Genomic DNA, 113,145 nt, shown 5'->3' with positions numbered 1-113,145 from the left:
AGTAGACGATGCGGTTGTGGTCCGGGCCGAGCGGCAGCACCATGACCATCCCGCCCGGCACCCGCTCGCCGCTGAAGCGCGGCCGCAGCTGGACGCCGGACACGTCGGCGAGGCGCAGTTCGATGGCCGCGTCGGTGCCGGGGAAGTCGATGCCGGCCAGCCGCCGGACGGTGCTGCGGCCGCCGTCGCAGCCCACCACGTAGCGGGCGCGCAGGCTGCTCGGCCCCTCGGCGGTGTCGAACGCCACGGTGACGCCCTGGTCGTCGCTGTCGAGTCCGGTGACCGTGTGGCCGCGGCGCACCTCGGCGCCCTGTTCCGCGGCCCACCCGCCCAGCATGGCCTCGGTGCGCGACTGGGGTATTCCGCGCGCTCCGTACGAACCTCCCTCGACCACGCGGTAGTCGAGGGGGACCCCGCCGAAATGACCGACGGGAATGACCTGAACATCGCCGAGTCGCGACAGCAGTCCGCGCTGGTCGAATTCCTCGATGGTGCGCGCCGAGAAGCCGAGGGCACGTGACTGCCGAATCGGCTCAGTGAGCCGCTCCAGAACAATCGACGACACCCCGTTGAGACCCAGTTCTCCTGCCAGCATGAGCCCCGTGGGGCCGCCGCCTACGATGATCACGTCCGCATTGAAGTTTTCCATCTGCCCTCTTCCGGCTGGGGTTTCTCCAGTGTTGCCCGGGTCATCTCGTGGGGTAAAGAGACGCCGCTACAGAGATTTGACAGATACGTCAGATCAGCTACAGGCGGGGTTGGCCTGCGGCCGCGCGCTCAGCAAAACTCGAATATGACCACAAGCCATTTCAGTCGATCCGGCACCCCTGAGGGGCCGTTCACCGCGGGAGCTGCCGATGCCGCCGAGGTCGGCACGCTCCTCGACCGCTATCTCATCGGTCTTGACCATGACAAGCTCGACGATGAATGGGCGCGCGGCCTGTTCACCCGGGACGCGTGCGTCGAATTCCCGATCAGCCGTCATGAGGGAATCGGCGGTCTCGCCGATTACCACCGCGCCGCCCTGGCGGCATTCGAGCGGACGCAGCATCTGAATTCGCCGGCCGTCGTCGTTCTCGACGGTGACGACCGGGCCTCGCTGCGGGCCAATCTCATCTCGACCCACGTCCATCTGCCGTCCGGCGGACCGTCGGACGACGCTTCCCGTGCACCCTTCGCGACCGGCACCTCGGTGGAGGGCGAGGCGCGCCGTACGTCTGACGGCTGGCGGCTCTCCCGCTTGTCGTTCCACCTGATCTGGGCGACCGGCCGGCCGCCGGCGCCCGCCGGCTGACCAGGAGCGGCCCCTGCGCGGTGGTGCCGGGAGACGGGGATTCCCGTACTCCCGGCACCACCGCGCACAGGCGGTGCGTTCAGCAGTTGAGCGACATCACCCGGTCGACCGCGATCTCCAGGACCACCCGGCCCGGCGGGTTGGGCGGCGCCTGGTAGTAGCGCTCGGCGTAGCGCCGTGCGCCCTCGGTCACGCGTACGGGGTCGTCGGAGGCGACGGCGGTGCCTTCGAGGGTGACCCACTGGAAGCCCTCCATCTGACACAGCGCGGCGCGGCTGCCCGGCTGGGCGATCAGGTTCCGGGCCTTGCGGGAGGAGCCGACCGTCATGACACGGGCGAGGCCCGCCGCGGAGTCCCAGGTGAACCGGACGACCACCACGTGGGGGGTGCCGTCGGGCCGGAGGGTCGTCAGCGTCGCGAGGCCCGGCTCGGCCAGGAACGCCTCGACCGATCGCGTCAATTTCGGCGCACTCGTACGTCCTTCGGACAGCGACATCGTGTCGTTCCTCTCTCTACGCGACGGGCAGGGTGTCGGGACGCTCGGACGGCCGCGCCCACGGCAGCAGCGCCACCGCGAGGAGCAGTGCCCCGACGCTGAAGCAGATGCCGACCAGGAACGCCTGGTGGAAGACCTCCGCGCGGCCGTACCGCAGCAGGACCGGGTCGCCGTGCGCGGCGGCCTTCAGCGGGGCGATCTTGCTGAACGCGATGGTCGCCGCGATGGCCACGCCGAGCGCTCCGCCGGCCTCCTGGCTGGTGTTGATGAGTCCGGCGGCCAGGCCCGACTCCTCCTTCCCGACGCCGACGAACGCCGTGATCTGCAGCGTCACGAAGGACATGCCGAGTCCGAGTCCGACGATCAGGAAGGCGGGCAGCAGGTCGACGGCGTAGCTGCCGTAGGCGGGTGCGCGCCAGAGCAGGAAGAGTCCCACGGAGGTGAGCGTGAGTCCGACCAGGAGCACCGGCTTGGCCGCGACCTTGGTGACCAGGTTCGAGGCGAGGCCGGCGCCGACGGACACGACGATGGCGAGGGGGACGTAGGCCAGGCCGGCGCGGGTCGGCGAGTAGCCGTAGACCTGCTGCATGAAGAGGCTGGCGAAGAAGAACAGGGTCACCGTGGTGCCGAAGAGCAGCACGGTGGCGACGTTCGCGGTCCGCAGGGCCCGCAGCCGGAAGATGCTGAGCGGGATCAGCGGCGAGGCGGCCCGCGACTCGATCACCAGGAAGGCCACGAGCAGCACGACCACGCCGACCAGGCTGCCGATGGTGCGGAAGGTGGTCCAGCCGACGTAGACGGCCTCGCCGAGGGTGAAGATCAGCAGCAGCAGCGAGGCCGTGAGGGCGACGGCGCCGGCGGTGTCGAAGGTCTCCCGGCTCTTGCCCCGGCCCTCCCGCACGATCGTCGGAGCGATCGCCGCGGCCACGAGGCCGATCGGCACGTTGATGAAGAAGATCCAGCGCCAGCCCGGGCCCTGCGTGAGCAGGCCGCCCAGGATGACGCCGGCGACCGACGCCATGCCGGTCAGCGCGCCCCAGATGCCCAGCGCCTTGTTGCGCGCGGGGCCCTCGGCGAAGGTGTTGGTCAGGATGGACAGGGCGGCCGGGGCGATGAGCGCCGAGCCGAGGCCCTGGACGGCGCGCGCGCCGATCAGCATCGCGTCGTTCTGGGCCAGTCCGGCCACCAGCGACGTCAGGGCGAAGACGACGAGTCCGCTCTGGAGCATCCGGCGGCGGCCGAACCGGTCGGCCAACCGGCCGCCGAGCAGCAGGAATCCGCCGAGCACGGTGCCGTAGGCGGTGATGATGTACTCCAGGTTCACCTCGGGCATCTTGAGGCTGTCCTGGATGGACGGCAGGGCGACGTTCACGATCGACACGTCGAGGAACACCATGAACTGCGCGACGCCGATGAACGCCAGGATGATCCCGGGCTTGCGGCCCTCAGGGGTCTGCTTGGTGTCTAACGGTGCGCGCTGGTCGAGCGTGGAGTCTGAGGCAGACATGGGAATAGCTCCTAAGGGTTAGGCGGAACCGGAATCCTCCTCCGGTTCCACACTACACGGGTACCGCGCACCGGATGTCAACTCTGGATGTCTTTCCGACGACGTTTCCACGGTCCGACGACGCTTCCGCGGCTCGGCGGCGTTTCCGCGGTTCGACGACGGCGCGGCCCTCAGACGCGGGCCCCGCCCCGCCCGGCCGCCCGCCACGAGCGCGGGCCCTCGAACATGGAGGCGCGCTCCGGTCGCCGCCACCCCGCCGCATCGCGCCGCCCTGCGGAGGGCGCGTCCGCCGAGGCCTCCCCGGCGAGCCGGACGACGAGCGCCGCCGTGAGCGCGGCGAGCTCCTCGGGCCCGGGGTTGCCGCGATCCACGCTGAGGAGCTGGGAAAGCCGGGAATCGGTCATCTCGATCACCTTCTACTGGGACGGGTTGCCTACTGGGGCGGGTTGCCTACTGGGGCGGGTTGCCGTGCTTGCGGCGCGGCAGGTCGGCGTCCTTGGCGGAGAGCATGGCGACCGCACGGCACAGCACCGAGCGGGTCTCGCGGGGGTCGATGACGTCGTCGACGAGCCCGCGCTCCGCCGCGTAGTACGGGTGCACCAGCTCGTCGCGGTACTCGTCGATCTTCTGCCGGCGCATGGCCTCGGGGTCGTCGGCGGCGGCTATCTCGCGGCGGAACACCACGTTGGCCGCGCCCTCGGCCCCCATCACGGCGATCTCGTTGCCGGGCCAGGCCAGCGCGATGTCCGCACCGATGGAACGGGAGTCCATCACGATGTACGCGCCGCCGTACGCCTTGCGCAGCACCACCGAGATCCGCGGCACCGTGGCGTTGCAGTACGCGTACAGCAGTTTCGCGCCGCGCCGGATGATGCCGTCGTGCTCCTGGTCCACGCCCGGCAGGAAGCCCGGCACGTCGACGAGCGTGATCAGCGGGATGTTGAAGGAGTCGCAGAACTGGACGAACCTCGCCCCCTTCTCGCTCGCCCGGATGTCCAGCACGCCCGCCAGCGAGGCCGGCTGGTTGGCGACGACGCCCACCACATGGCCGTCGACCCGGGCCAGCGCGCACACGAGGTTCGGCGCCCAGGTCGCGTGCACCTCCATGTACTCGCCGTCGTCGACGACCTCCTCGATCACCCCGCGGACGTCGTAGGCACGGCCGCCGTCCGTCGGCACCAGATCGAGCAGCGCGTCGCCGGTGCGGTCCACCGGGTCGGCGCACACGGTGCGCGGCGGCATCTCCCGGTTGTTCTGCGGCAGCAGCGACAGCAGATAGCGGACCTCCGCGAGGCAGGTCTCCTCGTCGTCGTACGCGAAGTGCGCGACGCCCGAGGTCCCGGCGTGGACATCCGCGCCGCCGAGTCCGTCCTGGGTGATCTCCTCGCCGGTGACCGCCTTGACGACGTCCGGGCCGGTGATGAACATCTGCGAGGTCTCGCGGACCATGAACACGAAGTCCGTCAGGGCCGGGCTGTAGGCCGCGCCGCCGGCGCACGGGCCGAGCATCACGCTGATCTGCGGGATGACGCCGGAGGCCCTGGTGTTGCGCTGGAAGATGCCGCCGTAGCCGGCGAGGGCGGAGACGCCCTCCTGGATGCGGGCGCCGGCGCCGTCGTTCAGGGAGACCAGCGGGGCACCGGCCGCGATGGCCATGTCCATGATCTTGTGGATCTTGGTGGCGTGGGCCTCGCCGAGGGCGCCGCCGAAGATCCGGAAGTCGTGCGCGTAGACGAAGACCGTGCGGCCCTCGACCGTGCCCCAGCCGGTGACGACACCGTCGGTGTACGGCTTCTTGGCCTCCAGACCGAAACCGACCGCCCGGTGCCGGCGCAGCTGCTCGATCTCCGTGAAGCTGCCCTTGTCGAGGAGGAGTTCGATGCGCTCGCGCGCGGTCAGCTTGCCCTTCGCGTGCTGTCGCTCGGTGGCCTCGGGGTCCGGGCCCTGATGGGCCAGCTCCTTGAACGCGGCGAGTCGGTCCAGCCGGTCGAGGACCTCGTTCGCGGACTGTGGGGACGCCATGGTGTTCCTCTTCTCTTCAGGTTCGACTGCCCGGGGTCCGCAGGGCGGTGGCCGCCGCGTACCCCGGATGCGTGGGCAGGTCGCGCACGATCCAGCCCTCTGGTCCCTCGGGAGTCGCCCGCCGCCCCAGGTAGTCGGCGGCGGGCGGGCGGGCCAGGCCGGTGCCGAGGCCCTTGAGGAATGCCTCCTTACGGGTCCACAAGCGGCCGAACTCCACGAGGCGTTCGGCCGTGGGAAGCCCCGCCAGCTCCTCCCGCTCCGCCGGATGCAGCGCCGGGAGGCAGGCCTCGACCCTCTCGGGCGACGGCAGGGCCTGGACGTCGACGCCCACGGGTCGTCCGGCCACGGCGATCGCGATCAGGCCGTGGCTGTGCGACAGCGAGAAGTGCAGCGGCACCGGGGCGTCGAGGAGCAGCGGCTTCCCGCGCGGGCCACCGCTCCTGCCCAGGCGTATCCGGCCGGGCGGGATGCCGGTGTAGCGGGCGAGCAGCCGGCGCAGCGCGAGGTGCGCCGCCACGTACCGCTGCCGGTCGAGGGGCCGTACGAAGGAACCGGCCCGGTCCGCCTCGGCCTCGTCCAGCTCCGGGGGGAGCGAGGTCGGCCCCGGCTCGTCCGCGGCCGGGACGCGCAGGATCCACGTGTGCAGGCCGTCGGCGGGGACGGCGAGGGACGCCTGCCGCCCGGCAGCGTGCAGGCCGTCGACAGGAGCGGCGAGGGACGCCTGCGACCCGGCGGCGTGCCCGCCGTCGCCGGGGAAGGCGAGGGACACCGGCTGCCCGGCGGCGTGTCCGCCGTCGCCGGGGACTGCGAGCGACGCAGGGTGCCCGCCGTCGCCGGGGACGGCGAGGGGAGCTCGCCGCCCGGCGCTCCCGGCACTGGAGCGCGGGCTCGTGGACACCGCGGGCATGCTCATGGCCGCACCACGGGCTCGTCCACCGGCAGACGGCGCTCCTCGGGGCGTCGGGCCCGTTCCGTACGGCGTACGTGCAGCAGCGCGAGGCCTCCGGCCGTCAGCGACACGAGCCCGCCCAGCCACAGTCCCGGCCGGGCCCCGAGCCGTTCGGTGACCTCCCCCACGACGAGGGAGCCGATCGGTGTGGAGCCCTGGAGGATCAGGGTGTAGAGCGCCATGACCCGGCCGCGGTACCGCGGATCGCTGCCGAGCTGGACCCGGTGGTTGGCCGCCTGGACGAAGTAGATCGCCGCGAAGCCGGTCAGGCACAGCAGGACGACGGCCGCCGTGGTCGTGGGGGCCGCGCCCGCGAGCGTCTCCAGGACTCCGAAGGCGAGTGCGGACCCGGCCACGAGAGCGCCGGACGGGCGGCCCCTCCGGGCGCTGGTGGCGAAGGCCGCGAGCAGCGACCCCGCGGCGAAGCCCGCCGTCAGGAGGCCGAAGGAGGCCGCGTCGGAGTGGAACACGGTCTTGGCCAGCAGGGGGAGCGTCAGCTGGAAGTTCATCCCGAACAGCCCGACGACCGCGACGAGCACGAGGACCGGAGCGAGGTCGCCGCGTTCCACGACGTGCCGCAGCCCGTCCACGACGCGGGGCCGGGCGTCCCGCTCCGCGCCGCGGTGCATCTCGGAGGGCCGCATCATGCGCAGCCCCGCCACCGTCGCCAGGTAGCTGACCGCGTTGAGCAGCATCACCCAGCCGGTGCCGAGGCCGGTGATGAGCAGTCCGGCGAGCGCCGGCCCGATGACGCGGGCGGCGTTGAAGTAGGCGGCGCTGAGCGCCGAGGCGTTGGGCAGCAGGTCACCGCCGACCAGTTCGCTCACGAACGCCATCCGGGTCGGCACCTCGACCGCGTTGACCAGTCCGAGGCCGAGCGCGAACAGACAGATGTGCCAGAGGCGCACGGTGTCCGTGAGCACCAGCAGGGCCAGCGGCAGCGCCAGGGCGCCGGATGCCAGGTTGGCGACGGTCAGCAGCAGGCGCTTGTCGTGGCGGTCGGCGAGCCGGCCGCCGTACAGCGTCAGCAGCAGCGGCGCGAACTGCAGTGCGGTGACGGCGCCCAGGGTGGTCGCGGAGTTGTCCGTGAGGCTCAGGACCAGCCAGTCCTGGGCCACCACCATCATCCAGGTGCCCGTGGCGGACAGCACCTGTCCGGCGGCGAAGAGCCGGAAGTTGCGGACGGACAGGGAGGGGAAGGGACGCTTGAGTGGGCTGCTCATGAGTGCGCGGTCGCTCGCGTCCGGTCCGGGATGCAGTCCTCCAGGAACGCCAGGGTCCGCAGGTGGTACGAGCGGGCCGCCCAGCCCAGGCTGATGTTGTGGCCGGCGGCGGGCTGCCGGTCCACCACGACGCGGGGGGCGGCGGTCAGCCGGGCCGTGAGGTCCGCCAGGTCCTGCTCGCCGTGCCGCCACCACGCCTCGTGCTCGGCGAAGGTCAGCCGCACCGGGATGCGGACGCGGGGGGCCAGTTCGGTGAACAGGCGTGGCCACTGCGCCAGTTCGCCCGCCTCCTGCCTCGGCATGGGAGCCACGACGCCGGCACTGGCGCGGAAGGTGTCGGGTGGGTACAGCGACAGCGGGCCCCAGTGGAACCGCCGTCGGGACGCCGCGCCGGAGGCCTCGGCGAGGTCCACGGCATAGCGGTGGCCGAGGCCGGAGATGTCCAGGCCCAGGAGATCGGGCGTGTCCGGGTCGGCCGCGATGGACAGGGCGAGTTTGCCGCCGAAGGAGTGGGCGAGCAGCAGGGTGCCGGCCCCGGTCGTGTACCGCGAGGTGAAGTCGGCGAGCGCCGCCCGTACCGCCGCGGACTGTTCACCCAGGGTCTGTCCTTCGGGGAGTCGGGCCGCCGAGGACCCGTAGCCGGGGCGGTCGAGCGCGAGCACCAAGTAGCCGAGGCTCGCGCCCAGCGCGAGGAGGGACTGCTCGGGGTGCGCCTGCCCGTCGAAGTAGCCCGCGCTCATGCCGCCGCCGTGGAGGGCGACCACGGTCGCGCGCGGCGCGGTGCCCTCCGGCTCGCTCAGCAGGGCGGACAGCGGGACGCCGGCCGCGTCCAGGGTGATGCGGCGCACTCCGCGGGAGACGGCCCGTGCCGGGGTCGGCGTGGACGGTGCGGCGCTCATGAGGCGGGTGCCCCGAACCATCGTCGCAGCGCCCGGTCCAGTCCGGCGAGGTCGTCCGGCCCGCCGGCCCAGGCGACGTACCCGTCGGGCCGCACCAGGACCGCGGACGCCCCGGACAGCGGGTCCTCGCCGTCCACCGGCTTCGGCACCGCGGTCGTGATGCGCACCCGCGCCAGGTAGCAGACCGCCGCCCGGCGGATCTCGGGGTCGTCGGAGAGGTCGAGCAGCACGCCGCGTGCCGGGTGCAGCAGCTCGGTGGTGCCGGTCTCCCCCGCCGCGCCGATCAGCAGGCGGTCCCCGAGGCGGCGGCCGGTGAGCGGGTGGGCGTCGCCGGTGGCCTCGGCGATGTCGTAGCGGATGTCGAGGCCGCTGACCACTCCGGCCAGGTGCCGTTTGACGTCGTCGTACGCGATGAGTTCCGTGAACAGTTCGCGCAGCGGGTCCGCCTCCTCGCCGCCGAGGAACACCGTGCCCTGGGCGCGGGTGTTCATCAGGAGCCGGGCGCCCACCGGGTGCCGCTCGGCGTGGTAGCTGTCGAGGAGGCCCTCGGGCGCCCCGCCCCTCACCACGTCCGCCAGCTTCCAGCCGAGGTTCGCGGCGTCCTGCACGCCCGTGCTCAACCCCTGTCCGCCGGCCGGGAGGTGGATGTGCGCCGCGTCTCCGACGAGCAGCACCCTGCCGCGCCGGTACTCCGAGGCCTGCCGGGTCGCGTCGGTGAAGGAGCTCACCCATTCCGCGTCGCCGTCGTGGATGTCCTCGCCGGTGATGTGCTGCCAGGCGTCCGCGATCTCGGCGAAGGTCAGCTCCTGGTCGCGCTCGCGCGCCGGGGTGCCGTCCGGGCAGACGATGATCCGGTCCACGCCCTCGCCCAGCGGGGCCGCCATCACCATGCCGTGCGGCAGCCGTTCGCCCAGGAACCGCGGGCGCAGATCGCAGCCGACGACGTCGGCGAGGAACATCGCCCGGGTCGCAGGGGTGCCCGGGAAGTCGAACCCGGCCGCCTTGCGTACGGCGCTCTGCCCGCCGTCGCAGCCCACCAGGTAGGCGGCACGGAGCCGCTGGACGCCGTCCGGGGTCCGTACGGTGATCTCGACCTCGTCCCCGTCCAGGAACCCCTCGGCCAGCTCGACGAACTCCCAGCCCCGCCGGATGTCCGCGCCCAGCTCCGTCGCCCACTCCTCGAGGACCGCCTCGGTCTGCGACTGCGGGATGCCTCGGGCCCCGAAGTGGGCGCCGTCGAGGACGGTGTAGTCGAACTGCACCCCGCCGAAGTGGCCCATCGGGCTGGTCTCCGGGTCGCCGAAGCGCGGGAGGAGACCGCGCTGGTCGAACACCTCCATGGCTCGTGCGGTGAAGCCCAGGCCGCGGGACTGCCCGGTGGGCCGCTCCAGCCGCTCCGTGACGATGACGCGTGCCCCGCCGAGCCGCAGTTCTCCGGCGAGCATCAGACCGGCCGGCCCGGCACCGACGACGATGACGTCGGCGTCCAGGGTCCCGGCGCCGTCGGGCGAGTTGAGGGGCATGGCCTTCCCTTCGGTTCGTTGAGATGGGGTGAGAGGGCAGGGCGTGCCCCGGAGGCGTACGGGTCGCTCGGTGGGGGGAGGGGTCAGAGCGACGGGCCGAACCAGCGCTCCAACGCCTGGGGCAGACCGTCGCCGCCGGGCCCCGCCCATGCGACGTGACCGTCCGGCCGTACGAGGACGGCGTCGGGTCCTTCCGGGGCGTCCGGGCCGCCCGTCCCGGCGGCCCGGTGCTGCCCGCCGCCCGGTTCGGCGGGGGCCGCCACCGCGGTGACCCGGTCCGCCCACCCGTCGCCGCCGCGCGGCACGGTGTCCGTGGGGCGGCGCGGGTCGAGCAGCACACCACGGCCCGCGCGCAGGGCCTGCGCGGCGGGGTGCGGGACGGTGTACGGCAGCCGGGCTCCCAGCAGGGGGTGCGGGGGGCCGTCGACGGCGTACCGGACGTCGAGGCCGCTGATCATTCCGGCGAGGTGTTCGCGTACCGCTTCGAGCTTGACGAGTTCCGTCCACACGGCCCGGAGGGGCTCCACCTCGGCCCCGCCGAGCAGCAGCAGTGCCTGCGCCTCGATGTTGGCCAGAACGCGCCGGCCCACGGCGTGCCGTTCTCGGTGGTAGCTGTCGAGGAGGGTCGCGGGAGCTGCCCCGCGCAGGTGCAGCGCCAGCTTCCAGCCCAGGTTGAAGGCGTCCTGGAGGCCGAGGTTGAGGGCCTGGCCGCCGATGGGCATCTGGCGGTGGGCCGCGTCACCGGCGTACAGGACGTTTCCGTCCCGGTAGCGGACGAGCTGGCGGTTGGCGTCGCCGAAGGAGTTCGCCCACAGCGGGGTGCCGGTGCTGATGTCCTCGCCGGTGACCCGCTTCCACACGTCGGCGATCTCGGTGAACTCCGGTGCCCCGGTACGCGCTCGGGCGGTGCTGCCGAACTCGTGCACCATCACCCGCGTCACGCCGTCGTCCCTGCGTGCCGCGATGGCCAGGCCCCCGGCCAGCCGTTCGAAGCGCCGGTTCGGGACCTCGATGCCGTCGACGTCGGCGCGCAGCAGTTCACGGCCGGCGTCCCGCCCCGGGAAGGCGGCGCCCGTGAGGCCGCGTACCGTGCTGTCCTCGCCGTCGCAGGCGACCAGATACCGGCCGCGCAGGAGCAGGGGGCCGTCGGGGCCGACCGCCTCGGCCTCGACGTGCTCCCCGTCCACCGCCGTGGACACCGTGCGCAGTTCATGGCCGCGCCGGATGTCCGCGCCGAGCGAGAGCGCCCGTTCCTGGAGCACCTCCTCGGTCCGGAACTGCGGCACCTTCCACTGGCCGGGGTAGGGGCCGGGCAGGGTGAGATCGAGCGGAATGCCGCCGAAGTGGCCGCGCGGCTCGCTCGGCGGGGTGCCGAACGCCGCGAGCAGTCCACGGCTGTCGAGGATCTCCATCGTGCGGGCGTGCAGGGTGGAGGCCCTCGACTCCGTGGTGGGGGCGTCGCGTCGTTCCAGGACGACCACCTCGGCGCCGCCGAGCCGCAGCTCACCGGCGAGCATGAGCCCGACGGGTCCGGCGCCGACGACGATGACCTGGGTGTCCAGGCGGTTCCGGGACACGGTCAGCCGCTCTGCTCGGCGTAGCCCTTGGCGTGGCCGAGGGTGGCCAGGCTGTTGGTGCTCAGCGCGGAGTGCACGTACGCGCGGGCGTCGGCGACGGTCGCCTCCGGGCCGAGGATCTTCGCGATGTTGGCGGTGTTGAGGGTGACCGTGTGCTGGGAGGAGGCGACGGTGCCCTCGGGGGTCTCCTCGAAGGTCCACAGGCCGGTGTGCAGGGTCATCAGCGCGGGCAGCGTGACCTGCTTGTAGGCGATCCGGTGGTGGGGGAACGTCACCCGGTACGACTTGGTGGTGTGCACGCTGCCGTCCTTGGCCCGCGTGTCCATCTCCAGGGTCTGCAGCCCCGGGGAGTCCTCGGTGAGCCGGACGGTCGCCACGTGCGGCAGCCGCTCGGCCCACAGGTGGGCCTCGTCGATGAACGCGTACGCGCGCTTCGCGCTGCCCTGGACGAGCACGCTGTCGGTGAAGGAGAACGTCACGTCCTCGGCCGCGTGGGCGAGTTCGAGGTTCTCCTTGAGCGCCGCCAGCTCGGAGCGGCTGTTGCGGTCGACGGCCTCGTCGATCCAGCGCAGTCCGTCCGGGTCGTCGTCGATCGCACGGTAGTCGTGCAGCAGCCGGATCCTGGAGTCCCGGTCGCCCAGCGGCTCGATGATCCAGGTGCCGCCCATCGCGGCGACCGGCGGCGTCGTGATCTCCTGCCGGAACGTGATGCGCAGGGCGTCCGGGTCCAGGGTGCGGCGCGACGTCCAGTTCTTGGCCTCGCCGCCCGCCGTCGCCCAGATGCGTATCCGCTCCTCGGTGCCGGCCCCGTTCTTCTCCACCTGGTCGACGTGGATCGTGGGAGGGAAGATGCGCGGCCAGTTGGTGACCTCGGCCAGCAGCCGGTAGGCGGCGGCGGCCGGGGCGTTGACGGTGATCTCGTGCTCGACCTCGCGAGTCGTCATGAGCACTTCTCCTTGGTCTGTGTCGCGGATCCGTGCCGGTCCGTGTCGATCCGTGCAGCGGGTCGCGGCGGTGGGGTCAGAAGTTGCCGAGGCCGCCGCAGACGTTGAGCGCCTGCGCGGTGATGGAGCCGGCGGTGTCGGAGGCGAGGTACCCGACGAGTCCGGCGACCTCCTCGGGGGTGGAGTAGCGGCCGAGCGGGATCTTCGACCGGAACTTCGCCAGGATCGTGTCCTCGTCGGTGTCGTACGCGGCGGCGTACCCCTGCCGCACGCGCTGCGCCATGGGCGTCTCGACGTAACCGGGGCAGACGGCGTTGACGGTGATGCCGGTGGGCGCCAGTTCGTTGCCCAGCGCCTTGGTGAAGCCGACCACGCCGTGCTTGGAGGCGGAGTACGGGGCGCCGAGCACGACGCCCTGCTTGCCCGCCGTGGAGGCGATGTTGATGATCCGGCCGCGGTCCTTGTGCCGCATGCCGCCGGTGTTCAGCACCTCCTTCGTCAGCCGGAAGACGCTGTTGAGGTTGGTGTCGATCACGTCGTCCCACAGCTCGTCCGCGATGTCCGCGGTCACCCCGCCGCCGGACCGGCCCGCGTTGTTGACCAGGACGTCGATCGTGCCGAACCGGTCGACGGCGGCCTGGACGAACGCCGTCACCGCGGCGGAATCGCGGACGTCGACGACGGAGCCGTCGACGTCGAGACCCTCCTCCCGCAGCTCCTTGACCGTCGCCGTGACGTTCTCGGCGCTGCGCGCGCCGATGAAGACCCGGTGTCCCTGCTCGGCGAGGAGCCTGGCCGAGGCGAGGCCGATGCCGCTGGTGGCCCCGGTGATGAGCGCCACGCGGGGGATGCTCTGCGCGTCCTGCGTCATGTCGTTCCGTTCCCTTCCTTCAAGACGATTCAGGCGGCGCGGGCGGCGGCGAACTGCGCGTTGACGGCGTCGATGAGGGCACGCGGGGTGACGGCGTCGGTCAGCGCGTCGTCGTCGAGGGTGATGCCGTACTCGCGCTCGATGCGCCCGCCCGTCTCCAGGAGCGCCAGCGACTCGTAACCGAGGAGCTCGAACTCGGTGTCCAGGATGTCGCCGTCCAGGTCGACGCCTTCGTCCGCGCCCGCGGCCTCCAGGAGGATCCGCTTCAGGTCGTCGAGGGTGAAGAGTTCAGTGGCCATGGTGGTCCCTTTCAACGGTGTGAGGTAAAGGTCTGTCGATCAATCAAGAAGCGATGCCGCGCACGTGCTGGTCGACGGCTCGGACGACCATCGCGGAGTTGAACCCGCCGTGGCCCCTGGCCAGCACCAGCGCGGCGCGGATCCGGGCGGAGCGGGGCTGGGAGACGACCAGGTCCAGGTCGTACTCCGGGGACGGGTCGATGTGCGTGGTGGGCGGGATGACGCCGTCCTCCATGGCCAGGAACGCGGCGGCCAGGTCGAGCGGCGCGGCGCCCGAGTAGAGGCGTCCGGTCATGGTCTTGGGGGCGGTGACCGGGACGCCCCGGGGTCCGAAGACGGCGGTGATCGCCTCGGCCTCGGCCCGGTCGAGCTCGGGGTCGGCCGCCGCGTCGGCGAAGACCACGTCCACCTCGCCCGGGGCGAGGCCGGCGTCGGCGAGGGCCAGTTCGATGGCCTTGCGCAGGCCGGGCTCACGGCCGGTCCCGGGCTTGGGGTCGATGGTGGCGCCGTACCCGGCGATCTCGCCGTAGACCCGCGCGCCCCGCGCGCGTGCCGCTTCGGCGTCCTCCAGGATCAGGATCGCGCCGCCTTCGCCCGGCACGTACCCCCGGGCGTCACGGTCGAAGGGGACGTACGCCCGGGTCGGCTCCTCGCTGGTGCTCAGCCTGCCGCTCGCGAGCTGGGCCACCCAGCCCCAGGGGCAGATCGAGGCGTCCACGGCGCCGGACACGACCAGGCTCGTGCCCTTGCGGATCTGCCGCCGGGCCTGCGCCACCGCGTCGATGCCCCCCGCCTGGTCGCTGACGACGACGCCGCTGGGGCCCTTCATGCCGTTGCGGATGGAGATCTGGCCGCTGTTGACGGCGTAGAACCAGGCGAAGGACTGGTACGCGGAGACGTACTGGCTGCCCTGGCTCCACAGCTTCTGCAGCTCGCCCTGGCCGAACTCGAAGCCACCGGACGCACTGGCCGTGACCACGCCCATGTCGAACTCGGGGAGTTCCTCGGGGGTCACGCCGGCGTCGGCGAGCGCCCAGTCGGTGGCGGCGAGCGCGATCCGCGTCATCCGGTCGGTCTGCGGGATGAGACGGCTCGGCAGGTGCTCCGACGCCTCGAAACCGGGGATCTCTCCGGCGAGTTTCGCGGGGTAGCCCGACGGGTCGAAGTGGGTGATGCGGCCGATGCCGCTCTTGCCGCTGCGGGTGGCCGCCCAGTAGTCCTGGGTGCCGAGGCCGTTCGGGGAGGCGATGCCGAGGCCGGTCACCACCACGGAGGCGGGCGCGGGGCCGGTCATACGAGGCTCCTCTCGGGACGTGTGAGCACCATGGCGCTCTGGAATCCGCCGAATCCGCTGCCGACGGTGAGGACCGCGTCCGTCAGCTGCTCGCGCGCGACGATCGGCACGTAGTCGAGGTCGCACTCCGGGTCGGGGGTGTGGAGGTTCGCCGTGGGCGGCACCACGTTGTGTTCCATCGCCAGGGCCGAGGCGGCGATCTCGATGGAGCCGATCGCGCCGAGCGAGTGCCCGACCATCGACTTGATCGAGCTCACCGGGGTGCGGTAGGCGTGCTCGCCCAGGCTCCGCTTGAAGGCGGCGGTCTCGTGGCGGTCGTTCTGCTTGGTGCCGGAGCCGTGCGCGTTGATGTAGTCGATCGCCTCCACGTTCAGCCGCGCCTCGTCGAGTGCGACCCGGATCGCCTCCGCCATCTCGGCACCGTCCGGGCGCAGACCCGTCATGTGGTAGGCGTTGCTGCGCGTCGCGTAGCCGGCGATCTCCGCGTAGATGTGCGCGCCGCGCTTCTTCGCGCTCTCCAGCTCCTCGAGGACGAAGACGGCGGCGCCCTCACCCAGGACGAAGCCGTTCCGGGTGCCGTCGAAGGGACGGGACGCGTGCTCCGCGTCGTCGTTGCGGGGGGTGGTGGCCTTGATCGCGTCGAAGCAGGCCATGGTGATCGGGGAGATCGGGGCGTCGGACGAGCCGGCGATCATGACGTCGGCCGATCCCTCGCGGATCAGCTCGACGGCGTAGCCCACCGAGTCGATGCCGGAGGTGCAACCCGTGGACACCACGGTGCTGGGCCCCTCGGCGCCGACGGCCCAGGCGACCTCGGCCGCGAAGGAGCTGGGGACCATGTGGTTGTAGAGGTGCGGGGCCGCGTAGGCGTGGTCGACGAGATCGAGCCGGCCGCCGTCGCTGACGACCCGGTACTCCTCGTCGAGGCCCATGGTGGCGCCGACGGCGCTGCCCACGGTGACGCCGACGCGGTACGGGTCGAGGCGGTCCAGCTCGACGCCGCTGTCGGCGACCGCACCGCGCGCCGCGACCACGGCGAACTGGGCGGCCCGGTCGAGGCGCCGGACCTCCTGGGGGCCGAGCCCGTGCTCGTACGGATCGAAGTCGATCTCCGCGGCGACCCGGGAGCGGAACGGCGTCGGGTCGAAGAAGGTGATGCCGCGCGTCGCCGTGCGGCCCTCGCTCAGCAGGTTCCAGAAGTTCTTGGCCCCGATGCCTCCGGGAGCCAGCACTTCGATGCCGGTGACGACAACCCGTCGCCCGGTCATGCCGACACCTCCCAGTGGTAGAAGCGCTCGGCCATGGCGTCGGCGGGCGAACGCCAGGTCGCCGGGTCGTACGCCTCGATGAAGGGCTTCAGGTCGTTGCTGATGCCGACGAAGCGCGGGTCGGACTTGGCCTTCTCGATCAGCTCGCCGCCGTTGTCCTCGTCGAAGTCCTGGAGGTGGAAGTACAGGCCCCGGTACGAGAACAGCTGGCGACGCCGCGTTCCCATGAGATGGGGCATCTCGGTCTCGTCGAACGCACCGAAGAGTCGGGCCACGTCGGTCGCCGCGCCGGGTTGCAGGCGGGCGACGATGAGCGTGCTGTGCATGGGGTTCACTCCTCAACTGGTCTTACTGGCATGACGGTGGGAGAGCAGACGAAGGCAGGAGGAATCAGAAGGAGGGGGGATCGGAAGGAGAGGGAAATCAGAAAGAGGGGGAAATCAGAAGGAGGGACGAATCAGAAGGAGGGCAGATCAATCCCTGATCTCACAGATGACCGTGCCGGAGGTGATCGACGCACCGACCTGCGCGGAGAGCCCGCTGACGGTGCCGGAGCGGTGGGCGTTGAGGGGCTGTTCCATCTTCATCGCCTCCAGGACGACGATGAGATCGCCCTCCTTGACCTCCTGGCCGTCCTCGACGCCCACCTTGACGATGGTTCCCTGCATCGGCGAGACGAGGTGGCCACCGGAAGCGGCGGGCCCCGACGTCCTGGCCGGGCGGCGCGCAGGTCTGGACCCGACGGCCGCACCGCCGCGGGCCACCACCGTGCCCAGCGACGACGGGGAGGGGATGGAGACCTCCAGGCGCCTGCCTCCGACTTCGATGACCAGGGTCTCGCGGCCGGCCTCTCCGTCGGCCCCGGCCTCGCCGGGCGCCGCGAACGCGGGGATGTCGTTGCTGAACCCGGTCTCGATCCAGCGCGTGTGGACGGCGAACGGTCCTTCCTCGCCCTGCAGTTCGGGGGCGAAGGCAGGATCGGTGACCACCTTCCGGTGGAACGGGAGGGCGGTGGCCATCCCCTCCACCGTGAACTCGCCCAGAGCACGGGCGGCCCGCCGCAGAGCCTGCTCACGGGTGGCGCCGGTGATGACGAGCTTGGCGAGCAGGGAGTCCCAGGCCGGACCGACCACCGACCCGGCCTCGACACCGGTGTCGAGGCGCACACCGGGCCCGGACGGCGGCCCGAAGGCGGTGACGGTGCCGGGGGCCGGGAGGAAGTTGCGGCCCGGGTCCTCGCCGTTGATGCGGAACTCGAAGGAGTGACCGCGGATCTCCGGGTCTCCGTAGCCGAGCTCCTCGCCGTCGGCGATCCGGAACATCTCGCGGACGAGATCGATGCCGGTGACCTCCTCGGTCACCGGGTGCTCGACCTGCAGACGCGTGTTGACCTCCAGGAAGGAGATCGTGCCGTCGACACCGACGAGAAACTCCACGGTGCCGGCGCCGACGTAACCGGCCTCCTTCAGAATGGCTTTGGACGCCGCATACAGCTCGGCCTCCTGCTCCCGCGACAGGAACGGCGCGGGCGCCTCCTCGACCAGCTTCTGGTGCCGCCGCTGCAGCGAGCAGTCCCGTGTCGACACGACGACCACATTGCCGTACCGGTCGGCCAGGCACTGGGTCTCCACGTGCCGCGGCCGGTCGAGGTACCGCTCGACGAAGCACTCGCCCCGACCGAACGCGGCGACGGCCTCGCGCACCGCCGACTCGTACAGCTCCGGTACTTCCTCCAGGGTGCGGGCGACCTTCAGACCGCGACCGCCACCACCGAAGGCGGCCTTGATCGCGACCGGCAGGCCGTGCTCCTCGGCGAACGCCACGACCTCGTCGGCACCGGCCACGGGGTCCGGGGTACCGGCGACCAGGGGCGCGCCGGCACGCAGGGCGATGTGACGGGCCGACACCTTGTCACCCAGATCACGAATGGCCTGCGGCGGCGGACCGATCCAGATCAGCCCGGCGTCCAGGACCGCCTGCGCGAACTCGGCGTTCTCCGAAAGGAACCCATAACCGGGATGCACCGCGTCCGCACCGGAATCGGCCGCCGCCCGCAGCACCTTGGCGGCATCGAGATAGCTCGTCGCCGGTGTGTCACCACCGAGCGCGAACGCCTCGTCCGCCACCCTCACATGCAGGGCATCCCGGTCCGGATCCGCGTACACGGCCACACTCGTGATCCCCGAATCCCGGCAGGCCCGGGCCACGCGGACAGCGATCTCGCCGCGGTTGGCGATGAGCACCTTGCGCACGATGGACTCTCTCCCGACTCGGAACTCGCTTGAACTCGTGTTCAAGGTTGTCCCGCGCCGAAATCCCCTGCAATGCCTCCCGGTGCAGGGCTCCGACCGGTTCCGTCAGATTTCGCAGCCTGCTTCACCGTCAGATTCAGGAACTGCAGACGAACGCAAAGAAGTGCCGCCCCAACGTCAGAAACCCGTCAGAGAGACACCCGGAGAAGGACCGACCGACGACCGGAGAAGGACCGGCCGACATTCGTCCGCGAACGCCGTCGTACGAGCCCCGAGAACGCGGCACAGGCGGTAGAACTCCGATGGCAGGTCCTGCCCTTCGTCCACCACCAGGGTCGGCCCGGGCCCCGGGTCGCTCAGGGGCGAGGTCACCGGATCCGATCCCGCACGGCGGACGGAGTAGGTGAAGCGTTCGGCGAGAACACCGACCGCCTCACCTGCCGCTCCTCCCTCCGCCGCGGCACGGACACGACAAGAGCTCCTGGCGGCTTACGCGCCATCCCTCACACGCACCCGCAGGGCCCCAGGCCGGACCGCCCTACTTCACTGGCTCAAGGATCGCCACGCACTCCACGTGGTGCGTCATCGAAAAGAGGTCACCAGTCCCGACCAAGGGAGAAAGCACAGGGCAGAGCCGCCTTTCCTGCCTTGCCAGAAGATGGTGAGGTGGCCAGAGCGTCAAACGAGCGTCACGGCCCAATGCTCTGCCGGGAGACCCCTGAGCTCCCTACACCAGGCACTCGTCTGCTCAGGGCCGGTTCGGGCGGTGAAACCCGAACGTGTAAGAGAGTGCGCCCTCGGACTGCCCGGCCACCCTACTTTGGTACTCCGCCCACGGCCCGTCGAGGTGGAGCCTGCCGTGAAGTACACGTTGACGGAGCAGCAGACAGGTCTGCTCCACCAGATCGCAGCGGCACCAGGCACGTTTCCCGTCGCGCCCAGCAGCACGAACACAACCTGGGCTCTTGAACAGCGCGGGCTGATCAAGCGGAGCTGGAGCGGGCACAACCACGTCGCGATGATGACACCGGACGGCCGTTACTTCCTCAAGCACGGCAAGCACCCGGAGGAGATCCGGGCGGAGAAGAAGCGGTTGGCCGATGACGCCGAGAGGGCGGAGAACGCGCCCGCCGACGGATTCGAGTTGATCACCCGGCTCCAGTCCACCGCATCCGGGCGACTCACCGTGCCCGATCCGGGCCCGCGTACGCGGGGCCAGTGGCGGGCGGCCTATTACAGCGCGCTCCATCAGGGGCACATCCCGGACGGACACAAACTGCGGTGGGCAGGCCGGCAGCGTGGCGACTGCGTCTTCACGCTGGTCGACGAGGAAGCCGTGAAGGTGGCTGAGCCTCCGCCGGTGCCGGCCATTGATGTACCCGACGAGCTGGATCGTCCTCATCGGCTGGTCCGTGCCACACGCAAGGCTCTCGGCAGGTCCAAGAGCACGACGGTGGACACCCGCGAAAAGCGCGATGTCATCCCCCTGCACGTATCACGGGAGCTGATCGACCGTGCTCTCCGCATCATGCATGCGCTGCTGACGGAGGCGGAGAACCGTGGCTACGAAGTGGAGACCCGAACCGACCTTCACCGTGGGGAGGCCGTACACAAGCTCGTCGTTGTCATCCGCGGTCACGCACTGCCCCTTGCTGTCACCGAGCGGACCAGCAAGGTGCCGCACGAACCGACACCGCAGGAGATGCGCCGACAGGAGCGCAGCCCCTGGACGCGTATCCCGAAGTACGACCTTGAGTTCAACGGCCGCCTCGAAATCGGTGCGCCGGCGGGTGACTGGCACCAGCGTGCGTATACGCAAAGCGATGGCGCACGGTGGACCCTTGAGTCCCGCCTTGGCCGCCTCCTACGTGATCTTGAGGACATCGTCGCTTCGGCCGAACGCCAACAGCAGGAGGAGGAGCAGCGCAAGGCCGAGCAGCGGCGGCAGTGGTACGCGGCTGTGGCCCAGGCACGTGAACGACAGATCGAGCGGCACCGAGCAGAGACCCTGGCCGAGCAGGTGAAGGCATGGCGTCAGGCAGACGAGATTCGAGCCTTCTGCCGGGCAGCCCGTGCGCGTGCCGAGGACAACTCCCTGCCACCCGTCCAGTCGGAGTGGCTGGAGTGGGCAGAGGCGCACGCGGAACGGATCGATCCACTGAGTGCACCCTTGAGGACTCCCCCGGATCCTCCATCCAGCCGTGAGGCTCTGCGCGAGCTCCTTCAGGGCAACCTGCACGCACACGCCTGGCCATTCGACAGCAAGGGGCGCTGGTCCTCTCCTGATGAGAGCGCGTCCGCCTGAACGAACAAACACCTCCGCCCCGTCCGTACCGGACGGGGCGGAGCTTCGCTCATGCTGCGATGGTGAGCGGAACGTCCAGCCGCTCCCACGCCCCGAGCACTGCCTTGTGGGCATCAGGCTGCAGGTGGGCGTAGCGCTGGGTGGTCTGGAAGCTCTCGTGGCCGAGGAGGTGCTGGACCTCGTAGAGCGAGACTCCCTTCTGGACGAGCCACGAGGCGCAGGTGTGACGCATGGAATGCGGCGGATAGTGCGGGACGGGAAGCTGCTCACCGTCGGCATCGAAGTAGTGGGCATTCTCGATGGCCGGCCACCAGGTCTGGCGGCGCCAGTTGCCGTCGTCGAGCCGACGGCCGGCGCGGCCCTTGGTGATGGTGGTGAAGACCAGGGCGTCGCGGTCGAGCGGGTGGATGTGCTGTTCGAGGGCATCCAGGACGTGTGGTGGGAGCGGGACCTCCCGACGGCTCCTCGAACTCTTGGGGTACTCCTTGATGCCGCTCTTGGTGTTGACCTCCACCACGAACAGGCGGGAACGGCGCCGGTCGATCCGATGGCGGTGCAGGCCGGCGAGTTCGCCCCAGCGCAGGCCCGTGTAGAAGCCGAGCAGACACATGGTGCGCCAAGGGGCCGGGAGCTCGTCGACAATGCTCTGCGCCTGATCGAGGGTGAACCATTGCGGGGGCTTGATCGCGATCTGCGGCAGGTCGATGTTCCGGCAGGGGCTGACCGCGATGACATCGTCGTCGACGGCCGTACGCATGATGGACGACAGCAGGTTGTAGGCCCTCTTGGTCGCCGAGGCACCGACCCCCTTCTCGACCAGTCCGCGGATCCAGCTCTGGACGTCCATGCGGGTGATGGCCCGCATCTCCCAGTCGGCCCAGTGGGGCAGCACGTGGTTCTTGATGCTGGAGGCGTCGCCGCGCAGCGTGTGGGGCTCGACGACGCGGGCCTGCCACCAGCGGGCATGCCACTCGTGAAACGCCATTTCGCCGGCTCGGGGGTCCCGCATGCTTCCGCGGGCGAACTGGGTCTCCATCTCGGCGCCCCAGGCACGGGCCTGTGCCTTGAGGGGAAACGACTCGCTGAACCGGTCTCCAGCCCGGTTGCGGACGGTCGCCTGCCATTTGCCGGACTTCAGCTTCCGGAGGTACGTGGTTCCGGTCCTTCCTGTTTCGCGTACGGACGGGCTTGGTCCTGGTCAGCGGCGTCGCGCGGGCGAGGGGACCGCCCGGCTGTTGATGAAGTCGTCCAGGCTCGCGGCGGGGACGCGAACGCGAGAGCGAGTCGGTCCTGTGCGCAGGTCGACGACAGGCAGCTCGCCGGCGGCGATGAAGCGGTAGACCGTTCGGCGGTCGACGTCCAGGGCTGCGGCGACGGCAGGTATGGACAGCAGGCGCGGGGCCATAGGCGGTTCCTTTGCGGGAGAAAGAGCGACGAGAATTGAGAGATCTAGCTGGGGCGGGGGGCAACAAGCCCAGCCGATGCCGCGAGGTCGCCGAATAGGGCTTCTACGTACGGCCGGAATCTCCGAGCGGAACAGAAGAGGAAACGAGCGGGACTACACGTACACGGCGGGGGGATCTGAAATCGGCGCGTAGGCGGATCAAGTAAGGCTTCTTCTGGGGATGTGGGCAGACTTCTGACAGGGACCGGCACAACGGGCGTTCCGGGACCCACAATGATCCGGAGAATCCCCGGTTTCCCTAACCGGGGATCGTCGGCTATATTTCGCCCGCCCCGGCCACCCATGAGGGTGTGAGGGCGCCGGCGAGAAGGGCTTGCGGGGCGATTCCGAGGGCTGCGGCGATGGCGACGAGGTCGTCGATGTCGCAGCGGCGGACGGTGCGTTCGATGCGGGAGAGCGCGGTGAAGGTCATGGGCCGGCCGAGTGCGGTGACGCGGGCGGCGAGCTGGCGCTGGGAGTAGCCGCGGGCGGTGCGGGTGCGTTCGATGGCGTGGGCGGCGGCGTGTCCGGCGGGTCCGATGACGAGGGGGCGTGGCGGCATGGGTGGTGTTGTAGCTTGCGCGCCGGCCGGTCCGGAAGGGCATTCCTGTCTGCCGTGAGCGATGCAAATCACCCGGCGATTTCCGGCGGCGATTTCGGTGACCGGTAATTCGGCCCTACAGTTGCGGGACTCGCCGACGCGACATGCCGCCGGGCTGTACGGAATTCCAGTGCAAAGTCTGGACTTCTGCGCCCCAGGTGTGGCTGTGTTGGCCATGCACCCCGGCACCGCCGGATTCCCCAGCCCTCTCCCTGAAAGGCGGTCGATCGCCATCGCCCGTATCCGCACCATCAAGCCCGAGGCGTTCTCGTCCGAGTCCCTCGCGGCGGTGTCGCTGTCCGCCGAGCGGACCTTCTTCGGGCTGCTCACCCAGGCCGACGACCAGGGCCGGTTCCGCGACCAGGCCGCCGTCATCGCCGGCCAGCTGTGGTCGCTGCGCCGCGAGCACGGCCCGGAGGCGGTCGAGGACGACTTGATCCAGCTCCACGGTGCCGGGCTGATCTGCCGGTACGAGGGCGGGGACGGCAAGCGGTACCTGCACATCGTCACCTTCGCCCAGCACCAGAAGATCAACCGGCCCAGCGGCGTCCGCACTCCCCCGTGCCCGCACCACGATCTCGGGATTCCGCGCGAGCCCTCACCGCAGGTACAGGGAGCCCTCGCGGAGACTTCCGCGAGTCGTCCGGGAGGACTCACGGAGCCCTCCGTGAACAACGAATCCGCAGGTCAGAGTCGGTTCCGTGAGCACTCACCGCAGCCGCAGGGAGGGCTCACCGAACCCTCCGTGAGCCCTCACTGTCCGGATCTAGGACCTAGGAACAGGGATCTAGGATCTACCCCGTTGGGGGCGCAAGCGCCCCCCGCGCCCGACTCGGTCTCGACGAAGGACCTGATCGGCGAGTACGCCGCCGGATGCGCTCACCGCCCGCCGCAGGACGTGCTCAGCCACCTCGGCCACGAGGTGAAGAAGCTCCTCAACGAGGGCATCGCCCCGGACCACATCCGCGCCGGCCTCAACCGTCACCGCGCCAAGGGCCTGCACCCCAGCACCCTGCCCAGCCTCGTCCACGAGGCCATGAACGCCACCCCCGCCGCCGCCCACCAGCCATGGACCAACCCCACCAACACCGCCGCTGCCTACGGAGGCGACCTCTGACCACCACCGCCCTCACCCGCGCTCCGCAGCAGCCCGCCCGGATCACCAGCCGACTCGGCGACATCCTGGCCCAGCGCGGCATCGCTCCCGACGCCGCCGCCCAGGAGCCGGCACCTGAGCCGGTCACCGCACTGGAACAGGCGGAAGCCCGTATCCCCGCGCGCTTCCGCCACGCCCTAGCCGACCACCCCCAGGTCACCGCCTGGGCGGACGCGATCGCCCGCGCCGGACGCCCCGGCCCCGGCGGCGCCCCGGGCATCGCGGAGGGCCCCTCGCTGCGGATCGTCGGCCCGACCGGCACCGGCAAGACCCACCAGGCATACGGGGCGATCCGCAGCCTGCTGGCTGCTGGGGTCCGCCTGCGCTGGGAAGCCGTCACCGCCGCCGACCTCTACGCCCGCCTGCGCCCCCGCCCCGGGTTCGACAGCGAGCGCGACCTGCAGAGCCTGATGCGCTGCCCGCTGCTGCTCCTGGACGACCTCGGCGCAGCGAAGACCAGCGAGTGGACCGAGGAGCTCACCTACCGGCTGATCAACCACCGGTACGAGCACCTGCGCCCCACCCTGATCACCAGCAACCTCACCACCGACACCCTGCGGGCAGCCCTCGGCGACCGCGTCGCCTCCCGCCTGGCCCAGATGACCGAACGCGTCACCCTCGAAGGCGACGACCGCCGCCGTCAGAAGCCCGTCGCCTGACCCCGACAGCGCCCATCCCGCCCCCTTGCACCACACCGGAGATTCCTGCTCTTGCCCTCCCCTGCCCCGATACGCCCCGCCTTCGAACGGCGAGGCCGTCCCCTCCTCATGGGGATCACCCTGATCGCCGCCGTCGGCTTCGTCCTCTCCTACGACGCCCTGCGGCAAATGGCCGTCGCCGCCCACATCAGTGGACCGCTGACCTACCTCTTCCCCCTCGTCATCGACGGCTTCATCGCGCTGGGCGTCACTGCCCTGCTCATCCTGCGCACCGCCCCTCTCCGCTCCCGCCTGTACGTGTGGACGCTCGTCACCCTGGCGACCGGCACCAGCATCTGGGCCAACGCCCTGCACGCCATCCGCCTGAACGAACAGGCCCGTCTCCATCTCAACAACGCCACCGTCGGCGCCCTGTCCGCCATCGCCCCACTCGCCCTCGCCGGCGCCGTCCACCTCTACCTCGTCATCAACCGCCACCTCGCCGCCAACAAGGCGATGGCGGCCGAACCGCCAACCGCCAAGGCACCCAGTGGCGGACCGCCACCGCCCGCTGCCAAGTCCGCCGCCACCGCCATACCCGCTAAGCAGCGCCTGGCGCAGCCGACCGCCACGCCAGAGCCGAAGCCGCCCGCCGCACCGGCTTCCCCCGCCACGACCGCCACGGCGCCGCCTCCCGCCACCGCCACACCGCCGAGGAAAGCGACGCCAAAACCTGGCGGGCGCAAGGCCAGCGCCTCTGACGCGTACCTCCTGGAGCTCGCCCGCCAGATGCGCTACGAGACCGGCACCGTCCGCCGGACCGACCTGGAGCGCACCGCCCGTGCCCAGGGCTACACCGTCGACAGGGCCCGAGCCCAGAAGGCCGCCGACACCGTCCTGAAGGAAGCGGCCACCACCAAGAATCTGGCGGCCACCGCCTGACACTCCTGTCACCCCATGCCTACACGGGCGCCCCTCCAGCACTCACTCCGAAGGAACACCCCGATGCACGACAGCCACACCGAGGCCCCCACCAACCAGCCGTTGGTGGCCACCAACCCTGTCCCGGGCGGAGCAAGTTGGGGCGGAAGCAGTGCTTCCGCCGTACCCGCCCCCGAAGGGACGGGAGAGGACCTGCACCAGGGGGCGCAGGTCCTGGAGGCTTCGACCGAGGGCGGATCGAAGCCGGGGAAGGAGGAGAAGCCGAAGTCCCGCCGTCGCGAGCGCCGTGCCCGTCAGCGTCCGCGTCAGCCGCCCGCGAAGAAGCGCCATCATCAGCATTCGGCCCGTTTCAACGACGACGAGTACGCGCTCGTCGCCACCGCCGCCGCCCAGTGCCATCTGACCGTCGCCGGCTTCCTCGCCCGTGCCGCCCTCGCCGCAGCCCGCGACCTCGGCCGCACCAGCGCTGAGATCGCCACCGAGCGCGACATGCTCACCGCGCTGTTCGACAGCCGGCGCAAGCTCGGCTGGGCCGGCAGCAACCTCAATCAGGCTGTGAAGGCCCTCAACTCAGGCGCGGACACACCTCAGCTGGAGGCCGCCACCGCCGCGGTCCGGCGAGCCGCCGACGCCGTGCACGCCGCCGCGACCAGCATCCTCGAACGACGGCAGGCGGCGTGATCCCCAGCATCAACCCGCCCGGCGACCGGACCATCGGCCTGCTCGCCTACCTCTACGGCCCCGGCAAGCGCGAGGAGCACGTCGACCCGCACCTGGTCGCCTCGTTCGACGGCATGGCCCCCGATCCGGGCCGCGACCCGGGCGCCACGCTGAAGGCGCTCCAGCGGCTCCTGGACCAGCCAGTCCAGGCGCTGCCGGAGCACGCCCGTCCCGCCAAGCACGTCTGGCACACCTCCGTCCGCACCGCGCCCGGCGACCGGATGCTGTCCGACGAGGAGTGGGCCGAGGTGGCCCGCAGGATCGTCGCCGCCACCGGGATCGACCCGGGCGAGGGGCAGCCCGGCTGCCGCTGGGCCGCCGTACGGCACGCAGACGATCACATCCACATCGTCGCCACCCTCGTGTGCGAGGACGGCACCCGGCCCGACGACTTCCGCTCCGGCAAACGTGCCCAGGCCGAGGCCCGGCTCATCGAGAAAGAACTCGGCCTGCACCAGGTCGCGCCCGGCGACGGCACCGCTGCCCAGCGGCCCACCAGCGCCGAACGGCACAAGGCCGAACGGCAGGGACGCGAGCGCACCGCCCGCGAGGAACTCCGCGAGACCGTACGACGGGCCGTGGCCGGCGCGACCGGCGACGAGGAGTTCTTCGACCGCCTGGCCGCCGCCGGCCTCCTAGTCAAGAAGCGCGTCGCTCCCTCCGGCGACCTGCTCGGTTACAAGGTCGCCTTGCCCGACGACCGCAACAAGGACGGCGAGCCCGTCTACTACCCCGGCGCCCGCCTCGCCCCCGACCTCTCCCTGCCCCGGATCCGCGAACGCTGGTCCATGGACCAGCCCGAATCTCCACCGCCTCCCGGGCCGATGGCACCGTCCGCCGCACGTCGGCATGCAGCAGCTGCGCTCTCAGATGCGGTCCTCCTCGTCCACAACGGCGAAGACGCCGTCGCCGCCGCGCACATAAGCGCCGCCGGAGAAGTCCTCGACGCGCTCGCCAAGACCTCCGCCGCCCACACCCGCCACCAACTACGAGAGGCCGCCTGGGCATTCGAGCGTGCCACCCGCTCCCACATCCGCGCCGCACGCGGACACGACCAGGCATTGCGGCAGGCCGCCCGCGAACTCGTCCGCGGCGGGCCTGCCCTCGGGCGCGGCGAGGACGGCGCCACTACGGCCATGGCCATCGACGTGCTGTTGTTCCTGATCACCGCCGCCGCGCACTGGCACGCCAGGAAGGGTCACGCCCAGCAGGCCGAAGCGGCCCACCAGGCCGCCGAGCACCTACGCAGCGCCTACCGGGTCGCCGCCGAGCAGCCGCTCGCCGTCCTCCACCAGCGCGGCCGGAACCTCGCCCGCCCGTTGCTGGAGAGACAGGCCGCCGCCGTGCGGGCGGCGATGCCCCAGCTGGCTGAGCAGGTACTGGCTGAGCCCGGCTGGCCGTCCCTCGCTGCCACGCTCGCCGACGCCGAGGCCGCCGGCCACATCTCCGCCGCCCTCCTTGCCGACGCAGCAGGACGCCGCGAGCTGGGCACCGCAGAGTCAGTCAGCGACGTACTGGTGTGGCGCGTACGGAGGATGACCGATCTGCCCGCCGACCCGCATCCCGAGTACCTGGCCGTTGTCGGACTCAAGCGCGATGCTGCCGCGCCAGGGCCGGCCGAGGCGCTGGGAGCCAGCACCGCAAACGCGCCTGTCCGACGACGCTAAGCCACAGATCGGACGGCGAAACATAGCCGAGAATCCCCGGTTAGCCTAACCGGGGATTCTCCGCACCATGGATCTATCAGCACCCACCCCACCATGTGAGGAGAACACCCTTGCCCGAAACCGATTCCTACCTCCGCGCCGACATCTTCACCCTGCTCATCGACACCGACTTCCGGATCCATCCCGACACCGGAACCTTCTCCCACTACGACGGCCGCCCCTTCACCGACGAGGAACAGGCCACCGTCCTCCTGGCCAACCGGGACGAGCTCGAAGCAACCCTCGAGGTCCGTCTCCTCATCGACACCGAGATCCAGAAGAAGATGGGAACCGCCGGACTGAACATCGTCCTGGCCCCGTACGACGATCAGCCCAACGAGGACTTCACGCTCGGAGACGTGATCACCCACCGGCCCCACGAAGGCCCCTCCGACATCGAGCGCCTCGCCTACGTGATGAACGGCCTTGTCCCCGGCAAGCAGTAACACCAGCCCCAGGCGGCTGAACCCGTAACACCAGTCGCCCCGACAGTGGGCTCGCCTGGGAACCTCGGAGAACACAACGGCAGCCGGGATCATCTCCGGCTGCCGTTCGTGTCAGAGCCACCCGCCCAGGGCAAGGAAGCGCCGCCCCTTCGTGCCACCGCCTGCTTCCCGCTGGGCGCGACCCATCTGAATGAGGCCGTAACCGGCCTGGCAGTCCACCCACCCTGTCCCGAATCGGAACAGAGACCTGCCGAACGATCAGCCGCTGTGGTTGAGGACGTTGCCGTTGACGCAGTGGTTGACGGTGCTGCCGTCCCACGCGCCACCCACAGGAACGACCGCCAGCTCCTGGAAACAGACGGCAGCGGCACTGAAGTTCCAGTTGTTCGCGGCGTTCACCCCCTGCCCGAAGTTGCTGTCATTATCGGCGTGTGCAGGGGTAGCCAGGGCCAGGCTCGTGAGGGCCAGGGCGGCAACAGAGATGATCTTCTTCATGTCCCGCCAACCGCCGACCATCCTCTGCGGTTACGGCAGCACAGCAACAATCCGCCTGAGGCCCCTCAGCCTGGCGTCCATGTGGGTACCGTGCTGGTGACGAACTCGGTACGGACAGCCCGGCACAGCCCGCACGGCCGTCCGGCGGTTGGGGAGGTGTCCTGATGCTGGAGGAAGCCGAGGAGATCGGCCGGCGCGTCCGTAGGGCGCGGCTGCGTCTCGGGATGCCGCAGGCGGACCTCGCCACGGCCCTGGGGAAGTCGCAGGGCTGGGTGTCGAAGATGGAGCGGGGCCTGATCGAGCTGGACCGGGTCGGGCTGCTCAACCAGGTGGCAGCCGAGCTGCACGTCCACCCGAACGACCTGATCGGACGGCCGTACAGCAGCTCCCCGGACGACAACCAGTGGCAGATCGCCGCCTCCTCGATCCTGCGCGAACTGCGCCGTTACGACCTCGCCCCGGTCTTCGACGGGACGCCGCGACCCGCCCCGCAGCTGTGGCGGGAAGTCACCCGTCTGCACCGGCTGCGCGACACAGCCTCCAACGTGGCGATCCTCCGTGTCCTGCCGGACCTGTTCCGCGAGGCGCGGGCCCTGGCCGAGGTCTCGGAGGGACATGAGCGGGAGGAGGCGTACGCGATCTACGCGGTGTGCTGCAAGTTCGCCCACACCGCCGCCCACTCCCTCGGCCACCCCGAACTGGTCGCGATGGCCTGCGAGCGGGCCGCCTGGTCGGCCCGGCTTTCCGGGGACCCCGTGCTGCCCGCGGTCGCGGACTGGATGCGGGTCTGGGACATGTGGGCGACGGCCGACTGGGCGGACGCTCTGACGCTCTCGGACAAGGCGATCGCCTCGGTGCAGCAGGCGTACGAGCACGGCGAGCCGCTGGCCGTACGGGCCTGGGGCACCCTCCAGCTCCGGGCCGCGGTCTCGGCCGCCCGCGCCGGCCGCGCGACCGAGGCGGAGGACCGGATCGGGTACGCGAAGGACGCAGCCGAGCGGATGGACGCGTACGTCGGGGCGCCGGTGTACGACCGGCACTCGCTCACGTTCTCCGCTGGGAACGTGCAGATCCACGCGATCAGCGTGGCCCTGGAGATGGGCGAGCAGGGCAAGGCCCTGGAGATCAACCGCCGCACCAGCCCCGAGCTGGTCGGAGCCCTGCCCAACTCCCGTCAGGGGCACCATCACATGGACATCGCGCGGGCCTGGCTGTGGGACGGCAACCGGGACAAGGCCCTCGTCGAGCTGGAGACCGCCGAGCGGATCGCCCCCCAGCTCGTACGGAACCACCCCATCGCCCGCTCGACCCTCCGGAGCATCGTCTACGCCGAACGTGCAGCCACGCGGGAGAAGTTGCGGCGCATGTCCGACCGCTTTCACCTGGACGGATAGGGGTCGTATTCCTCCGGCTCATATTCGGGGTCTTGGGCGTCCCTAACTTCGAGGGCATGACCGGACGAAGCCTCTCGCATCTCCCCGCTCAAGGAGCCGAGTTAGGAACGGCGGCTCCTTTCCTCCCCCAGCTCGGCGACCTCGCCGCCGACACGGCCCGCGAGGGCCGGGTCGGTGTCGTGGTCACCCTCCCCGGTGAGGGCTCCGCCACCACCTACCACCTGTGCCCGCCCGGCGGCGGTCCCGCCTGGTCCGCGCCGGCGGACGGCACGACGCTGCGCCCGGTGCCGGCGCAGGCCACCCACGCCACTCTGCTGCCGGGCCGTGACGCGGTCTACGACCCGCGCGCCCGCCAGGGTTCGGTGCCTGTGACGATCCACTTCGAGGACGGCTCGTCCTCCGAGGGGGCCCTCATCCTCACCTCGGTCGAGCTGGAGCGGTTGTACGCGCAGACCTGCCGCCTTCTCGACAGGCACGAGAACGTCCTCGGTGAGACCTCGTGAACAGGGCCCGTCACCGCGTCCCTCGCCCCGCGCCCCGTATGGGTCCGGACCGCAGCGGCCGGACCGCCCTGACGTTCCTCGCCTTCGTCGGCCTGGCCGGGCCCTCCTGGGCGCTGCGTACCCAGGCCGTCCAGCTCCTCGACGCCACGGGCGACCGAGTGGCCATGGCCGTGCCGGACGTCGTGCCGCCTTCCCTCGTCACCGGCCGCTGAACGGCCCTCCGCCGAGGAGACCCGGAGCCTCCCCGCACCGCTCCCGCACCACTCGGCGGAGGGCGACCAGCCCCGCCCCTTGGAGCCACACCACCTCTGACCACCTGCGACCAGGAGGTTCTGATGGACCTTTCCCCTGCCCGTACGAGAGACGTCGACGCTGTCACCGTCCGTCCCGGCCGCCCGCTCGCCGGCACGGTCCGGGTGGACGGCTCGAAGAACGCGGCTCTGCCACTGCTGACCGCCGCCGCGTCCCTGGGCCGCGGGGTCCGCCTGTCCGGCATCCCAGCCAGCGCCGACGTGCAGAGGATGCTCGGCCTGCTGGAGCAGGCCGGCTACCGCGTCGCCCGCCCGGTCGCCGAGCCGGGAGCCGTCATCGTCACGCCCCAGGAGCACCCCGCCGAGGCGCCCGACCTGGCCGACGCCGCCCGGATCCGGGCCTCCTACTACCTGGTGGCGCCGCTCCTTGCCGCCTACGGGCAGGCCGCCCTGCCCTGGCCCGGCGGCTGCCGGATCGGTGACCGCGGCATGGAGCTGCACTTCACCGTCTACGAAGCGTTCGGCGACACCGTCCTGCTCGACGACTCCGGATACCGCGTCCTGGCCGCCGACCGGGGCCGGGGCCGGGACAAGGTCGTCCTGACGCTGCCGTTCCGCTCGCGGGGAGCGAGCATCGCCGCGATCTGCCGGGCGGTCGTGGCCGGCAGCCGTCTGGAGCTGGGCAACCCCAACCTGTCCCCGGAGACCACGGGCGTGCTCGCCGCCTTACGGTCCGCCGGATGGACGGCCCGCGCCGACAGCGACACGATCACGCTGGCCCCACCGCTGGGCATCCCGGCCGGAACCGTCGCCTGGGCAGTTCCCGGCGACAAGATCGAGGCGGGCACGCTGGCCTGCGCGATCGCCGCCACCGGCGGTGAAGGTCGTGTCGAAGGCGTCGCCGGATCGGATCTCAAGGTGCTGGCCGGCCTGCTGGACTGGGCCGGCATCCCCGTCTCCCTCGCCCCCGACGCGATCACCGTCCACCGGGCCCACACCATGAGCGGACGACCGCTACGGGCAGTCGCTTCCCTGACTCCGGACGGTCTGGACGCCGACTTCGAGCCCGCACTGATGGCCCTGGCCCTCACCCTGCCCGGCACCCACCTGTTCGCCGACGACATCAACCCCGGCCGTCACGGCAACCTCCTCCCCCAGCTCGCCCGGCTCGGGGCCGTGGTCGAGGAACTCTCGCCCACCCGCTGCCGCCTGGCCGGCCCCCAGCGCCTGAACGGCACCACGGTGAAGGCCACCGACATCCGCACCGGCTCCGCCCTCCTGATCGCGGGCCTCGGGGCCCGGGGCGCCACCACCGTCAGCGGCCTCGACCAGCTGCGGCGCGGCCACGCCGACCTGCCCGCCAAGCTCCGTGCTCTCGGCGCCGACCTCACCGACGTACCGCGATGAGCAGGAAGTACGGCCAGATCGTGGCCACCACCGACCTGCACTCCGCCCTCGACCAGGCCCACAGGCTCCTGCCGCACCTGCACCACCTCAAGGCGTCCTCGCTCATCGCCGACTGCGGCGACTTCTTCGAGGGCACCGGCTACTACCGGCTGGGCAAGGGAGCCATCGAGCGGGAGATCCTCACGACGCTGTACGACGTGCTCGCTCCCGGCAACCACGGCTGGCCCCACTACTTCGATCCTGGACTGCGCGAGATGACGGTCTGTGGCAACGCCGTCGACGAGGCCACCGGACGACCGTTGTTCGACCGTCTCCGTGTCGTCGAGGTACACGGCCGTCGGGTCGCCGTCACCGCGGTCATCGGCGTGAGCGCGTTCCTCACCATCCCCGCCGGCCAGCGGGCCGGACACCACGTCACCGACCCCGTGACCGCGCTGCACGAGCTGATGCTGGAACACCACCACTGCGTGGACTCGTGGATCGTGCTGTCCCACTCCGGCTTCGACGAGGACCTCAAGCTCGCCGGTGCCTGCCCGTTCGTGGACGTCATCTTCGCCGGCCACTGCCACAGCGACACCTACGGGCCGGTGCACGTCGGCGACACCCTCGTGGTCAAGGGCGGTGAGCTGGCCGCCGGATACGCCGCCGCCGAGCCGGTCGGCTCCGGCTGGGCCGCCCGTACCGCCGTCTTCCCCGCCCCGACGACGGTCCCGGACGACCTCGCCGCCCTGGACGAGAAAATCAGCTCTACCTGCCGGATGCTGGCCACTCCCCTCGGCACCCTCGACGAGCCCTACCGCGACACCGTCCTCGACCGCCGCCGGCTCCTCCAGGACATCACCGCCCGGCTGCACACCGGCCTCGGCGCCGATGCTGTCCTCCTCAACGAAACCGCCCTGCGCTCCACCCGCCTCGGCGACGTCCTGACGCTCGGAGACCTCCTGGCCATCGAGCCGTTCGACAACCAGCTCGTCCATGTCTTCCTCCCCGACCAGTACGCGAAGGACCTGGAGGGCCTGCTGACACACGTGACCGAGCACGTCGGCCCGCTGGCCTTCGCCCCCCGGCCGCTGCCGCAGGGCATCCGGTCCGTCCTGACCACCGACTACCTCGCCGACACCTACCTCGGCGGACGCACCCACCAGGCCGGCCTCCGCCTCGGCGAGGCCGTCCGCGGAACCATCGCCACGCCCTTACCCCGGAGCGAGAACAAGGACGGTGCCCGATGATCCTCACCGGCCCCGAGATCACCGCCGCCGCCCGCGACGGCCGCCTGGCCATCAGCCCGTTCGAACCCGGGCAGGTCAACCCCAACAGCTACAACGTCCGCCTCGGCCACACCCTGCTGACCTACACGAACCCGGTCATCGACGCCCACCAGGCGAACCCGACCACCACGGTCGAGATCGGCGAGGACGGGTACGTCCTCCAGCCCGGCGAGCTCTACCTCGGCCACACCCTCGAACAGATCGGCTCCGACACCTTCGTCCCGCTGCTCTTCGGCCGCTCCTCCGTCGGCCGGCTCGGCCTGTTCGTCGAGATCACCGCCCCCATCGGCGACATCGGCTTCCACGGCCAGTGGACCCTGATGCTCTCCCCGATCCGGCCCCTGCGCGTGTACGCGGGCATGAAGATCGGGCAGATCATGTTCTTCGTCTCCACCGGCGACATCGACCTGTACGCGGGCAAGTACCAGGCCGCCGACGGCCCCCAGCCATCTCACTACTGGCGGGACGCCGCACGCGTCGGGGTGGTCGCCTCGTGATCCTCACCGGCCCCGCGATCACCGCCGCCGTCCGTGCCGGCGAGATCACCATCGCCCCGTACGACCCCGCCCGCGTCTCCCCGAACGCCTACGACTGGCGCCTCGGCAACACCCTCCGCGTGTGCGCCGGGGACCTCGACGCCGCCGTCCCCACCGCCTACACCGAGCAGACGATCCCCACCACCGGCCTGCTCCTCCAGCCCGGGCTGCTCTACCTCGGCGTCACCCACGAGCGGACCGGATCGGAGGCGTACGCGCAGATGCTCAACGGCGACCGCACCATCGGCGCACTCGGCATCTGGGTCCACGTCTCCGCCCCGCTCGGCCACCAGGGCCACGCGATCCGCTGGACCCTGGAGATCCGGGCCGCCCGGCCCGTCCGCGTCTATCCGGGCATGACGTTCGGCAAGCTCGTCTTCCTGACCACCCAGGGCGCACCGGCCAGCTACCAGCAGCAGCTGGCGAAGTACGCCGCCACCGAGGGCATCGACATCTCCCGCCTTTACGAGGAGATCGCCGGAGGCAGCCGATGAGCTCCCTCGCCAGACCCGCCCCGGGGCTGATGACCGCCACCTTTCTGGACCTGCCCGCCGGCAGCCCCGGGGGCAGTGTCGAGCTGTTCCTCGACCTCTACACCGGTGAGAAGCCCCTCATCCCCGCGAGGGCCTTCATGCTCGCCCCGGCCGGACCCCGCCCCCGGACGCCGGCCGGCCTCGACCTGCTCAGCGCGGGCGGCAAGTGCCTGGAGGGACCGGCCTTCGGCCGCTACGTCGCCGCCCTGCGCAGGGCTCTGACGGCCGCGATCAACCCTTCCGAGATCGACGTCCTGCACCTGCACCACCTCGCCTTCGGCGCCACCCCCGCCCTGCTGAGGGCCCTGCCCACGCACCCCCGCATCGCCCTGGTCCACGGCACCGACCTGATCTTCGCCGAAGCCCACCGCGACCAGCTGCAGGTCCTGCGGGCGACCGCCAGGGCCGCCGACGCCATCGTCGTCCCCACCGGCGCCATGGCCGACCACCTCCTCAAGCTCGCCCCGCAGACCGACCGCCGCAAGATCACCCACATCCCCTGGGGCATCCCCGACCGGCTCCTCAGCAGCCCACCCGTCCGCCCCACCCATCCGCCGAGGAGCCACCTGCGGCTGCTGTACGCGGGCCGGCTGACCGCAGAGAAGGGCGTCGAAGCCCTGATCCGGAGCGTGGCCCCGCGCCAGGGCGTCGAGCTGTCCATCGCCGCCCCCAGCGCCCAGTACCGCGCGCTGGCCCCACGGCTGCAACGGGCCGGGGTGAGGGCCAACTATCTCGGCTGGCTCCGCCGTCCCCAGCTGTGGAAGGCGTTCGCCGAGCACGACGTGCTCGTCATGCCTTCCACGACGCTGGAGGCCATGGGCCTGGTCGCCCTGGAAGCCCAAGCCTGCGGCCTCCCCGTCCTCTACCAGCCCGTCCCCGGCCTCAGCGAAGCCCTCGCCCGCTCCGGGTTGGCCACAGACTTCACCCAGCCCACCGCCCTCGCCCGGGACCTGGACCGCCTGCGAACCGAACCCGGCCTCCTGCCCGCCCTCCGGCAGGCCGGATACGCCAACGCCGCCCGGTACCCCCTGTCGAAGACCGCCCGAGAACTGGCCGACCTCGGCCGCCAGCTCACCTGAGAACCAGCCGGGGCCGGGCAACGCCCCCACGACCAGCGGCACGCCGTTGCCCAGCCCACCCGGCTCACGTCACTACGCTGGCCGCTGGGATACCCACACGAAGAGGGAGACCATGCCGTACCGCACCGACCGCATCGAGAACCTGCTCAGCGAAGGCGTCCGCGACAAGGTCTACCCGGGCGCGGTGTGGGCCGTCGGCGACTCCGGCGGAGTCCGGGCAACGGGCACGACCGGGGTCCTGGACCCCGACGAACCGAACGTGAGGATGCGCCCGGACAGCGTCTTCGACGCCGCCAGCCTCACCAAGATCCTCGCGGTCTGGGCCTCCATCGGAGCCCTGTGGGAGGACGGCGTCCTCGACCTCGACGCCCCGCTCGGCACCTTCTGGGACGAGGTCGCCGGCCACCCGCTCGGGTCCGTGACCGCACGCCAACTCCTGACCCATACCGCCGGCCTCCCTCTCCGGGCCCAGCTGAAGAGCCTCTACGGCACCGACCCGGCAGGCATCCGCCGTGGGGTCCTGCACGAAGCCCTCAACCGACCGCCCGGCGAAGCGGTCGAGTACACCGACCGGGCCGCTCTCATCCTCGGCTACCTCGCCGAACACCTCTCCGGCCGACCTCTCGACCAGCTCTGCGAGACGAGGACCTGGCGCCCGCTGGGCATGAACACCACCCGGTTCGGCCCGCTGCCCACCGGCCTCGCCGTCCGATGCGCCCCCACCGAACTCGACCAGGACACCGGCACCCATCTCAAGGGCGTAGCCCACGACTTCTCCGCCCGGCTCCTCGGTGGAGTGTGCGGCATCGCCGGCACCTTCACCGTCCTCGACGACCTAACCGCCTTCCTCCGCTACATGCTCGACCCCACCACGGCCCCCGCCGAGGCTGGCTTCGGCGCCGAGTGGACCACCCACTCCCTCACCGTGCAGACCGGCGGCCTCCAGCCGGAACGCGGCCTGTTCTGGCACCCGGCCCCCGGCACCACCGATGAGCAGGACGTCTGGGTCCACTACGGCTTCACCGGCACCGGCATGTGGATCTCCCCCGCCCAGGACCGGTGGGCGGTACTGCTGACCAACAAGCTCTATTACACCCGCGACCGCCAGCCGCTGACGGACATCCGCAACACGTTCCGCGAGCTGGCATTCACATGAGGCATCCGGCCGCCCTGCGCAGGAAACGCAGCGCGGGTTCGATTGCCGTCATCGGCTCTTGCACGAGGCCCCAGGTCAGTGACCAGGGGCTTCGTCGTTATCCAGGCTCTCGGGGTCTGCGTGCGATTCGTGTGCCGACACGTGGACGGCATCCGTCCCCTGCCCCTTGCTCCACTCGGCCGGTGGTCAATGACCGGCCACCGGCCAGGTTGTCCTGGGCATCTCTCGCTCCTGGTCACGCCACGGCTGCGCCGCGCCCCTCGGAAGCGGTCGGATAATCGGTGTAGCCGTGGGGCCCGCCTCCGTAGAAGCCTTCGGCCAGCGGGGTGTTGAGCGGGGAGCCGGTACGGCAGCGGGTGACGAGGTCGGGGTTGGCCAGGAAATCACGGCCGAAGGAGACGAGATCCGCTCCCCTCCCGAGGGCCTGGGCGGCCGCCCGCGTCTTGTCCCCGTCGCCCGGGGCCGGGGTGACCACGAGGGTCGTCGGCCACAGGGCCCGCAGGGTGGCGTCGAGTGCGGTGCCGGTCTCGGTGTGGTGCAGGTAGGCGAGGCCGAGTGGGGCGAGGCTCGCGACGAGTGTGGTGTACGTGGCGTAGGGATCGGTCTCCGTGAGGTCGCCGAAGGTGTTTCCGGGGCTGATGCGCAGGGCGGTCCGGTGCGGACCGATGGCCTCGGCTACGGCGCGGGTGACCGCGACCGTCAGCCGGGTGCGGCCCTCGGTGTCGCCGCCCCAGCGGTCGGTGCGGGTGTTGGCGTTGTCGGCGAGGAACTGGTGGAGCAGGTAGCCGTTGGCGGCGTGGATCTCCACGCCGTCCATCCCGGCGGCCACCGCCCGGCCGGCGGCGCGGGAGAAGGCCGTGACGAGGTCCTCGATCTCGTCGTCGGTGAGGGCGTGCGGGGTGACGGCAGGCACGCGGCCCGCCGGGGTGTGGACGAGAGTGCGGGCGGCGAGCGCGCTCGGAGCGACCGGGTGGACGCCCCCGGGCAGGAAGTCGGGATGGGCGAGCCGGCCGGCGTGCATGAGCTGGAGGAAGATCCGGCCGCCGCGCGCGTGCACGGTGTCGGCGACCGCCGCCCAGCCGTCCTGGTGCGCGTCGGTGAACAGGCCCGGCGCGTCAGGGCCGATGGCGCCACCGGGGACGGGGTGGGTGCCCTCGGCGACGATGAGGCCGGCCGTGGCGCGCTGCCCGTAGTACTCCGCCATGAGGGCGGAAGGGGTGCCGTCGGTGTGCGCGCGGGCGCGGCTCATCGGCGCCATCACCATGCGGTTGGCCAGGTTCAGGTCGCCGAGCCGGGTGGGCTCGAAGAGGGTGCCCGGGGCACCGGGGATGGCGGTCACGTCAGGTCCTTTCCGTCCAGGTCTTGGCGAGCAGTTCGTACGAGCGCAGGCGGGCGTCGAAGTCCCACGCCTCGCTGAGGATCATCAGTTCGTCGGCGCCGGTGCGGGCGACGAGGTCGTCGAGGCCGCGGCGGACGGTGTCCGGGGTGCCGACGTAGGACTCGGCGAGCATGGCGTTCACCATCTGCGCCTCCTGCCGGTTCCAGAACGTGTCGATGTCGTCGACGGGCGGCAGGAACCGCATCTCGCCGCGGAAGTGGGTGAGGAACTTCTGCTGGAGCGAGCTGAAGATCCGTACCGCCTCGGTCTCGGTGTCGGCGACGACGGCGTTGGCCGCGACGATCGCGTACGGCTTCGCCAGCGCGGCCGAGGGCTGGAAGGAGGACCGGTACAGCGTCAGGGCCTCGTCGAGCTGCTGCGGCGCGAAGTGGGACGCGTGGACGAACGGCAGCCCTTCGCGGGCGGCGAGCGCGGCGCCGAAGGTGGAGGAGCCCAGGACGTACACCGGCAGGTCGACGCCCTCCCCCGGGATCGCACGGACCCTGCGGTCGGTACCGCCCGGGGTCAGGTAGTCGCGGAGCTCCGCGACCTGCTCGGGGAAGTCGGCGCCGCTCGCGTGCTGCCGGCGCAGGGCGCGGGTGGTCCACGGGTCGGTGCCGGGCGCGCGGCCGAGGCCGAGGTCGATGCGGCCGGGGTGGTACGTGGCGAGGGTGCCGAACTGTTCGGCGACGACGTACGGGGCATGGTTGGGCAGCATGATGCCGCCCGCGCCGACGCTGATGCGCTCGGTGGCGGCGGCGACCTGGCCGATGATGATCGCGGTCGCGGAGCTGGCCATGGCGCGGGTGTTGTGGTGCTCGGAGATCCAGAAGCGCCGGTAGCCGAACGCCTCGGTGGCGCGGGCGAGTTCGACGGTGTTGCGCAGGGCCTCGGTGGGGGCGTGGCCGTCGCGGATCGGGGCGAGGTCGAGGACGGAGAGCGGGACGGGCGTACGGGTGGTCATGTCGTTTCCTTTCTGGGGGGGCGGGGCCCGGCAGGCGGGCCCCGTAAGTGAGCTGGTCAGGACAGGTCCAGAACGGCCTTGCCGGGCAGGCGGCTTTCCCGTACGGCGCCGATGGTCTCGGCGGCGTCGGTCCAGTCGCCGCGCCAGGCGATGTGCGGACGCAGCGCGCCGGTCGCCAGCTCGGAGGCGAGCCAGGTCAGGTCGGCGTCGATGCCGTCGCCGCTCATGAGGAAGAAGGTGACGATCGATCGGTCGTGGCGCAGCGGGTCGGACATCAGGCTGCCCGGCTCGAAGGCGGAGGCCGCCGAGGAGGCGCCTCCGGCGGTCACGAGGATGCCGCCCTCGCCCAGGGCCTGGTAGGCGGGAGCGAGAGACGCTCCGCCGACCAGGTCGAGAACGCCGTGGACCGGGATGGAGACGTCGGCGGGGCTGGTGACGACCTCGTGCGCGCCAAGGGCCCGTATCTGCTCCGCGTGGTCCGGGTTGCGGGTGGTGGCGATCACGTGGGCGCCGCCGCGGGCCGCGAGCTGCACGGCGTAACGGCCGACGGCTCCGGCGGCGCCGGTGATCAGGACGCGCCGGCCCAGGATCGGGCCGAGCTTGCGCAGGGCGCGCAGCGCGGTGGTGGCGGCGACGGGCAGGGTGCTCATCGGGCCGAGGTCGGCGCCGTCGGGGACGGTTCCGATCAGCGCGGTGTCGACGGCACGCAGCTCGCCCCAGGCCCCGGTCATGCCGAGGGTGATCACCGGGGTGCCGGCGGCCGGTCCCGAGCCGTCCGCGGCGGCCCGCTCGACGACTCCGGCCGCGTCCCAGCCGATCACCGCGCCGTCGGGCGCGCCGGGAAGCACGTACCGGAACTCGGCGGGGTTGAGGGAGATCGACCGGACCCGGATCAGGGCCTGGTGGGGCGCGGGTACGGGGGCGGGCGTGTCAGCCGCCAGGCGGAGCCCGCCGGAGGTGGAGCGGTCGACGATGAGGGCACGCATGAGGGTTCTCCTGAGGATGGGAAAGGGTGATGTTGAATGGTCTGGAGCCGCGTGGGACGCGGCCCCCGGGCGGCGCCCGGCCGGAACACGCACCGTTCCGGCCGGGCGCCTTTCATCGCCGTACGGCGATCAGATCTGCGGCGACGGGTGCGGCGGGGAGACGTCGAAGGACGAGTGGGCCCCGCCGAGGGCCCGGGACTCGGGCAGCCACGACGAGATGATCAGGCTGGTGCGGTCCATCAGTTGCTCCGCACCGAGCTGCTCGGGCAGGAAGCGGCCGAAGGGCGCGAGGCCCTCCAGGTACTCCAGCCCCTTGGAGACGGCGACGGCCGGGTCGGCGTCTCCCGCCTTCTCGGCGACGGTGATGATGCCGATCTGCTTCTCCTCCGGCTGGAACATCAGCCAGACGCTGGACAGGCCCTGCTTCTCGGCCTCGTCGCGGATCGCCGGCCAGACCTCCTTCAGGAGCTCCTCGACACCGGCGTCGGCGTACGAGTAGCGCTCGAAGCGGTTGACGTGGTGTGCGGTGGCCATGGGCTTGAAGTCGTGCGCCCCGGTCACCTTCCAGTAGTGCTTGTCGACACCCGGGAAGCGCGACCAGAAGTGCACGCCGGGCTCCGGGAAGAGCTCCTCGTTGGTGAAGTGGTCGTAGTCGAGCACGTTCTCCCACGTGTCGAACAGGTAGCGACCACCGATGTACTTCACACCCGTGGCCGGGTCGAAGCGGAGCGGCGTGTACTTGTGCCGCATGCCCGGGCGGATGTCCATGTTGGGGCGCTCCCGCTCCAGCATGTCGACGATGTCCTGCGTGGAGTAGCGGTCGTCCAGGGGGAAGTCGGAGGTGAAGGCCGCCTCCGCCTGGATCGGGCCGGTCTTGTAGCCGCGGACGTCCATGGCTGGGTCGTTCCTCTCGTGTTCACGATGCGTGGTCACGGCCGTGCGGTACGAAATCCATAACCGGACCGCGCGGTCACGTTTTGAACCGTAGCACAACCGGACCGCTTGGTCCGGTTACCTGGATCACAACATGACCGATCGGTCCGGTTAGGTAGAGTGGGGGCATGCCCAGAGCCGACGCCGTACGCAACAGACGCCTGCTGATGGACGCCGCCGCGGCGGAGTTCGCCGAGAACGGCATGGACGTGTCGATCACCCGCATCGCCACGCGCGCCGGGGTGGGCAAGGGCACGGTGTTCCGCCACTTCGACACCAAGGAACAGCTCCTCGCCGAGGTCTTCAGCGACCGGCTGGAGGAACTGGTAGCCGTCGGACGGCGACTGACCGAGGCGGACGACGCCGAGGCGGCGCTCTTCGAGTTCATGACGACGGGCGTGGAGATCCACGTCCGCGACCGCTCGTTCTGCCAGGCCGCCGCGGCCCTCTCGCCCAGCGAGGCCAGCGTCCGCGCCTCCCGCGAACGCGTCGCCGAAGTGGCGGACACGCTCGTCGACCGCGCCCGGGAAGCCGGGGCCGTACGCGACGACGTCACCGGCCTCGACATCGTGCTCCTGCTCAGCGCCGCCGCACAGGCCGTGCTCAGCATCGACGAGGACCCGCAGGGCTCGCTGTGGCAGCGCTACCTCGCCCTGATCATCGACGGCCTCCGCCCCCAGGGCGCCCACCCGCTCCCCGTCCCGGCCCCCACCCTCGGCCGGTTCACGGGCTGACGGCGCGAACCCGAAACGTCGCCCCCCGGGGGCGCGGCCGACGGTGCGTCTGAAGCGGGCCGCGAGGGTCAGCGGGAGGCGGCGCCGACGCGGGCAGGTTCGCGACCGCCCAGGGGCGTGTCGGGTCCTGGTGAAGGGCGGTCAGGCGGCTGCGGCGAGCGGGTCGGTGGGGCCGGCCTGGGGGCGTGGTGGGGGGGCAGGTGCAGGCGGCGGCGCTCGGCCCGTCCGGCCCGGGCCCGTCCGGCCCGGGCTCGGGCGGCGCCTTCGTACGGACCCGGGACGGGCCGCTCAACATCCTCGTGGCGAACGCGGGGATCACGGCCCTCCCCGCGCGCACCCCGACCCCTGCAGGATGGGGGAGGTGGCGGGCCACCGACCACCTCGGCCACTTCGCCCCCGCCACCGGACTGCGCCCCGCGCTACGGGCCTCGGCGCGGCCCGGGTAGTGGTGGTGAGTTCCGGTGCCCACCGGGGTGCGCCCTTCGCCTTCGGGGACCCGCACTTCGCGCGGCGACCGTACGACCCGTGGGCCGCGTACAGGCAGTCCAAGAACGCCGGCGTACTGCTCGCGGTCGGCGCCCTGCGGTGGGCGGGGGGCGGGATCACGGCGAACGCCCTCCACCCCGGCTCCATCCTCACCCGACTGCGGAGGCGCCTGGACGACGACACGATGGGGGCGTTCGCCGTGATGGACGGCGAGGGGAGCCTGACGCCTCCCCCTCCTGCAAGAACCCGCCCGGGGGCGGCCGCGTCCGCCCTGTCGGCCATCTCTCCGCTACTGGACGGCGTCACGGGTCGTTATTTCGAGGACAACCAGGGGCGCGGGTCATGCGCGGCGACGAGGAGGGCAGTCCCGGGGGCGTGGCCGCCCATGCGCTCGATCCGGAGGCGGCCGCCCGCCCCCGGGAGGACGCCGGGGCCGCACTCCGTCGCACGACCTGACGTCGGCGGCCACGCAGAGCCATGGCGGGGAGCACACGGAGAGATGCGAACCCTTTACAGAGCGAACGCGCATATCCAGTGCTTGCATTAGCCAGCGTGCGCAAGTATTGTCTTCACATGTAAGGCGCGCTTGCATCCAGATGCGAGTGCTCGTGGGGGCCTCCCGGCCCTCCCCCCTCTCGCAAAGGCACTTCCCATGTCGCTCAAGAACCTCCTTCCCGGCCGTCTCGGCTTCGGCACCGCCCCGCTCGGCAACATGTTCCGCGCCATCCCCGACGACGAGGCCCGCGCCACCGTCGAGGCCGCCTGGGACCACGGCATCCGCTTCTACGACACCGCCCCCTTCTACGGCGCCGGCCTCGCCGAGGAGCGGCTCGGTGAGGTCCTCGCCGGCAAGCCCCGCGACGAGTACGTCCTGTCCACCAAGGTCGGCCGGGTCGTCCTCGACGAGCACGAGACGGACGTCCCCGACTTCGGCGAGAAGGGCGGCCTGTTCGAGCACGGCAACCCGAACAGGATCCTCCACGAGTGGACCGCCGACGCCACCGAGCGCTCCATCGAGGGCAGCCTCAAGCGCCTGGGCACCGACCGGCTCGACATCGTCTGGGTCCACGACATCGCCCAGGACTTCCACGGCGACGCCTGGCTGCAGAAGTTCGAGGAGGCCCGCACCGGCGCCTTCCGCGTCCTGTCCCGGCTGCGCGACGAAGGCGTCATCAAGGCCTGGGGTCTCGGCGTCAACAAGACCGAGCCCATCGAGCTGACCCTCGCCCTCGACGAGCCGCAGCCCGACGGCTTCCTCCTCGCCGGCCGCTACACCCTCCTCGACCACGAGCACGCCCTCACCCGCCTGCTGCCCATGGCGCAGGAGCAGGGCGTCGACATGGTCGTCGGCGGCCCGTACAGCTCCGGCATCCTCGCCGGCGGCACCCACTTCGAGTACCAGCAGGCCCCGGCCGAGATCGTCGAGCGCGTCGGGAAGCTGAAGGCGCTGGCCGAGAAGCACGCCGTGAGCATCAAGGCCGCCGCCCTGCAGTTCTCCCTCGCCCACCCGGCGTCCGCCGCCGTCATCCCCGGCGCCACCCGGCCCAGCCGCATCGCCGAGGACACCGCGGCCCTGAACGAGACCGTCCCGGCCGCGTTCTGGACCGACCTCCGGGCCGCCGGCCTGGTCAGCCCGGCCGCCCCGCTCCCGAACAACGCCTGACCCCCACCCCCGCACCTCTCTCCCCCCACACAGCAACAGGAGCACCACCATGGCTTCCACGTCCGTCTCCCGCGTCGTCCCCGCCACCCCCCAGCAGGTCTGGAACCTCATCGGCGGCTTCGACGCCCTCCCGGACTGGCTCCCCTACATCCCCGAGAGCACCGCGCTCGAAGGCGGCCGCGTCCGCCGCCTGACCAACCCCGACGGCGACGTCATCATCGAGCGCCTCGTGGACTTCGACGAGGCCGAACGCCACTACAGCTACGCCATCCTCGAAGCGCCGTTCCCCGTCGACGGATACGTCTCCACCCTCCGCGTCCACACGGTCCCCGGCCGCGACGACCTCGCCGAGGTCCAGTGGTCCGGACGCTTCAACCCCAAGGGCGCCACCGAGCAGGAAGTCGTCGACCTGTTCACCGGCATCTACGCCGACGGCCTCGACGCCCTGCACGAGACCCTCGCCGCCTGACACCGACGGCCCCTCCGCTCGGCCCGGACACGCCCCCGCGTGCCCGGGCCGCGGTCCTTCCCCGAGCCCCGCCCGCCGCCCCTGAGGAGACATCGAGTCCCATGACCGCCACCGATCCCGCGCTCACCGCCCTCGCCAGCGGATGGGCCGCCCTGTCGCTGCTGCACGGCAGGATCGAGACGCGCATCGAGCGCGCCCTGCAGTCCCGGTACAGCCTGAGCGTGCGGGAGTACGCACTCCTCGACGTCCTCAGCCGACAGCACGACGGCGAAGGCGGCCACCTGCAGATGAAGCAGGTCGCCGACGCGGTCGTCCTGAGCCAGAGCGCCACCACGCGCCTGGTCAGCCGACTGGAGGACCGCGGCCTGCTGGCCCGGTACCTCTGCCCGACGGACCGCCGCGGCATCTACACCGACGTCACGGGCACCGGTCTCGCACTCCTGACGGAGGCCCGGCCGACGCACGACGCCACCTGCCGCGAGGCGCTCGACGAAGCCGCCACGCATCCGGAGCTGGCGTCGCTCGCCGAGGCGGTCCGAGCGGTCAGAACACCGCCCACCCCATGAGCGCAGCCTCTCCCCGCCGGCGGCCCGCAAGACCCGGCCGGTGAGCGATCCCGCGAAGGCACTGCTGACGGGCGCGGTCGCCTTCCTGGTCGTCGCCCTCTTCGTCGCCGTCCTCCACCACGCCTACGCGGCATGAACCCGCCCGGTCACCCACCGTCCGCCCACGGGAACAGACCCAGAAATTGCGCCCCGCACCGCAGGACCGGATCGTGAAGACCATGCAGAGCCGTCCCGGACCTCGCAGCGGCGCACCGGCATGAGCAGCGCGTCGTTCGCCTCCGTGCGCCGCAGCGTCGCGCCGCTGGAGCTCTTCTTCGACCTGGTCTTCGTCTTCGCCGTCGGACAGCTCGCCCACCACCTGCACGACGAGCTCTCCTGGCGCGGGGCCGCCGAGACCGCGGTGATGCTCGTCGCCGTCCTCAGCACCTGGGCCCTGACCAGCTTCGACGCCACCTTCCTCGACGTCGCCAGGCCCCGGACCCGGTGGCTGGTCCTGGTGGTGATGGGGCTGGGTCTGTTCATGAACGCCCAGATCCCGCACGCCTTCGCCGACCGGCCGTGGGCCTTCGCGATCCCGCTGGTCGTCATCCTGCTCCTGGTCGACGTCTTCGCCGCCGTGACCGCCCCGACCCCCGTCCTTCGCCGGCACTACCGCCGCGTGACGGCCTGGGCCGTCGTATCGGTGCCGCTGTGGCTGACCGGCGCGGCCATGGACCACGGACCGCGCCTGGCCTGGTGGGCGGCGGCAGCCGCCGTCGACATGCTGGGTGTCTGGCTGGCCCACCCCCTGCCGCGCGACCGGCTCTCCTCACGGGGCCTGGTCTTCGACGCCGAACACATGGTGGAACGGATCCGCCTGTTCATCATCATCCAGCTCGGCGAGACGGTCCTCACCATCGGCACGGCGATCTCGGCAGCCCCGGTGGACGCGGCGACCGTGACGGCCGGCCTCGGCGTCTTCGTCGCCCTCGTGTGCCTGTGCGCCAGCTACTTCCAGGGCGGCGAGGACATCCTCGCCCGGCACATCGCCACCACCACCGACAAACTGCTGCCGGTCCGCCGCGCCGTCAGCGGCCAGTACCCCACCCTGGCCGGCCTCGTCGCCCTCGCGGTCGGCGCCGAACTCGCCATCAGCCACCCCACCGGCCACGGCAGCACCACCCTCAGCCTGCTCCTCTTCGGCGGCCCGATCCTCTACGTCATCACCCAGGCCTGGTGGTACCGCGCCTCCACCGGACAGGCCTGGGGCGCCCGCCTCCTCGCCTGCCTCGCCTTCGCCCTCGCTGGCGGCGTCACCCTCCGGCTCCCCCCGCTGGCCTCGGTCCTCATCCTGGACCTCGTCCTCATCGCCCTCGTCGTCACCCTGCGGGAGGTACACCGCCGGGTCCTCTCGGGGATGACCGCCGGAACGGGCGCATAGGCGGCTCCTCCGGCCCACGCGCGGAGAGAAACCGTGCCCTCTCCGTGCCCTTCAGGGCGGTGAACAGCGGTCACCGCGGGCACCGGAAAGCCTGCGGACAAGCCCCGGGAAGGGAATGTCTTCGCAGGTCAGAAGCCTGATGATCACCCTGAGAGTCGGTGATTCCCAAGCTTATGGCGCGGGTTCGATTCCCGTCATCCGCTCTTCGCATGAAGCCCCAGGTCAGCGGCCTGGGGCTTCGCCGTTGTCCGGGCTGCTCCAGGCGACCCGCCATCAGGGCTCAGAAACCGAGCCGCTGCTGTCGCCTCCATCGGTGACAGGGTGAACACAGAGGCCACGATCAGCAGACCGGCGAAGATGGGCTTGATCACGCCCCACGAACGAACACATACGGGAAGGTATCGAGCGGGAGCCCTGGTCGTTGTTCAGTGCTCGTAGACGGAGCCCACGATCGAGGGCATCGACCGTGGGCGGGAACCGGTCAAGGTGTTGGTACGAGGGAAAGAGCATTTTGTAGATGGCATCCCCTCTCACCTGGGGCAATGCGGATCCGCCTGGCAATGGTTCTTGCCACAGCACCCGCTGCCCTAGTGGCGCGTCTTCCGCTTTCCCTGACTAAGGATCTTCAGCGTCGCCGCTCGAGGGTGAGAACGGCCTTGGTGATTGACGTGAGTCGGTTGGGGCTGATGCGGGCTTTGCGGAAGATCCGCCAGGCCTTGAGGCGGGCGAAGGCCCGCTCGACCGGGAAGCGGAGTCGTGCGTGTGCACGGTTGACGGCTGCTTGTCTCATGGTGAGAGGGCGTCCGAGGTGGCGTTTGAACGGCACCTGGAACGTTCCGCCGGCCCCTGCGTAGGCCTTGTCGGCGAGGACGGGGATCCGCAGTCGTTCACAGACGGTGACGATGCGGTGGGTGCGGGCGGCGGTGATGTCGACGGTGCGGCCGGGCAGTGCCGGCGAGTACCAGATCAGCTCGCCCGCCGGATCGGTGACGGCCTGGATGTTCACGCCATGCCGTCGGGCCTTGCCCGAGTAGTCCCGTTCGCGATCGCCGACCCGGTCGCACTCGGCGATGGTGCCGTCCACCAACACGTATGCGGGACGCGCCCGGCGCAGTGCCTGGGTCAGGGACGGTGCCCTCGCGGCGAGGAGCTTGATCACGCTCTGTACGTAGGCGTGGGCGGTGCCCTCGCTGATCCGGAAGCCCGCGGCGAGCTTGGCATAGGTGGTGTGCTCGCGCAGGTAGACCAAGGCGATGACCGCGCGCTGCGAGGGCCGCAGTTTGCAGCGGCGGTCACCCTCGCGGGTGACGATCAGCATCGTGACCCACTCCACGAGCGCGTGCGGCAGGTCGAGTGCGGCAGGATAGGTGACCAACGAGGCCTCCGGTCGCAGCGGTTGAGACGTCAGACATCTCGAACCATTGCCCGAAGGCCTCGCCTGCTATCCAGCCTCGACCGTCACCCGATCGGTGACCACTCTGAAGATCCTTACTGATCGAATTGTTCATGGGCAGGATGGGTCGCTGAAGAGCAGGGGTCTCGGGGGAGGTGCCTATGTCCTTGCTGTTTTGGCGAGCCTCCACGCCAAGCGGTTCGCTCCGCGAGGTCGCCTCAGAGTCAGGTCCTGCCGAAGCTGTTCCGAGCATCCCACTCCAGAAGGGCTCCGACGAGGCCGCCGAGACCAACAGCCATCGGCCCCTGCGTACGACGTACGCCGAACGTGACGTGCCGCCTTCCACAACTGGGGTCGCCCGCCTGCTCGCTGGAGCCATGCACGAACGCGTGAACCGTATCGGTCAGGCACGTGACCTGATGGGCCAGTGGCAGGACCGCATCCGCGGTCACAAGGTACGGGACATCCGACACCTGGGTCCGCTCGCTGGTGAGGAACTCGCCCGATGGACTCTGGACAACGTGCTCAGTGCGCGGAAGCGCCCCGTTCCCTCCTTCGGCTTCGGCCTTCCCCTCGTCCTCACACATAGCGTCGCTGCCCAACGTCAGCGCCGACTGCGCGGTATAGCGATGGCCGGGGTGGTGAGCCTCGTGGCAGTGCGGCATCCGTGGGGTGCGCTGGCACTGATGGTGATGGCACTGCTCCACCACTACCTCCTCACAGCCGGTCTTCTTCGCGCGCTGCTCCGCTGGGGCTTCAGCTCGCTCGTTTCCCTGCTCCTCGTGATCGCGGGTGGCTACCTGGCCTGGTCATGGGTTCAGCCCCATACGCCCGCCCTGATGTTCGCGGTACAGGATTCTGTCGCCGTCGCCGTGTGGACGACGCTCCTGCTCGCCGTCGTCCAAACGATGGACCGCTGGACGGCCCTGGCCTACCTGGCCTCGTTGGGACCTTGGCGCAAGGCCCCGGCCACTCGTCCACGACTTGCCCCGCGTGCGAGGACTCGCATTGCCGAATGCGAGGTAAGTGAGCGGTGGCAGAGCATCCCGTACCGGAAGGAAGACGGGGTCAATCGCTTCGTCGGCGCCGGCCTCGACGCCTGGCGTGCCGGCGGACCCCGTATCCAGCTCACCGCCGCTCGTCGCGCGGACGATCCGGAGGACAAGGAGCGGATCGGCACGCACCCGAGTCCGGCATCAGGGCCGTCCGCCGAGGCCAACGCCTCATCGGGGGGCGAGACTGCCGGCATCCGCAAATTCGAGGCCGACGAACTGATGGCCAAGCTGCGCGTCGAACTCGAACGCCTCAGCGGCGTCCTCGTGGAGACCCACGCCCTCCCTCACTGCGACATCTTCGAAACGCTCGCCGTCCCGCAGTCCCGGTGGAAGAAACTCCCCCACAAGCCCGGCCGCAAGCCCGACGCTCCGAGAAGAGCTCCCGACGATGCCTGGCCGGAAGCACAGGAAATGATCGAGGAAGGACGAAGGGCGCCGTCAGGCCACCACTCGCGTCGCTATCTCGCTGCGCAGGTCGTCGACTGGGAGGGGCAAATCGTCGTCACGGTGTTCGCCCACGCAGCGCTGGAAGGGAAGACGCTCCACTTCGTGACGCGCCCACACGTCATGGCGCCTCTCGAGGACGAGGCGCGCTCCGAGTCGGCGAAGGGGTGGGAGCTCGCCAAGAAAATCCTCCTCACCCCCGTACACGCCCTCGGGGACACCGCCGCACTGGCGCGTCGGTCCCACGCCGGCCTCGTCCGGACCTTGAGCGTGGTCGTAGGCGGCTTGCTCGGGCAGTTCGCGCAGCACCAGCCAGCAGCAGCTCTCGACAAGACCGAGAAGAAGGACAACGGCGAGCCGGTCAGCCTCCGTGAGCACTGCGCCCTGGATGCCCCGGAGGACATGCATCAGGTCGAGGACGCAGCCCGGCACGTCTCGATCCTCCAGTCACGCATGTTCAGCACGGTTGGAGCCTTCCTCGATGACCACGGCGTCGACACCGGCGACTTCAGACGCCAAGCGCAGGAGGTCGTCACCAAGATCTTCATCAACGGCGATCACAACCAGGTCAATACCGGGACTATGCACGGCGGTCAGGAACAGAGCGTCGAAAGCAGCAACGCGCAGCCGAAGGGATGATCATGACTATCTGGCGGAGCCGTGAGGCGAGTGGCGGCATGCAGATCACGGGCAATGGGAACCAGGTCAACACCGGGCAGATCGGTGGGGACCAGCGCCAGTCGTACGTCAGCACAGGTCAGGACACCAGCCGCCTCCAGGCGGCTCTGGCGAAGCTCTCGGAGCTGGAGGCGGCCATGGAGGAACACGCCGTAGAGCTGAGCAATGTCGATCTGGCGCGCCGGACGGCCGGACGTATCGGCGAGGAGTTGAACAGCGCCCGACCCGACGAGCGCCGTATCAGGGACAACCTCGAAGACCTCGGGCTCGCCATCGGGTCGGCAGCGGCCGTCGTCACCGTCCTCCAGGGCCTCACCGCTGCCCTTGACGCACTGCTCGGATAGCACCAAGGCAAAGCGTCCCAGCTACACCCCTACGAACTGACCTGGGAGCCATCTGGGAGCCGAGCTGCCCACCAGCTCCCTCCCAGAGCCGTCGACACCAATCGGGGCCACTCCCGTGACCTGCGCAAACGCCACCCTTGCAGGCGAGATCAGCGGCCGAACCTCATTCGGAACGAAGAGGTCGTGGGTTCATATCCCACCCCGACAGCGAAGCGCCAGGGCAGGGAGTCGCGCTGCCCTCAGGCCCAAGCTGTCGCGTCGTACACGCCATCGCAGTGAGAGTCGAGGACGCCAGGAACGCGCAGGGCCTCCAGGCTTTCCGGCGCGTCGGGGTTGAGGAGCGCGATGAGCTTGGTGGAGGCCCACCAGCCCACGGGGCGGCTTTCCCCGGACTCGGAGTCGGTCGTACCGACGTCGATGCCGATCGTGCCCCGCTCGGGCAACGCGAGGTAGAGGCGGACCACCCCTCGGTCCCGCGTGTCGAAGCCGACGAGGCGGTAGAGATCCGGGGCGACGGTGGCTGCGTAGTCGTGCCAGTACGGGTCGCCGACGAGGTCGGCCACCACGTAGTCCAGGGCGTCGTCCAAGGTGACCTCTACCGCGTCAGGGAGGACGCCTGCTGCTGTCAGCGTGTCGAGGTCCAGTACGTCTGCCTCGGTGCTGTCGGCCGCCCAGCGGGCCGCGTCGCGCAGCGCTCCCACGTACCACCAGGAGCCGAGCGACGCCGGCGCGGCTCCTGGGCGGTGGGGCAGTTCGATCAGTACGGTCCTGGGCGTGTCGTCTTCCAGCCGGACGCGGATGAGGCCGGAGGCGGGCAGGAAGGCGCGAAGGCGCCAGGCCGTGCCGAGAATCGGCGCGGCGATGAACCGACGCAGCGCCAGCAGGATCTCTCCCGCGTCACGCTCCATGGCCTCGCATCCCCTTCCAGGCAGGCGGCGTGGACGCCGCGTGGATCAGAGCTGGTTGACCCAGTCCGGGCAGAGGGTCTGCCCACGGCAGAACGCGGTGACCGTACCGATGGGGCGACCGTCCGGCGTGTTCTGACCATTGGGCCCTCGTTCACCGCGCTCGGCGGCGCTGGTGATGGTCATCCGCACGGTTCCCCCGCTCGTGATGACGCCGTCGTACTCGGCACGGCTTCCTTCGATACGGTCGGCCTTGCCGTTGTACGGCGCGTTGATCGCCTTCTGCGTGCACATGTTGTGCTTCGAGCAGGTGTGCTTGAGGCCGAAGTCGTTGGTCCCCCTTCGCGTGGGGATGTCGTAGTGGTCCCAGTCCAAGGCCGACCAGTAGATGTGGTGCCACGGGATGCTGGGGTCTGCCTCGGACGGCAGGGCAGCAGTCGGGCTGGTGTCCGGCGGAAGCGGGACCTGCTCTGCGAGCGCCTGCTCGGTGCCGTAACGCGCCACATACTCGTCGTTGGACATGACCTCGACGTCGACCGGAGTCTGCCCTCCATCGGCACGGGCCTGGACCGCCTGCACCCCGGTCCCCGCGCCGAGAACGGCGATCACAGCGGCGGCAGGAAGCACTGCGAGCGATACGCTCGTCAAGCGCATAGGGGCATCCTCTCGTCGATGATGTGCCGAGCCACTGCAAGAGACAACCAGGCGGGAGCCCTTCCATCCGGCAACCTCCACGGGAATCGACCCAGATGGGGTAGTTCAATGTCGCCGCGGCAGCCCGCCGTCCCGAAAACGCCGGAAGTTTGGGCCAACCGCGCGTCACCAGGCGCGAACGTGCAGGTCAGCGCCGCCCCACTCCTCCACCCACCCAGTGTCTTCTAAGCACTCGGCAGCGAAGCTGCGCGGCACGCCAAAGGCGTGTAAGGCCCCAGTTGGAACCTCACCGAACCTCAATGCCAGCCCAGCGGGGTGCACTCGCTGGGCTGGCAGGCCCAAGGTCCTGCGTTCGGCTTCTGCAAACGGCGCGTTCGGCTGACCTCGACCGGACGCAACCATGGAGGGCCGAGGGAAGGTCAGCTCGTGCAGCTGCCGGCCGTGCCCCAGCGAAGGAACTCCGTACCTCCAGCACCGTCAAGCACCGCCACGGCGTACTGCGCGTAGCCCCATCTCTGCCCCGCGCGAGATTCCGCGAGAACAGTCTGGCAGGCCACGCCGGCGGCGGCCTCTGCCCATTCCTCTCGCGTGCTCTGGTCCCAATCGGGCTTCGTGGCCCACACGTACATCACGCCTTCGTGCGGAGCGAAGCCGATACTGGTGTTCTCGTCGCTGATATAGCCGGGGTCTTCGAACAGACGGGAGTTGGCGTTCCAGTCGGCAAAGAGCTGGTGGACCGCCTCGGTTGCCACTCTGATTTCGCGTTTGTCGACGCTGGGGATCTGGGCCGCGACCAGTCCTTCTTCGGTGGGGTGCCAGCTCGGCTCCTGCCCGGGGTCGGCGGCGGTGCGGTCGATGGTCTGCGTGATGCAGCCGGTGTTGGCGCGGAAGTCGTCCTCCCACACGATCGCCGGCGCCGTGGACGTGGTGTTGTCGACCAGGACGTACTCGTCATACGGAAGGGACTTGTAGATGCCCGCCATCATGCGCAAGGTGAGGCAGGCGTTCTTGGCCACTCCCTGCACGACGCGAGACTCCACGGCCGGGCCGCTGATGGCTATGTAGAGCTCTCTCCGGGCCGGGGCGTAGCCCACGTCGTACTGACCGCCGTAGTTGTAGTCCTCGCCCATGCCGTAGCTGAGGTCGTGCCCGAGTGCGGCCTCGGTCTCGATCTCCGCTTCTCCTTTGGCACGACGAGCTGCACGCCACGTGGCGATCGTCGCCTCGTCCGCGTTCGCAGGAGTAGGGGATGACGCGGCGTCCACCACAGCCTGGGAGCTTGCTGCGGGTGAAGCGGAAGCCGGCATGATGGCGGTCTTGCTGGGGGATGCGTTGACGGGAGGACGGGAACTCGTCGAAGTCGTCTCCGTCTTGTCGGGCTGCAGGGCCAGCGCTCCACCCGCCAGGCCACCTATGACAGTGCCCACCACCGCCGCGATGCCGACGAGTCGTCTGCTGGAACGGGCAGGACGTCTCCAGTTCGGGTCGTCCAGAGTGGGGACGGCCCACTGGGCAGCGACGGGATCGCCCACCAGTGTCGACTCCGCACCCGTCGGCGCGACCTGTGTGGCCTGTGCTGCGAGGAGGACGGCACATGTCTCGGCAGCGTCCCACGCGGTGGCTCGGTCCCCCGGCTCCTTGGCGAGAGCGCTGCGCACGATGGCGTGGAGTTCGCCAGGAAGGCCACGCAGATCAGGATCCTCGGACATGACCCGGTAGGCGACCGCGTCGGGGGCTCCCCCGCCGAAGGGCGCTCGACCGGTGGCCGCGAAGGCTACGAGGGCGCCCCAGACGAACATGTCACCCTCGGGACCCGTCGTACCGGTGCGGTAGTGCTCAGGGCTGATCCATCCTGGGGTTCCGGTCAGAATGCCGGTGCGCGTCACGGATGTGCCGTCGGCGGCATGGGCGATGCCGAAGTCCAGGACTCGGGGACCGACCGGGGTCAGGATGACGTTCTGCGGCTTGACGTCCCTGTGGACGACACCCGCGGCGTGGATGGCCGCGAGGGCCTGGGCTGTGCCCGTAGCAAAGGCGTAGAGGGTTCCACCGGCCAGCGGCCCGTGCGCGGCGATGTACCGATCGAGGGTGAGCCCTGGGGCATAGGCAGTGGCCAGCCACGGCGACGGTGCTTCGGCGTCAGCCGCGATCAGGGGTATGAGGCAGGGGCCCTGGACACGGGCGGAGAGCTGGACTTCTCGGCGGAAGCGCGCCCGGAACTCCGCGTCGTCCGCCTGGGCAGGGTGGACGACCTTGACCGCGACCCGCAGACCGGCGTCGTCGAGGCCGGCGAACACCGTGCCCATGCCCCCTGAGCCGAGGCGCCCGATGATCTGGTAGGGGCCGACGCGCTTGGGGTCACCGGGGTGGGCAGCCAGCACCCGCCCACCAGAACGAGCACTGCTCACCGGGCTTCCGATCTCCTTCAGACGTGCAGCAGGCCAAAGGCCGGACGCATGCCGGTACCTGAGAGCTGGATATTAGCCGCGCGTCGAGGCGATAGGCACTCCTTCTCAGGCAATGGTCGGCAACGCTTCCTCATCGAGCGCACAAGAGCGAAACGGAGCCGACGAGCCTCGCTCGCCGTGCTCCGTCGCTTTCGCCGCAGCGCGTCTGTTCATCGGTGCGCGCCGCGGCCCGGCCCTCGCCGACAATAGACTGACACCCCATCAGAACGAGCGTCAAATGAGCGTCCCGAGCGTCATCTCAGCGTCAAGATATCGCCCGTAACGCCCACACGGCACATCCCGCGCACCCACAAAACCGCAGGTCAGGCGTCCTTCTTCACCGGCTCCAGAATCGCCACACACTCCACATGGTGCGTCATCGGGAACAGGTCGAACGCCCGCAGCGTCCGTACGCGGTAGCCGCGTTCCGCGAAGTAGGCGAGGTCTCGGGCCAGGGCTGCCGGATCGCAGGCGACGTAGGCGATGCGGCGGGCGCCGAGGCCTGCCAGGTGGTGGACCGTCTGCTTGCCGGCGCCCGCGCGGGGCGGGTCCAGGACGATGAGGTCGACCTCGGTGATGCCGGTGCGCGGGAGGACCGACTCGACCTTGCCCTGTTCGATGCGGACGCGCGGGAAGCCGGCCAGGTTGTGGCGGGCGTCCTCGACCGCGCGCTTGCCGGACTCGATGCCGAGGACCGCGCCCTGGTCGCCGACGCGGTCGGCGAGGGCGCCCGCGAAGAGGCCGACGCCGCAGTAGAGGTCGAGGGCCGTCTCGCCCTTGCGGGGGGTCAGGCCCTGCATGACGGCGAGCATGAGGGTCTGCGCGGCCTTCGGGTGGACCTGCCAGAAGCCGCCGCTGCCGACGCGGTAGGTGCGGTCGTCGGCGCGCTCGCGGACGAAGGCGCGGCCGTGGACGCGGTGGACGCCGCCGTCCTTCTCGTCGACGCGCATGACCGAGACCGGCTTGTCCAGTTCCACCAGGGGGAGGCGGGCGCCCGGGCGGGGGGTGAGGATGACCTGGCGGTCGTTCGAGCCCGAGGCGGCGATGGCCTCGATGGCGGCCATGCCCTCCCAGGTGCGCTTCTCGATGCCCAGTTCCGAGACGCCCTCGGCCGCGATCATGCAGTGGTCGATGATCTCGACCTCGTGGGAGCGGTGCTTGCGCAGGCCCGCGTGGCCCTCGGCGTCGACGGCGTACTGGACGCGGGTGCGCCACTGCGGGACCTCGCCCGCGGGGAGCTTGTCGCCCTCGGCCGGCATGACCGTGCCGTCCCAGCCCGCCTGCTCCGGGGTGAGCCCGGCCAGGCGCAGGAGCTGCTCGGCGATGACCTCGCCCTTGAGGCGGCGCTGGGCGCCGGGCTTGGCGTGCTGCCAGTCGCAGCCGCCGCACTTTCCGGGGCCGGCGAAGGGGCAGGGGGCCTCCACGCGGTCCTTGGAGGCGTCCAGGATCTCGATCGCGTCGGCGCGCAGGAAGCGGGAGGTCTCCTCGCCCTCGGTGACCCGTACGCGGACCCGCTCGCCGGGCAGCGCGTGGCGGACGAAGAGGACCCGGCCGGCCTCGGTACGGGCGATGCAGTGCCCGCCGTGGGCCACCGGGCCGACCTCGACCTCGTACTCCGCCCCGACCAGCGACGTGACAGGGGTGTTCTGCATGACCGGGGACTCCAGGGAGAGAAGAGAAGTGGGCCGCCGTTCGCACGGCAGCCCACCAGTCTAGTTCTTCTTTTTCGGTTGTTCTTCGCGGCTCAGTTGTTCTTCGCTGTCGGTTCCTTCTGGCGCTTCTCCACCGGGCCGCGGCGGACCGAGCCCGGGGCGTTCCACTCCTGGCGCTTCCTGGCCCGCTTCTTCGCGGCCTCGGAGGACTGGAGCTGGTAGGGGACGGAGGTCACCATGACGCCCGGGGTGAAGAGCAGGCGGCCCTTGAGGCGCAGGGCGCTCTGGTTGTGGAGCAGGTGCTCGTACCAGTGGCCGACGACGTACTCGGGGATGTAGACGGAGACGGCGTCGCGCGGGCTCTCCTGCCGCAGGTTCTTGACGTACTCGATGACCGGGCGGGTGATCTCGCGGTACGGCGAGTCGAGGATCTTGAGCGGGACGTTGATGCCGCGCCGCTCCCACTCCTCCTTGAGCGCCTTCGTCTCGACCGGGTCGACGTTGACGGTGAGCGCTTCGAGGTCGCCGGGGTGCATGAGCTTGGCGTACGCGAGGGCGCGCAGGGTGGGCTTGTGGAGCTTGGAGACGAGGACGAGCGAGCGGACCCGGGAGGGGCGTACGTACTCGTCGGGGCGTTCCTCGGCCGCGGCGATCTCGGCGGCCACGGAGTCGTAGTGCCGGCGGATCGCGGTCATCGTCACGTAGAAGATCACCATGCCGAGCAGGGCCACCCAGGCGCCGTGGGTGAACTTGGTGGCGAGGACGACGACGAGGACGAGGCCGGTGAAGAAGGCGCCGAAGGCGTTGATCGCGCGGGAGCGGAACATGTGGCGGCGCTTGGCCTGGTCGCGCTCCTCCTTCAGGTGGCGGTTCCAGTGCCGGACCATGCCGATCTGGCTGAGCGTGAAGGAGACGAAGACGCCGACGATGTAGAGCTGGATCAGCCGGGTGGAGTCGGCTCCGTAGATCCAGACGAGGAGGGCGGCGGCGCCGGCGAGGAGCACGATGCCGTTGGAGAACGCGAGGCGGTCGCCGCGGGTGTGCAGCTGGCGCGGCAGGTAGCGGTCCTGGGCGAGGATCGAGCCGAGGAGCGGGAAGCCGTTGTACGCGGTGTTGGCGGCCAGGAAGAGGACGAGCGCGGTGGCGGCGGCGAGGACGACGAAGAAGAACGTTCCGTCGCCGAAGACCGCGGCCGCGACCTGGGAGATCACCGGGTCCTGGACGTAGCCCTCGCCGACCGGGACGCCGTTGTGCAGCAGCTGTTCGGCGGGCTTCTCGGCCATCCGGACGTCGGTGGCCATGGCCAGGAAGATGATGCCGCAGAACATGGTGACGGCCAGGCCGCCCATGAGGGCGAGCGTGGTGGCGGCGTTCTTCGACTTCGGCTTGCGGAAGGCGGGGACGCCGTTGGAGATGGCCTCGACGCCGGTGAGGGCGGCACAGCCGGAGGAGAAGGCCCGCAGCAGCAGGAAGACCAGGGCGAACCCGGCGAGGCCCTGGTGCTCGGCCTTGATCTCGAAGCCCGCGGTGGGGGCCTGCATGGTGTCGCCGAGGACGAGGCCGCGCCAGGCACCCCAGGCGATCATGATGAAGACGCCGGCGACGAAGACGTACGTCGGGATGGCGAAGAGGCTGCCCGACTCCTTCACGCCCCGGAGGTTCATGAGGGTGAGGAGGACGATGACCGCGATCGCCGACGGCACCTTGTGCTCGACGACGAAGGGAACGGCCGAGCCGAGGTTCTCGATGCCCGAGGCGATCGACACGGCGACGGTCAGGACGTAGTCGACGAGCAGGGCGCTCGCGACGGTGAGTCCGGCCTTCGGCCCGAGGTTGGTGGTGGCGACCTCGTAGTCGCCGCCGCCGCTCGGGTACGCGTGCACGTTCTGCCGGTACGAGGCGACCACCGTGAACATCAGGACGACGACCGCGAGCGCGATCCACGGGCTGAAGTGGTAGGCCGACAGTCCGGCGACGGAGAGGACGAGCAGCACCTCGCCGGGGGCGTACGCCACCGAGGACAGCGGGTCGGAGGCGAAGACGGGGAGGGCGATCCGCTTCGGGAGAAGGGTCTCTCCCAGCTTGTCGCTGCGCAGGGCCCGCCCGATCAGGATCCGTTTGGGCACGTCGGTCAGTTTGGACACGCAGAGGATCGTAAGCGTTCGAAAAGAGCCATGCGCACCGGCACCCCCGATCCGCACCGAATCTCCCTGAGTACCACCTCCGGTGCGGTCCCCGCCAGCGTTGCCGCTTAAGCTCGGACCGGGCGACCCGTCAGGGCGTTGCCCGCCACGGCCCGGGCCGATCGGGCGAGGAAAGTTGTGAGCAGGGTGTATTCGCAGGTCAGCAAGGCGATCAGGAGTGCGGGGTAAGGGGACGTGCACATCGTCATCATGGGCTGCGGGCGAGTGGGAGCCGCTCTCGCGCAGACCCTCGAACAGCAGGGGCACACCGTCGCGGTCGTGGACCAGGACCCGACGGCTTTCCGCCGTCTGGGCTCGGGGTTCGGCGGCCGGCGGGTCACGGGCGTGGGTTTCGACCAGGACACGCTGCGTGAGGCCGGGATCGAGGAGGCCGGTGCCTTCGCCGCGGTGAGCAGCGGCGACAACTCCAACATCATCGCGGCGCGGGTCGCGCGCGAGATGTTCGGCATCGAGAACGTGGCGGCGCGGATCTACGACCCGCGTCGCGCCGAGGTCTACCAGCGCCTCGGGATCCCGACGGTCGCGACGGTCCGCTGGACCGCCGACCAGATGCTCCGCCGGCTGCTGCCCTCGGGCGCGGAGCCGCTGTGGCGCGACCCGAGCGGTGGCGTGCAGCTCGCCGAGGTGCACACCTCCCCGGCGTGGATCGGCCACAAGGTGAGCCGGCTCCAGGAGGAGACCGGCGTCCGCGTCGCCTTCCTCACCCGGCTGGGCGAAGCGATTCTGCCGACCTCGCAGACGGTGCTCCAGGAAGGTGACCTGGTGCACGTGATGATGCGTACGGACGAGATCGCGAAGGTCGAGGCGGCCTTCGCCGAGGGTCCCGAGGAGGGCGGTCACTGATGCGTGTCGCTATTGCGGGCGCGGGTGCGGTGGGCCGTTCCATCGCGGGCGAGCTCCTGGAGAACGGGCACGAGGTCCTGCTGGTCGACAAGGCGCCGACCGCCATCTCGGTGGAGCGGGTGCCGCAGGCGGAGTGGCTGCTCGCCGACGCCTGCGAGATCACCTCGCTGGACGAGGCGGCGCTGCAGCGCTGCAACGTGGTGATCGCGGCGACCGGTGACGACAAGGTGAACCTGGTCGTCTCGCTGCTCGCGAAGACCGAGTACGGCGTGCCGCGCGTGGTCGCCCGGGTGAACAACCCGAAGAACGAGTGGCTGTTCAACGAGGCCTGGGGCGTGGACGTGGCCGTTTCGACGCCGCGTCTGATGTCGGCCCTGGTCGAGGAGGCGGTGAGCGTCGGCGACCTGGTCCGGCTGCTGCGCTTCAGCCACGGCGACGCGAACCTGGTCGAGCTGACGCTCCCGCCGGAGTCGGCGGTGGCCGGTACGCAGGTCGGCGAGGTCGCCTGGCCGCAGGACACCTCGCTGGTGACGATCATCCGCGGTTCGCGGGTGCTTACGCCGGGCCCCGAGGAGACCCTGGAGGCCGGCGACGAGCTGCTGTTCGTGGCCGCGCAGGCCCGCGAGGAGCAGCTGGAGGACCTCCTGCAGGTCCGCCGGGAGACCCCCGAGTCCTGATCATCGGGCGTGGTACGTGGAAGGGCCCGGAACCCCGAGGGGTTCCGGGCCCTTCCACATGCCGTCTCAGGCCTCCGGGTGGCGCTGCGCGGCGGCGGCCGCCTTGCGCTCCTTCTCGGCGCGCTCCTCGGCCTCCATCTCGGCGAAGACGTCGATCGGTGCCGGGGCCTTCGCGAGGAACACCCAGGTGAGGTAGACCGCGAGCAGGAACGGCGGGATCTTCAGGGCCACGGAGACCCAGCCGAACTTGGTCGAGTCGGCCCACCAGTACAGCGGGAAGAGGATCGCGACCTTCGCGAGCAGGATCAGGCCCCAGGCCCAGCTGGCCTTCGTGTACGCCTTCTTGCGGCCCGGGTTGCGGGTGCGCCAGGAGAGGTTCTCCTTGAAGACCGGGCCGAGGATCAGGCCGATCAGGGGCACTCCGGCGAGCGCGGTGATGATGTACGCCAGGGCGAGGCCCAGGGTGTACAGCATGCCCGGCAGGTAGAAGTCCTTGGCGTTGCCCGTCATCATCGCGAAGACCACGCCGAAGGCGACGCCGAAGACGCCGCTGAAGGCGTGCTTGACGGTGGCCCGGCGGATCAGCCGGACGGCCACGAGGACGAGCGAGACCGCGAGCGCGGCGATCGCCGAGACGTGCAGGTCCTTGTTGATCGTGAAGATCGTGACGAACAGCAGGCCGGGCAGGACCGTCTCGATCATGCCCCGCAGACCGCCGAAGGCCTCGAAGAGCGCGGCCTCGGTCACGGCCTTGTCCGCCTGGGCGTCCTGGTCCGGGGTCGACCGGTCCGGGGTCGAGCGATCCGCGGTCGGCTTGTCGAGGGACGTCACCGGCTACTCCTGTCCGAGCGGTCGGAGCTCGTATTTGGGATTGAAGAGGACCCGCCGGCCGTGGCTCATGGAGATCCGGCCGGAGGCGATCAGCTTGCGACCGGGTTCGATGCCCACGATGGAGCGCCGGCCGAGCCACACGACGTCGAGCGGTGCCGTGCCGTCGAAGAGTTCGGCCTCCAGCGCGGGCACACCGGCCCGGGGACGCAGCGTGACCGTGCGCAAGGTACCAGTCACCTTGACTATCTGTCGGTCGGAGCAGTCGGAGATACGCGTGCACCCCGAGGCGTCGGCGTCCTCCTGGAGCTCCTCCGACTCCAGGTCCTCCGGGGAGGAGGAGAGCCGGTCGAGCATCCGGCGGAACCGTCCGGCCTGCTTCTCTGTACGTGGTGCAGCACTCATACAGAAAGCGTACCGGCCGCCGCTGTCACCGGAGGCGGCCCCGGACCACCCTTCCGTACGGCTCCCGTCTCAGTGTTCGAAGCGGTACCCCATGCCCGGTTCGGTGACGAAATGACGGGGGTGGGAGGGGTCGGTCTCCAGCTTGCGGCGGAGCTGCGCCATGTACACCCGGAGGTAGTTGGTCTCCGTGCCGTACGAGGGTCCCCAGACCTCCTGGAGCAGTTGCTTCTGGCTGACGAGGCGGCCGCTGTTGCGGACCAGGACCTCCAGGAGGTGCCACTCGGTGGGGGTGAGCCGGACGTCGCGTCCGTCGCGGTGCACCTTCTTCGCGGCCAGGTCGACGGTGAAGCCCTCGGTCTCGACCACGACGACGCCGTCCTCGGCACCGCCGACCGGCTCGGCGCGGCGCACGGCCGCGCGCAGCCGGGCGAGGAGCTCGTCCATGCCGAAGGGCTTGGTGACGTAGTCGTCGGCGCCCGCGTCGAGCGCCTCGACCTTCTCGTCGGAGGTCTGCCGGGCGGAGAGGACCAGGATCGGCACCCTCGTCCAGCCGCGCAGGCCCTTGATGACCTCGACGCCGTCCATGTCGGGCAGTCCGAGGTCGAGGACGACGACGTCGGGGTGGCGTTCGGCGGCGAGCCGGAGGGCGGTGGCACCGTCGGGCGCGGCGTCGACCTCGTACTTCCGCGCCTTCAGGTTGATCACCAGGGCGCGGACGATCTGCGGCTCGTCGTCGACCACGAGGACCCGGGTCATGGAGGGGGCCTACCTTCTTCGTCGTTTCGAGGGGGTACGGATACGAGTACGGGCACGGGCGCGCGTGTACGGGCGCGGGCCCGGCGGTCAGGTCACGGCGTGGGCCGGGAGGTCGGCGGCCGGAACGGCTTGGGGCCCGCCCGGCGCGGCCCGCAGGGTGAGCACCATGGTGAGGCCGCCGCCGGGGGTGTCCTCGGCGCCGAGCGTCCCGCCCATGGCCTCCACGAAGCCGCGGGCGACGGCGAGGCCCAGGCCGACGCCGGCGCCGCGCGGGGCGTCGCCGAAGCGCTGGAAGGGCTCGAAGATGCCGTCCTTGGCCTCGTCGGGGACGCCGGGGCCGCGGTCGACGACCCGCAGCTCGACCCGGTCGCCGAGCGCGCTGGCGGCGACGGCGACGGGCACGCCCTCGGGGCTGTACTTCACGGCGTTCTCCACGATGTTGGCGACGGCCCGCTCCAGGAGGCCCTTGTCGACCTCGACCATGGGCAGCGTCTCGGGGATGTCGAGCTCGGCGCTGCCGTCCGGGACGCCGCCGAGGGCCATGGGGACGACCTCGTCGAGGTCGACGGGACGGATCAGGGGGGTGACGGTGCCGGTCTGGAGGCGGGACATGTCGAGAAGGTTGCCCACGAGGTGGTCCAGGCGGTCGGCGCCGGCCTCGATGCCCTCCAGGAGCTCGGCCCGGTCCTCCTCGGACCATTCGACGTCGTCGGAGCGCAGCGAGGAGACGGAGGCCTTGATGCTCGCGAGCGGGGTCCGCAGGTCGTGGCTGACGGCGGCGAGCAGGGACGTACGGATCTTGTTGCCCTCGGCCAGCTTCCGGGCCTCCTCCGCCTCGCCGACGAGGCGCTGCCGGTCGAGGACGACCGCGGCCTGGGCGGCGAAGGCGCCGAGCACCCGCCGGTCCTCGGCGGGCAGCACCCGGCCCGACAGGGCGAGGGCCAGGTGGTCGCCGACCGGCATGTCGACGTCCGCCTCCTCGGGCCGTACCGCCGGGTGGGGGCCGACGCTGGCGGCCCGGGTCCAGGGCTCGACCTCGTCGGTCCGTTCGAGCAGGGCCACGGACTCCATGGAGAAGGTCTCCCGGACCCGTTCGAGGAGGGCTTCCAGGCTCGTCTCGCCGCGCAGCACGCTGCCGGCGAGGTAGGAGAGCACCTCGGACTCGGCGCGCAGTCTGGCGGCCTGGTGGGTGCGCCGGGCGGCCAGGTCCACCACCGAGGCGACCGACATCGCGACGCCGAAGAAGACGGCGATGGCGACGATGTTCAGGGGGTCGGCGATGGTCAGCCGGTGCAGGGGCGGGGTGAAGAACCAGTTGAGGAGGAGGGAACCGACGGCCGCCGAGGCGAGCGCCGGCAGGAAGCCGCCGAGGAGCGCCGCACCGACCGTCAGGGCGAGGAAGAGCAGCATGTCGTTGGCGAGGCCGAGGTCGGCGTCGATGTGCGTGAGGAGCAGGGCCAGGGCGACCGGGCCCGCGACGCCGACGAGCCAGCCGCCGAGGATCCGGGAGCGGCCGAGGCGGGCCCCGCGCGCGACCGGCAGGCCCCGGCCCTTGGCGACCTCGCCGTGGGTGACGATGTGGACGTCGAGGTCGGGCCCGGAGTCGCGTGCCACGGTCTGGCCGACGCCGGGGCCGAGCACGTACTGCCAGGTCCTGCGGCGGCTGGAGCCGAGGACGATCTGGGTGGCGTTGACCCCGCGGGCGAATTCCAGGAGCGCGGAGGGGATGTCGTCGCCTATGACGTGGTGGAACGTTCCGCCGAGGTCCTCGACGAGGGTGCGCTGGACGGCCAGTTCCTTCGGGGAGGCCGCGGTGAGCCCGTCGCTGCGGGCGATGTAGACGGCGAGGACCTCGCCGCCCGCGCCCTTCTCGGCGAGCCGGGTGGCGCGCCGTATGAGGGTGCGGCCCTCGGGGCCGCCGGTCAGACCGACGACGATGCGCTCCCGGGCCTGCCAGGTGGAGCGGATGTTGTGCTCGCCCCGGTACTGCTGGAGGTACTCGTCGACCCGGTCGGCGGTCCAGAGCAGGGCCAGCTCGCGCAGGGCCGTGAGGTTGCCGGGGCGGAAGTAGTTGGAGAGGGCCGCGTCGACCTTGTCCGGGGTGTAGACGTTGCCGTGGGCCATCCGGCGCCGCAGGGCCTCCGGGGACATGTCGACCAGCTCGATCTGGTCCGCCCGGCGCACCACCTCGTCGGGGACGGTCTCCCGCTGCCGTACGCCGGTGATCGCCTCGACGACGTCGCCGAGGGATTCCAGGTGCTGGATGTTGAGGGTGGACACGACGTCGATGCCGGCCGCGAGGAGTTCGGCGACGTCCTGCCACCGCTTGGGGTTCCGGGAACCCGGCATGTTCGTGTGGGCGAGCTCGTCGACGAGGGCGACGGCGGGCTTTCTGGCGAGGACCGCGTCGACGTCCATCTCGGGGAAGGTGGTCCCCCGGTACTCCAGGATGCGGCGCGGGACCTTTTCCAGGCCGCGCAGCATCACCTCCGTACGCGGCCGTCCGTGGGTCTCCACGAAGGCCACCACGCAGTCCGTGCCGCGCTCCACCCGGCGGTGAGCCTCGGAGAGCATGGCGTAGGTCTTGCCTACGCCCGGCGCAGCGCCGAGGTAGATCCGAAGCTTGCCGCGTCCCATGGCACGACCATATCTCCAGCCAATCGGACATTCCGTACACGGTGAGTGGCCGGGGGCGGTATTGACGTGATCCTGATGTGCCCCGCGACCTGCTCGTCCGTCGGCTCGCCGGTCGGTCCAGTGCTCGATGAGCCCGTCAGTGCTCGATGATCTCGCCGTCGCTCAGCTCCAGGACCCGGTCCGCCAGACCGAGCAGCTGGGGGTCGTGGGTGGCGACCAGGGCCGTGCAGCCCTCGCTGCGCACCACGGCGCGCAGCAGCTGCATGACGGCGAGCCCGGTCTCCGCGTCCAGCTGGCCCGTCGGCTCGTCGGCTATCAGCAGCGCCGGCTTGTTCGCGAGGGCGCGGGCTATGGCGACGCGCTGCTGCTGGCCGCCGGAGAGCTCTCCCGGCCGCTGGTTCGCGTGGTCGGCGAGGCCCACGAGCCCGAGCATCAGGGCGACCCGCTCCTCGCGCTCCTCGGGGTCCGCCTTGCGCAGCCGCAGGGGCACGCCCACGTTCTCGGCGGCGGAGAGGATCGGGAGCAGCCCGAAGGACTGGAAGATGAAGCCGATCCGGTCGCGGCGCAGCTCCAGGAGCCCGTTCTCGCCGAGCGTGGACAGGTCGGTGCCGTCGATGACGATCCGGCCCCCGTCGGGGGTGTCGAGGCCGCCCACGAGGTTGAGCAGGGTCGTCTTGCCGGAGCCCGAGCGGCCCTTGAGCGCGACGAGCTCGCCGCGCGGGATGTCGAAGGAGACCCCGCGCAGGGCGTGGACGGCGGCCTCGCCCGTGCCGTACGAGCGGCGCAGGCCCTCGACGCGGACCATCGGCGGTCCGGCCGGGTCCTCGACGACGGCCGTGGCGGACCTGGTGCTGCTCTCACTCACCCTGTGCTCCCCCTCCTCGAACATCTGCGCCGTCAGTATGGTCCGCGGCCGGGTCCGAGGGCCAGAGCCGGGTCCTGGACCTGTGGAAAACGGCCGGTGGGCTCCCGGCCTGTGGAAAACGGCCGGTGGGCCGCTTTCCGTACGCGAGGTACGGAAAGCGGCCCACCGGCCGTGTCTCGATCCCAACGGGTCCCGGCCCATCGGCCGTGTCCCGGTCGTGCCGGGTCGCCCGGGCGACCCGGCGACCGTTCGTCAGCGGATCTCGGAGATCTCCGGACCGCGCTGGAGCTGACCCATGCCGCCGGAGAAGCGGGAGTTCTCCTGCTCCTCCTGCTGCACGCCGTCCGGCACCATCTGCGCGTCGTTCGGCAGCTTGAGGACGATCGGGTCGCGCGGGGCCATCGGGCCGTCGCCGCGGACGACCACGGTGTCCCGGACGATCTGCTCCAGGAGGCCGGCGGCCTCGGGCTGGACCGCGCCCTGCCCGGAGATCACTCCGCGCAGGAACCAGCGGGGTCCGTCGACGCCCACGAAGCGGACCAGCTGCACGCCGCGGTTGCCGTCCGGCAGCTGCACCGGGACCTGGGCCCGCAGCTCCCAGCCGAGCGGGCCCTCGACCTCGTCGATGGCACCGCCCTGCTGGACGATGCCGGTGGCGATCTCGTCGCGGACCTCGCCCCAGATGCCCTCGTTCTTGGGAGCGGCGAAGGCCTGCAGCTGTACGGCGCTGTCGCGCAGGACGACGGTGGCCGCGACGATCGCGTCGCCCGCCACCTCCACGCGCAGCTCCATGCCCTCGACACCGGGCACGAAGATCCCGCCGAGGTCCACGCGGCCCTCGTCGGGCTTGGCGACCTCGGAGATGTCCCAGGGCCCGTCGGGCCGGGGCGCCGGCGGAAGGTTCACGCGGCGCGGCGCCTCGGCGCCGTCCTCGTCCTCCACCGCGTCGACGACCTGCTCGGCCTCGCTCGCCGCGTCCTCGGCGGCACCGCTCTTCTTGCGACGTCCGAACACGTCACTGTCCTTCCCGGTCGGATACGACCGAAGCGTATCGATTCCCACCCGTCGTGCCGTCCACGGCGGCATGACCGCCGGTGGACCCGAAGCCCCCCTCGGCCCGCGCCGAACCGGGAAGCTCCGCCACCTCGTGGAAGCGCACCTTCTCGACCTGCTGGACGACGAGTTGGGCAATCCGGTCGAATCGTTCGAACCGCACGTCCTCGCGCGGGTCGAGATTGACCACGATCACCTTGATCTCTCCACGGTACCCGGCATCCACCGTCCCCGGGGCATTCACGAGCGCCACTCCGCAGCGGGCCGCGAGACCGGAGCGCGGGTGCACGAAGGCCGCGTACCCGTCCGGCAGGGCGATGGAGACCCCGGTGGGCAGCACGGCGCGCTCCCCGGGGGCCAGTACGGCGGCCTCGGTGGTCACGAGGTCGGCCCCGGCGTCGCCGGGATGCCCGTAGGCCGGGATCGGCACCTCCGGGTCCACTCGCCGGATCAGTACGTCGACAGGGTTGCGCATCAGGGGTTCACCTCGAAGGCGCGGGCGCGCCGGACCTGGTCGGGGTCGGACATGGCGGCCTGGATCTCCTCCGGGCGGCCGTTGTCGATGAAGTGGTCGACCTTGACCTCGATGAAGAGGGCGTCGGCGCGGACGGCGACGGGGCCTTCGGGCCCGCCGATCCGGCCGACGGCGGTCGAGTAGATCTTGCGGCCGTGCACGGCGGTGACGGCGGCCTCCAGGTGGAGCACGGTGCCGACCGGAACGGGCCGGGCGAAGTCGGTCTCCAGTCGTCCGGTCACGGCGATGACCCGCAGCAACCAGTTCAGGGAGCCGAGGGTCTCGTCGAGCGCGGTGGCGAGCACGCCGCCGTGCGCGAGGCCGGGGGCGCCCTGGTGGTCGGGGGTCACCGTGAACTCGGCGGTGACCGTCACGCCCTCGCCCGCGCGCGCTTCCAGGTGGAGGCCGTGGGGCTGCCCGCCGCCGCACCCGAAGCAGTACTCGTAGTGCGCACCGAGCAGCTCGCCGGGGGCCGGCGCGTCGGGGTGGCGTACCGGCGGTATGGCGTCGGCCGGCGGGGTGAGGGCGGCAGATGTTGCAGTCACAGCCGCAGACCTTACCCGCGAGGATGCCCGCAGGTCGCGCCGTGCCGGGCCCCACACGGGTGGGCGCGGGTCGAGCCGTGCCGGGACCCGCACGGCCGGGCGCGGGTCGCATCGCACGAAGACCCACGCGGGCGGGCGCGGAGCACGCCGTACCGAGGCCCACGCGGGCGGGTGCCGGTCGCGCCACGCCAAGACCCGCGCGGACGGGCGCGGAGCGTGCCGTGCCAAGCTTGGACGCATGCAGCCTTCCGTACCGTCCCCGTCTCCGGCCCCCTCCCCCGCGCCCTCCGCGGCGCCGCGTTTCGACGAGCGGCTGTCGGCGCCCCGCTCGTGGTGGGTGATCGTGGGTCTGCTCGGTCTCTCCGGCGCCCTGATCATGTTCCCGCTGGGCACGGTCCCGATGCTGGGCGGCCTGATCGCGGCGGCGGTGATCGCCGGAGTGGTGGTCTCCTCGTACGGCTCCGCGAGGATCCGGGTGGTGGCCGGTTCGCTGGTGGCGGGCGACGCGCGGATCCCGGTCGCGGCGCTCGGGGCGGCCGAGGCGCTGGACGCGGAGGAGGCGCGCGCGTGGCGCATGCACAAGGCGGACCCGCGGGCCTTCATGCTGATGCGCAGCTACGTGCCGGGGGCGGTACGGGTCGAGGTGACGGACCCGGCGGACCCGACGCCGTACGTGTACCTGTCCAGCCGTGAGCCGGAGGCGCTGGTCGCGGCCCTGGAGGCGGAGCGCGCCCAGGGCCTGCGCTAGAGCGCTAGAGGCCCAGCTCCTCGGGGCTCTCGGGCTGCTCCAGCGGGGGCAGCTCCGGGAGGGCGTCCCAGGGGACCTGGCGGGCGCGGAGGTCCTTGCGGATGTGCGCGGCGAGCTTCTTGGTGTCGCGGCGGTTCATGACGGCGCCCACGGCGGCGCCCACCATGAAGGGCATGAGGTTCGGCAGGTTGCGCACCATGCGTTTCATGATCTGCTGGCGCAGTTCGCGCTTGAGCTGGCCGCCGAGTGCGGCGTTGACCGTGGTGGGCCTGGTGGGGTCGATGCCCCGCTCCTCGGCCCAGGAGGTCAGATAGGCCGTCGAGCGCTGGGTGATCCGGCCGGGGGGCCGCAGCCCGTAGACCTCGTGCAGTTCGGCGATGAGCTTGAGCTCGACGGCGGCGACGCCGGTGATCTCGGCCGCCAGTTCGGCCGGCATGGCCGGGGGCGTGGGGAGCATGGCGGCGGCGCCGACGCCCGCGCCCACGGTCGAGCTCGCGTTCGCCGCGCCGGCGACGAGTTTGTCGGCGAGCTCCTCGGGGCCGAGCCCGGGGAACTGCTTGCGCAGGGTCGCCAGGTCGCGGACGGGGATCCGCGGCGCGAGGTCGATCAGCCGGTCGGCCAGGTAGCCGAGACCGGCCTTGGCGCTGTCCCCGCCACGCTTCACGCCCTGCCGGACGCCCTGCGTGACGCCGCGCCGGACGGCGTCGATCCGGTCGGAGTCGATCCTGATCCGGTCGAGCTGGGCCCGCGCGGGATCGGCCAGCCGCCTGACGGCGCCGAGACGTCCGCCCTGCCGGGCTGCGGCCGCGCCGGCCTGTTCCTCGCGCACCGGCAGGCGTGCCGGATCCGTCTCGGCGACCTCGAGGACCGCTTCGAGCGAGGCCGGGAGGCCTCGCTCGTCGTCACGTGCGCCGAGGGAGGGCAGGGAGGCGGTGCGCTCGGCTTCGGGGGCCTCCTGGGCGCCCTCTGCCGGGCCTGAGCCGCCCTTGTGCGTCTCCGGGCTCCCGGGGAGCCGCAGACGCCGCTTCCGGGACGGTGTGTCGCCTGCCACGGCCGAGCTGTCTCAGTCGCAGTCGCGGCAGATCGGCTGGCCGTTCTTCTCCCGGGCCAGCTGGCTGCGGTGGTGCACGAGGAAGCAGCTCATGCAGGTGAACTCGTCGGCCTGCTTGGGCAGGACCCGGACGGCCAGCTCCTCGTTCGAGAGGTCGGCGCCGGGAAGCTCCAGGCCTTCGGCGGCCTCGAACTCGTCGACGTCGACGGTCGAGGTCGACTTGTCGTTCCGGCGGGCCTTCAGTTCCTCAAGGCTGTCCGAGTCGACGTCGTCGTCGGTCTTGCGTGGGGTGTCGTAATCCGTTGCCATGTCGCTCTCCCCCTCTGGGTGGTTGCGGTGTCTCCAGCGCACGTAACGCGTGAGAGGTCGGACTTGTGCCCGACCTGAGGCGGAGATTTTGCCTCACATCAAGGTCTGTTACTCAATCGACACCCGTCGCGCACTCTCGCGAGTGATCGGCTTCGGGTGGCGAACCGGACCGTACACGGTCCTCCGGGCGTCCCTCGCAGGCGCCACCCCGTGTACTTCCCGTCAATCCGGGCCCGGGAAACCCGGACTTTTCCTGGTTTTCCGAGGGATTTCCCGGTCACGGAGAGTGGGGGGCCGGACACCTTTTCCTGTGATCGATCACACATGAGCGTCTCAGGATCGGGGTCCCGGAATTCCGCGCAAAGCGAACGGAACCGGTCGGCTCGTGCAGTGTGTCAGATCGGCAGTGTGACGCGCATCACGAGTCCGCCGCCCTCGCGCGGCTCCGCGATGATACGGCCGCCGTGGGCGCGGGCCACGGACCGGGCGATCGACAGGCCGAGACCGACCCCCTTGTCGCTGCCGGTCCGCTCCTGCCGGAGCCTTCTGAACGGCTCGAAGAGGTTGTCGATCTCGTACGCGGGGACCACGGGACCCGTGTTCGAGACGACCAGGACCGCCTGGCCGTCCTTGGCCTCGGTCGTGACCTCCACCCAGCCGCCCTCCGGCACGTTGTACCGGACGGCGTTCTGGAGCAGGTTCAGCACGATCCGTTCGAGGAGCACGCCGTTGCCCTGGACGACGGCCGACTCGCGCTCGCCGCGGATCTCCACGCCCTTGGCCTCGGCCTCGGCGTGGACCTGGTCGACGCCCCGCTCGGCGACCTCGGCCAGGTCCACGGGTTTGCGCTCGATGATCTCGTTGTCGCTCCGGGCGAGCAGCAGCAGGCCCTCGACGAGCTGCTCGCTGCGCTCGTTGGTGGCGAGCAGGGTCTTGCCGAGCTGGTGGAGCTCCACCGGCGCCCCGGGGTCCGAGAGGTGGACCTCCAGGAGGGTGCGGTTGATCGCGAGCGGGGTCCGCAGCTCGTGCGAGGCGTTCGCGACGAACCGCTGCTGGGCCGTGAAGGCCCGCTCCAGGCGGTCCAGCATGTCGTCGAAGGTGTCGGCGAGCTCCTTGAGCTCGTCGTCCGGGCCGTCCAGCTCGATCCGCCGGGACAGGTCCGAACTGGCCACCTGGCGGGCGGTCCGGGTGATCCGACCGAGCGGGGAGAGCACCCGTCCCGCCATGGCGTAGCCGAAGGCGAAGGCGATGATGCTCAGGCCCAGCAGGGCGAACAGGGACCGGCGCAGCAGGTCTTCCAGGGCGATGTCGCTCTGGTGCCGCAGGCAGAGCGTGACGGCGTTGTTGAGCTGGTCGCCGGTGGGGGACTCGGGCAGCGTGCACCAGGAGGTGGTGGGCTGGACCGTGCCGTTGACGACCTTGAAGGGCAGCTGGGAGGTGCTGTCGCTGAGCGCCTGGGCGGTGAAGAGGTAGATGATCGACAGCAGCAGGATGCCGGCGATCAGGAACATCCCGCCGTACAGCAGCGTGAGCCGTATCCGGATGGTCGGGCGCAGCAGCGGCCGGACGGGGTCCCGGGGGTCCCAGGTCGGTTTCGGTGGCGCCTGGGGGTGGGGTGCGGGGGTCGTGGCCATCGGGTCAGATCCGGTACCCGGAGCCGGGGACGGTGACGATGACCGGCGGCTCGCCGAGCTTGCGGCGCAGGGTCATGACGGTGACGCGCACGACGTTGGTGAACGGGTCGGTGTTCTCGTCCCAGGCCTTCTCCAGGAGCTGCTCGGCCGAGACGACGGCGCCCTCGCTGCGCATGAGGACCTCCAGGACGGCGAACTCCTTCGGCGCGAGCTGGACCTCCTTGCCCTCGCGGAAGACCTCGCGGCGGTTCGGGTCGAGCTTGATGCCGGCGCGCTCCAGGACGGGCGGGAGCGGGACGGTGGTGCGGCGGCCGAGGGCGCGCACGCGCGCGGTGAGCTCGGTGAAGGCGAAGGGCTTGGGGAGGTAGTCGTCCGCCCCGAGCTCCAGGCCCTCGACGCGGTCGCTGACGTCGCCGGCGGCGGTGAGCATCAGGATGCGGGTGGGCATGCCGAGCTCGACGATCTTGCGGCAGACGTCGTCGCCGTGGACGAGCGGGAGGTCGCGGTCGAGGACGACGACGTCGTAGTCGTTGACCTCGACGCGCTCCAGGGCCGCGGCGCCGTCGTACACGACGTCGACGGCCATGGCCTCCCGGCGCAGTCCGGTGGCCACCGCATCGGCGAGCAGCTGCTCGTCCTCGACGACGAGTACGCGCACGTCGTAGATCCTTCCGTTGAGCCGCTGTCCGGGGTGGGGACCGGCTGAAATCCGAGCACTGACTGTGCGTGTCCATCCTGCCCCGTACGCGCGTAAACCGGCTGTAAGACGGCGGTGCGGGGCCGCGGACGGGAGGGGGCGCGCGAGGGGGCGCACGGCCCGGAACGAAGAATTCACCGGATTCTCGGGCCAGTTGAGGTTTCTCTGAGGAAAGGGCTGGGGAGGACGACTGCACACCCCGTGATCACGCCCTGTATGTGGCGCGCAACCGACCGCTCTCTGTCCCCCAGAGTTCGCAGTGTGTGATCCACCTACTGATCCACCCACCCTCGGCACACCCCCGTGCCACCGGACCCACGAGGAGGGGGCGCACGATGGACGCTTTCACCGCAGGACTGCTGCACCGCATCAGGACCACGCAGACGGACCTCACGCGGGCCCGTGAGACGGGCGACGACTACCTGGCGGAGATGGAGCAGGCGGAGCTGGACGACCTGCACCGGCTGGCCGCCGAGCACGGCGTGGAGGTGGCCGCGCCGGGCGTCTGACCCGTATCACCAGTCCGACCCGTACACCGCCCGACCCGTACGCACGCAGGGGCCCCGGCGCCGTTCCCGGCACCGGGGCCCCCGTGCGTCCACCGGACAGTCCCTGGGGCTGTCCTAGTCGTGCCAGGCCCCCAGCTCCTCCAGGAGCTCCTGGAGCGGCCCGAAGAGGCCCGGGGAGGCCGCGAGCGTCAGCTCTCCGGACTCCGGCTCGCCGGGGCGGCCGCCCGTGAGGCCGCCCGCCTCGCGGGCGATGAGCGCCCCCGCCGCGAGGTCCCAGGGGTTGAGGCCGCGCTCGTAGTACGCGTCGAGGCGGCCGGCGGCGACGTCGCAGAGGTCGATGGCGGCCGAGCCGCCGCGGCGGATGTCGCGGACGCGCGGGATGACCCGCTGGGCGACGTCGGCCTGGTGGGCGCGGCGGGCCTGGATGTAGCCGAAGCCGGTGCCGAGGAGGGCCTGGTCGAGGGCGGGCGAGGGGCGGACGGCGAGGCGCCGCTCCCCCGCGTACGCGCCGCGGCCGAGGGCCGCCCGGTACGTCTCGCCGCGCATCGGGGCCTCGACCACGCCGACGACGGTCTCGCCGTCCCGTTCCGCGGCGATCGAGACCGCCCAGGTGGGCAGGCCGTAGAGGTAGTTCACGGTGCCGTCGAGCGGGTCGATCACCCAGCGGATCCCGCTGGTGCCGGGGCTGGACGCGCCCTCCTCGCCGAGGAAGCCGTCGTGCGGGCGGTGCTCGGAGAGGAAGCCGGTGATCAGCTTCTCGGCGGCGATGTCCATCTCGGTGACCACGTCGATGGGGCTCGTCTTGGTCATCGCCACCGCCAGGTCGTCGGGCCGGCCGTCGCGCAGCAGCGCTCCGGCCCGCCGTGCGGCCTCCAGGGCGAGGTCGAGCAGTTCGGTGAGCAGGGGGTCGGGAACGTCGGAAACGTCGGTCACGCTGACTCCTTACGCGTACGGGCTGTCGGCTCCGGCCGCGGCGGGCCGCTCCGCCCTTGCCGGGCAGCAGCCGATCGGACAGAGGTCGTGGGAGGGCCCGAGGGCACCGAGCGCGCACCGCTCGACCCTGGTCCCCCGCTCGGTCGCGGCGCGCTCCAGGACGAGCTCGCGGACGGCGGCGGCGAAGCGCGGGTCGGCTCCGACGGTCGCCGAGCGCCGGACGGGCAGGCCGAGCTCGGCCGCCTTGGCGGTGGCCTCCGTGTCGAGGTCGTAGAGGACCTCCATGTGGTCGGAGACGAAGCCGATCGGGACCATGACGGCGGCGGGCACGCCGGCGCCGTGGAGCTCCTCCAGGTGGTCGCAGATGTCGGGTTCCAGCCACGGGATGTGGGGGGCGCCGCTGCGGGACTGGTAGACGAGCTTCCAGGGGTGCGCGATGCCGGTCTGCTCGCGGACCGCGTCGACGATCACCCGGGCCACGTCGAGGTGCTGCTTCACGTACGCCCCGCCCTCGCCGTGCTCGGTGACCGGTCCCGAGCTGTCGGCGGCGGACTCGGGGATGGAGTGGGTGGTGAAGGCGAGGTGGGCGCCGTTCCGCACGGACGGGTCGAGCTCCGCGAGGGAGGCGAGGACGCCCTCGACCATGGGCTCGACGAAGCCGGGGTGGTTGAAGTAGTGCCGGAGCTTGTCGACCCGGGGCAGCGGGAGTCCCTCCGCCTCCAGGGTGGCGAGCGCGTCGGCGAGGTTCTCGCGGTACTGGCGGCAGCCGGAGTAGGAGGCGTACGCGCTGGTGGTGAGGACGGCGATGTGGCGCCGCCCGTCGGTGATCATCTCGCGGAGGGTGTCGGTGAGGTACGGCGCCCAGTTCCGGTTTCCCCAGTAGACCGGCAGACCGAGTCCGGCCTGCTCGAAGTCCGTCCGCAGCGCGTCGAGGAGCGCGCGGTTCTGGTCGTTGATCGGGGAGACGCCGCCGAAGAGGAAGTAGTGCTGTCCCACTTCCTTGAGCCGTTCCTTCGGGATGCCGCGGCCGCGCGTCACGTTCTCCAGGAACGGGACCACGTCGTCCGGGCCCTCGGGGCCGCCGAAGGAGAGCAGCAGCAGGGCGTCGTACGGGGCGGGATCGTGCTGATCGGACATGGCACCGATCCTCCCACCCGCTTCCGGCGGCGGAGGGCGCGGCCCGTCCGGGGGTTCGTCCGGCAGTGCCTGTCCAGAAAACGGGGATGACGCAGCGAGTTCAACACCGTAGGCTTTAGGAGTTAATTACACGTGTTGACCAAGGACCTCTCTTGCCCAGTCCCTACCGCGCGATCTTCGCGGCGCCCGGAACCGCCTCGTTCTCCGTCGCGGGGTTCCTCGGCCGGATGCCGCTGTCCATGATGGGCATCGGCATCGTGACCATGATTTCGCAGGTCACCGGCCGGTACGGACTCGCCGGCGCGCTCTCGGCGACGCTCGCGATGTCCGCCGCGGTCCTCGGCCCCCTGGTCTCGCGCCTGGTCGACCAGTACGGCCAGCGCGCGGTGCTCCGCCCGGTGACGCTGGTCTCGCTCGCCGCGGCCGCCGGGCTCCTCCTCTGCGTGCAGCAGAAGGCACCGGACTGGACCCTCTTCGTCTTCACGGCCGTGATCGGCTGCGTGCCGAGCGTCGGCGCGATGATCCGCGCCCGCTGGGCGGAGATCTACCGGGGCGAGGTGCAGCGCCTGCACACGGCGTACTCCTGGGAGTCGATCGTCGACGAGGTGTGCTTCATCTTCGGCCCGATCCTCTCGATCGGGCTGTCGACCGCCTGGTTCCCCGAGGCCGGTCCGCTGTTCGCCGGGGCGTTCCTGGCCGCCGGCGTCTTCTGGCTGACCTCGCAGCGCGCCACGGAGCCGGTCCCCCACCCCAAGGAGGGCACCCGGGGTACCTCCGCGCTCCGCTCCCCCGGCCTCCAGGTGCTCACCCTCGCGTTCGTCGCCACCGGCGCCATCTTCGGTTCGGTGGACGTGGTGACCGTGGCCTTCGCCGAGGAGCAGGGCCACAAGGCCGCCGCCAGCCTCGTCCTGGCCGTCTACGCGCTGGGTTCCGGCCTGGCCGGCGCCGTCTTCGGACTGCTCCGCCTCAAGGGCGAGGCGTCCCGCAGATGGCTCCTGGGCATCTGCGCGATGGCCGTGAGTATGATCCCCCTCCTACTGGCCGGGAACTTGCCGTTGCTGGCCGTGGCGCTCTTTGTCGCGGGCCTGTCCATCGCACCGACGATGGTGACCACCATGGCCCTCGTCGAAGCGCACGTACCGCGCACCAAGCTGACCGAGGGCATGACCTGGACGGGTACCGGGCTCGCGATCGGCGTGGCGCTCGGCTCCTCGGCCGCCGGCTGGGTGGTCGACGCGTCGGGGGCGGAGGCGGGGTACGTGGTGCCCGTCGTCTCGGGCGCGCTCGCGGTCGCGGTGGGTCTCCTCGGACACCGCCGGCTGCGCAGGCCGGCGCCTAACCGGGAGGGGCAGCGTGAGCGGTACGACGACAGCGGGGTCGGGGAGCGCCAGGACGGCGAGCAGCCCGTGGCGTAACTGGGCGGGGAACGTCACCTCCCGCCCGGTCCGGGAGGTGAGCCCGGCCTCGGCCGAGGAGCTCGCCGAGGCGGTGCGCCGCGCGGCCGAGGACGGGCTGCGGGTGAAGACGGTCGGCACCGGCCACTCCTTCACCTCGATCGCCGCCACCGACGGCGTACTGATCCGGCCGGGCCTGCTGACCGGGATCCGGCGGATCGACCGCGAGGCGATGACCGTGACGGTCGAGTCGGGCACGCCGCTGAAGCGGCTCAACGTGGCGCTGGCCCGGGAGGGCCTGTCGCTCACGAACATGGGCGACATCATGGAGCAGACCGTCGCCGGCGCCACCTCCACCGGCACGCACGGCACGGGCCGCGAGTCGGCGTCCATCGCCGCGCAGATCCGCGAGCTGGAGCTGGTCACGGCCTCGGGCGAGCTGCTCACCTGTTCGGAGAAGGAGAACCCGGAGGTCTTCGCGGCCGCCCGGATCGGGCTCGGCGCCCTCGGTGTGGTCACGGCGATCACCTTCGCGGTGGAGCCGGTCTTCCTGCTCACCGCGCGCGAGGAGCCGATGAGCTTCGACCGGGTCACCTCGGAGTTCGACGAGCTGCACGCGGAGAACGAGCACTTCGAGTTCTACTGGTTCCCCCACACGGACAACTGCAACACCAAGCGCAACAACCGCAGCGCGGGCCCCGCCGCCCCGCCCGGAAAGATCAGCGGCTGGATCGAGGACGAGCTCCTCTCCAACGGGATCTTCCAGCTCGCCTGCTCGCTGGGCCGGGCGGTGCCGCCGGTCATCCCGTCGATCGCCAAGGTCTCCAGCCGGGCCCTGTCGGCCCGTACGTACACCGACATCCCGTACAAGGTCTTCACCTCGCCGCGCCGGGTCCGCTTCCTGGAGATGGAGTACGCGCTTCCGCGTGAGGCGGCGGTCGCCGCGCTGCGCGAGGTCAAGGCGATGGTCGAGCGCTCGCCGCTCAAGGTGAGCTTCCCGGTGGAGGTGCGCACGGCCCCGGCGGACGACATCGCGCTGTCCACGGCCTCGGGCCGGGAGACCGCGTACATCGCCGTCCACCTCTACAGGGGAACGCCCCACCACGGCTACTTCACCGCGGTGGAGCGCATCATGACGGCGCACGGGGGCCGCCCCCACTGGGGCAAGGTCCACACCCGCGACGCCGCCTACCTCTCCGAGGCCTACCCGCGCTTCGCCGAGTTCACGGAGCTGCGCGACCGGCTCGACCCGGACCGGCTGTTCGCCAACGACTATCTGCGCCGGGTCCTGGGCGACTGACGGTCACTCGGACACGCGCCTGAAGGTCACTCGGCTCCGGCGTCGGCTCCGGCCGGCGTCGGGGCCGTGGGGGTCTCCGGCTGCACCGTCCCGGCGGTCGGCTCCTGGGTCGGCGCGGTCGGTTCCGTCGTCGGACCGGTCGGCGTCGGGGCGGGCGTCGTCCCCTCGCCGGCGGAACCCGAGGGGGTCGGCTCCGTCGACGGAGCGGCGGTGGTCGGCTCCTGGGTCGGCGTGGATCCCTTCGTGGATCCCGTCGTGGGGGTGCCGGTGCCGCCCTGCTGCCGCCCGGTGCCGTCCGCGGACCCCGACGGCGCGGGCGTGGGCCCCGCGTCCCGGTCGGGCGCGTCCTGGCCGCTGCTGCCGCCGCCGCGCACGACGGAGCCGAAGGTGGTGGTGCCCTGCTTGCCGCTGAAGTCCTGCCCGGCGACCAGTTCGTAGGCGGTGATGCCGCCCATGGTGACGCCGAAGACCAGGGCGGCGGCGATCGCCGGCCGCTTCCAGCCCCGGACGCGGGTGCCGTGCGTGGTCGCCTCGCCGAACTCCCCGTCGGACGGCAGGGGGGCCGGGACCGTGGCGAGCATGAGGGTGCGGTCGTCCTGCGGCCCGGCCGGGACCCGGACCTGACGCGCCTTCGGCTTGGCCACCGCGGTCACGTCGCGGACCTGCTCGCCGGTGCGCTTGAAGAGGTACTGGAAGAGCGGTCCGCCGCAGGTCGCGATGACACTGATCACACCGGCGCCGAGGATCGTGCCGTACACACCGAGGGTCGAGGCGAGCTTGGCGGCGATGACCGCGGCCAGGGCGCTGCCGGAGACCTGAGCCACACTCAGGTCGATCCTTCTCCTGCCGCTCCCCTCCCCCTCCTCCGGCTCAGCCCCGTCGGTTTCCGGCCTGTGACGCATCTCCGACCCCTGGTGGTTCATCTGTTCGTCTTGCACCCAGAAGGGACAAACGGGAGAAGCGAATAGTTCCGTTTCTGCTGTTTCTGTGAAGAGTGACACGTACGGGGGAAGATCGCGGAGACTCAACTCCCGTACCGCCCGAGAAGTTGGGCGGCGCGCCGGTCCACCCAGGTGGCCCGAATGGAGTACATTGACAAACCCTGGGTCCGGACGCCCTCACGGGTGCCCGCGATCACGGGGAGGGGGCCGGACACGGCGCTCGAACCGGCGACGCCTCGGCATCGCACGGAAACCGACTGCACAGAGTGACCGCCAGTCACTCCGGGTAGTGAACAGGTAACCGTGCCATAACGGCGTTCCAGGGTCCATGCCCGACACGCCGGGCAACTCGGCAAGGTAGTGGCAGGCTGCACCCGGGCAGGCCACACTCGACTAGCGGAAGCAGCGACGCACGTGACGTCGGCAGGCACCACCCGGGAGGTCCCCATGCCCGAACTGCGTGTCGTGGCCGTCTCCAACGACGGCACACGACTGGTGCTGAAGGCTGCTGACAGCACGGAGTACACGCTTCCGATCGACGAGCGGCTCCGTGCCGCCGTGCGCAACGACCGCGCGCGCCTCGGTCAGATCGAGATCGAGGTGGAGAGCCACCTCCGTCCCCGTGACATCCAGGCCCGCATAAGGGCCGGTGCCTCCGCGGAGGAGGTCGCCCAGCTCGCCGGCATCCCCGTCGACCGCGTGCGCCGCTTCGAGGGCCCCGTGCTCGCGGAGCGCGCCTTCATGGCCGAGCGGGCCCGCAAGACCCCGGTCCGCAGGCCCGGCGAGAACAGCGGCCCGCAGCTCGGCGAGGCGGTGCAGGAGCGGCTGCTGCTGCGCGGCGCCGAGAAGGACACCGTGCAGTGGGACTCCTGGCGGCGCGACGACGGCACCTGGGAGGTGCTGCTCGTCTACCGCGTCGCGGGCGAGGTCCACACGGCCAGCTGGACGTACGACCCGCCGCGGCGGCTCGTCCAGGCCGTCGACGACGAGGCGCGGGCCCTGATCGGCGAGACGGACGACACGATCGCCGCCGCGCCCGAGCCGAGCTTCCCCTTCGTGCCGCGCATCGCCCGGCTGCCCCGGGACAGGCCGCTCGACCGCGCCCTGGACCGCCAGATCGACCGGTCCGACCGCCAGCTGGAGCGGGCGCCCGCGCCCGTCGAGCCGGAGGAGGAGCGGGACTCGCTGACGAGCCTCCTGGAGGCCGTGCCGAGCTTCCGCGGCGACATGGTCGTGCCCGAGCCGCCCGACACCGAGCCCTCGGAAGAGGTGGAGGCGGAGGAGCCGCCGGCCCCGGCCGCCTCGGCGGGCGCGGGCTCGGCCTACGCCGACGTCCTGATGCCCCGTGCGGTCTCGGGCCACCGCGACCGGCTGCACGGCGCCACCGACCGCCAGGCCGAGGCGGACGGCGTCCGCCCGGGCCGCCGCGCCGCCGTGCCGAGCTGGGACGAGATCGTCTTCGGCACCCGCAGGAAGAAGCAGGACTGACGGCTGTACGGGGAAGGGCCGGGCCCTTCCCCGTACGTACTACGGCGCTACCGCGGGTCCGGGCCCGTGGCGACCGGGCGGGACGGGTCCGAGGACCATTCCGACCAGGAGCCGGCGTAGAGGCCCGCGGGGATGCCCGCGATCTCCAGGGCGAGGACCTCGTGGGCGCCCGAGACGCCCGAGCCGCAGTAGACGGCGACCGGGGTCCCCTCGGCCGCGCCGAGCGCCGTGAAGCGGTCGCGCAGGACGTCGGCGGCCAGGAAGAGGCCCTCGGCGTCGACGTTCTCGGTCGTCGGGGCCGACACCGCGCCCGGGATGTGCCCGCCGACCCGGTCGATCGGCTCCACGTCACCCCGGTAGCGCTCGGCCGCCCGCGCGTCCAGGAGCAGCCCCGTACCGGGGAACGCCGCCGCCGCGTCGGCGTCCAGCAGTCCCAGGGCACCCGGCTCCGGCCGGAAGTCGCCCGGCTCCGGGGCGGGGACCTTCTCCGTGAGCTCCCCCGTCCAGGCCGCGAGGCCCCCGTCCAGGACCCGCACGTCCGGGTGGCCCGCCCAGCGGAGCAGCCACCAGGCGCGGGCGGCGCCCCAGCCGAGACCCCCGTCGTAGACGACGACCGGCCGGTCCGCCGAGACGCCCGCCCGGCGCATCACGGCCCCGAAGGCCTCCGGATCGGGCAGCGGGTGGCGGCCGCCGCTCCCGGGCGGTCCCGCGAGTTCCGCGTCCAGGTCGACGTAGACCGCGCCGGGCAGGTGGCCGGCCTCGTACGCGGGCCGTCCGGGCGGGCCGCCCAGCGTCCAGCGGACGTCCAGGAGGACCGGCGGCCGGGGCCCGGCCGACTCGCTCAGCAGTTCGCTTGCGGAGATGATGGGCTTCATGGGGCCATCCTCGCGCAGCCGCACGGCCGCCGGGGGCGGACCCGGCGACCTCCGACGGGATCGCGCCACGAGTGGCACGGCCGGGGCGCGCCGCGCTGCCGTCGGTGTCACCATCGGACGGGGGCACGGCCACGACGATGGTCCGAGGAGAGAATGACGATGAGCGAGGCGACTCCGCGGCCGCCCGGCACACCCTGCTGGGTGAGCCTGATGGTGCACGGGCTTGACACCACCCAGGAGTTCTACAACGCGCTCTTCGACTGGGAGTTCGTCCCCGGGCCTCAGCAGCTCGGCCCCTACGTGCGCGCTTTGCTCGACGGCAAGGAGGTGGCGGGCATCGGCCAGCTGCCGCCCGACCGGCACCTGCGCATCGCCTGGACCCCGTATCTGGCCGCCGTGGACGCCGACGAGACCGCCGAGAACATCCGCTGCTGCGGCGGCACCGTCGCCGTCGGTCCGCTGGACGCGGGCGAGGCGGGCCGGATGGCGATCTGCTCCGACCCGACCGGCGCGGTCTTCGGGGTCTGGCAGGCCGAGGAGCACCACGGCACGGCGGTGGCGGGACCGCCGGGGACCCCGGTGTGGAACGAGCTCCTGACGTACGAGACGTCCTCGGTCGGCAAGTTCTACCGGACGGTCTTCGGCTTCGACGTCGAGCCGATCGTCTCCGCCGACCACGACTACGCGACGCTCCACGTGGCCGGGGCCCCGGTGGCCTCGCTGCACGGCGTCGGCAACGCGCTGCCCCGGGACCGGGGCCCGCACTGGATGACGTACTTCGAGGTCGCCGACGCGGACGCGGCCGCGCGGCTCGTCGTGGAGCTCGGCGGCCAGGTGCTGCGCCCGCCGCGCGAGGGCACGGCGGGGCGGCTCTCCCTGGTGGCGGACCCGGAGGGCGCGGTCTTCACCCTGGTCAGGTCCGCCGAGCGCTGACCGGTCGAGCCGGCGCTGCCCCGGTCGGTCGCACGCTGACCCGGTCGAGCCGGCGCTGCCCCGGTCGGTCGCACGCTGACCCGGTCGGCCGCGCGCTGACCAGGTCGAGTCGGCGCTGATCCCCGGTCGACCGGCTCAGGCCCGTCGGCTCCGTGCCAGGCCGCGGCGCAGTCGGGACGTGCCGGTCCGCTCCGGGGCGGCCCCTCCGCCCGGCAGACCGAGCTGGGTCAGCCGTTCGGCGGTGAAGTGATGGGCGGTGCCGGGGGCGGCGTGGTGCTCCGCCAGGAAGGCGGCGGCCTCCTCGCGGAGCCCCGGGTGGACCTTGTGCCGCATGCAGTAGCCGACGGCCCGGACCAGGGGCGTGAGCGAGGCCGGGGCCGGTCCGGGAACCGCGGGCTCCTCGCCGCCCTCCAGGTCCGCGACCAGGTGGTCGACGACGGTGAGCGGGATCCGGTTGCTGTTCTCGAAGGGGGTGAGCCGTTCGAGGACCTCGGCCGTGCCCACGCGCGCGACGGGCACGTCGTAGTACACGGCGGCGGTGAGCATCGCGGTGGAGAAGCAGCCGACGACGAGCTCGGGCCGGCAGCGCTCGTAGAAGGTCTCGGCGAGCAGCGGCCCGCCGAGGACCGTGAGCCGCACGCCGCTCCGCTCGGCCTCCTCGTCCAGGGCCTGGGAGTAGCGGGCGGGCGCGGTCGGGTGCGGCTTGAAGACGATCGAGCGGTGTCCGGCCGCGGCGGCCCCGCGCAGCATCCGTACGTGCAGCTCTTCCTCCTCCTCGGCGGTGAGGAGGGAGAGGGCGGCGAGGTACTGGCCGAGCAGCAGGGCCGTCGGCTCCGCGGCGGCCGCTCGTGCGATCTCCGGGTCGTCGGCCGCCTCCTCGGCGATCTCGGCGAGGACCGCGCGGAAGGCGGCGTCGGGGACGAGTTCGGGCTCGACCCCGTACTCGCTCAGGAGGAGGGGGCGCAGGCCCGGCACCAAATCGAGGTGGAGGACGCGGCGGATCCGGCAGGCGATCGACTGCGCGAGGTCGGAGCGGGTCGGGCCGTAGCTCATCAGCCCGTCCGCGTAGACGTGCACGGTGCTCTCGGGGAAGGCGCCGGCGAGCGCCTTGGCCGGGTTGACCTGGATGGATTCGACGATCAGCTCGACCGGGCCGGTGCCGAGGTCCCAGGCGGTGCGCAGGACGCGCTGCCAGAGCGGGGCCTCCTCGGGGCGGGGCGCCCAGGCGGCGGGGTGGTACGGGTGGATCGTCTCGTTCCAGTCGAGGGTGCCGTCGAAGCGGGCGGCGATCCGCTCGTACCCGGTCATGGTCTCCAGGCGCAGGGCGGTCTCCGGGATCTCGGCGTTGTGCGAGATCAGCAGGAGCCTGCGGGCGGAGTCGCGGGGGCCGAACTGTCCGGCGTCGAGCGAGGCGGCCAGGGTGGCCGCGCCGTACAGGGTGGACACCTGGAAGATCTGGACCGGCAGGTCGGGGGCGGGCGCCTTCTCGGGGGCGGGGGCCATGGGTCAGGCGGTCCTTCCGGTGTCGCGCAGGCTCCGGAGGAGGGTGCTGCGCGGGGTGTCCATGGTGGCGAGGGTCTCGTCGAGGACCTCCTGCGGCATGCGGAGCAGGGCGTCGCGGACGTCTGCGCGCAGCCGTGCGGCGACGGCGGGCTCGTACTTGTCCACCTTCCCCATGTGGAAGGCGATCATCGCGCAGTAGGTGCGGACCGCCTTCGGCAGGAAGCGGTCCGCCTCGTGGTCCCGGGAGACGTCGTCGAGCAGGAGGTCGTACGAGGGAATGAAGTCCAGCTGCCGGTTGTCCGTGATCTGGGTGAGCGAGGTGGTGACGCCCCGCCGGTAGAAGACCCCGTGCAGGGAAAGCGCCGCGAAAGTCCGCGCCTTGAGGTGGAGACGCCAGATCCAGAGCCGGTCCTCGGCGGTTCGGAGAGAGGTCTCGAAGCGGGATTCCCCGTTCTCGAAGAGACGCCCGCTGTAAATGCCGAAGGGGACGAAGGGATAGTCGACCATCGTCACCATGCTGGCCGGGGAGATTCCGTCCCGGGGGTCCATCACCGTGTCGCGCCGCTTGGCCGGGGCATAGCGGATCTGCCGCTTCCGGCCTTCCGAGAGGACGTGGTCGGTCCGGGCGAAATCGCAGTCCAGACGGGAGATTCCGGCCACGGCGGCGCTCAGGTGGCCGGGCGCGTACCAGTCGTCGCCGTCGAGAAAGGTGAGGTAGTCGCCGCGCGCCGCGTCGATTCCGGTGTTGCGGGCCTGGGCGACGCCCTGATTCGTCTCGTGCCGGATGACGGTGGCGTTCGGCAGGCGGTCGCGCCAGCGGTCGAGGATCTCCGGGGTGTCGTCCGTCGAGCAGTCGTCGATCAGCAGGAACTCGAATTCCGGATCCGCGTTGTTCGCGAGACTGCGCAGGGTGTCGGGCGCATAGGGCCCGACATTGTGGAACGGTACGACGACGGACAGTTTCGGCACTCGGGATCCCCACACTGAATCGAATGATCAAACGCCGTTACGGCGGGCACGCGGGCACGTTAACGGCCGAATTTTCCCGGTGAACGAGCCGCGCGTGCACTCCGGGTGAACTCTTGTCGTCTCCGGCGGAAACCCCGTCACCGCCGGGACCGTCGGCGATGCAGCAGTCCCGTCGCGGCGAGCGCCAGGAGCGCCGCCGCGCCGATCGCGCCGCCGAGCTTCATCCCCGGTGGCCGGAAGGAGCAGCTGACCGAGCTCGCCCGTCCGTCGAGGGGGACGGCGACCAGGCCCTCGTACGCGCGCGCGGGGCGCGGTTCCGCGTCGCCGGCGGCGCAGCGCCAGCCGGAGATGCGCGGCGCGGCGAGGACGGCGACGCCCCTGCTCCCTGGGGGCAGTTCGGCCGTGACGGTGTGTCCGCCGGCACGCACGCGCGTGGCGCCGGTGGCGGTGAGCTGCCGTACGGCGGAGTCGAGCCGGGCGCGGACCAGGCAGCCGACGGGTTCCCGGGGCAGCCGCGGCTTCCCCTCGGGCCCCAGCTCGATCCGTACCTCGCCGGAGGCCGGGACGGCGCCGAGGGCCTGCATGGGGGCGCGGACGGAGGGCGGCTTGCCGTCGAAGTCCACGGGCCGCTCCCCCGCCAGGGTCGCCGTGCCCTTGTACTCGGGCGCCCAGAACCAGACCTGGGAGCCCGCGGGGCAGCGGGCGGTGAGGGTGCGTCCGGTACGGCGCGGGACGGGCAGCTCGTACACGTCGGCGCCGAGGAGGCGTTCCTGCCGGGCGAAGGCGGAGTCCCCGGGGTGCGTGGCGGGCCGGCCCGGCGGGCGGACGGTGACCAGGGGCGGTACGGGGGTGGTGGTCGCGGTGACCGTGGCGCGGGGCGCGGCGTCCTGCCGTACCGGCTCCGTGGGCTCCGAACGCAGCCGGGTGCCGATGGAGAAGAGGGCGTCCGCCACCAGGTTGTCGAGGCTGACCGGGTGCCGGCCCTTGGCGTAGTAGCCGAAGCCGAGCGAGGCCAGGGTCCGGGAGGTCACGTCCGACGTGAGGCTGCTGTAGTAGTCGGCGCCCTGCCCTCCGACGAGCAGCACGTCGTTGCCTCCGGGGACCTCGCCGGGATCCGTGCGGTGACGGGGCCAGGCGTCCGCGCGGGCCACCTCCGCGGCGGCGGACGCGTGCCAGGGGCCGACCCGGGGCGACCAGGAGACCTTGCTCCGCTGCTGCTCCTCGATCCGCTTCCCGGTGACGGCCACCTCGCCCGCCTGCGCGGCGACGAGCAGGACGACGGCGAGGACGGGGAGTGCGCGCGCGGTGGACAGGCGGATGCCGGCCGAATCGGGGAGCACGCGCGCGGTGGACGGGCCGTCACCACCCGAATCGGGGAGTACGCGCGCGGTCGACCGGCGGATGCCGGCCGAATCGGGAAGTACGCGCGCGGTGGACGGGCCGTCACCGGTCGAATCGGGGAGCACGCGTGCGTGGTCGCGGCGGTCGCCGACCGAGGCGAGAACGACGGCGATCAGGGCGAGGAGCGCCGCCGCGCCGAAGGCGGGGAAGGTCCACCGGTCGATGTCGACGCTCCCCCGGGCCGCCCACGCCAGGGCCCCGAGCAGCGCCAGGCCCGCGAGGAGCGCGGCCGGCCGGGGGACGCCCCGGGCGACGGAGAACCAGGCGGCGATGAGCAACAGGCCGCAGAGGACGAAGGTCTGACGGTACGGAATGCCGTTGGGCGAGGCGCCCGCGTGCCACAGGAGGTGGGTGGGTTCCCACTGGAGGGAGAGCGTCACCAGGACGACCGCGGCCGTCAAGCCGACCCGTACGCGCGGGGCGACGGCCCGGTTGAAGGGCAGCGTCAGGGCGAGGGCGAGCGCGGGCGTGCCGATGAACAGGGCGGGGCTGGCGACGCTCGCGGTGGCGGGCAGGAACCGGGCGAGGACGTCCGTCCAGGGGGCCGGCGCGAAGACGGTCTCGGGGGTGGGGTCGGCGACCTTCGTGGCGAGGAAGACGACCACGACGAGCGGCGCGGCGAGCCCGATGCCGATGAGGACGCCCCGGGCGGCGCGCAGCGCGCCGGTGAGGCGCTGCCGGGCGGTGGCCGTCTCCTCGGCGGTGAGGAGTCGCACCACGAGGACGACGGCCGCGCCGAGGGTCGCCATGTACGCGGTGTAGAAGTTGGCGATCCAGGCCAGGGCGACGACGAGGGGGCCGAGGACGGGACGGCGGCCGGTACGGGCCCACTCGCCGACCAGGCAGAGCAGGGGGAAGGCGACGAGCCCGTCGAGCCACATCGGGACGGTGGCGCCGTAGTTGAAGGTCCAGCCGGAGAGGGCGTACGCCGTGCCGAGGACGGCGGCGACCGGCCACGGACCGGGGCGCAGCCGCAGGAGCAGCAGCGCCATCGCGGCCGCCGCGGCGGTGATCTTGGCGGCGGTGACGACGTACAGGGCGAGTTCGACGCGGTCCGCCGGGAAGAACACGACGAGCAGGTCGAAGGGGCTGCTCAGGTAGGTGCCGATGTCGCCGAGGAAGTTGGCGCCGAAGCCGGAGTTCCAGTTGAGGAAGGCGTCCCCGTGCGTCTCGCCGAGCAGGAAGGCCCGCCAGTAGGCGTGGAACGGCAGGTACTGCTGGCCGAGGTCGACGATGTTCCTGGTCACCGGGCCGAAGGGGTACGTGCGGGAGAGTCGGGTGGCGAGGCAGAGCAGTACGGCGGTGAGCAGGGCGGCGGCGGCCGGGGCCCGCAGACCCGCGAACCGCCGCCGCGCGTCGCCGCCCGGCTCGTCACGTACGGTCCCGTGCTCGGAGTCCTCGACGTACACGGCCTCGGCGGCGGGTGGCACACATCCTCCAGGGGGCGCACGGCACTTCGGACGCCCGGAGGGGTCGTCGCGGGCCGACCGCCATTACCGCCGAGGCGGGCGACCCGCAACCGATCAGCAGGCGCTCTTCAGGTACACCCCGGGTGAACTCCGGGTGCCACACGCCCCGGAGGCGTCAGCCGACGAGCTCGTCGACCGTGCGCGCCACGGTCCCGAAGAGATCACGAACGGTCGTGAGGCTCGCGGCCCGGAGCGCGTCCGAGGACTGCACGGTGCCGTCCGGCGCCTCCAGGGGGCGGGTCGCGGTGGCCTCGGCGACCACGGTGGGGCGGTAGCCGAGGTTGAAGGCGCCCTGGGCGGTGAAGAGGACGCACATGTGCGTCATGAAGCCGGCGATGACCAGGTCGCCGCCGGCGCCGAGTTCCTTGAGGGTCTCCTCCAGGTCGGTGGCGTGGAAGGCGTTGGGGAACTGCTTGACGACGACCTTCTCGCCCTCGATCGGGGCGACTTCGTCGCTGATGGAGCCGATCTCGGCCCGGATGTCGTACGGGGTGCCCTCGCCGCCGTCGTTGACGACGTGGACGACCGGGGCACCGGCGGCACGGGCGGCGGCGAGCAGCCGGGCGCCGGCGGCCACGGCCTCCTCGGCCCCGTCGAGCCGCATGACGCCGGTGCGGTAGGTGTTCTGGAAGTCGACCATGATCAGCACGGACTCGCCGAGTCGCGGCAGCTCCTGGGGCAGGCCGATCACATCGCGAAGGGTGGTGGAGGCGGTCATGGCGGTTCCTCTCGGTCGGACGAGATTGACGTTATGAACGCTAACACACATCGTTAACATCGCTATCAAGCCCCAGGTCCCTCGTGTTAGCGCTGTTATCGTGAGAGCCATGTCGACGGCACGAGAGCGCATCCTGGAAGCCACCGAGGAACTGCTCGCCACCAAGGACGCGCTGGCCATCTCGACCCGGGCGATCTGCGACCGGGCGAAGGTCGGCATGCCGGAGATCTACCGCCAGTTCGGCGACAAGCAGGGGCTGCTCACGGCGGTGGCCGACATCGGCTTCGAGCGCTTCCTCACCGAGAAGCGGCGGAACCCGCTCACCGAGGACCCGGTGGCGGACCTGTGCACGGCCTGGGACAGCCACGTCACGTTCGCGCTGCGCAACCCGTACCTCTACCGCCTGATGTTCACGCCGACGGGCGACGCCAAGCCGCAGGCCATCAAGGAGGCCCAGGCGATCCTCCTGAAGGCCGTGGAACGCTGCCGCGACGCCGGACGCCTGCGCATGGCCCCGGAACTGGCCGGCCAGTCGATCCTCTCCGCCAACGTGGGCGTGTGCATGATGGCGCTGTCCTTTCCCGAACTGTTCGGGGACCCCGCCATCTCGTACGCGGTGCGTGACGCCGTCATCGGAAAGGTCACCGGCGACGAGCGCGAGGACACCCGCATCGGCTCCGCGACCGTCCTCGCCCAGGCACTGGTCGGCACCCTGACGGGAACGGCCCCCCTGGACACCGCCGCCCTCGACGACCTGACCCGCGCCCTCCGGCCGCCGGCCTGAGGCCCGCCGTCGGGCGCGAACCGATCCCGGCGGGTCCGGGATGCGTACCGTCAGGCCTGGCCGACGGGAAGGACGTCCGGGGAGAGGGCGCTCGCGTGGGCGGAGGACGAGGTCAGGCGGCGACGGTGGTGGCGGCGGCAGAGGACCTCGTAGCCGATCTCCTCGGCCGGGCGGTTCACGTCCCCGACGACGACCTGTTCGCCCTCGACGACCATCTCGCCGCCGACCGTACGGGCGTTGTGCGTGGCGCGGGCGCCGCACCAGCACAGGGCCTCGACCTGGAGGTGTTCGATCCGGTCCGCCAGTTCGATCAGCCGCTGGGAGCCGGGGAACAGCTTCGTACGGAAGTCCGTCGTGATCCCGAAGGCGAAGACGTCCAGGCTGAGGTCGTCGACGATGCGGGCGAGCTGGTCTATCTGCTCCGGGGCGAGGAACTGCGCCTCGTCCACGATGACGTAGTCGGCCTTGCCGCCCTGGGAGAGCTGGGTGACGAGGTACGCGTACAGGTCCATGTCCCGGGGCGCCTCGACCGCGTCCGTCACCAGGCCGAGCCGGGAGGACAGCTTGCCCTCGCCCGCCCGGTCGTCGCGGGTGAAGATCACGCCCTGAAGCCCCCGCGCGTCGCGGTTGTGGGCGATCTGGAGCGCCAGGGTGCTCTTCCCGCAGTCCATGGTTCCGGAGAAGAAGACCAGCTCGGGCATGACGGGACGGGGACCTTTCAGGTCGTGGGAGGGGGAAGGGGATCAGGAACGGACTTCGAGCAGCGGGACGAGCTGCTCCGCAGGGGTCATGGACCCGTGCATGCCGACCATCGCGGACTCGTGCGGCTCGTTGACGGAGGCGGTGATCGCCACGTCGTCGTGGGCCGCGGCGACGACGTCGCCGATCCGGCCGTAGACCCGCTCGTCGACCTCGTCGCCGAACCAGCCGAGGGCGATGGCCTCGTCGCGGCTCGCCACCCAGAACTGCTCGCCGACGACCTCGCGCCAGCAGGTGAGGACGTCCGCCTCGGCGCCGGGCACGGCGTAGACGTGGCGGGCGCGCCCCTCGCCGCCGAGGAGGGCGACGCCCGCGCGCAGCTCCCAGTCCTCGTCGAAGTCGATGCGGTGCTGCTCGTCGAAGGGGATGTCGACCATGCCGTGGTCGGCCGTGACGTACAGGGTCGCACGGGGCGGCAGCTGCTCGGCGAGCCGCTGCACGAGCCGGTCGACGAACATCAGCTGGCCGCGCCAGGCGTCGGAGTCGATGCCGAAGCGGTGACCGGCGCCGTCGAGCTCGCTGTAGTACGTGTAGACCAGCGAGCGGTCGCCGGCGGCGAGCTGCTCGGCGGCGAAGTCCATGCGCTCCTCGCCGGAGAGCCGCCCGTGAAACGTTCCGCCACTGAGCGCGACCTTGGTGAGCGGGGTCTGCTCGAAGATCGGGGAGGACACCTGGGCGGCGTGGATCCCGGCCTCGTGCGCGAGCTGGAAGACGGTCGGGTACGGCTGCCAGACGTGCGGCGCGGTCCACGGCTTCCAGCGCAGCTGGTTCATCAGCTCGCCGGTCTCGGGGTTGCGCACGGTGTAGCCGGGCAGTCCGTGCGTCCCGGGGTGGCGGCCGGTGCCGACGGAGGCGAGCGAGGTCGCGGTGGTGGCGGGGAATCCGGCGGTGACCGGGCGGCCCGTGCCGCCGCGCGAGGTGCCGAGGAGCGAGGTCAGGTACGGGGCCTCGTCCGGGTGGGCCTTGATCTGCTCCCAGCCGAGCCCGTCGATCAGGAAGACGCAGTTCCGGTCGGCCGGGGTCAGCTCCGCGATCCGCGCGTCGAAGCCGGGCACGCCCTGGCCCGCCACGAGCGTCGGCAGCAGGTCGCCGAGCGAGCCGGAGGTGTACTCGGGCACCGGCGCGGTCTCCGGGGCGAGCGGAATCGGTTCGTCGGGCCAGCCGTGGCTCACGGCGGTGTTCGGCTGCACCATCAGCGGGTGGGTGCGGCGGTCGCCGCGATGGCTTCGGACAGGGCCTGGGCGAACGCGAGGGTCTGCCGGACGGTGTCCGGGCCGTCCCCGGCGTCGCTCACGCGCAGGCTGAGGTCGTCGGCGGTGGCGTTGCCGGTGTAGCCGTGGTCGGCGTCGCAGTTGGGGTCGCCGCAGGCGGCGGGCTCCAGGTCGATGCGGGAGACGGCACCCCAGCCGATGGTGAGGACCACTTCGCGGGGCAGGGTGCCCGGCGTGTACGACTCGGGGTTGGCGACCACGCGGCTGACGACGACCGACGAGATCCGGTCGAGCTTCACGGACTCGGTGGAGGTCGTGGCGTACGGGCTCGGGGAGCTGGTGTCGGCGGCCTGCTCGTCGGTGTGGCTGACGATGAAGCGGTGCGGCGTCAGGACGAGGACGGTGACGTGGCGCCGGACCTCGTTCGCGTCGAAGGTGGTCTCCTGGTGGACCACGTACGACGTGATGGCCTCGCCACCGACGGCGGCCTCCACCGCCTCGGCCACGAGGGCCGGGTAGTAGCCGCTGCGCTCGATCGCCGCGCGCAGCCCCTGGGTCGTCGTACCGCTCTTTGCCATGAGCTCCATCCTACGGGGCGGAGGGGCCCCCTCAGGCCCGTCAGTAACGTGGCAGGCTCCTCGGTCCGAGGTCGGTGCGGGGCGGCGGCGGAGCCAGGCGGACGGTCGCGCCGAGGACGGAGAGGCCACGGGGGGCCACGACCACCGGCTCCAGGGAGACCGCCACCACCTCGGGGTGGTCGTCGACGAGCCGGGAGACCCGCAGCAGGAGCTCCTCCAGGGCCGGGGTGTCGACGGGGGCCGAGCCCCGCCAGCCGAAGAGGAGCGGGGCGGTGCGCAGGGAGCGGATGAGTTCGGCGGCGTCCCGGTCGGTGGCCGGCACCAGCCGGTGGGCCGTGTCGCCGAGCAGTTCGGAGGCCGCGCCCGAGAGGCCGAAGGAGAGGACGGCGCCGACGGCCGGGTCGATCGCGGAGCGGACGACGGTGTCGACGCCCCGGGGCACCATCGCCTGGACGACGGGCTGGAGCTCCTCCGGCTTGCCGAGGACCTCGGTCAGCTCGGCGTACGCCGTGCGGAGCTGCTCCTCGGTGGCGAGGTCGAGGCGGACGCCCCCGAGGTCGGGGCGGTGGCGGAGGTGGGGCGCGGTCGTCTTGAGCGCGACGGGGTAGCCGAGCCGGCCGGCGGCCGCGACGGCGGCGTCGGGGGTGGGCGCGGGGAGGGTGGGCCGGACGGTGATCCCGTACCGGGCCAGCAGCGCCCCGGTCTCCTCGGTGTCGAGGGTCACACCGCGGGCGTCCACGCCGTCGCCGCCGAGGACCCCTTCGATGAGCGCGGCGGCCCCGGCCTCGTCGATGTCCTCGTACTCGGGCACCCGCCCGGGCTCGGCGGCCTGCCGCCGCCACTGCCCGTACCGCACGGCCTCGGCCAGGGCCCGCACGGCCCGCTCGGCGGCGGGGTAGGCGGGGATGGTGGCCTGCGGTGCGGGAGTGGCGGCCTGCGGTGCGGGAGTGGCGTCTTGTCGTACGGGGTTGGTGCCCTGCTGCTGTACGGGGGTGGTGGTCTGCTGTACGGGAGTGGTGGCCGCGGCTGTGGCGGGGGCGGCGGCCTCGGGGCGGGGCCCGTCTGCGTGGGTTCCCTGCGGAGTGACGGCGCCGGAACGGTTCTCCGGGGTGGTGGCCCCGCGCCCCGCCGCCGTCGGCCGGGTGCTGGTCGCCACCGCGAGGGCCTCCGCGAGGCCGCCCATCTCGACGTGGACGACGACGACCGGCTTCGTCGGCGCGGGGGCGGAGGCGACGGCCTCGCGGAGGGCGGCCGCGAGCACCTCGCCGTCGCCGAACTCGGTGGCCCCGTCCTCGCCGACCCAGGGGATCGCGGTGACGACGACCGCGTCGGAGGTCTCGTCCGCGAGCGCCGCCGCCAGCGCGTCCCGGAAGTCCGCCGGGACCGCCGCCGTCGTCAGGTCGAGCGGCCGGAGCGGGCGCAGCCCCTCGGTCAGGCAGGCGTCGTACGTGAGGAGGCCGAGCGACTCGGAGTTGCCGAGGATCGCGACCCGGGGCCCGGCGGGCAGCGGCTGGGCGGCGAGGAGCAGTCCGGCGTCGACGAGTTCGGTGACGGTGTCGACGCGGATCACCCCGGCCTGGCGGAGCAGCGCGGAGACGGTGGCGTGCGGGATGCGGGTGACCGGCACCCGGTGGCCGGGCGGGGCGCTGCCGCTGTGCCGGGCGCCCTTGACGACCACGACGGGCTTGACGGCGGCGGTGCGGCGGGCGAGCCGGGTGAACTTCCGGGGGTTGCCGATCGACTCCAGGTAGAGGAGGACGACGTCGGTGCCGGGGTCGTCGTACCAGTGCTGGAGGAAGTCGTTGCCGGAGACGTCGGCGCGGTTGCCGGCCGAGATGAAGGAGGAGAGCCCGGCGCCGCGCCGGTACAGCCCGGCGAGGAGGGCGATCCCGATGGCGCCGGACTGGGTGAAGAGACCGATCCGCCCGGCGGCCGGCATCTGCGGCGCGAGGGAGGCGTTGAGCCTGACGTCGTCGGCGGTGTTGATGATCCCGAAGGCGTTGGGGCCGATGATCCGCATGCCGTACGAGCGGGCCTGCCGTACGAGCTCGCGTTGGCGCTCGCGGCCGGCGGCCCCGCTCTCGGCGTATCCGGCGGAGAGCACGACGAGGCCGCGCACCCCGTGTTCGCCGCAGTCCGCGACGGCCTCGGGCACCCGTTCGGCGGGGACGGCGACGATCGCCAGGTCCACCGGTTCGCCGATGGCGCCGACGGAGGGGTGGGCGGGGACGCCGTCGAACTCGGTCTCTCCGGTGAGCGCGGCGTTCACCGCGTACACCCGTCCCGTGAAGCCGGCCCCGAGGAGGTTGCGGAGCACGGTCCGGCCGACGCCGCCCGGTGCGCGTCCGGCGCCGACGACGGCGACGGAGCCGGGGGTGAGGAGCCGCTGTACGGAGCGTGCCTCGGCGCGCTGCTCCCGCGCGCGCTGGACGGCGAGGGAGCGGTCGGTCGGTTCGAGGTCGAGGTGGAGCCGTACGGAGCCGTCCTCGAAGCTGCGCTTCTGGGTGTAGCCCGCGTCGGTGAAGACCTTGATCATCTTGGTGTTGGCGGGGAGCACCTCGGCGGCGAAGCGCCGGATGTCCCGCTCGCGCGCGACCGCCGCGATGTGTTCGAGGAGGGCGGAGGCGACGCCCCTCCCCTGGTGCGCGTCCTGGACGAGGAAGGCGACCTCGGCCTCGTCGGCCGGGGCGGAGGCGGGCAGCCCCTGGGCGTTGATGCGGTCGTAGCGCACGGTGGCGATGAACTCGCCGCCGACGGTCGCCGCGAGCCCGACCCGGTCCACGAAGTCGTGGTGGGTGAAGCGGTGGACGTCCTTGGCGGACAGGCGCGGGTAGGGGGCGAAGAAGCGGTAGTACTTCGACTCGTCCGAGACCTGCTCGTAGAAGCTGACGAGCCGGTCGGCGTCGTCGGCGGTGATGGGCCTGATGCGCGCGGTGCCGCCGTCGCGGAGCACCACGTCCGCCTCCCAGTGGTCGGGATAGGCGTGCTCCGGCGGTGCCGGCGGCGCCGGTGATGCCGGTGGTTCCGCCGCTTCCGACTGCTCCGACGCGCTCTGCATGGGGTCAGCCTACGACCGCGACACGACTGCGGCACCGGTCGCGGGGTGCCTGTGCGGGATGCGAGGTGTTGCAAGCTGGGAGGGCCGACGGACGGTCCGGTCCTGGTCGAAGGGTGGCCTTTTCCGCGCCTTCCCGGGCCGGAGGTCGGCGCGAGCACCGCGCAACCCGTGAGAGACTGGTCTAGACAACCCGCTTGAGAGTCGAAGGGCAACACCATGGCTGAGCGCCGCGTCAACGTCGGCTGGGCCGAGGGCCTGCACGCCCGCCCCGCGTCCATCTTCGTCCGTGCCGCCACGGCTTCCGGCGTGCCGGTGACGATCGCCAAGTCCGACGGCACCCCCGTGAACGCCGCCTCCATGCTCGCGGTGCTCGGCCTGGGCGCGCAGGGCGGCGAGGAGATCGTCCTCGCTTCGGAGGCCGACGGCGCCGAGGCCGCGCTCGACCGCCTGGCGAAGCTGGTCGCCGAGGGCCTGGACGAGCTCCCCGAGACCGTCTGACCCCGGCCCCTTCCTTCAAATGGCCGTGGCCGCCGGAATTCCGGCGGCCACGGCCATTTGCATGAACGGACCCATTTCCGGGCAGCACGAAAACCGCGACCGAATGCCTGTTCTTTGTATACGGTGGGCGCGTTAATTCCGGGCGCTCGTCGTGTTGACGGCATGTTGCGAAACCCTCACACGGCCTCGCTCCGGCCTTTTGAGCCGGTGCAGCGGCAGCGAGCGTTCCGCGTGCAGCGCGGTCAGCGACCTCGCCCGCTCGGCGTCGCCGCGCGCCACGGCGTCCACGATCGCGCCGTGCTCGGCCCAGGCCTCCACCGGCTGGGCGGGCTGCTCCACCACGTACGTCCAGGCGATCTTGTGCCGCAGTTGGGTGAGCAGCGCCGTCAGGGCCGGGCTCCCCGAGGCCTGCGCGAGCGTCTCGTGGAACCAGCCGCCGAGCGAGCTCAGGTCCTCGCCCTGACCGCGCCTGGCCCGCTCCTGCCCCAGCCTGACCAGGCCGCGCAGCACCTTGAGGTGCGCCTCGGTGCGCCGCTGCGCGGCCCGCGCGGCCCCCAGCGGTTCGAGCAGCGCCCGCATGTCGAGCAGGTCGGCCGCCTCCTGCTCGGTCGGCTCGGCGACATGGGCGCCCGCGTGGCGCCGGGTGACCACGAAGCCCTCGGACTCCAGGGTGCGCAGCGCCTCGCGGACCGGGACGCGGGAGACCCCGTACCGGCGGGCGAGTTGTTCCTCGGTCAGCCGGCTGCCCCGCTCGTACACGCCGGAGACGATGTCGTCCCGGATCGCCGTGCATACCGAGTGCGCGGGAATGCGCATGTCCGACCTCCGCCTTGGTCCGCGCGAGTCAATTCATCGGCGCCTGTTCTGCGCCCGATCTTCGACTCTATTGCAGCAGGCCGGAATTTCCGATGCCCCGGCGGAATCCATGGATATCTTTTGGTCAGCGAAAAGCCCCGGCTCAGTACGAGCCGGGGCTTTTGCGACGCGGTCCGGGGCCGGACCCAACGAGGTCAGACGACGTTGACGCCGCGGGCGCGGAGGTACGCGATCGGGTCGATGTCCGAGCCGTACTCGGGGCTGGTGCGCGCCTCGAAGTGGAGGTGGGGGCCGGTGGAGTTGCCGGTCGAGCCCGAGATGCCTATCTGCTGGCCCGGCTCGACGGTCTGGCCGACGTAGACCCCGATGGAGGAGAGGTGGCCGTACTGGGTGTACGTGCCGTCGTTCATCCGGATGACGATGTTGTTGCCGTACGCGCCGCCCCAGCCGGCCTCGACGACGGTGCCGGAGCCGACGGAGACGACCCGGGTGCCGTAGGCGGCGTGGAAGTCGATGCCGGAGTGGCTGCCGGAGGACCAGAGCGAGCCGCCGGTCTTGTAGCCGGTGGAGACGTACGAGCCGGCGACGGGGAGCTGGAAGGAGGCCAGGCGGCGGCGCTCGGCCTCGCGGGCGGCGCGCTCGCGCTCCAGCCGGACCTCCTTGGCGCGGGCCTCGGCCTTGCGCTTCGCCTCGGCCGCGGCCTTCGCCTTGGCGACGGCCTCGACGGCCTCCTGCTCCTGGGCGGCGGCCTGGGCGTTGATCCCGTCGACGAGGGATTCCTCGGCGATGACCTGGGTGAGGCCGGTGTCCTCGGCGGAGCGGTTGTCCGTGTCGGCGGCGAGCGCCGGGGAGGCGAGGGTTCCGATGACGCCGGTGGTGGCGAGCGTCGCGACGCCGGCGATGCCCACGCCGCGGCGCGCCATCCGGCTCGGAGCACGATGCTTCCCGGTGGCACGGGTGAACGCCATGTAGAGGCTGATCCTTTCCTTCCTTCTCGCCTACCGGGTTAGCTGACGGGTTCGGAGCAGGAAGGTCTCCTACGAGCCCCTCCGCACGAGACGAAGGCGCCCGATTCACCCCAGGGACTGCGTGTGGGTCCCCGGCTCCCCAGGCTCGCGCCTGACGGGGACTCGGCGATGACTGTCCGATGCCGCGGCTGCGGCACGTGCAACTGGCGAACAGCCGCACCGACGCTATGCGGATCGTCTTTCAATCACCAACCAGACACGCCTTTTGTAAGACATGCCACAGGGCAAACGATCACCTTGATCGCAATACGGACAAAGAGGAGGACCCCGACGAACTAGGCCGTCGGGGCCCTCCTGTTGTCGCCTCGGGGCCGGAATCAGCCCGTCACGACGGTCACTTCACCGATGCCGAGCGCGCGCACCGGCTCCGCGATCTGCGCCGCGTCGCCGACGAGGACGGTGACGAGCCGGTCCACCGGGAAGGCGCTGACCACGGCGGCCGTCGCCTCGACCGTGCCGGTCTCGGCCAGGCGCGCGTACAACTGGGCCTGGAAGTCGTCCGGGAGGTGCTGCTCCACCTGGTCGGCGAGCGTCCCGGCGACGGAGGCGGCCGTCTCGTACTTGAGGGGCGCCACGCCCACCAGGTTCTGCACGGCCGTCTCGCGCTCGGCGTCCGTGAGGCCCTCGGCGGCGAGGGTGCGCAGCACCTTCCACAGGTCCTCGAGGGCCGGGCCCGTGTTGGGGGTGTCGACGGATCCGCTGATGGCGAGCATCGCGGCGCCGTTCCCCTCGGCGTCCGAGCGGAGCACCTGGCCGAAGGCCCGCACGCCGTACGTGTAGCCCTTCTCCTCGCGCAGGACTCGGTCCAGACGCGAGGTCAGGGTGCCGCCGAGGCAGTACGTGCCGAGGACCTGGGCCGGCCAGACGCGGTCGTGCCGGTCGGGACCGATCCGGCCGATGAGCAGCTGCGTCTGCACGGCGCCGGGACGGTCCACGATGACGACCCGTCCGGTGTCGTCGGCGGTGATCGGCGGCATCGGGAGCGGCTCGGCCGGCTCGCCGGTCCAGGCGCCCAGCGTCTCGGCGAGGACCTTGTCGAGGTCGACGCCGGTCAGGTCGCCGACGACCACGGCTGTGGCCGTGCCGGGCCGGACGTACGCCTCGAAGAAGGCGCGCACGGCGGCGGCGTCGATCGCGGCGACGGTCTCCTCGGTGCCCTGGCGCGGCCGGGACATCCGGGACTCGGCCGGGAACAGCTCCTTGGAGAGCTGCTTGGCGGCGCGGCGGGCCGGGTTGGCCGTCTCGTGCGGGATCTCGTCGAGACGGTTGCGCACCAGGCGCTCGATCTCGGACTCGTCGAACGCCGGGGCGATCAGGGCCTCGGAGAGCAGGCCGAGCGCCTTGGGCAGCCGGGAGACCGGGACCTCGAGGGAGACCCGTACGCCCGGGTGGTCGGCGTGCGCGTCGAGCGTGGCGCCGCAGCGCTCCAGCTCGGCCGCGAACTCCTCGGCGCTGTGCTGGTCGGTGCCCTCGGAGAGCGCGCGGGCCATGATGGTGGCGACGCCGTCGAGACCGGCGGGCTCGGCGTCCAGCGGGGCCGGCAGGAAGATCTCCACGGCGACGACCTGCTGGCCGGGGCGGTGGCTGGTGAGCACGGTCAGACCGTTGTCCAGCTTTTCCCGGTCCGGGGCCGGGAAGGCCCACGGCTTCGCGGTGCCCGGCCGGGGCTGCGGGTGGAAGTCCATGCTCGTCAAAGACGCGGCGGCGTCGGTCACTGGTCCGCTCCCTCTTCGTGGTCGTCGCCGTCGGCGTTCTGCTCGGTCGCCAGGGGCTCGTAGACGAGCACCGCGCGGTTGTCGGGGCGCAGCTTGGCCGCGGCGACCTCCCGCACCTCCTCGGCGGTGATGTCCAGGACGCGGTCGACGGCGGTCAGGGCGAGCTGCGGGTCGCCGAACAGCACGGCGAACCGGCACAGTTCGTCCGCGCGGCCCGCGACCGTGCCGAGCCGGTCCAGCCACTCGCGCTCCAGCTGGGCCTGCGCGCGCTCCATCTCCTCGGGCGTGGGGCCCTCGGCGGCGAACCGGGCGAGCTCCTCGTCGACGGCCGCCTCGATCTGCGGGACCTCGACGCCACCGGAGGTCTTGACGTCCAGCCAGCCCAGCGAGGGCGCGCCGGCGAGCCGCAGCAGGCCGAAGCCGGCGGCGACGGCCGTACGGTCGCGGCGGACCAGGCGGTTGTGCAGGCGGGAGGACTCCCCGCCGCCCAGGACCGTCAGGGCCAGGTCGGCGGCGTCCGCCGCGCGCGTGCCGTCGTGCGGCAGCCGGTAGGCGGCCATCAGCGCACGCGCCGGGACCTCCTCCTCGACGACCTCGCGCAGCTGCTCGCCGATGACCTCGGGCAGGTCGCCGGGGCGCGGCTCGGGCTTGCCGTCGTGGGCGGGGATGGAGCCGAAGTACTTCTCGACCCAGGCGAGCGTCTGCACCGGGTCGATGTCGCCGACGACGGACAGCACGGCGTTGTTCGGGGCGTAGTACGTGCGGAAGAAGTTCCGCGCGTCCTCCAGGGTGGCCGCGTCCAGGTCGGCCATGGAGCCGATCGGCGTGTGGTGGTACGGGTGGCCCTCCGGGTAGGCGAGGGCGGTCAGCTTCTCGAAGGCCGTGCCGTACGGCACGTTGTCGTAGCGCTGGCGGCGCTCGTTCTTGACGACGTCCCGCTGGTTCTCCATGGACTCGTCGTCCAGGGCGGCGAGCAGCGAGCCCATGCGGTCGGCCTCCAGCCAGAGCGCGAGCTCCAGCTGGTGCGCGGGCATGGTCTCGAAGTAGTTGGTGCGCTCGAAGCTCGTCGTGCCGTTGAGCGAGCCGCCGGCCCCCTGCACCAGCTCGAAGTGGCCGTTCCCGTGCACCTGCTTCGAGCCCTGGAACATCAGGTGCTCGAAGAGGTGGGCGAGACCCGTGCGACCCTTGACCTCGTGACGCGAGCCGACGTCGTACCAGAGGCAGACCGCGGCGACCGGGGTCAGGTGGTCCTCCGAGAGCACCACGCGCAGGCCGTTCGCCAACCGGTGCTCGGTCGCTGTCAGGCCGCCGGAGCCGGCCTCGGCCGTGGCCGTGTGACCCATGGGCATGTACGTCCCTTCGATCGCGATGTGAAAAAGTCCTGCCACTGTATGCAAGCGCGCCGACACCTGGCGAAGTTCCCGACCCTTCGTGATGTCCCTCTTCCGGGTCGCGGTCGGCGTTGTCGGTGGCACGGTCCACAATGGTCCGCGTCAGATCAACCTTGTTGGTGAAGGAGCCGCAGCCGCGATGGCCCGCCGCAGCACGAAGACACCGCCGCCGGACGACGCGTACGAGGAGAGGATCCTCGACATCGACGTGGTCGACGAGATGCAGGGCTCCTTCCTCGAGTACGCGTACTCGGTGATCTACTCGCGCGCCCTCCCCGACGCCCGCGACGGCATGAAGCCCGTCCAGCGCCGCATCGTCTACCAGATGGGCGAGATGGGGCTCCGCCCCGACCGCGGCTTCGTCAAGTGCGCCCGGGTCGTCGGCGAGGTGATGGGCAAGCTCCACCCGCACGGCGACGCGTCGATCTACGACGCGATGGTCCGCATGGCACAGCCCTTCTCCATGCGCCTCCCGCTCGTCGACGGCCACGGCAACTTCGGCTCCCTGGGCAACGACGACCCGCCGGCCGCCATGCGGTACACCGAGTCGCGGATGGCCCCGGCCGCGCTGCTCATGACCGAGTCCATCGACGAGGACACGGTCGACTTCGCGCCGAACTACGACGGCCAGGAGCAGGAGCCGGTCGCGCTCCCCGCCGCCTACCCGAACCTGCTGGTCAACGGCGCGTCCGGAATCGCGGTCGGCATGGCGACCAACATGCCCCCGCACAACCTCGGCGAGGTCGTCGCGGCCGCCCGCCACCTGATCCGCTACCCGAACGCCGACCTCGAGGCGCTGATGCGCTTCGTGCCCGGACCCGACCTGCCGACCGGCGGCCGGATCGTCGGCCTCTCCGGCATCAAGGACGCGTACGAGTCGGGCCGCGGCTCCTTCAAGATCCGCGCCACCGCGACCGTGGAGACCGTGACGGCCCGCCGCAAGGGCATCGTCGTCACCGAGCTGCCCTTCACGGTCGGCCCCGAGAAGGTCGTCTCCAAGATCAAGGACCTGGTCGGCTCCAAGAAGCTCCAGGGCATCGCGGACGTCAAGGACCTCACCGACCGCAGCCACGGCCTTCGCCTGGTCATCGAGATCAAGAACGGCTTCGTGCCCGAGGCGGTCCTCGAGCAGCTCTACAAGCTGACGCCGATGGAGGAGTCCTTCGGCATCAACAACGTGGCGCTGGTCGACGGACAGCCGCTCACCCTCGGCCTCAAGGAGCTCCTGGAGGTCTACCTCGACCACCGCTTCGAGGTGGTCCGGCGCCGCTCCGAGTTCCGCCGCACCAAGAAGCGCGACCGGCTCCACCTGGTCGAGGGCCTCCTCGTCGCCCTGCTCGACATCGACGAGGTCATCCGGCTCATCCGGGAGAGCGAGAACTCCGCCCAGGCCAAGGAGCGCCTGATGGAGCGCTTCTCGCTGAGCGAGATCCAGACGCAGTACATCCTGGACACCCCGCTGCGCCGCCTCACCAAGTTCGACCGCCTTGAACTGGAGACCGAGCGCGACCGTCTCAACGGCGAGATCGACGAGCTGACCGGGATCCTCGAGTCCGACGCGGAGCTGCGCAAGCTGGTCTCGGCGGAGCTGGCCGCGGTCGCCAAGAAGTTCGCCACGGACCGGCGGACGGTCCTCCTGGAGTCTGCGGGCGCGCCCGTCGCGGCCGTGTCCCTGGAGGTCGCGGACGACCCGTGCCGGGTGCTGCTCTCCTCGACGGGCCTGCTGGCCCGTACGGTGACCGAGCACCTCCCGCCGGCGGAGGACGGCAAGCGGACCAAGCACGACGTGATCGTCTCGGCGGTCGCGGCCACCCAGCGCGGTGACGTGGGCGTCGTGACCTCGGCCGGCCGACTGCTGCGGCTCGCGGTGATCGACCTGCCGCAGCTGCCGGACACCGCGACCGCCCCGAACCTGGCGGGCGGCGCGCCGCTGTCGGAGTTCCTCTCGCTGGAGGCGGACGAGACGGTGGTCTGCCTGACCACGCTCGAGGAGTCGTCCCCGGGCCTCGCCCTCGGCACGCTGCAGGGCGTGGTGAAGCGCGTGGTGCCGGACTACCCGGCGAACAAGGACGAGCTGGAGGTCATCACCCTCAAGGACGGTGACCGGATCGTCGGCGCGACGGAGCTGCGGACGGGCGAGGAGGACCTGGTCTTCATCACCTCCGACGCCCAGCTGCTGCGCTACCAGGCCTCGCAGGTGCGGCCCCAGGGCCGCCCGGCGGGCGGCATGGCGGGCATCAAGCTCGCCGCCGGCGCCGAGGTGATCTCGTTCACGGCCGTGGATCCGGCGGCGGACGCCGTCGTCTTCACCGTCGCGGGCTCCACGGGCACCCTGGACTCCTCGGCGGGTACGTCGGCGAAGCTGACCCCCTTCGACCAGTACCCGCGCAAGGGCCGCGCGACCGGCGGCGTCCGCTGCCAGCGCTTCCTGAAGGGCGAGGACGTCCTGACCTTCGCCTGGGCGGGCGCCACTCCGGCCCGCGCCGCCCAGAAGACCGGCGCCCCGGTGGACCTGCCCGACCCGGACCCGCGCCGCGACGGCTCGGGCACCCCGCTCCCGAAGCCGGTCGACGTGGTGGCGGGCCCGGCGAGCTAGGACTCGTCAGGCTCTTCCTCCGTCCGCTGTACGTACCGCAGGACGCCCCACATGCTGTGTTCGTCGGGGGCGTCCTGCGGGCCGTTCAGCTCGCAGGAGGCGAGTTCCTTGCGCAGTGCGGCCGCGTCGATGCCGGAGCCGATCAGGACGAGCTGGGTGAGGCGTTCCTCGCCGGCGGGCCAGGGCTCGGGGTAGAAGCGCAGGAAGCGGCCGACCGCGTGCACGGTGTAGCGGTTGGCCGGGTCGGCGGGGCCGAGGTCGACGAAGCCCTTGATCCGGTAGAGGCCCTCGGGGCGCGAGTCGAGGAAGGCCATCAGCCGGCGCGGGTGCAGCGGCGTCGAGGCGGTCAGGGAGAGGCTCTCGTAGGCCGCGTGCGGATGGGCGTGGCCCTCGTCCTCGGAGCCGTACAGGATGTCCTCGATCGACATCTGGCCCTCGATCTCGCCCTCCGGTACGACCCGGTCGAAGAGCAGCTCCGGGTCGACGCGCCCGTGGGAGGCCTCGACGACGGCGGCGCGTCCGGCGAGCCCGGCCACCGTCTCCCGTACGCTCCGCAGCTCGTCCTCGGCCACCCGGTCGGCCTTGTTGACGACGACCAGGTCGGCGAGGGAGAGGTGCCGGTCGGTCCCGGGGTGCCGCTGCCGGGTGGCCGCGAACTCGGCCGCGTCGACGACCTGGACGAGCCCTCCGTACACGACCCGCTCGTTCTCGCTGGCGAGCACCATGCGGACCAGCTCCTCCGGCTCCGCGAGCCCGCTCGCCTCGATCACGATCACGTCGAGCCGGGACTCGGGCCGGGTCAGGACCTCCAGGTACTCGTCGAGCTCGCCGGCGTCGACGGCGCAGCACAGGCAGCCGTTGCCGAGGGAGACGGTGGAGCCGACCTGGCCGGCGACGGTCATCGCGTCGATGCCGATGTCGCCGAAGTCGTTGACCATGACTCCGATACGGGTGCCCCGGGCACTGCGCAGCAGGTGGTTGAGGAGCGTGGTCTTCCCGGCTCCGAGAAACCCGGCCAGGACGACGACGGGGATCTGCTGCGTGGTCAAGGGACGTGCCTCCGGTTCCTCGGGTCCTACGGGCATGGGAAACCCCGCGTGGGAAACCCGGCATGGGAAACCCGCGTGGGAAACCCGGCGTGGGAAACCCCCAGAATAGGCGCCCGTTCCGTCACCGTTTCCGGTCACGGCTCGCCGCCGTTTACCTTTTCGGGCATGAGCCCCGCACAGACCAGCCCCCCGCGCCCCCGCGCGCGCCGTCTCCGGTTCGGGTGGCCGCGGCGGGTGTTCTCCCAGGTCCTGCTGATGCAGCTGGCCATCGCGACCGGTGTGACCGTCCTCGCCACCGGCCTCTTCCTCGCCCCGCTGAGCGCCCAGCTCGATGACCAGGCCATGCGGCGGGCCCTGGCCATCGCCGGGACCACCGCCTCGCCCCGGCTCGCCGCAGACCTCACCGGCAGCCGGCCGTCCGCGCGGGGCCCGGTGCAGGCGGAGGCCGAACGGATCAGGACCTCCACGGGCGCCGAGTACGTGGTGGTCATGAACACGCACGGGGTGCGCTGGTCGCACACCGACCCCGCCCAGATCGGCCGGGTCGTCTCCACGGACCCGAGCGCCGTCCTCGCCGGGCACGAGGTGATGGAGATCGACAGCGGCACCCTGGGGCGCTCGGCGCGCGGCAAGGCGCCGCTGCGGGACGCCGACGGGCGGATCGTCGGCGCGGTCTCCGTCGGCATCGAGTACGACAGCGTCCGCGACCGGCTCGTCGCCGCCATCCCGGGCCTCCTCGCCTACGCGGGCGGTGCGCTCGCGGCCGGGGCGCTCGCCGCGTACCTGATCTCCCGGCGGCTCCAGCGGCAGACCCACGACCTGGCCTTCTCCGACATCTCGGCGCTGCTCGCCGAACGCGAGGCCATGCTCCACGGCATCCGGGAGGGCGTCGTGGCCCTCGACCGGAACGGCTCCGTACGGCTCATGAACGACGAGGCTCAGCGGCTCCTCGGCCTCGGCCCCGAGGCGGCGGGCCGGCCGCTCGACGAGGTCCTCGGCGGGGGCCGTACCGCCGACGTCCTGGCCGGCCGGGTCACCGGCGAGGACCTGCTCACCGTCCAGGGACACCGGGTGCTGATCGCCAACCGGATGCCCACGCACGACGGCGGCGCCGTGGCGACCCTCCGCGACCGCACCGAACTGGAACGCCTCGGCCGCGAGCTCGACTCCACCCGGGGCCTGATCGACGCGCTCCGCGCCCAGGACCACGAGCACGCCAACCGGCTGCACACCCTCCTCGGGCTCCTGGAGCTGGAGATGCACGAGGAGGCGGTCGAGTTCGTCACGGAGGTCGTCGGCGTGCACCGGGCCACCGCCGAGCAGGTCACGGAGAAGGTCCACGACCCGCTCCTCGCCGCGCTCCTGGTCGGGAAGGCGACCGTCGCCGCCGAACGCGGCGTCTCGCTGCGGCTCGCGCCCGACTCCCTGCTGCCGGACCGGCTCGTCGACCCGCGCGAGCTGGTCACCGTCGTCGGCAACCTGGTCGACAACGCCCTGGACGCCGTCGCCGGCACCCCCGGCGCCCGCATCGAGGTCTCCTTCCGCACCGAGGGCCGTACGGTGGTGCTGCGGGTCTCGGACAGCGGCCCGGGCGTCCCGGAGGAGCGCCGCGAGCTGATCTTCACCGAGGGCTGGACGACGAAGGCGCTGCCGTCCCACGGGAAGCGCGGGCTCGGCCTCGCCCTGGTGCGCCGGCTCGCCGAGCGCCGGGGCGGCACCGCCGGGGTCACCGGCGGTCCCGAGGGCGGCGCCGTGTTCACGGTCGTCCTCCCGGACGCCCTGACCGATCCGGAAGAGGCATCACAGCTCGTCGAGGAGGCGCGGTGATCGACGTACTCGTGGTCGACGACGACGCGCTCGTCGCGCGGATCAACGCCGCCTATGTCGCCAAGGTGCCCGGCTTCCGGGTCGTCGCCACCGCCCACTCGACCGCCGAGGCGCTCGCCGCCCTGGACGGACAGCCGGTGGACCTGATCCTCCTGGACCACTACCTGCCCGACGAGAACGGGCTCGCGGCGGTACGAGAGCTCCGCGCGCGCGGCCACCAGTGCGACGTGATCATGGTGACGGCGGCCCGTGACGTGGCCACCGTGCAGTCGGCGATGCGGCACGGCGCGCTCCAGTACCTGGTCAAGCCGTTCAACTTCGCCGGGCTCCGCGCCAAGCTGGAGGCGTACGCGACGCTCCGCCGCACGTTGGAGAGCGGCGGCGAGGCGGAGCAGGCCGAGGTGGACCGGATCTTCGGGGTCCTGTCGGCGGGCGCCGTCACCCCCGACCTGCCCAAGGGCCACTCCCCCACCACGGCCGAGCTGGTCCGGCAGGTACTGCTCGCGGCCGGCGGCCCGCTGTCCGCGCAGGAGATCGCGGAGCGGGCCGGCGTCAGCCGCCAGACCGCGCAGCGCTACCTCAAGCTCCTGGAACGCACCGGCCGGGTGCGCCTCTCCCTCCGGTACGGCGAGACGGGCCGCCCCGAGCACCGGTACGCCTGGGCGAGCTCACCCTCCACCGGCTGACGCCCCTCACGGGAAGGCCGACGGTCAGACGGCTCCGGCGCCCGTCAAGGCCCGTACCTCGGTCTCCGCGTGCCGGGCCTCGTCGGGCGGCTCGGGCGAGGTGACCGTACCGATCCACCCGGCGACGAAGCCGAGCGGGATGGAGACCACTCCCGGGTTCTGCAGCGGGAAGAGGTGGAAGTCGACGCCCGGGAACAGCGATTCCGGGCTGCCGGAGACGACCGGGGAGACCAGGACGAGCAGCACGGCGGGGATCAGACCGCCGTACACCGACCAGACCGCGCCCCGGGTGGTGAACTTCCGCCAGAACAGCGAGTAGAGCAGCACCGGCAGATTGGCGGAGGCCGCGACCGCGAAGGCCAGGCCGACGAGGAAGGCCACGTTGAGGTCGCGGGCGAGCAGTCCGAGGCCGATGGCGGCCGCGCCGATGCCCGCGGCGGCGACCCGGGCGACGGTCACCTCGCTGTACTGCTTCGCGTGCCGGCGGCGCAGTGAGGCGTACAGGTCGTGGGCGACGGAGGCCGAGGAGGCCAGCGTGATCCCCGCGACGACGGCGAGGATGGTCGCGAAGGCGACGGCGGCGACGATCGCGAAGAGCACCGTGCCGCCGGTGGAGCCCGCACCTCCGCCGAGGTCGAGGGCGAGCAGCGGTACGGCGGTGTTCCCGGACGCGTTGGAGGCGCGGACCTGGTCGGGTCCGATCAGCGCGGCCGCGCCGAAGCCGAGCACGATGGTCATCAGGTAGAAGCTGCCGATGAGCCCGATGGACCAGACGACCGAGCGGCGGGCGGCGCGGGCGGTCGGCACGGTGTAGAAGCGCGAGAGGATGTGCGGCAGTCCGGCGGTGCCCAGAACGAGGGCGAGGCCGAGGCTGATGAAGTCGAGGCGGGCCGTCCAGTCCCCGCCGTAACGCAGCCCGGGCGCGAGGAAGTCCAGCCCGTGCCCGCTGCGTTCGGCCGCGGTGGAGAGCAGGCTGTTCACATCGCCGTGGAACCGGAGCAGGACGAGGACGGTGAGCGCGATCGTGCCCGCCATGAGCAGGACCGCCTTGACGATCTGGATCCAGGTGGTGGCCCGCATGCCGCCGAGCGACACGTAGATCACCATCAGCGCGCCCACTCCGATCACCGTCCACGAGCGCGCCGCCTCGCTGGAACCGCCGAGCAGCAGTGCCACCAGGCTCCCGGCACCCACCATCTGGGCCACGAGGTACAGCACGGAGACGGCCACCGAGGACGTTCCGGCGGCGATCCGCACGGGCCGCTCCGCCATCCGTGCGGCGACGACGTCGGCCAGTGTGAACCGCCCGCAGTTGCGGACCAGTTCGGCGACCAGCAGGAGCACGACCAGCCAGGCGACGAGGAAGCCGACGGAGTACAGCATGCCGTCGTAGCCGTAGAGCGCGATCAGCCCGGAGATGCCGAGGAACGAGGCCGCGGACATGTAGTCCCCGGCGATGGCGAAGCCGTTCTCCAAGGGCGAGAACAGCCGCCCTCCGGCGTAGAACTCCTCCGCCGAACCGTGGCGGTGCCGACTCACCCAGGTGGTGATCGCGAGGGTCACGGCGACGAACACGCTGAACAGCACGAGCGCCAGGGTCTGGTGGTCTCCGGTCACGGCTGCACCACCCCTCGGGTCATCTCCTGGGTGTCCCAGCGCAGTTCCAGCGCCGCCCGGTCCCTGCGCAGCCGCGCGTGGCGCGCGTACGCCCAGGTCAGCAGGAAGGTGGTGAGGAACTGTGCGAGCCCTGCCACCATCGCCACGTTCACCGCTCCGGCCACCGGCCGGCCCATGAGCCCGGGCGCGGCGGTCGCCGCCACCACATAGGCGAGGTACCAGAGGAGGAACGCCAGGGTGGCCGGGAAGACGAACCGGCGGTAGCGGCGGCGCACTTCCTGGAAGGCGGGGCTCCGCTGGACTTCCAGATAGATCTCCGCCGCGCTGTGGACCCGCTGCCGCGGCACCGCGTCGGGGCGGCCGCCTCCGGGCGCCCCGACCGCCGCCTCCTCGCCCCGACCGGAGGCCGTCGCGTCGTACCAGGGGTCGTCGACCGCCATCGCCGAAGCGTCGCGCCCCTCCTGCTTGTCCACCTGCTCCACCGGCCAACTCTCCTTGTCAGCGAACCGTTTCGGCCGCGTGCCCAAGGATGGACAGAGCGGGAAGATCCCGGACTCTTCTCCTCCCTCACTTCACCCCATCAGGTGACTCTTCTCCCAGGCGCCCTGACCAGACCGTGCTGATATGCGTACCGCACGGCCTGGGCCCGGTCGCGCACCCCGGTCTTGGCGAAGAGGTTGTTGATGTGGGTCTTCACCGTGGCCGTGGAGATCCGCAACCGTCCGGCGATCTCCGGGTTGGACAATCCGTCCGCGACCAGCACGAGCACCTCCGTCTCCCGCTCCGTCAGCCCGTCGGCGTCCGGACCGGACAAGCCGACCGGTGCCCCCGGCGGCACCCCGGACCCTCTGCCCGTGACCGTCCCGGTCCAGGACCCGCCCTGGGACCCGCCCCGCCCTGCCCGCCCTGCCCATCCGGACCGCTCAGCCCGCTCGGCCCGCCCATCCGGGGCATCCCGGCTGTCCCGGGTGCCCTGGACGTCCCGGCTGTCCTGGCTGTCCCGGACGTCCCGGCTGTCCCGGCTGTCCTGGACGGCCCGGGTGTCTCGGGCGTCTCGGATGTCCTGGACCTCCCGGGCGTCCCGGGCGTCCCGGTCGAGCAGCCGCTCGAGGAGCCGCCGCTGTACGGAAGGAGAGAGTCCGGCCCGCCCGTCGATCACGTCCCGCACCGCCCGCTCGATCTCCTCCCCGCCGGCGTCCTTGGTGAGGTAACCGCGCGCCCCGGCCCGCAGCGCCGGGAACAGCGAGTCGTCGTCGGCGTAGGTGGTGAGCACGACGACCTCCGTCCCGGGGTGCCGGTCACGGATCCGGCGGGTGGCCTCGACGCCGTCGCAGCGGGGCATCCGCAGATCCATCAGGACGACGTCAGGACCGAGCTCGGCGGTGAGCGCGACCGCCTCCTCCCCGTCCCTTGCCGACCCGACGACCTCGATCCCGGGAAGCAGGCCGAGCAGCATCACGATCCCCTCGCGCACGACGGCCTGGTCATCGGCGACGACGACCCGTGCGACACGGTCACCGTCCGCGGCACTCATGCCGGCACCCGCAACCGCACCGTGAACCCGGGTCCCTCGGGCCCCGCGTCCAGGCTGCCGCCGAGCAGCTCGGCCCGCTCCCTCATGCCGAGCAGCCCGTACCCGGAGCCGGAGGACCCGAGTTCCTCCCCCATCCGCGCATCCTCGTCGGTCTGGGGCGGTCCTGAGTCGCATATCTCCAGGGAGACCTCGTCCGTCCCGTAGGCGAATCGGATTCTGGTCCGGGCGCCCGGGGCGTGCTTACGGACATTGGTGAGAGCTTCCTGTGCGACCCGCCGCACCGCCTGCGAGGCCTCGGCGGGCAGGTCCCGGCGCTCGCCGGTGACATCGACCTCGGCGCGGTCCTCCCGCGCCAACTCCCGCAGATAGTCCTCGACGGGCGCCATGTCCCCGCGCAGGGCCGAGAGTGCGTGGCGGGTCTCGGCGAGGCCCTCCCTGGCCATGGAACGTGCCGAGGTCACGAGCTTGAGGATCTCCGCGCGGTCCGCCCCGGCTTCGATCTGGAGCCGTGCGACCTCCAGGTGCACCATCTGCGCGGAGAGGCTGTGGGCGAGCACGTCATGTATCTCCCTGGCGATCCTGGCCCGCTCGGCGAGCGCCGCCGAGGCGGCCTCCGCCTCGCGGGCGAGCCGTTCCTGGGCGAGCAGCTGGAATCCGGCCCCCCGCGCCTCGGCGTCCAGCCGGAGGGAGTATCCGGCGAGCAGCACGGCCACCGTGGTGATACCGGCCCCGAGGATCCCGGTCTCGTCGGCCTCCACGAACCCGGCCACGAGGACCGCCACGGTCGCCAGCCCCACGGGGAGCGGCAGCCGCTCCATCGCCATGACCGAGACCACGATCCAGATCACCGTCGCAGGCGTCGGGGCGCCCGCCGCATAGGCCCCCAGGCCACAGAGCGCGATCCCCGCGAGCAGTCCCAGCGAGGCCGCCAGACGATGGTCGAGGGTCGTGTGGTGATACCGCAGCGCCGCCACCACACAGAGGCCGAACCCCAGCGGAGGCAACGGCGCGTACCAGCCGGCGAACGCGCCCGAGGTGTAGCAGCCGGTCAACACCAGGACGCTCAGGCCCGCGATCATGGTGTGGTCGAGGACGATCCGCCCCCGGGGCACACCGACGCGGGTGAGCGCCTCCCGCGAGGGCCAGGACCGCCAGGAGCTGACGTGCGCCACCGCGCTCGTCGCCCCTGCACGCTCCGTCGTCCCCGTCCCCGTCCCGGTACCCGTCCTCGTCATCGACGTCGCGAATCCTCAGTCGCGCTTCTCGCCCATGTCCGTCCCCCTCCGACACTTCGATGCTACGGAGAGTCAGCGACCGTGTGATCGGCCCGTGGGTGGAGCGTGTGGCTCCACCCACGGGTGGAGTCTGTCAGGCGTCGATGCGCGAGCGGTCGAGGGTCGCCGCCGAGCCGGTGATGAACTCCTTGCGGGGCGCCACGTCGTTGCCCATGAGGAGGTCGAAGACCTGCTCCGCCGCGTCCAGGTCGCCGATGTTGATCCGGCGCAGGGTGCGGTGACGCGGGTCCATCGTGGTCTCCGCGAGCTGGTCGGCGTCCATCTCACCCAGACCCTTGTAGCGCTGGATGGCGTCCTTGTAGCGGACCCCCTTGCGCTGGAACTCCAGGAGGGTCTGCCGCAGCTCGTTGTCCGAGTACGTGTAGACGTACTTGTCCTGGCCCTTCTTGGGCTGGACGAGCTCGATCCGGTGCAGCGGCGGCACCGCGGCGAAGACGCGTCCCTGCTCGACCATGGGCCGCATGTAGCGCTGGAACAGGGTCAGCAGCAGGCAGCGGATGTGGGCGCCGTCGACGTCGGCGTCGACCAGGAGGACGATCTTCCCGTAGCGGGCCGCGTCGATGTCGAAGGTGCGGCCCGAGCCCGCTCCTATGACCTGGATGATCGCCCCGCACTCGGCGTTCTTGAGCATGTCCGAGACGGACGACTTCTGGACGTTGAGGATCTTGCCGCGGATCGGCAGCAGGGCCTGGAACTCGCTGTTCCGGGCGAGCTTGGCCGTACCGAGGGCGGAGTCTCCCTCGACGATGAAGAGCTCGCTGCGCTCGACGTCGTCGCTGCGGCAGTCCGCGAGCTTGGCCGGCAGCGAGGAGGACTCGAGCGCGGTCTTCCTGCGCTGCGCCTCCTTGTGCTGACGGGCCGCGATCCGGGTCCGCGCCGCGGCGACGGCCTTCTCGAGTACGGCGCGGGCCTGCGCCTTGGCGTCCCGCTTGGTGGAGGTGAGGAAGGCCTTGAGCTCCTTGGCCACCACGTTCGCCACGATCCGGCGGGCGGCGGAGGTACCGAGGATCTCCTTGGTCTGCCCCTCGAACTGCGGCTCGGCGAGGCGGACCGTCACGACGGCCGTGAGCCCCTCCAGGGCGTCGTCCTTGACGATGTCGTCCTCGGCGACGCGCAGCATCTTGGCCGAGCGCAGCACCTCGTTCACCGTCTTGGTGATGGCCTGCTCGAAGCCGGAGACGTGGGTGCCGCCCTTGGGGGTGGCGATGATGTTGACGAAGGACTTGACCGTGGTGTCGTAGCCGGTGCCCCAGCGCAGGGCGACGTCGACGGCGAGCTCACGGGTGACCTCGGTCGGCGTCATGTGGCCGCGCTCGTCGAGGACGGGGACCGTCTCCTTGAAGGTGCCCTGTCCGGTGAGGCGCTGGATGTCGCAGACGGCCTTGTCCTGCGCGAGGTACTCGCAGAACTCGCTGATGCCCCCGTCGAAGCGGAAGGTCTCCTCGCTCTTGCCGATGTCGGCCAGGTCCCGCTCGTCGCGGACGACGATGGTGAGGCCCGGGACGAGGAAGGCGGTCTGCCGGGCGCGCTGGTGGAGCGTCTCCAGGGAGAGCTTGGCGTCCTTGAGGAAGATCTGCCGGTCCGCCCAGTAGCGGATCCGCGTGCCGGTGCGGGTCTTGGGGACGCGCTTGCCCTTGACGAGGCCGTTGGCCGGGTCGAAGGGGCTGTCGGGGCCCTGCTCGGTGAAGATGCCGGGGACACCGCGGCGGAAGGAGATCGAGTGGGTCGCGCTGTTCCGGTCGACCTCGACGTCGAGGCGGGCCGACAGGGCGTTGACCACGGAGGCGCCGACGCCGTGCAGACCACCCGAGGCCGCGTACGATCCGCCGCCGAACTTTCCGCCGGCGTGCAGCTTGGTCATGACGACCTCGACGCCGGAGAGGCCGGTCTTCGGCTCGACGTCGACCGGGATGCCCCGGCCGTTGTCCCGGACCTCGACGGAGCCGTCGTCGTGGAGGATGACCTCGATGTGGTCGCAGTAGCCGCCGAGGGCCTCGTCGACCGAGTTGTCGATGATCTCCCAGATGCAGTGCATCAGGCCGCGGCTGTCGGTGGACCCGATGTACATACCGGGGCGCTTGCGGACCGCTTCGAGCCCTTCGAGTACGAGCAGGTGCCGCGCGGTGTAGTTGGAACCGTCACGGTCTGCGGTCAGCAGCGCACTGGACGGCACGGACGTTTCGGCGGTCACGCGGTTCGCTCCTCGCTGAATTTGAAATCTGGCCCAGTGGGGTAAGGCCCGGCGTCGGTCACCGCTCAGAGGGTACCGATGCCTGGTAGAGCCGTTGTCACGCCACCCTCCCGGATTCCTCATGCTAGTCCAGCGTCGTATGGATGTTCGATCCCTCGATGGGGTGACGTGAACATCACGTTCCCTTCCAGGCATGAACCATTTAGGCTCCGGGCACGTCCTCATGAACAACCGGCAACCCGCCGGGAGGGCTAACCGACACAAGCAACGCGAAATCCGTAGAGCGACGCAATACGGCTCATTCGCCGCCAACCGGCAGCAGACAGCCACCTTGGGAAGAAGTTTCAAGGAAAAGCCACGAGCGGGAACGTTTTCGGCCTGGTTGGATGTTGACCCTGGTACGACAGCTCGTCGAGCTAGAGAAGAGGCGACGTGACTACTGTTCTGACCCCCGCGAGCCCCCTGACGGCCGCTGACCGCTGCGACCGCTGCGGCGCCCAGGCATACCTGCGTGTCGTCCTGACCAGCGGAGGTGACTTGCTCTTCTGCGCCCACCACGGACGTAAGTTCGAGCCGGAACTCAAGAAGATCGCCGTTGAGATACAGGATGAGACGGACCGGCTCACGGATGTGCCGGCCCGTACGCAGGGCGAAGACCACGCCTGACGCGCCATCCACGACGAGCCCAGGGCCGGTCGCGCTGATCGGACGACGGGCGGTCACCCCCTCTCAGGGGTGACCGCCCGTTCTCGTACCCTGCGTCCCCCTCCCCGGCTCAGAAGTGCTCGGGAAGCACCGCCGAGACGCGCGTGTAGACACCCGGGTTCTCCGCCTGCCCGCAGCCACTGCCCCAGGACACCAGGCCGACGAGAAGCCCCTTGGCCACCAGCGGGCCCCCGCTGTCTCCCTGGCACGCGTCCTTCCCGCCCCGCGGGTCGCCCGCGCACAGCATCGTCCCGCGCTGGTAGCGGACGCCGAAACCGCCCGGGTACGCCCGCTCGCACGCC

Annotated in this window: 105 protein-coding genes and 1 riboswitch (2 of these 106 only partly in view); of the genes, 39 read left to right on the top strand and 66 right to left on the bottom strand. The window is 71.5% G+C overall.

What is annotated here, in order from left to right; all coding sequences use genetic code 11:
• Positions 1 to 628, bottom strand: partial view of an FAD-dependent monooxygenase gene (locus tag SVTN_RS28670; protein ID WP_483855332.1) — the 5' portion only. It extends 821 nt beyond the left edge of the window; the window shows 628 of its 1,449 coding nt (coding positions 1–628); its start codon is at positions 626 to 628; the stop codon falls past the left edge of the window.
• Between the two features lie 165 nt (positions 629 to 793).
• Here SVTN_RS28670 and SVTN_RS28665 point away from each other — a divergent pair, with 165 nt between their 5' ends.
• Entirely contained in the window at positions 794 to 1,294 is a 501-nt protein-coding gene (locus SVTN_RS28665) for a nuclear transport factor 2 family protein (protein ID WP_041131698.1), read from the top strand.
• 79 nt (positions 1,295 to 1,373) lie between these two features.
• Here the strand turns inward: SVTN_RS28665 and SVTN_RS28660 are convergent, their stop codons facing one another.
• The 16 genes from SVTN_RS28660 to SVTN_RS28585 form a co-directional block, all read right to left on the bottom strand.
• A complete protein-coding gene (locus SVTN_RS28660) occupies positions 1,374 to 1,790 on the bottom strand; it encodes a pyridoxamine 5'-phosphate oxidase family protein (RefSeq protein ID WP_052499338.1) in 417 nt (138 codons plus the stop codon).
• Between the two features lie 16 nt (positions 1,791 to 1,806).
• On the bottom strand, positions 1,807 to 3,297 hold the full coding sequence (locus SVTN_RS28655) for an MFS transporter (RefSeq protein WP_041131696.1): 1,491 nt from the start codon (positions 3,295 to 3,297) through the stop codon (positions 1,807 to 1,809).
• Positions 3,298 to 3,467: 170 nt separating this feature from the next.
• The gene (locus SVTN_RS28650; protein WP_041131695.1) at positions 3,468 to 3,701 is read right to left on the bottom strand and encodes an acyl-CoA carboxylase subunit epsilon; all 234 of its coding nucleotides are present in this window, start codon (positions 3,699 to 3,701) and stop codon (positions 3,468 to 3,470) included.
• A 46-nt stretch (positions 3,702 to 3,747) separates the two neighbouring features.
• Positions 3,748 to 5,319: an acyl-CoA carboxylase subunit beta gene (locus SVTN_RS28645; protein ID WP_041131694.1), complete on the bottom strand. Its 1,572-nt coding sequence runs from the start codon at positions 5,317 to 5,319 to the stop codon at positions 3,748 to 3,750.
• A gap of 16 nt (positions 5,320 to 5,335) precedes the next feature.
• Positions 5,336 to 6,232: a 4'-phosphopantetheinyl transferase family protein gene (locus SVTN_RS28640; RefSeq protein WP_245727661.1), complete on the bottom strand. Its 897-nt coding sequence runs from the start codon at positions 6,230 to 6,232 to the stop codon at positions 5,336 to 5,338.
• Positions 6,229 to 7,491, bottom strand: coding sequence for an MFS transporter (locus SVTN_RS28635; protein WP_041131693.1), 1,263 nt, complete (start codon positions 7,489 to 7,491; stop codon positions 6,229 to 6,231). Before SVTN_RS28635 ends, SVTN_RS28640 begins: the two co-directional genes overlap by 4 nt.
• Entirely contained in the window at positions 7,488 to 8,390 is a 903-nt protein-coding gene (locus SVTN_RS28630; RefSeq protein ID WP_063782349.1) for an alpha/beta hydrolase, read from the bottom strand. Before SVTN_RS28630 ends, SVTN_RS28635 begins: the two co-directional genes overlap by 4 nt.
• Entirely contained in the window at positions 8,387 to 9,913 is a 1,527-nt protein-coding gene (locus tag SVTN_RS28625) for an FAD-dependent monooxygenase (protein WP_052499337.1), read from the bottom strand. The genes SVTN_RS28630 and SVTN_RS28625 overlap by 4 nt, the downstream gene beginning before the upstream one ends.
• Before the next feature lie 83 nt (positions 9,914 to 9,996).
• Positions 9,997 to 11,490 carry an FAD-dependent monooxygenase gene (locus tag SVTN_RS28620; RefSeq protein ID WP_041131692.1) on the bottom strand — a complete coding sequence of 498 codons (1,494 nt, stop codon included), beginning with the start codon at positions 11,488 to 11,490 and terminating at the stop codon, positions 9,997 to 9,999.
• A gap of 2 nt (positions 11,491 to 11,492) precedes the next feature.
• The gene (locus tag SVTN_RS28615) at positions 11,493 to 12,434 is read right to left on the bottom strand and encodes an aromatase/cyclase (protein ID WP_041131691.1); all 942 of its coding nucleotides are present in this window, start codon (positions 12,432 to 12,434) and stop codon (positions 11,493 to 11,495) included.
• A 76-nt stretch (positions 12,435 to 12,510) separates the two neighbouring features.
• Positions 12,511 to 13,305, bottom strand: coding sequence for a 3-oxoacyl-ACP reductase FabG (gene fabG / locus SVTN_RS28610; RefSeq protein ID WP_041131690.1), 795 nt, complete (start codon positions 13,303 to 13,305; stop codon positions 12,511 to 12,513).
• A gap of 29 nt (positions 13,306 to 13,334) precedes the next feature.
• Positions 13,335 to 13,604 carry an acyl carrier protein gene (locus SVTN_RS28605; RefSeq protein ID WP_041131689.1) on the bottom strand — a complete coding sequence of 90 codons (270 nt, stop codon included), beginning with the start codon at positions 13,602 to 13,604 and terminating at the stop codon, positions 13,335 to 13,337.
• A 43-nt stretch (positions 13,605 to 13,647) separates the two neighbouring features.
• Complete coding sequence (locus SVTN_RS28600; protein WP_041131688.1) at positions 13,648 to 14,898, bottom strand: ketosynthase chain-length factor; 1,251 nt, start codon at positions 14,896 to 14,898, stop codon at positions 13,648 to 13,650.
• Positions 14,895 to 16,166, bottom strand: coding sequence for a beta-ketoacyl-[acyl-carrier-protein] synthase family protein (locus SVTN_RS28595; protein WP_041131687.1), 1,272 nt, complete (start codon positions 16,164 to 16,166; stop codon positions 14,895 to 14,897). The genes SVTN_RS28600 and SVTN_RS28595 overlap by 4 nt, the downstream gene beginning before the upstream one ends.
• On the bottom strand, positions 16,163 to 16,492 hold the full coding sequence (locus tag SVTN_RS28590) for a TcmI family type II polyketide cyclase (RefSeq protein ID WP_041131686.1): 330 nt from the start codon (positions 16,490 to 16,492) through the stop codon (positions 16,163 to 16,165). The genes SVTN_RS28595 and SVTN_RS28590 overlap by 4 nt, the downstream gene beginning before the upstream one ends.
• Positions 16,493 to 16,639: 147 nt before the next feature.
• Positions 16,640 to 18,418: an acetyl/propionyl/methylcrotonyl-CoA carboxylase subunit alpha gene (locus tag SVTN_RS28585; RefSeq protein ID WP_041131685.1), complete on the bottom strand. Its 1,779-nt coding sequence runs from the start codon at positions 18,416 to 18,418 to the stop codon at positions 16,640 to 16,642.
• A gap of 859 nt (positions 18,419 to 19,277) precedes the next feature.
• On the opposite strand from SVTN_RS28585, the gene SVTN_RS28580 reads away from it, so the two are divergent.
• Positions 19,278 to 20,723: a hypothetical protein gene (locus tag SVTN_RS28580; protein WP_245727660.1), complete on the top strand. Its 1,446-nt coding sequence runs from the start codon at positions 19,278 to 19,280 to the stop codon at positions 20,721 to 20,723.
• 49 nt (positions 20,724 to 20,772) lie between these two features.
• Here SVTN_RS28580 and SVTN_RS28575 read toward each other — a convergent pair whose 3' ends face one another.
• From SVTN_RS28575 to SVTN_RS28565, 3 genes are all read right to left on the bottom strand, one after another.
• On the bottom strand, positions 20,773 to 21,708 hold the full coding sequence (locus SVTN_RS28575) for a tyrosine-type recombinase/integrase (RefSeq protein ID WP_245727659.1): 936 nt from the start codon (positions 21,706 to 21,708) through the stop codon (positions 20,773 to 20,775).
• 213 nt (positions 21,709 to 21,921) lie between these two features.
• Positions 21,922 to 22,128, bottom strand: coding sequence for a helix-turn-helix domain-containing protein (locus tag SVTN_RS28570; protein ID WP_041131683.1), 207 nt, complete (start codon positions 22,126 to 22,128; stop codon positions 21,922 to 21,924).
• 316 nt (positions 22,129 to 22,444) lie between these two features.
• The gene (locus SVTN_RS28565; protein WP_041131682.1) at positions 22,445 to 22,729 is read right to left on the bottom strand and encodes a helix-turn-helix domain-containing protein; all 285 of its coding nucleotides are present in this window, start codon (positions 22,727 to 22,729) and stop codon (positions 22,445 to 22,447) included.
• 271 nt (positions 22,730 to 23,000) lie between these two features.
• Between SVTN_RS28565 and SVTN_RS28560 the strand changes: the two genes are divergently transcribed.
• The 6 genes from SVTN_RS28560 to SVTN_RS28535 all read left to right on the top strand — a co-directional run bounded on the left by SVTN_RS28560 (position 23,001) and on the right by SVTN_RS28535 (position 28,376).
• A complete protein-coding gene (locus tag SVTN_RS28560; protein ID WP_041134317.1) occupies positions 23,001 to 23,885 on the top strand; it encodes a hypothetical protein in 885 nt (294 codons plus the stop codon).
• A complete protein-coding gene (locus SVTN_RS28555) occupies positions 23,837 to 24,583 on the top strand; it encodes an ATP-binding protein (RefSeq protein WP_078908532.1) in 747 nt (248 codons plus the stop codon). The genes SVTN_RS28560 and SVTN_RS28555 overlap by 49 nt, the downstream gene beginning before the upstream one ends.
• A 108-nt stretch (positions 24,584 to 24,691) precedes the next feature.
• A complete protein-coding gene (locus SVTN_RS41490; protein WP_078908531.1) occupies positions 24,692 to 25,504 on the top strand; it encodes a DUF2637 domain-containing protein in 813 nt (270 codons plus the stop codon).
• A 63-nt stretch (positions 25,505 to 25,567) separates the two neighbouring features.
• The gene (locus SVTN_RS45720; protein WP_245727658.1) at positions 25,568 to 26,185 is read left to right on the top strand and encodes a hypothetical protein; all 618 of its coding nucleotides are present in this window, start codon (positions 25,568 to 25,570) and stop codon (positions 26,183 to 26,185) included.
• Positions 26,182 to 27,891, top strand: a complete 1,710-nt coding sequence (locus tag SVTN_RS28540; protein WP_041131681.1) for a relaxase/mobilization nuclease domain-containing protein — start codon at positions 26,182 to 26,184, stop codon at positions 27,889 to 27,891. The genes SVTN_RS45720 and SVTN_RS28540 overlap by 4 nt, the downstream gene beginning before the upstream one ends.
• Positions 27,892 to 28,001: 110 nt before the next feature.
• On the top strand, positions 28,002 to 28,376 hold the full coding sequence (locus tag SVTN_RS28535) for a hypothetical protein (protein WP_052499336.1): 375 nt from the start codon (positions 28,002 to 28,004) through the stop codon (positions 28,374 to 28,376).
• Between the two features lie 258 nt (positions 28,377 to 28,634).
• On the opposite strand, the gene SVTN_RS44395 is transcribed toward SVTN_RS28535, so the two are convergent.
• Complete coding sequence (locus SVTN_RS44395) at positions 28,635 to 28,871, bottom strand: hypothetical protein (protein ID WP_159026505.1); 237 nt, start codon at positions 28,869 to 28,871, stop codon at positions 28,635 to 28,637.
• A 164-nt stretch (positions 28,872 to 29,035) separates the two neighbouring features.
• Here SVTN_RS44395 and SVTN_RS28530 point away from each other — a divergent pair, with 164 nt between their 5' ends.
• The 9 genes from SVTN_RS28530 (at position 29,036) to SVTN_RS28490 (ending at position 36,998) form a co-directional block, all read left to right on the top strand.
• Entirely contained in the window at positions 29,036 to 30,265 is a 1,230-nt protein-coding gene (locus SVTN_RS28530; RefSeq protein WP_041131680.1) for a helix-turn-helix domain-containing protein, read from the top strand.
• A gap of 56 nt (positions 30,266 to 30,321) precedes the next feature.
• Positions 30,322 to 30,768 (top strand): hypothetical protein, encoded by a 447-nt coding sequence (locus SVTN_RS45715; RefSeq protein WP_245727657.1) that lies wholly within the window; start codon positions 30,322 to 30,324, stop codon positions 30,766 to 30,768.
• A complete protein-coding gene (locus SVTN_RS28520; protein WP_041131679.1) occupies positions 30,765 to 30,980 on the top strand; it encodes a hypothetical protein in 216 nt (71 codons plus the stop codon). The genes SVTN_RS45715 and SVTN_RS28520 overlap by 4 nt, the downstream gene beginning before the upstream one ends.
• Positions 30,981 to 31,103: 123 nt before the next feature.
• A complete protein-coding gene (locus SVTN_RS28515) occupies positions 31,104 to 32,426 on the top strand; it encodes a UDP-N-acetylglucosamine 1-carboxyvinyltransferase (RefSeq protein ID WP_041131678.1) in 1,323 nt (440 codons plus the stop codon).
• Positions 32,423 to 33,655, top strand: a complete 1,233-nt coding sequence (locus SVTN_RS28510) for a metallophosphoesterase (RefSeq protein ID WP_041131677.1) — start codon at positions 32,423 to 32,425, stop codon at positions 33,653 to 33,655. The genes SVTN_RS28515 and SVTN_RS28510 overlap by 4 nt, the downstream gene beginning before the upstream one ends.
• Positions 33,652 to 34,191, top strand: coding sequence for a dCTP deaminase (gene dcd / locus SVTN_RS28505; RefSeq protein WP_041131676.1), 540 nt, complete (start codon positions 33,652 to 33,654; stop codon positions 34,189 to 34,191). The genes SVTN_RS28510 and dcd overlap by 4 nt, the downstream gene beginning before the upstream one ends.
• Positions 34,188 to 34,724 (top strand): dCTP deaminase, encoded by a 537-nt coding sequence (locus SVTN_RS28500; RefSeq protein ID WP_041131675.1) that lies wholly within the window; start codon positions 34,188 to 34,190, stop codon positions 34,722 to 34,724. The genes dcd and SVTN_RS28500 overlap by 4 nt, the downstream gene beginning before the upstream one ends.
• Complete coding sequence (locus SVTN_RS28495) at positions 34,721 to 35,842, top strand: glycosyltransferase family 4 protein (RefSeq protein WP_041131674.1); 1,122 nt, start codon at positions 34,721 to 34,723, stop codon at positions 35,840 to 35,842. Before SVTN_RS28500 ends, SVTN_RS28495 begins: the two co-directional genes overlap by 4 nt.
• Positions 35,843 to 35,954: 112 nt before the next feature.
• Positions 35,955 to 36,998, top strand: coding sequence for a serine hydrolase domain-containing protein (locus tag SVTN_RS28490; RefSeq protein ID WP_041131673.1), 1,044 nt, complete (start codon positions 35,955 to 35,957; stop codon positions 36,996 to 36,998).
• A 235-nt stretch (positions 36,999 to 37,233) separates the two neighbouring features.
• Here the strand turns inward: SVTN_RS28490 and SVTN_RS28485 are convergent, their stop codons facing one another.
• The 4 genes from SVTN_RS28485 to SVTN_RS28470 all read right to left on the bottom strand — a co-directional run bounded on the left by SVTN_RS28485 (position 37,234) and on the right by SVTN_RS28470 (position 41,259).
• On the bottom strand, positions 37,234 to 38,337 hold the full coding sequence (locus SVTN_RS28485; protein ID WP_281192559.1) for an alkene reductase: 1,104 nt from the start codon (positions 38,335 to 38,337) through the stop codon (positions 37,234 to 37,236).
• Position 38,338: 1 nt separating this feature from the next.
• The gene (locus SVTN_RS28480) at positions 38,339 to 39,340 is read right to left on the bottom strand and encodes an LLM class flavin-dependent oxidoreductase (RefSeq protein WP_041131672.1); all 1,002 of its coding nucleotides are present in this window, start codon (positions 39,338 to 39,340) and stop codon (positions 38,339 to 38,341) included.
• 56 nt (positions 39,341 to 39,396) lie between these two features.
• Positions 39,397 to 40,326 carry a zinc-binding dehydrogenase gene (locus SVTN_RS28475; RefSeq protein ID WP_041131671.1) on the bottom strand — a complete coding sequence of 310 codons (930 nt, stop codon included), beginning with the start codon at positions 40,324 to 40,326 and terminating at the stop codon, positions 39,397 to 39,399.
• A 129-nt stretch (positions 40,327 to 40,455) separates the two neighbouring features.
• Positions 40,456 to 41,259, bottom strand: a complete 804-nt coding sequence (locus SVTN_RS28470) for a hypothetical protein (protein WP_245727656.1) — start codon at positions 41,257 to 41,259, stop codon at positions 40,456 to 40,458.
• Between the two features lie 128 nt (positions 41,260 to 41,387).
• On the opposite strand from SVTN_RS28470, the gene SVTN_RS28465 reads away from it, so the two are divergent.
• From SVTN_RS28465 to SVTN_RS28440, 6 genes are all read left to right on the top strand, one after another.
• Positions 41,388 to 41,993, top strand: coding sequence for a TetR/AcrR family transcriptional regulator (locus SVTN_RS28465; RefSeq protein WP_041131669.1), 606 nt, complete (start codon positions 41,388 to 41,390; stop codon positions 41,991 to 41,993).
• Between the two features lie 185 nt (positions 41,994 to 42,178).
• The gene (locus SVTN_RS45710; protein ID WP_245727655.1) at positions 42,179 to 42,439 is read left to right on the top strand and encodes a Rossmann-fold NAD(P)-binding domain-containing protein; all 261 of its coding nucleotides are present in this window, start codon (positions 42,179 to 42,181) and stop codon (positions 42,437 to 42,439) included.
• Between the two features lie 692 nt (positions 42,440 to 43,131).
• Entirely contained in the window at positions 43,132 to 44,142 is a 1,011-nt protein-coding gene (locus SVTN_RS28455) for an aldo/keto reductase (RefSeq protein WP_041131668.1), read from the top strand.
• A 49-nt stretch (positions 44,143 to 44,191) separates the two neighbouring features.
• The gene (locus SVTN_RS28450; protein ID WP_041131667.1) at positions 44,192 to 44,611 is read left to right on the top strand and encodes an SRPBCC family protein; all 420 of its coding nucleotides are present in this window, start codon (positions 44,192 to 44,194) and stop codon (positions 44,609 to 44,611) included.
• Between the two features lie 101 nt (positions 44,612 to 44,712).
• Positions 44,713 to 45,177, top strand: a complete 465-nt coding sequence (locus tag SVTN_RS28445; RefSeq protein ID WP_041131666.1) for a MarR family winged helix-turn-helix transcriptional regulator — start codon at positions 44,713 to 44,715, stop codon at positions 45,175 to 45,177.
• A 256-nt stretch (positions 45,178 to 45,433) separates the two neighbouring features.
• The gene (locus SVTN_RS28440) at positions 45,434 to 46,597 is read left to right on the top strand and encodes a low temperature requirement protein A (protein ID WP_041131665.1); all 1,164 of its coding nucleotides are present in this window, start codon (positions 45,434 to 45,436) and stop codon (positions 46,595 to 46,597) included.
• Between the two features lie 625 nt (positions 46,598 to 47,222).
• On the opposite strand, the gene SVTN_RS28430 is transcribed toward SVTN_RS28440, so the two are convergent.
• Positions 47,223 to 47,972 carry an IS5/IS1182 family transposase gene (locus SVTN_RS28430; protein WP_041127278.1) on the bottom strand — a complete coding sequence of 250 codons (750 nt, stop codon included), beginning with the start codon at positions 47,970 to 47,972 and terminating at the stop codon, positions 47,223 to 47,225.
• Between the two features lie 395 nt (positions 47,973 to 48,367).
• Between SVTN_RS28430 and SVTN_RS28425 the strand changes: the two genes are divergently transcribed.
• Together SVTN_RS28425 and SVTN_RS28420 are read left to right on the top strand one after the other, a co-directional pair.
• Complete coding sequence (locus SVTN_RS28425) at positions 48,368 to 50,128, top strand: hypothetical protein (protein WP_245727654.1); 1,761 nt, start codon at positions 48,368 to 48,370, stop codon at positions 50,126 to 50,128.
• 2 nt (positions 50,129 to 50,130) lie between these two features.
• Positions 50,131 to 50,511: a hypothetical protein gene (locus SVTN_RS28420; RefSeq protein WP_041131664.1), complete on the top strand. Its 381-nt coding sequence runs from the start codon at positions 50,131 to 50,133 to the stop codon at positions 50,509 to 50,511.
• 239 nt (positions 50,512 to 50,750) lie between these two features.
• On the opposite strand, the gene SVTN_RS28415 is transcribed toward SVTN_RS28420, so the two are convergent.
• From SVTN_RS28415 to SVTN_RS28395, 5 genes are all read right to left on the bottom strand, one after another.
• Entirely contained in the window at positions 50,751 to 51,419 is a 669-nt protein-coding gene (locus tag SVTN_RS28415) for a hypothetical protein (RefSeq protein WP_041131663.1), read from the bottom strand.
• Positions 51,420 to 51,464: 45 nt separating this feature from the next.
• Positions 51,465 to 52,070: a hypothetical protein gene (locus SVTN_RS28410; protein WP_159026504.1), complete on the bottom strand. Its 606-nt coding sequence runs from the start codon at positions 52,068 to 52,070 to the stop codon at positions 51,465 to 51,467.
• 419 nt (positions 52,071 to 52,489) lie between these two features.
• Complete coding sequence (locus tag SVTN_RS28405) at positions 52,490 to 54,478, bottom strand: serine/threonine-protein kinase (protein ID WP_041131661.1); 1,989 nt, start codon at positions 54,476 to 54,478, stop codon at positions 52,490 to 52,492.
• A 362-nt stretch (positions 54,479 to 54,840) separates the two neighbouring features.
• Positions 54,841 to 56,169 (bottom strand): class I SAM-dependent RNA methyltransferase, encoded by a 1,329-nt coding sequence (locus SVTN_RS28400; protein WP_041131660.1) that lies wholly within the window; start codon positions 56,167 to 56,169, stop codon positions 54,841 to 54,843.
• A 92-nt stretch (positions 56,170 to 56,261) separates the two neighbouring features.
• Positions 56,262 to 58,313, bottom strand: coding sequence for an APC family permease (locus SVTN_RS28395; RefSeq protein WP_041131659.1), 2,052 nt, complete (start codon positions 58,311 to 58,313; stop codon positions 56,262 to 56,264).
• A 234-nt stretch (positions 58,314 to 58,547) separates the two neighbouring features.
• On the opposite strand from SVTN_RS28395, the gene SVTN_RS28390 reads away from it, so the two are divergent.
• Positions 58,548 to 59,216 carry a potassium channel family protein gene (locus SVTN_RS28390; RefSeq protein ID WP_041131658.1) on the top strand — a complete coding sequence of 223 codons (669 nt, stop codon included), beginning with the start codon at positions 58,548 to 58,550 and terminating at the stop codon, positions 59,214 to 59,216.
• Entirely contained in the window at positions 59,216 to 59,893 is a 678-nt protein-coding gene (locus SVTN_RS28385) for a potassium channel family protein (protein ID WP_041131657.1), read from the top strand. Before SVTN_RS28390 ends, SVTN_RS28385 begins: the two co-directional genes overlap by 1 nt.
• A gap of 66 nt (positions 59,894 to 59,959) precedes the next feature.
• Here the strand turns inward: SVTN_RS28385 and SVTN_RS28380 are convergent, their stop codons facing one another.
• The 8 genes from SVTN_RS28380 to SVTN_RS28345 all read right to left on the bottom strand — a co-directional run bounded on the left by SVTN_RS28380 (position 59,960) and on the right by SVTN_RS28345 (position 67,496).
• Positions 59,960 to 60,724 carry a DUF3159 domain-containing protein gene (locus SVTN_RS28380; RefSeq protein ID WP_041131656.1) on the bottom strand — a complete coding sequence of 255 codons (765 nt, stop codon included), beginning with the start codon at positions 60,722 to 60,724 and terminating at the stop codon, positions 59,960 to 59,962.
• A 3-nt stretch (positions 60,725 to 60,727) separates the two neighbouring features.
• Complete coding sequence (locus SVTN_RS28375) at positions 60,728 to 61,126, bottom strand: OB-fold nucleic acid binding domain-containing protein (RefSeq protein ID WP_078908529.1); 399 nt, start codon at positions 61,124 to 61,126, stop codon at positions 60,728 to 60,730.
• Positions 61,127 to 61,195: 69 nt separating this feature from the next.
• Positions 61,196 to 61,882, bottom strand: coding sequence for a response regulator (locus SVTN_RS28370; protein ID WP_041131655.1), 687 nt, complete (start codon positions 61,880 to 61,882; stop codon positions 61,196 to 61,198).
• An 87-nt stretch (positions 61,883 to 61,969) separates the two neighbouring features.
• Positions 61,970 to 64,519: a sensor histidine kinase gene (locus SVTN_RS28365; RefSeq protein WP_041131654.1), complete on the bottom strand. Its 2,550-nt coding sequence runs from the start codon at positions 64,517 to 64,519 to the stop codon at positions 61,970 to 61,972.
• A 136-nt stretch (positions 64,520 to 64,655) separates the two neighbouring features.
• Entirely contained in the window at positions 64,656 to 65,324 is a 669-nt protein-coding gene (locus SVTN_RS28360; protein WP_256961724.1) for an ABC transporter ATP-binding protein, read from the bottom strand.
• A 312-nt stretch (positions 65,325 to 65,636) separates the two neighbouring features.
• The gene (locus SVTN_RS28355; RefSeq protein ID WP_041131653.1) at positions 65,637 to 66,398 is read right to left on the bottom strand and encodes a DUF3710 domain-containing protein; all 762 of its coding nucleotides are present in this window, start codon (positions 66,396 to 66,398) and stop codon (positions 65,637 to 65,639) included.
• A 1-nt stretch (position 66,399) separates the two neighbouring features.
• Entirely contained in the window at positions 66,400 to 66,912 is a 513-nt protein-coding gene (gene dut / locus SVTN_RS28350) for a dUTP diphosphatase (protein ID WP_041134307.1), read from the bottom strand.
• The gene (locus SVTN_RS28345; RefSeq protein WP_041131652.1) at positions 66,912 to 67,496 is read right to left on the bottom strand and encodes a PaaI family thioesterase; all 585 of its coding nucleotides are present in this window, start codon (positions 67,494 to 67,496) and stop codon (positions 66,912 to 66,914) included. The genes dut and SVTN_RS28345 overlap by 1 nt, the downstream gene beginning before the upstream one ends.
• Before the next feature lie 238 nt (positions 67,497 to 67,734).
• Here SVTN_RS28345 and SVTN_RS28340 point away from each other — a divergent pair, with 238 nt between their 5' ends.
• On the top strand, positions 67,735 to 68,244 hold the full coding sequence (locus tag SVTN_RS28340) for a DUF3093 domain-containing protein (RefSeq protein WP_052499333.1): 510 nt from the start codon (positions 67,735 to 67,737) through the stop codon (positions 68,242 to 68,244).
• A 4-nt stretch (positions 68,245 to 68,248) separates the two neighbouring features.
• On the opposite strand, the gene SVTN_RS28335 is transcribed toward SVTN_RS28340, so the two are convergent.
• The 4 genes from SVTN_RS28335 to SVTN_RS28320 all read right to left on the bottom strand — a co-directional run bounded on the left by SVTN_RS28335 (position 68,249) and on the right by SVTN_RS28320 (position 71,896).
• Positions 68,249 to 69,295 carry a hypothetical protein gene (locus tag SVTN_RS28335; protein WP_041131651.1) on the bottom strand — a complete coding sequence of 349 codons (1,047 nt, stop codon included), beginning with the start codon at positions 69,293 to 69,295 and terminating at the stop codon, positions 68,249 to 68,251.
• 12 nt (positions 69,296 to 69,307) lie between these two features.
• Complete coding sequence (locus SVTN_RS28330) at positions 69,308 to 69,604, bottom strand: DUF4193 domain-containing protein (protein WP_003955561.1); 297 nt, start codon at positions 69,602 to 69,604, stop codon at positions 69,308 to 69,310.
• A gap of 395 nt (positions 69,605 to 69,999) precedes the next feature.
• Positions 70,000 to 71,238, bottom strand: coding sequence for a sensor histidine kinase (locus SVTN_RS28325; protein ID WP_041131650.1), 1,239 nt, complete (start codon positions 71,236 to 71,238; stop codon positions 70,000 to 70,002).
• A 4-nt stretch (positions 71,239 to 71,242) separates the two neighbouring features.
• Positions 71,243 to 71,896: a response regulator transcription factor gene (locus SVTN_RS28320; protein ID WP_041131649.1), complete on the bottom strand. Its 654-nt coding sequence runs from the start codon at positions 71,894 to 71,896 to the stop codon at positions 71,243 to 71,245.
• Positions 71,897 to 72,270: 374 nt separating this feature from the next.
• Here SVTN_RS28320 and SVTN_RS44855 point away from each other — a divergent pair, with 374 nt between their 5' ends.
• On the top strand, positions 72,271 to 72,444 hold the full coding sequence (locus tag SVTN_RS44855; RefSeq protein WP_167352214.1) for a hypothetical protein: 174 nt from the start codon (positions 72,271 to 72,273) through the stop codon (positions 72,442 to 72,444).
• 114 nt (positions 72,445 to 72,558) lie between these two features.
• Here the strand turns inward: SVTN_RS44855 and SVTN_RS28315 are convergent, their stop codons facing one another.
• Together SVTN_RS28315 and SVTN_RS28310 are read right to left on the bottom strand one after the other, a co-directional pair.
• Positions 72,559 to 73,377 carry an inositol monophosphatase family protein gene (locus SVTN_RS28315; RefSeq protein ID WP_041131648.1) on the bottom strand — a complete coding sequence of 273 codons (819 nt, stop codon included), beginning with the start codon at positions 73,375 to 73,377 and terminating at the stop codon, positions 72,559 to 72,561.
• Between the two features lie 9 nt (positions 73,378 to 73,386).
• Positions 73,387 to 74,514: a ferrochelatase gene (locus tag SVTN_RS28310; protein WP_041131647.1), complete on the bottom strand. Its 1,128-nt coding sequence runs from the start codon at positions 74,512 to 74,514 to the stop codon at positions 73,387 to 73,389.
• Positions 74,515 to 74,666: 152 nt separating this feature from the next.
• On the opposite strand from SVTN_RS28310, the gene SVTN_RS28305 reads away from it, so the two are divergent.
• On the top strand, positions 74,667 to 75,929 hold the full coding sequence (locus SVTN_RS28305) for an MFS transporter (protein WP_041131646.1): 1,263 nt from the start codon (positions 74,667 to 74,669) through the stop codon (positions 75,927 to 75,929).
• Entirely contained in the window at positions 75,868 to 77,208 is a 1,341-nt protein-coding gene (locus SVTN_RS28300) for a D-arabinono-1,4-lactone oxidase (RefSeq protein WP_041131645.1), read from the top strand. The genes SVTN_RS28305 and SVTN_RS28300 overlap by 62 nt, the downstream gene beginning before the upstream one ends.
• A 26-nt stretch (positions 77,209 to 77,234) precedes the next feature.
• Here the strand turns inward: SVTN_RS28300 and SVTN_RS28295 are convergent, their stop codons facing one another.
• The gene (locus tag SVTN_RS28295) at positions 77,235 to 78,110 is read right to left on the bottom strand and encodes a hypothetical protein (protein WP_041134305.1); all 876 of its coding nucleotides are present in this window, start codon (positions 78,108 to 78,110) and stop codon (positions 77,235 to 77,237) included.
• A 486-nt stretch (positions 78,111 to 78,596) separates the two neighbouring features.
• Here SVTN_RS28295 and sepH point away from each other — a divergent pair, with 486 nt between their 5' ends.
• Positions 78,597 to 79,637 (top strand): septation protein SepH, encoded by a 1,041-nt coding sequence (sepH, locus tag SVTN_RS28290; protein ID WP_041131644.1) that lies wholly within the window; start codon positions 78,597 to 78,599, stop codon positions 79,635 to 79,637.
• Positions 79,638 to 79,684: 47 nt separating this feature from the next.
• Here sepH and SVTN_RS28285 read toward each other — a convergent pair whose 3' ends face one another.
• Positions 79,685 to 80,512, bottom strand: a complete 828-nt coding sequence (locus SVTN_RS28285; protein WP_041131643.1) for a sulfurtransferase — start codon at positions 80,510 to 80,512, stop codon at positions 79,685 to 79,687.
• 159 nt (positions 80,513 to 80,671) lie between these two features.
• On the opposite strand from SVTN_RS28285, the gene SVTN_RS28280 reads away from it, so the two are divergent.
• Positions 80,672 to 81,445, top strand: a complete 774-nt coding sequence (locus tag SVTN_RS28280) for a VOC family protein (RefSeq protein ID WP_041134304.1) — start codon at positions 80,672 to 80,674, stop codon at positions 81,443 to 81,445.
• Between the two features lie 135 nt (positions 81,446 to 81,580).
• Here the strand turns inward: SVTN_RS28280 and SVTN_RS28275 are convergent, their stop codons facing one another.
• The 4 genes from SVTN_RS28275 to SVTN_RS28260 form a co-directional block, all read right to left on the bottom strand.
• Positions 81,581 to 82,948, bottom strand: coding sequence for a polysialyltransferase family glycosyltransferase (locus SVTN_RS28275; RefSeq protein WP_052499331.1), 1,368 nt, complete (start codon positions 82,946 to 82,948; stop codon positions 81,581 to 81,583).
• Between the two features lie 3 nt (positions 82,949 to 82,951).
• Positions 82,952 to 83,917 (bottom strand): glycosyltransferase family 2 protein, encoded by a 966-nt coding sequence (locus SVTN_RS28270; RefSeq protein ID WP_041131642.1) that lies wholly within the window; start codon positions 83,915 to 83,917, stop codon positions 82,952 to 82,954.
• 137 nt (positions 83,918 to 84,054) lie between these two features.
• Positions 84,055 to 86,748, bottom strand: coding sequence for a YfhO family protein (locus SVTN_RS45705; RefSeq protein ID WP_078908528.1), 2,694 nt, complete (start codon positions 86,746 to 86,748; stop codon positions 84,055 to 84,057).
• A 154-nt stretch (positions 86,749 to 86,902) separates the two neighbouring features.
• A complete protein-coding gene (locus tag SVTN_RS28260; RefSeq protein ID WP_041131641.1) occupies positions 86,903 to 87,505 on the bottom strand; it encodes an isochorismatase family protein in 603 nt (200 codons plus the stop codon).
• Between the two features lie 109 nt (positions 87,506 to 87,614).
• Here SVTN_RS28260 and SVTN_RS28255 point away from each other — a divergent pair, with 109 nt between their 5' ends.
• Positions 87,615 to 88,289 carry a TetR/AcrR family transcriptional regulator gene (locus SVTN_RS28255; RefSeq protein WP_041131640.1) on the top strand — a complete coding sequence of 225 codons (675 nt, stop codon included), beginning with the start codon at positions 87,615 to 87,617 and terminating at the stop codon, positions 88,287 to 88,289.
• Positions 88,290 to 88,339: 50 nt separating this feature from the next.
• On the opposite strand, the gene SVTN_RS28250 is transcribed toward SVTN_RS28255, so the two are convergent.
• The 4 genes from SVTN_RS28250 to SVTN_RS28235 are packed head-to-tail and all read right to left on the bottom strand — an operon-like array spanning position 88,340 to position 93,895.
• Positions 88,340 to 88,990, bottom strand: coding sequence for a thymidine kinase (locus SVTN_RS28250; protein WP_041131639.1), 651 nt, complete (start codon positions 88,988 to 88,990; stop codon positions 88,340 to 88,342).
• A gap of 42 nt (positions 88,991 to 89,032) precedes the next feature.
• Complete coding sequence (locus SVTN_RS28245; protein WP_041131638.1) at positions 89,033 to 90,241, bottom strand: alkaline phosphatase family protein; 1,209 nt, start codon at positions 90,239 to 90,241, stop codon at positions 89,033 to 89,035.
• Positions 90,241 to 90,837: a DUF5998 family protein gene (locus SVTN_RS28240; RefSeq protein ID WP_041131637.1), complete on the bottom strand. Its 597-nt coding sequence runs from the start codon at positions 90,835 to 90,837 to the stop codon at positions 90,241 to 90,243. The genes SVTN_RS28245 and SVTN_RS28240 overlap by 1 nt, the downstream gene beginning before the upstream one ends.
• 40 nt (positions 90,838 to 90,877) lie before the next feature.
• A complete protein-coding gene (locus tag SVTN_RS28235) occupies positions 90,878 to 93,895 on the bottom strand; it encodes a bifunctional acetate--CoA ligase family protein/GNAT family N-acetyltransferase (protein WP_245727653.1) in 3,018 nt (1,005 codons plus the stop codon).
• A 216-nt stretch (positions 93,896 to 94,111) separates the two neighbouring features.
• Between SVTN_RS28235 and SVTN_RS28230 the strand changes: the two genes are divergently transcribed.
• The gene (locus SVTN_RS28230; protein WP_015036698.1) at positions 94,112 to 94,393 is read left to right on the top strand and encodes an HPr family phosphocarrier protein; all 282 of its coding nucleotides are present in this window, start codon (positions 94,112 to 94,114) and stop codon (positions 94,391 to 94,393) included.
• Between the two features lie 132 nt (positions 94,394 to 94,525).
• Here SVTN_RS28230 and SVTN_RS28225 read toward each other — a convergent pair whose 3' ends face one another.
• From SVTN_RS28225 to SVTN_RS28210, 4 genes are all read right to left on the bottom strand, one after another.
• On the bottom strand, positions 94,526 to 95,209 hold the full coding sequence (locus tag SVTN_RS28225; protein ID WP_041131635.1) for a GntR family transcriptional regulator: 684 nt from the start codon (positions 95,207 to 95,209) through the stop codon (positions 94,526 to 94,528).
• A 194-nt stretch (positions 95,210 to 95,403) separates the two neighbouring features.
• Positions 95,404 to 96,177: a M23 family metallopeptidase gene (locus SVTN_RS28220; RefSeq protein WP_041131634.1), complete on the bottom strand. Its 774-nt coding sequence runs from the start codon at positions 96,175 to 96,177 to the stop codon at positions 95,404 to 95,406.
• Positions 96,178 to 96,190: 13 nt separating this feature from the next.
• Positions 96,191 to 96,355: riboswitch (cyclic di-AMP (ydaO/yuaA leader) on the bottom strand.
• A gap of 199 nt (positions 96,356 to 96,554) precedes the next feature.
• Entirely contained in the window at positions 96,555 to 97,922 is a 1,368-nt protein-coding gene (locus SVTN_RS28215) for a M16 family metallopeptidase (RefSeq protein WP_425429059.1), read from the bottom strand.
• 26 nt (positions 97,923 to 97,948) lie between these two features.
• Positions 97,949 to 99,301 (bottom strand): M16 family metallopeptidase, encoded by a 1,353-nt coding sequence (locus SVTN_RS28210; protein WP_078908527.1) that lies wholly within the window; start codon positions 99,299 to 99,301, stop codon positions 97,949 to 97,951.
• A gap of 181 nt (positions 99,302 to 99,482) precedes the next feature.
• Between SVTN_RS28210 and SVTN_RS28205 the strand changes: the two genes are divergently transcribed.
• A complete protein-coding gene (locus SVTN_RS28205; protein ID WP_041131631.1) occupies positions 99,483 to 101,939 on the top strand; it encodes a DNA gyrase/topoisomerase IV subunit A in 2,457 nt (818 codons plus the stop codon).
• On the opposite strand, the gene SVTN_RS28200 is transcribed toward SVTN_RS28205, so the two are convergent.
• On the bottom strand, positions 101,936 to 102,988 hold the full coding sequence (locus SVTN_RS28200) for a CobW family GTP-binding protein (RefSeq protein ID WP_041131630.1): 1,053 nt from the start codon (positions 102,986 to 102,988) through the stop codon (positions 101,936 to 101,938). The genes SVTN_RS28205 and SVTN_RS28200 overlap by 4 nt on opposite strands.
• A 165-nt stretch (positions 102,989 to 103,153) precedes the next feature.
• Here SVTN_RS28200 and SVTN_RS28195 point away from each other — a divergent pair, with 165 nt between their 5' ends.
• Both SVTN_RS28195 and SVTN_RS28190 read left to right on the top strand, forming a co-directional pair.
• Entirely contained in the window at positions 103,154 to 104,815 is a 1,662-nt protein-coding gene (locus tag SVTN_RS28195) for a sensor histidine kinase (protein WP_041131629.1), read from the top strand.
• Positions 104,812 to 105,501 (top strand): DUF7342 family protein, encoded by a 690-nt coding sequence (locus SVTN_RS28190; RefSeq protein ID WP_041131628.1) that lies wholly within the window; start codon positions 104,812 to 104,814, stop codon positions 105,499 to 105,501. The genes SVTN_RS28195 and SVTN_RS28190 overlap by 4 nt, the downstream gene beginning before the upstream one ends.
• A 24-nt stretch (positions 105,502 to 105,525) precedes the next feature.
• Here SVTN_RS28190 and SVTN_RS28185 read toward each other — a convergent pair whose 3' ends face one another.
• The 5 genes from SVTN_RS28185 to SVTN_RS28165 form a co-directional block, all read right to left on the bottom strand.
• Positions 105,526 to 107,118, bottom strand: coding sequence for a solute symporter family protein (locus SVTN_RS28185; protein ID WP_041131627.1), 1,593 nt, complete (start codon positions 107,116 to 107,118; stop codon positions 105,526 to 105,528).
• On the bottom strand, positions 107,115 to 107,600 hold the full coding sequence (locus tag SVTN_RS28180) for a DUF485 domain-containing protein (protein WP_078908526.1): 486 nt from the start codon (positions 107,598 to 107,600) through the stop codon (positions 107,115 to 107,117). Before SVTN_RS28180 ends, SVTN_RS28185 begins: the two co-directional genes overlap by 4 nt.
• A 98-nt stretch (positions 107,601 to 107,698) precedes the next feature.
• Entirely contained in the window at positions 107,699 to 108,652 is a 954-nt protein-coding gene (locus SVTN_RS41135; RefSeq protein ID WP_107072769.1) for a response regulator transcription factor, read from the bottom strand.
• The gene (locus SVTN_RS28170; RefSeq protein ID WP_078908525.1) at positions 108,649 to 109,887 is read right to left on the bottom strand and encodes a sensor histidine kinase; all 1,239 of its coding nucleotides are present in this window, start codon (positions 109,885 to 109,887) and stop codon (positions 108,649 to 108,651) included. The genes SVTN_RS41135 and SVTN_RS28170 overlap by 4 nt, the downstream gene beginning before the upstream one ends.
• 133 nt (positions 109,888 to 110,020) lie before the next feature.
• Complete coding sequence (locus SVTN_RS28165) at positions 110,021 to 112,138, bottom strand: DNA gyrase/topoisomerase IV subunit B (RefSeq protein WP_041131625.1); 2,118 nt, start codon at positions 112,136 to 112,138, stop codon at positions 110,021 to 110,023.
• Positions 112,139 to 112,570: 432 nt separating this feature from the next.
• Between SVTN_RS28165 and SVTN_RS28160 the strand changes: the two genes are divergently transcribed.
• On the top strand, positions 112,571 to 112,804 hold the full coding sequence (locus tag SVTN_RS28160) for a DUF7455 domain-containing protein (protein WP_017237643.1): 234 nt from the start codon (positions 112,571 to 112,573) through the stop codon (positions 112,802 to 112,804).
• 109 nt (positions 112,805 to 112,913) lie between these two features.
• Here the strand turns inward: SVTN_RS28160 and SVTN_RS28155 are convergent, their stop codons facing one another.
• Positions 112,914 to 113,145, bottom strand: partial view of a S1 family serine peptidase gene (locus SVTN_RS28155; protein WP_041131624.1) — the final stretch only. 587 nt of this gene lie beyond the right edge of the window; only the last 232 of its 819 coding nucleotides appear in the window; the start codon falls outside the window, past its right edge; the stop codon is at positions 112,914 to 112,916.

This window comes from Streptomyces vietnamensis (assembly GCF_000830005.1).
Classification (GTDB): domain Bacteria; phylum Actinomycetota; class Actinomycetes; order Streptomycetales; family Streptomycetaceae; genus Streptomyces; species Streptomyces vietnamensis.
Note: the sequence above shows the minus strand (reverse complement) of the source record. Positions and strands in the feature narration are given on the sequence as shown.

Coding starts and splice junctions, on each gene's coding strand:
- SVTN_RS28665 (WP_041131698.1), top strand. CDS start 794: ATGACCACAAGCCATTTCAGTCGATCCGGCACCCCTGAGGGGCCGTTC.
- SVTN_RS28660 (WP_052499338.1), bottom strand. CDS start 1,790: ATGTCGCTGTCCGAAGGACGTACGAGTGCGCCGAAATTGACGCGATCG.
- SVTN_RS28655 (WP_041131696.1), bottom strand. CDS start 3,297: ATGTCTGCCTCAGACTCCACGCTCGACCAGCGCGCACCGTTAGACACC.
- SVTN_RS28650 (WP_041131695.1), bottom strand. CDS start 3,701: ATGACCGATTCCCGGCTTTCCCAGCTCCTCAGCGTGGATCGCGGCAAC.
- SVTN_RS28645 (WP_041131694.1), bottom strand. CDS start 5,319: ATGGCGTCCCCACAGTCCGCGAACGAGGTCCTCGACCGGCTGGACCGA.
- SVTN_RS28640 (WP_245727661.1), bottom strand. CDS start 6,232: ATGAGCATGCCCGCGGTGTCCACGAGCCCGCGCTCCAGTGCCGGGAGC.
- SVTN_RS28635 (WP_041131693.1), bottom strand. CDS start 7,491: ATGAGCAGCCCACTCAAGCGTCCCTTCCCCTCCCTGTCCGTCCGCAAC.
- SVTN_RS28630 (WP_063782349.1), bottom strand. CDS start 8,390: ATGAGCGCCGCACCGTCCACGCCGACCCCGGCACGGGCCGTCTCCCGC.
- SVTN_RS28625 (WP_052499337.1), bottom strand. CDS start 9,913: ATGCCCCTCAACTCGCCCGACGGCGCCGGGACCCTGGACGCCGACGTC.
- SVTN_RS28615 (WP_041131691.1), bottom strand. CDS start 12,434: ATGACGACTCGCGAGGTCGAGCACGAGATCACCGTCAACGCCCCGGCC.
- fabG (WP_041131690.1), bottom strand. CDS start 13,305: ATGACGCAGGACGCGCAGAGCATCCCCCGCGTGGCGCTCATCACCGGG.
- SVTN_RS28605 (WP_041131689.1), bottom strand. CDS start 13,604: ATGGCCACTGAACTCTTCACCCTCGACGACCTGAAGCGGATCCTCCTG.
- SVTN_RS28600 (WP_041131688.1), bottom strand. CDS start 14,898: ATGACCGGCCCCGCGCCCGCCTCCGTGGTGGTGACCGGCCTCGGCATC.
- SVTN_RS28595 (WP_041131687.1), bottom strand. CDS start 16,166: ATGACCGGGCGACGGGTTGTCGTCACCGGCATCGAAGTGCTGGCTCCC.
- SVTN_RS28590 (WP_041131686.1), bottom strand. CDS start 16,492: ATGCACAGCACGCTCATCGTCGCCCGCCTGCAACCCGGCGCGGCGACC.
- SVTN_RS28575 (WP_245727659.1), bottom strand. CDS start 21,708: ATGGCGTTTCACGAGTGGCATGCCCGCTGGTGGCAGGCCCGCGTCGTC.
- SVTN_RS28570 (WP_041131683.1), bottom strand. CDS start 22,128: ATGGCCCCGCGCCTGCTGTCCATACCTGCCGTCGCCGCAGCCCTGGAC.
- SVTN_RS28565 (WP_041131682.1), bottom strand. CDS start 22,729: ATGCCGCCACGCCCCCTCGTCATCGGACCCGCCGGACACGCCGCCGCC.
- SVTN_RS28555 (WP_078908532.1), top strand. CDS start 23,837: ATGGACCAACCCCACCAACACCGCCGCTGCCTACGGAGGCGACCTCTG.
- SVTN_RS41490 (WP_078908531.1), top strand. CDS start 24,692: ATGGGGATCACCCTGATCGCCGCCGTCGGCTTCGTCCTCTCCTACGAC.
- SVTN_RS45720 (WP_245727658.1), top strand. CDS start 25,568: ATGCACGACAGCCACACCGAGGCCCCCACCAACCAGCCGTTGGTGGCC.
- SVTN_RS44395 (WP_159026505.1), bottom strand. CDS start 28,871: ATGAAGAAGATCATCTCTGTTGCCGCCCTGGCCCTCACGAGCCTGGCC.
- SVTN_RS28530 (WP_041131680.1), top strand. CDS start 29,036: ATGCTGGAGGAAGCCGAGGAGATCGGCCGGCGCGTCCGTAGGGCGCGG.
- SVTN_RS45715 (WP_245727657.1), top strand. CDS start 30,322: ATGACCGGACGAAGCCTCTCGCATCTCCCCGCTCAAGGAGCCGAGTTA.
- SVTN_RS28515 (WP_041131678.1), top strand. CDS start 31,104: ATGGACCTTTCCCCTGCCCGTACGAGAGACGTCGACGCTGTCACCGTC.
- SVTN_RS28510 (WP_041131677.1), top strand. CDS start 32,423: ATGAGCAGGAAGTACGGCCAGATCGTGGCCACCACCGACCTGCACTCC.
- dcd (WP_041131676.1), top strand. CDS start 33,652: ATGATCCTCACCGGCCCCGAGATCACCGCCGCCGCCCGCGACGGCCGC.
- SVTN_RS28495 (WP_041131674.1), top strand. CDS start 34,721: ATGAGCTCCCTCGCCAGACCCGCCCCGGGGCTGATGACCGCCACCTTT.
- SVTN_RS28490 (WP_041131673.1), top strand. CDS start 35,955: ATGCCGTACCGCACCGACCGCATCGAGAACCTGCTCAGCGAAGGCGTC.
- SVTN_RS28480 (WP_041131672.1), bottom strand. CDS start 39,340: ATGACCACCCGTACGCCCGTCCCGCTCTCCGTCCTCGACCTCGCCCCG.
- SVTN_RS28475 (WP_041131671.1), bottom strand. CDS start 40,326: ATGCGTGCCCTCATCGTCGACCGCTCCACCTCCGGCGGGCTCCGCCTG.
- SVTN_RS28465 (WP_041131669.1), top strand. CDS start 41,388: ATGCCCAGAGCCGACGCCGTACGCAACAGACGCCTGCTGATGGACGCC.
- SVTN_RS28455 (WP_041131668.1), top strand. CDS start 43,132: ATGTCGCTCAAGAACCTCCTTCCCGGCCGTCTCGGCTTCGGCACCGCC.
- SVTN_RS28450 (WP_041131667.1), top strand. CDS start 44,192: ATGGCTTCCACGTCCGTCTCCCGCGTCGTCCCCGCCACCCCCCAGCAG.
- SVTN_RS28445 (WP_041131666.1), top strand. CDS start 44,713: ATGACCGCCACCGATCCCGCGCTCACCGCCCTCGCCAGCGGATGGGCC.
- SVTN_RS28440 (WP_041131665.1), top strand. CDS start 45,434: ATGAGCAGCGCGTCGTTCGCCTCCGTGCGCCGCAGCGTCGCGCCGCTG.
- SVTN_RS28425 (WP_245727654.1), top strand. CDS start 48,368: ATGCACGAACGCGTGAACCGTATCGGTCAGGCACGTGACCTGATGGGC.
- SVTN_RS28420 (WP_041131664.1), top strand. CDS start 50,131: ATGACTATCTGGCGGAGCCGTGAGGCGAGTGGCGGCATGCAGATCACG.
- SVTN_RS28415 (WP_041131663.1), bottom strand. CDS start 51,419: ATGGAGCGTGACGCGGGAGAGATCCTGCTGGCGCTGCGTCGGTTCATC.
- SVTN_RS28410 (WP_159026504.1), bottom strand. CDS start 52,070: ATGCGCTTGACGAGCGTATCGCTCGCAGTGCTTCCTGCCGCCGCTGTG.
- SVTN_RS28400 (WP_041131660.1), bottom strand. CDS start 56,169: ATGCAGAACACCCCTGTCACGTCGCTGGTCGGGGCGGAGTACGAGGTC.
- SVTN_RS28385 (WP_041131657.1), top strand. CDS start 59,216: ATGCGTGTCGCTATTGCGGGCGCGGGTGCGGTGGGCCGTTCCATCGCG.
- SVTN_RS28375 (WP_078908529.1), bottom strand. CDS start 61,126: ATGAGTGCTGCACCACGTACAGAGAAGCAGGCCGGACGGTTCCGCCGG.
- SVTN_RS28370 (WP_041131655.1), bottom strand. CDS start 61,882: ATGACCCGGGTCCTCGTGGTCGACGACGAGCCGCAGATCGTCCGCGCC.
- SVTN_RS28365 (WP_041131654.1), bottom strand. CDS start 64,519: ATGGGACGCGGCAAGCTTCGGATCTACCTCGGCGCTGCGCCGGGCGTA.
- SVTN_RS28360 (WP_256961724.1), bottom strand. CDS start 65,324: ATGGTCCGCGTCGAGGGCCTGCGCCGCTCGTACGGCACGGGCGAGGCC.
- dut (WP_041134307.1), bottom strand. CDS start 66,912: ATGCGCAACCCTGTCGACGTACTGATCCGGCGAGTGGACCCGGAGGTG.
- SVTN_RS28340 (WP_052499333.1), top strand. CDS start 67,735: ATGCAGCCTTCCGTACCGTCCCCGTCTCCGGCCCCCTCCCCCGCGCCC.
- SVTN_RS28330 (WP_003955561.1), bottom strand. CDS start 69,604: ATGGCAACGGATTACGACACCCCACGCAAGACCGACGACGACGTCGAC.
- SVTN_RS28325 (WP_041131650.1), bottom strand. CDS start 71,238: ATGGCCACGACCCCCGCACCCCACCCCCAGGCGCCACCGAAACCGACC.
- SVTN_RS44855 (WP_167352214.1), top strand. CDS start 72,271: ATGGACGCTTTCACCGCAGGACTGCTGCACCGCATCAGGACCACGCAG.
- SVTN_RS28310 (WP_041131647.1), bottom strand. CDS start 74,514: ATGTCCGATCAGCACGATCCCGCCCCGTACGACGCCCTGCTGCTGCTC.
- SVTN_RS28295 (WP_041134305.1), bottom strand. CDS start 78,110: ATGCGTCACAGGCCGGAAACCGACGGGGCTGAGCCGGAGGAGGGGGAG.
- sepH (WP_041131644.1), top strand. CDS start 78,597: ATGCCCGAACTGCGTGTCGTGGCCGTCTCCAACGACGGCACACGACTG.
- SVTN_RS28285 (WP_041131643.1), bottom strand. CDS start 80,512: ATGAAGCCCATCATCTCCGCAAGCGAACTGCTGAGCGAGTCGGCCGGG.
- SVTN_RS28280 (WP_041134304.1), top strand. CDS start 80,672: ATGAGCGAGGCGACTCCGCGGCCGCCCGGCACACCCTGCTGGGTGAGC.
- SVTN_RS28275 (WP_052499331.1), bottom strand. CDS start 82,948: ATGGCCCCCGCCCCCGAGAAGGCGCCCGCCCCCGACCTGCCGGTCCAG.
- SVTN_RS28260 (WP_041131641.1), bottom strand. CDS start 87,505: ATGACCGCCTCCACCACCCTTCGCGATGTGATCGGCCTGCCCCAGGAG.
- SVTN_RS28255 (WP_041131640.1), top strand. CDS start 87,615: ATGTCGACGGCACGAGAGCGCATCCTGGAAGCCACCGAGGAACTGCTC.
- SVTN_RS28250 (WP_041131639.1), bottom strand. CDS start 88,990: ATGCCCGAGCTGGTCTTCTTCTCCGGAACCATGGACTGCGGGAAGAGC.
- SVTN_RS28245 (WP_041131638.1), bottom strand. CDS start 90,241: ATGGTGCAGCCGAACACCGCCGTGAGCCACGGCTGGCCCGACGAACCG.
- SVTN_RS28240 (WP_041131637.1), bottom strand. CDS start 90,837: ATGGCAAAGAGCGGTACGACGACCCAGGGGCTGCGCGCGGCGATCGAG.
- SVTN_RS28235 (WP_245727653.1), bottom strand. CDS start 93,895: ATGCAGAGCGCGTCGGAGCAGTCGGAAGCGGCGGAACCACCGGCATCA.
- SVTN_RS28230 (WP_015036698.1), top strand. CDS start 94,112: ATGGCTGAGCGCCGCGTCAACGTCGGCTGGGCCGAGGGCCTGCACGCC.
- SVTN_RS28225 (WP_041131635.1), bottom strand. CDS start 95,209: ATGCGCATTCCCGCGCACTCGGTATGCACGGCGATCCGGGACGACATC.
- SVTN_RS28220 (WP_041131634.1), bottom strand. CDS start 96,177: ATGGCGTTCACCCGTGCCACCGGGAAGCATCGTGCTCCGAGCCGGATG.
- SVTN_RS28215 (WP_425429059.1), bottom strand. CDS start 97,922: ATGGACTTCCACCCGCAGCCCCGGCCGGGCACCGCGAAGCCGTGGGCC.
- SVTN_RS28210 (WP_078908527.1), bottom strand. CDS start 99,301: ATGCCCATGGGTCACACGGCCACGGCCGAGGCCGGCTCCGGCGGCCTG.
- SVTN_RS28205 (WP_041131631.1), top strand. CDS start 99,483: ATGGCCCGCCGCAGCACGAAGACACCGCCGCCGGACGACGCGTACGAG.
- SVTN_RS28195 (WP_041131629.1), top strand. CDS start 103,154: ATGAGCCCCGCACAGACCAGCCCCCCGCGCCCCCGCGCGCGCCGTCTC.
- SVTN_RS41135 (WP_107072769.1), bottom strand. CDS start 108,652: ATGAGTGCCGCGGACGGTGACCGTGTCGCACGGGTCGTCGTCGCCGAT.
- SVTN_RS28170 (WP_078908525.1), bottom strand. CDS start 109,887: ATGACGAGGACGGGTACCGGGACGGGGACGGGGACGACGGAGCGTGCA.